Raw genomic sequence first — 115,343 nt, 5'->3', positions numbered from 1 at the left:
CTTCCAATGCTGAAGAACGCCCGGGTTCCGTCAGGCTGCCGTGTGCAAGGAAGGCACCGCGCCACGCCGCCTCGCTATCAGCCACCGTGCCGGAAATGACCTGCGGCGGAAGCCCCACCACGGCGTGACCGGAGCGGGTAATCAGGCCTAGGCGGCGGGTAAGCTCCTTTGCCCCTTTAGTGATGCGCACGATGACGCGCGATTTCTTCACCGTCCCCGCAGGGCCGACAACGTGGCTTTCCGCTTCGATCCCGTAGAGCTCGTCTAAAGCCACGAGGATGCGCTGCGCAATTGCCTGGTTATCAAGCTCCAGCTCATAGGCCATGCTCTCACCAGAGACATCTACTTCTCCGGCAAAGCGCAGGATCGATGCGAGCTCCGCAGCGCGCGCGGACTGACGTGTCACGCCAACCGCCGCTAGTTCTTCTTTGACCTGTTCGGTCAACGGTGTGGTCACCTAGTTCGCCCCATTTCTCTGTCACAGTCACGAATGACGCTTGTGCAATGCACGGTCCCACGCACACCAACTACTGCGTGGGAAACGGAATTTTCTCATTTTACCGTGTCCCGCACCCTGAGGACTGGCTGGCCTGAACTTAGCTAGGCCCGCCGGTACTCGTTATAAAGATCCACGATGACAGAAGAAAGTTTGTCTGGATCGTGTTTCATCAATCGCTGTCCATTGTCATCCTGGATACTGACATCTGCAAATACCGCGCGTGCGCCCAAGGCTTGCGCAGCGCGCTGTACATATACCCGTTCGCTCTCATTTGGCAGCGCTGCCGCATCTAGGACGATGCGGTCGATGCGTAAATCCGGGGCGTGACGAGCCAGCACATGCACGTGGCGCTCCGCGGAAAAGCCTTGGGTTTCTCCCGGTTCGGCTGACAGGTTGAGCATCACGACGCGCAAAGCATTGGACTCAGAAATAGCCTGGACGATTTCTGGCACCAAGGTATGCGGTAATACCGAACTAAACCAGGATCCTGGACCGATGGTAATAAGATCTGCCTGCCTAATAGCCTCCAGCGCGGCGGGATTGGCTTCCGGGGCTTCAGGCAGGATTCGCACGCGCCGCACATGCCCCGGCGTCGATGCCACTGCGACCTGGCCGCGGACCTGGCGCATGACCCGGGGGTCATCGTCAAGCCCTGAGACATCAGCCTCAATCTCTAAGGGATGCGGGACCACGGGGATGACCCGCCCGTGCGAGTGCGTTAGCTCTGCTACCGCGTCCAAGGCGGCCTGGTAATCGCCCAAAACCCCGGTCAAACCCGCGATCATGAGGTTGCCCACAGCGTGGCCCGCCATGGCGCCATTGCCGCCGAAGCGATGCTGGAGGGTCTTGCCCCACAGCGCGCCTACGCGATTGTCATCGGCTAGCGCGGCCAACGCCATGCGCAGGTCACCAGGCGGAATGATATCCAATTCTCGGCGCAGGCGCCCCGAGGATCCGCCATCATCGGCGACCGTCACGATGGCAGAAATATCCGCTGCATTGCTGCGCCTAGCGGATAAAAGCGTTTGATAAAGACCATGGCCGCCGCCAAGGCAGACCATATGAGAAGGGTGTTTCATACAGTTTTTAATGCTCCTCAGCCCTAATTGCGGGCAATATCCCGGTGCAAAATGCTGACGTCAAGGGTGTCATTGGCGCGCAGGCGCTTGGCGATGTCCTCTGCTACCGCAACCGAGCGGTGATGCCCGCCCGTGCAGCCGACGCCCACGGTGATGAAGTTCTTGCCCTCGTGCCGGTATCCCTCCAGCATGGTAGAAAACATGGCGACAAAATTATCCACGAATTTCTGTGCGGCAGGCTGCGACAGGACATAATCCGCCACAGGCGCATCTGTACCGCGGCAGCCGCGCAGCTCCGGAATCCAGTAAGGATTGGGCAAAAAGCGCACGTCGACGACGATATCCGCATCGCGCGGGGAACCATTCTTAAAACCAAACGATTCCACCGTGACGTGCTGGTTGGTATTTTGAAATTCGCCAAACGCAGCTTCGATAGCTCGGCGCAAGTCATGAATCGAGAGGTTCGTGGAATCAATGATGATATCGGAGCGATCTCGAATTTCCGCCACCACTTGGCGTTCGCGTTGGATGCCCACCTTTAAGGTATCGTCGCCCTGCAAAGGGTGGGTGCGCCGCACGGAGTCGAAGCGACGGATGAGCACATCATCGCGGGCATCGAGAAAGAGAACGGTGGGTTTCATGCCCAATGCCGTTAGCTCATCGATGGTTTCCATGAGGGAACCCGGAAACATGCGAGACCGCACGTCCGTTACCGCCGCGACCTTTTCAACAGGCGTTTCTTCCTGGTTGCACAATTTCCACAGGTCCACGATGGCGCGCGGCGGGATATTATGCGCCACATAGTAGCCCTTGTCCTCAAAAACCTTGGCGGCGGAACTCAACCCGCCGCCGGACATGCCGGTAATCAAGATGGGCGGAGTGTCGAAGTGCGTCATGCCCACTAGTCTAGCGTTTTCGCGCTCCGCACTTCTGCTGGAAGGCTGCTTATTTACTGTGCGTCGTGCAACTTATCGTAGACACTCTGGGCCAGCTTCGGCCCGAACCCGTTTACCTCGCAGATCTCATCCACCGTGGCCGCCTTGAGTTTTTTGACGGAGCCAAAATGCTTGACCAAATCCGTCCGGCGTTGCGGTCCAAGCCCCGGAATTGCATCGAGCGCCGAGGAACGCATGCGCTTAGAACGCTGTTGCCGGTGGTAGGTAATGGCAAAGCGGTGCGCCTCATCGCGAATTTGCTGCAGCAAAAATAGCGCCTGGGAATTGCGCGGCAGAATCACCGGTTCATCATCCCCTGGCACCCAGATTTCCTCCAAGCGCTTGGCTAGCCCCACGAGGGTGACATCGACGATGCCCAGTTCATCAAATACCTCTTGTGCCGCAGCCACCTGGGGCGCGCCGCCGTCCACGATGAAGAGCTGAGGAGGATAGGCAAAGCGGCGGCCTGCCTCGGCGGATTCTTCTGCGACTTTTTCTTCCGCGAAGGACGATTCTTCCTTTTCCTCGTCCGGGTTCGCCAATTTATCTTGGTTGTGGCGCTTAAACCGGCGACGCGTGATCTCCGCAATGGAGCCAACGTCATTGGAATGCCCGTCGCCGGCTGCTTCCTTGATGCGGTAGCGCCGGTAATCGGACTTCTTTGGTATGCCGTCTTCAAAAACCACCAGGGAGGCGACGACATCGGTGCCTTGGATATGCGAAATATCGGTGCACTCGATGCGCAGCGGTGCCTGGTCCATTCCCAAGGCATCCTGGATATCCTGCAGCGCCGCGGACCGCGCGGTCAGGTCGCCGACGCGCTTGAGCTTGTGCTGGCGCAGTTGCTCCTTGGCGTTCTTTTCCACGGTATCCATGAGCGAACGCTTATCTCCCCGTTGCGGTACGCGCAGATCAACGCGCGCGCCACGCAGCTCTTCCAATAGGGAGACCACTTGTTCGGATTCTTCCGGCATGGCTTGAACCAAAATCTCACGCGGTATGACGTGGACATGGCGCTGTTCCATGTGCGATTCCTGGTCCACGCCGCGTCGTGGCACATCCGCAGCTAAAGCTGCATCCTCACGAGCTTCTTGTTCTTCTCGCTCCACGGCATCGGAGTAAAACTGGATGAGGAAGTTTTGCACCAAGGCGGGCAAGGCCGGATCGGGTTGGCCCTCCTCTATGGGCTCAGAGGTTGCCTGGTCACCGGCGCGTTCAACGACCCAGCCGCGCTGGCCCCGGATCCTGCCGCCGCGTACGTGAAAGATTTGGACGGCGGCTTCCAACTCATCGGAATTAAACGCAATCAGATCGGCATCGGTGCCATCGGCGAAGACAACTGCTTGCTGCTCCATGATCTTATCGATGGCCCCAAGGTCATCGCGCAACCGCGCCGCACGCTCAAATTCGAGGTTTTCAGCGGCAGCCTCCATGTCTTTGACCAGCTTGCGCCTAACACCAGCCGTATTGCCATTCATGAATGAGACCAGCTCATTGACGGTCTCGCGGTGTTCTTCTTTGCTCACCCGTCCGATACAAGGTGCATCGCACTTGCCGATGTACCCCAAAAGGCACGGCCGCCCCAGCCGCTCATGCCGGTTATATACACCTTTAGAACACGTGCGCATGGGGAAGACGCGGGTGAGCAGATCGAGGCTTTCGCGCACCGCCCACGCATGGGAATAGGGGCCAAAGTACCGCACTCCCTTGCGCCGGGGGCCGCGGTAGAAAAAGGCGCGCGGGACCACCTCTCCTACTGAGACGGCAAGCATGGGATACGTCTTGTCGTCGCGGTACATGACGTTAAAGTGCGGGTCGAACCGCTTGATCCAGGTATATTCCAGCTGCAGCGCTTCAACTTCGCTGGCGACAACCGTCCACTCCACAGAGCTGGCGGTCAGCACCATCTGCCGCGTGCGCGGGTGCAGCTGCGTAATGTCTTGGAAATAATTAGACAGGCGCGCCCGCAGGTTTTTGGCCTTGCCTACGTAAATGACGCGCCGGTTCTCATCGCGGAACTTATATACACCCGGCTCCGTCGGAATGGCTCCCGGGGCGGGGCGATAGGTTGTTGGATCTGCCAATGCTTAATCCTGCGGCATGTATTTGGCTTCCAGATCGCGGAAGTCACGGACTTTTGTGATCACGGTATCTTTATCGCCGGATTGCAATGCCCACACGGGCACGGCCTCAAATTCGGGCAGCTCAAGGCGGGCCATGCGCTGGCCGACGGGGAAAGACAGCCCGTAGACCACCTGCCACGGGTAAAAACGCGTGCCGATGATATTGCGCACCTCTACCCCATCTTCGTTGGCCTGCAGCCGCGGCCGGTTGAGAGCAATCCACGACAAGATGGAAATGACTACGCCGACACCAGGAAAGGCGAATTTGTCGATAGTGGTCACGTGCGCACCGGTAAAGGAAATATCGAGCGTAACACCCATAAAAATATGGATGGCCATGACAAGAATGACCCAACCGATGGCAATCTTGCGCAAGAACGGGGACTTGGCGCTATATTCCCACGGCTTCGACGTTGTCCGTGCGAAGGGATCCGCGCTGGTATAGACCAATACCTCCGCATCGCTAAGGGTGCGGCGCGGTTGGGATTCATTCGAAGCTGCGGCCTCATTCATGTGCTTTACTCCTCTGGAAGTCCTGCCTGCCGGTCAATGGTCAGGATTTCGATTGGCCTTTTATTAATATTCTGCGTTTAGTCTACGCAATTGCAACGCGGTGTCTAAAGCCGCGATCATGGATTCTGCGCCCTTATTTTCCGCAGAGTCAGGGAAACCTGCGCGGTCGATGGCCTGCTGCTGGTCGTTGACAGTCAAGACACCATTACCAATTGGCGTCGATTCATCCAAGGAGATGCGCGTTAGGGCTTGGGTAACAGAATCGCAGACATAATCGAAGTGCGGAGTGCCGCCGCGGATGACGCAACCCAAGGCAACGACGGCATCGAATTTTCGCGCGGCTGCCTGAACAACCACGCCCAATTCTAGGGAACCAACGACCCGGAATTCTGCGACTTCTGCCCCATTAACACGGGCAGTCTCCACCGCCTGCTGGTGCAGCTGATCGCTGACCTCTTCGTTCCAAGTCGCGGTCACGACCGCGACGCAGAGGCCGCGCGCATCTACCTGCGCGATAGCGGGTAATCCTTCTTTACTCATTTACCTAATTCTCCTTCGTGCTGCGCGTCCCACTGTGCCACCTGCGGAAGATCGTGGCCCATGCGGTCGCGTTTAGTCCGCAGATACCGAATATTATCGGCGTTGGCGGCGATGGTAAGTGGGATATGTTGGCTGACTTCGATGCCGAATCCGGCGAGCCCTTCCCCCTTGTGCGGGTTATTGGTCAACAGTTGTGCCGATTCCACCCCAAGGTCCTTCAGGATCTGGCCGGCCACGGAATACTCCCGGGCATCTTCTGGCAGCCCTTGTTCCAAGTTGGCGTCGACCGTATCCCAGCCCTCGTCCTGGAGGCGGTACGCCTGGAGCTTGTGCACCAATCCGATCCCGCGACCTTCGTGGCCGCGCAGGTAAATCACTACCCCGCTGCCGGCTTCCTGCACCTTGCGCAGGGATTCCTGCAATTGGGGGCCACAGTCGCACCGGCGCGAGCCAAAGACATCGCCGGTAAGGCACTCAGAGTGCACGCGCACCACAATATCGCGGGCACCGCGAAGCTGCGCGGGATCGCCGGCGATTAAGGCAATATGTTCTTGGCCGTCAAGGTCATGCCGGTAACCAATCGCGGTGAATTCGCCATACTCTGTGGGCAGGCGGGTTTCTACCGCGCGCTGAGTTTGCACCTCGTGGTGGCGGCGCCACTCAATAAGCTGCGCGATAGAGATCAGTGCGAGGCCGTGCTTATCGGCAAAACGCCGCAGCTCCGGCCCGCGGGCCATATCCGTCGGGTCTTCTTCTGATACGACTTCACACAGCACGCCGGCGGGACGAAGGCCTGCAAGGCGTGCCAAATCGACGGCGGCTTCCGTGTGCCCATCGCGCTCTAATACCCCGCCGGGTCGTGCGCGCAGGGGGACCACGTGGCCTGGCCGGGTGAAGTCGCTGGACCGAGTCGAAGCATCAGCCAAGCGGCGGATGGTTTCTGCGCGGGATGCCGCAGAAATTCCGGTAGAGCCCGTCGCCGCATCCACGGTTACCGTATAAGCGGTCTGGCGCACGTCCTGATTCTGCGCCATCATCGGCGGCAAATCGAGCCGCTGGCAATCTTCCGGCATTAATGAGGCGCAGACGTACCCGGAGGAATACCGCACCATAAACGCGACCAATTCCGGGGTTGCCAGCTCCGCGGCAAAGATCAGGTCCCCTTCGTTTTCCCGTCCTTCATCATCCATGACGATGACGGGCTTACCGGCGGCAATCTCCGCAATGGCGTGATCGATGGCATCAAAATGGATGCTCTCTTCAGTCGCGAACATAACCTAGCAGTCTAGTCCTTTGCTTGAGCACTTCCGGATTCGGGGTGAAGCATCTTTTCTACATACTTCGCCAGCACATCCACCTCGAGGTTTACGATATCGCCGGGCTGAGATTCTCCGTGCGTCGTCTCCCGCAAGGTGGTGGGAATAAGGGAGACCTCAAACCAGTCCTTACCTACGGCACTGACCGTCAAAGACGTACCGTTGACCGCAATAGAGCCCTTTTCCACGACGTACTGGGTAAGCTCGCGGGGCAAGCTAAAGCGCAGCACGTCCCAGTGCTCCGAATGCTCGCGCGAGACCAACCGTGCCGTGCCATCGACATGGCCCTGCATAATGTGTCCACCCAGCCGCGTGGTGGGCAGTACTGCCGGCTCGACATTCACCCGCGCGCCTTCTTCCAGCTGACCGAGTCCCGTCCGGTCCAAAGATTCTCGCATCACATTGGCGCAGAAAATATCCCCATCCAATTCCGCGATGGTAAGGCACACGCCATTGATGGCAATGGAATCCCCTAGGTGCGCGTCACTTACCGTCTGCGGCGCGCGGATACTCAACCGCAGTGCATCCGCCTGCGGTTCTAGTGCGGCCACCGTTCCTAGCTCTTGTACTAGCCCTGTAAACAATGATTCCCCTTGTATTTATCTCTAAATTATCTAATCTTTTAACGCTCGTTCCGCGCCTCGTATTCTACGAGGACATCGGGCCCGAGGCTGGTGGTGCGCACGGTGGTAAAACGTGGGGCATCGGCTAGCGTATGTGCCACCGCATTCGCCAGAACCCCGCGCCCCTGGCCGAGCAAGATAGGGGCAATATACGCCGCGAGCGCGTCCACGACACCGGCCTCGATGAAGCTCTGGGCCAAACCCGCCCCGCCTTCAACCAAGACGTCGCGGGCGCCGCTGGCATACAGCTCCTTCAGCGCGCCCTCGATGCTGTCATATTGCTCAAACCCCAGTCGCTGCAGGTGAGAGACCTTCTCACCCGCGGCCTGGAGATCGCGCTTGCCGATGACCACACGGCGCGGCTGGTGCTCCCGCAGACTCCCATCGCTAAAGCGCGCGGTAAGCGATGGGTTATCGGCAAGCGCGGTGCCGGTGCCGATGATGATGGCATCGCGCCGCGCCCTATCGGCGTGGACCCACTCGCGGGCCTTAGGCCCGGTGATCCACTGGCTCGTGCCATCGGCGGCAGCGGTAAACCCATCCAAGGTCTGGGCAAATTTCAGGGTGACGTGCGGGCGCTGCAGTTTTACCGCACGCAACCAAACATGCACCGCGTCTTCGACGCCATCCGGTGCGGTGAGCTCGCCCACCTCTACCCCGGCGGCGGCCAGGGCCTGCGCACCCCCGCCTGCTTGTGGCGTGGGATCGGCATGCAAGTAGTACACGCGGGCAATTCCGGCATCAATAAGCGCCGTGGCGCAGGGACCCGTCCTGCCCGTATGCGCGCAGGGCTCCAAGGTAACCACGGCCGTACCGCCGCGGGCTTTCTCGCCGGCCGCGCGCAGCGCCATGACTTCCGCGTGGGCACCGCCCACCGGCTGGGTCGCACCAATGCCCTCAACGGCGCCGGTAGCAGACAAAATCACCGCACCTACCGGTGGATTGGGGCTCGTGGTACCGCGCACCGCCGCACCGGCCTGCATGGCCTGAACCAAAGCTCCGGAAACGTTGGTTTCATCCATCGCGCCGGCCATTATGAACGCGTCGCAAGCGCGCGCAGTTCTTCCACCGCCTGCGCTGGATCATCGCTTTTGAATACGGCTGAGCCCGCCACGAAGGAATCGCATCCGGCCTCGGCTGCCAAGGCAATGGTATCCGGATCGATGCCGCCGTCGATCTCAATGATGGTATCGAGATTCTGCTGGTCGATGCTCTCGCGCAGGGCGCGGACCTTATCCAGCATGGCGGGCATGAATTTCTGGCCGCCAAAACCTGGTTCTACGGACATGACCAGCACCTCATCGAAGTGATGCAGCTTGTCTAGCCACGGCTCGATGGGCGTATCCGGTTTGATGGAAAAGGCCGCACGCGCACCCAGGTCTCGGATCTTGTGGGCCAAGTCCACCGCGGCGACCTCATCATCTACCGCCTCCACGTGGAAAATGACGGTGGTGGCACCGGCCTTGATGTAGGTCTCCACCCATTTCGCCGGCTCCTCAATCATCAGGTGCACGTCAAGGGGCTTATCCGTGGACCTTCTCACCGTGGCCGTAATATCCGGGCCAAAGGAAAGGTTGGGGACAAAGTGGCCGTCCATGATGTCTACATGGATCCAATCGGCGTTGGAGATGGCCTCTAGTTGTTCACCCAGCTGCGCGAAGTCAGCAGCCAAAATTGACGGAGAAATAAGTGGTGCAGGCATACCGTTAATCCTAGCGCTCTTCCTCATCGCCGCGCCGCAATACCGCCATGAACATGGCATCGGTGCCGTGGCGGTGCGGCCACATCTGGACGGATTTTTCCTTGCCCACATTGCCCATATCTGGGATAAATTCCCGCGCATCCAGCTCCTGGGCACCCAGCTTTTCTACCGCCTGATCCACGATGGCGCGGGTTTCGCGCAGATCCGGCGAACACGTGGAATACACCACGACCCCGCCCGGCCGCACGAGCTTAAGAGCAGAGGACAATAGCTCGAATTGCAGTGTCGAAAGCTCGGCAATATCGGCTTCAGATTTCCGCCAGCGTGCCTCTGGGCGGCGCCGCAAAGCGCCTAGCCCCGAACACGGCGCATCCACCAAGATGCGATCGAAGCCCGAGCCGACCTGCGGATTGCGGCCATCGGCAACGTGGACGGTCACCGGCAACCCCTGCACCGTCTTTTCAATCAGTTTCGCGCGGTGCGGCGATACTTCTACCGCATCGACGTGCGCGGATTCGATGCGCGCCAAGGCCCCCATCAGGGCCGCCTTGCCGCCCGGGCCTGCGCACAGGTCGAGCCAGCGTCCCTGGTCGGTACCGCTGACGGGCACCTCGCAGACCGCGCGGGCGATAAGCTGCGAGCCCTCATCTTGTACCGCGGCCATTCCCTGCTGGACCGGTTCCAATTGGCCTGGGTCCCCGGAATCCATATACACCGCGTAAGGCGAATAGGTACCTTCTTCATTTCCGGTAATCAGCGCCAATTCCTCGGCGGAAATTTCGCCTGGACGTGCCACCAAATGCACGCTCGGTCGCTCGGAATCCGCTTCTAAGGCAGCGGGCAATTCTTCGGGGCCGATAACGCGGGCAAAAGACTCCGCGATCCACGTTGGGTGGGCATGCCTAAAGGCCAGGCCTGCAATCTCGCCTTCCGGGGCAAGCCGCTTGAGCCACTCGTTCGGCGGCGTGCGGGTAATGGTGCGCAAGATGCCATTGGCGAATCCTTTAGCTTTCTCTTCCCCACCCGCCACGACGAGCCGGACGGAGGTATCTACCGCCGCGTGGGGTTCTACGCGCGTATACAGCACCTGGTAGGTGCCCAGGCGCAGGGCATCGATGACCACCGGCGAGATTGACTCAAGCTCGCGCGAAGAACACTGCGCGATCACCGCATCGAGCACGCCCAGGGTGCGCAGGGTGCCATAGGTAATCTCCGTGGCAAATGCGGCATCGCGGCCAGAAAGCTTCTGCTTGCGCAGCGCCTTGGGCAAGACGAGGTTGGCAAACGCATCCTCTTCGCTTACCCGGCGCACCACATCGAAGGCAACGGCGCGGGCCGGATCCACGCCCTGGTCGATGGCGGCCTGCACCAGTGATTTCCCCGCGCCTGTGTTCTTTGCGCCCGCATCCCGGGTACCTCGATTACCTCGGTTATCTCGGTGGTCGCGGTTGCGCTGGTCCTGCATGCCGCGACCACGCTGGGCGGATCCACGTTGGGAGGGCCCACGCTGGCCTTGGCCGCGCTGCGCACTGCCACGCTGCGCATTACCGCGTTGGGGCGCGCCGTTCTTGCCGTGTTGTTTAGCCTCCGGCGCCTTGTCGCCGGACTTACTGCGGGAGCGGAATCCACCAGTCACTGGAACCTCACCTCTGCGTTCTTTCCTAATCCACGCGCCCAATCGGCCGCATCCATCATCTTTTTACCCGGTGGCTGAATCCTATCCAGCTGCACCGGCTGCGTCGCGGTCCCGATATACACCGCATCCTTGTTAATCAGCGCCTCGCCAGGCGCTAGGTGCTTGTCGATGCCCTCGGTAACGCGAACCGGGCCGACCTTGAGGCGGGAATCGTCAAGCAGCGTCCATGCGCCCGGGCCCGGGGTGTGGGCGCGGATATGCCGGTCAATGGCAAAGGCTGGCTGCGCCCAGTCGATGCGCGCTGCCGCGGTAGAGATTTTCGGCGCATAGGTGGCCTCTCCTTTTTGGGCCTGCGGCTCCAGCGTGCCGGCCTCGAGCCCATCCATGGTGGCTACCAGGAGATCTGCCCCGGAATACGCGAGCCGGGTGAGCAGATCGTCTGCGGTATCCGTCCCAGTGATGCCTTCTGTGACCGTGCCGAATACCGGGCCTGTATCCAGGCCTTCTTCGATCCGGAAGGTGGATGCGCCGGTAATATCATCGCCTGCCGCGATAGCCGCTTGTACCGGTGCCGCGCCACGCCAGGCGGGAAGGAGGGAAAAGTGCAGGTTGACCCAACCATGGCGCGCGACATCCAAGAGATCCTTGCTAATGAGATTGCCATAGGCCACCACCGGGATGGCCACTGGCTGCAGCTCGGCCAAGCGCTGGCGCAGGTTATCGCCATCTTCCGTGCCAGGCCGCAGCGTGGATGGGGTCAGCACCTCGATGCCGTGCTCTTGCGCCAGCGCCTTTACCGGGCTCGGGTGAAGGCTGCGGCCCCTGCCCTTCTTCGCATCGGGCCGGGTAATGACCGCTACCACTTCGTGGCTGGAGGCAAGCAATTTCTCCAATGCCACCACCGCCGGTTCTGGGGTGCCGGCAAAAATAATCCGCATATTGGATGAGTCTCCTCGAGGTCTCGGGTGAAAATTCTAGGGTACAACGACCCCCGCCTGCGTTGCCGAAGCTCGCCTAGCCCGCGGTATTAAACCAATCGGCTTCGCGGATGGTACGCATGGCGGCCTTACGGTCGTCGTCACCAAGCCGGCGCAGGAATAACACCCCGTCAAGGTGATCGGTTTCATGCTGAATGCACCGCGCCAAAAGGCCGGAGGCCACCATTCCCACCGGCCTGCCTTCTACTTCGCGCCCAGAGACAAATACCCGATTGTGCCGCGGCGTATCGGCGCGAATCCCAGGAATGGATAGGCAGCCTTCCAGGCCAGCCTGCATGTCTTCTCCCAAAGGCGTCCACACGGGGTTAATCAGAGCCCCGCGCAACCCGGTCTGCGTATACGAGCAGTCATAGACAAAGATGCGCTTGAGTATGCCCACTTGATTCGCCGCCAGCCCTACCCCACCGGCGGCATCCATGGTCTCCAGCATGTTTTGTGCCAGCGTGCGAAGACCAGAGTCAAAGGTAGTAATCTCTTCTGCCCGCGTACTTAGTACGGGATCCCCGTAGAGCCTGATGTCTAATTCCGCCACTGAATCTTCCCTTTCTCATGTACTGCCTATTCGCCTAAGTTTATGCGCACTTCTAACCCACGTGAATGGGATCGACCATGATGCGTAGTGGCAATTCATCCTTCCGGGCGCTGCGCGCCGCATTAGCCTTGCGCAATGCGCGCCCAAGCTGCGATCGCGGCCCCAGCGGGGCGCGAACCACCAAGCGTTGTGGTGGGCCAAAGCGGTCCGCATCGTATTCCCCGGGAAGGCTGTCCCCTGGCGGGAGCGGAACCGGGCCTAAGACCTCGGCGTGCTCTGGCAGGTCCACCAATTGCTCGAAGGAATCCAAAGCGGCGTCCGCCCCGTCAATGGCGGCGAAGTGCACGGCTGGTGGAAAGCGCACCTCGCGCCGGGCACGCAATTCTTCTGCAGCGGCCGCGACCATGTCCCAGCTCATGAAGTGGCGCACGACGGGAAGTTCCGGATCCGCGGCGATGATGACGCGCCCGCCCTTGAAATGCGGCCTGACCATGGTGGCTGCCTGCGCCCATTTGGCCAGGCAGTCCTCGGTGGCGCGCAAATCCTGCCGATTCAATAAGGTGCCTGCATCCAATAAGAGGGCCGCGCCATAGGCGCCGCCTTTCACCCGCGGCTCAGCGCCCGGGGTAGCAATCACTAATGCAGGGGCATTCTCAATTGAGCCCACAACCTTATTGCCGCCGGAGACCACAACGGATGTATTGGGAAAGGCCCGCCCCAATTCCTCCGCGGTGCGTTCGGAGCCTAAAACGATGGCGCGCAGCCGCGGCGAACCGCACTCGGTACAGCGGTGATTGGTGGCAATGCGCCCACACCAGCGGCAGGTAGGCATGACCGCCTCCTCGCTTGAGCGCTCGGAGCTCGGAGGCAACCCCAATGGCCCGTTGCAGTGGCGGCACCGCGCAGGAGAATGGCACTTTCCACAAGCCAAAGTAGGCGCATACCCCTTGCGCGGGACCTGCACAAGCACCGGTTCACCGCGGTCGAGGGCCTGCTGCGCTGCCTGAAAGGCCGGCGCTTGCACAGAGGTCGTACCGCCCTCCAAATCCCGGGAAATGGACAGCCCGTAGGCACCAATGGCCAAAATATCGGGCCGGCGTGCCTCTATGGTTGAGCTACTCGGCACGAGGTCGTGTGCCCACCCAGAGTCCACCAATAATTGAGTTTCTGCCGTACGCGAATGGTTGGCCGCAATGAAGCTGCAATTTTCGAATGCAGAGCGGGTGGTAAGCACCTCCCGGGCGTGGACGTAGGGCTTGATATTGTCTACCAAGTTATCGTTGCCGTCATCAAAAATGACGGCTAGTTGCAGGTTGTCCACGGGAGTAAAAGCCGCCGAGCGCGTACCAATGACTATTCGCGCCTGGCCCACCAAGGCCGAAAGGTACCGGCGATAACGCGCCTGCGGGCCCATACTATTGGTAAGCACCGTGATTTGTTTCGGCCCGACGACAGCGCGCAGGGCGTTTTCCAAGGAATCGATTACCTTTTGGTCTGGGACGACGATAAGGACACCTCCCCCGCCCAAGGCGACCTTGGCAGCTAAGGCCGCGAGTGCATCTTCCCATTCATCGCCGGGAGCGATTTGCCATGCGGCGCGGGCTAATTTCCCGCCCAAGATGGAATCAACAAATGTTTCACCATGCTGATAGGCAGACCACCCCGATAAATCGGGCTCGCTGGCTGCGCCAAGGTCTTCCCACGGCGTATCCAAATCCGCTTCTTCCGCCTTCGCATGCCGCGGTGGAATGGCAGAGCGAATGATATCGGAGCAGATTCCGCCATAGCGATCCGCAAGGGCTTCTACCAGCCGGGACAGCTGCGGTGGGTAGACCTGAAATGGCGAGATGACTCGCTCAATAAAACGCAGCTGCCCACCGAAGTCGGAATCATGCTTGCGCTCGACGATGATCGCATCCACCAAGCGCCCATTGAACCGAATGCGTACCTTCACCCCGGCTTGGGCGCTGTCAGATTCGGCCTCATCTACCAGGTAATCAAATCCCCGATCGAGGTGGGCAATCCCTAAAAGAGGCAACACCCGCGCGACCGGTTTCCGGGCGGCGGGTGTTTTCTTAGGCATAAGCCCACATTCTACAGACCTGCGGCAGCGCGCAATTCCTCCACGCGGTCCAACTGCTCCCAAGGCAGGTCAACGTCGGTGCGACCGAAGTGACCGTAGGCGGCGGTCTGGCCGTAAATAGGACGCAGCAGATCCAATTCGCGGATGATGGCGGCCGGACGAAGGTCAAAGACCTTATTGACGGCGGCTTGGATCTGCTCATCGGTCAAGTTCTGCTTCGCGGTGCCGAAGGTCTCGACGTAGAGGCCGACCGGCTTGGCGCGACCGATGGCGTAGGCCACCTGCACCTCTGCGCGGTCCGCCAGGCCCGCGGCGACGATATTCTTGGCCACCCAGCGCATGGCGTAGGCCGCAGAGCGGTCCACCTTGCTGGGGTCCTTGCCGGAGAAAGCACCGCCGCCGTGGCGGGCCATGCCACCGTAGGTATCCACGATGATCTTGCGCCCGGTAAGGCCTGCATCACCCATCGGGCCACCCAAAATGAAGGAGCCGGAAGGGTTGACCAAGAGGTTGGTGTCCTCGGTGTAGTACTTATCAAGGCCGGCGTCCTTGATAACCCATTCCAACACCTCGCTGCGCAGGTGGGTTTCTAGCCACTGACTATCTACCTCAGGATCGTGCTGGGTAGAAATAACGACCGTATCCAGGTGAGACGGCTCATTGTTCTCGGTATATGCGAAGGTCACCTGGGTCTTGCCGTCCGGGCGCAGATGGTCCACAATACTCTCTTTGCGCACCTGGGTCAGGCGGCGGGACAGGCGGTGTGCCAAGGCGATGGGCAATGGCATGTACTCCGCGGTTTCATTCGAAGCATAACCAAACATCAGGCCCTGGTCGCCGGCGCCGGCGGTGTCATTTTCTTCGTCATAATCCGCGCCCTGATCGCGTGCCTCGGTGGAGGTATCCACGCCAGCACCGATTTCCTGCGACTGCTCGCCGATGGCGATATTAACGCCACAGGTATTGCCATCGAAGCCCACATCGGAAGATGTAAAGCCGATGGACTTCAGGGTCTCGCGCACGAGAGCCGGGATTTCCACGTAGGCATTGGTGCGAACTTCGCCCACGACGTGTACTTGGCCGGTGGTGACCAGGGTTTCCACGGCGACGCGGGACTCCGGATCCTTATCTAAAAGCGCATCCAAGATGGCATCCGAGATGGCGTCACAAATCTTGTCTGGGTGCCCCTCAGTAACGGACTCGCTTGTAAAAAGACGAGCTTCCACTGCAGCGTTATCAGTCACAAAAACTTCCTTTGATTATTACGTATTCGATACCGAGGCATTCTGCCCCCTACCAATCATATGGCCACCCTAGACCAAGCGGTCTATAAACGCAATATTTAATTTCCCGGTTCAATCATTTCATTCACGACGCCGAGAATCTGCGCCGCGACGACCTGCTTAGATCCATGCTCTACGCGCTGCGGTTCCACATTCCGCCGCAGGATCCACCCCTCGCTACTTTCCTGGCCAAAGGTCACGCCGCGGCCGACCTCATTGGCCATCAGTACGTCACAACCCTTGCGCGCAAACTTTTCTTGGGCATACTCCAGTGCCGAAGAATCAGCATCTCCCGTCTCCGCCGCAAAGCCAACGATGACGCAGTTTTCCGGCACCTCGCCCTCTTCGCGCGCGGCCACGAGAGACTTCAAAATATCTGGATTTTCCACCATCTCCAGCGCGGCAAGCGCATCATCCGCTTTGCCCTTTTTCATCTTGGACTCTGCCACATTGGCGGGCCGGTAGTCCGCGACCGCCGCGGCCATGATGACGATATCGGCATCGCGGGATTCCTCGCGCATCGCGCTTTCTAGGTCTTGTGCGGACACGATGTCCCGGATTGTAGCCCCGCTCGGTAACGGCAACTCCGCGATATTGCCCGCCACAATCGTGACATCTGCGCCCTTGTGCGCGGCCACTTCTGCCAGCGCAAACCCTTGCCGGCCGGAGGAACGGTTTCCTATATAGCGAACTGGGTCTAATTCCTCTTGCGTGCCACCGGCGGAGATAACAACCTTCAGCCCCGACCAGCTGTGGTCGATGTGAAAGCCAGCCAGCTCGGTGCGTGCGATGGCCGCAATCTGTTCTGGATCCGGTAGCCTTCCTGCGCCCGTATCCTTACCCGTAAGACGCCCGTGCGCCGGTTCCATGACGGTAATTCCGCGCCGACGCAGGGTCTTCACGTTGTCTTGTGTCGCTGGGTTATTCCACATTTCGGTGTGCATGGCGGGCGCCACGATGATGGGGCACGTTGCTACCAGCACGGTCGCGGTCAAGAGATCATCGGCGCGTCCCGCAGCCAGGCGAGAAATGAGGTCCGCCGTAGCAGGGGCGATAACCACGGCATCGGCCTCCTGCCCCACAGCTACGTGTTGAACGTCCTCTACGGCTTCAAAAACACCGGTTGAGACGGGGTTTCCGGATAATGCCTGGAATGTTGCGGCGCCGACGAAGTTCAAGGCGCTTTCTGTAGGAACGACGCGGACATTATCGCCGTGTTCTTTAAAATTGCGCACTAGGTGGCAGGCTTTATACGCGGCGATGCCACCGGCAACGCCCAGCACGATATTGCGAGGAGAATTTGAAACAGTCACATCGCACAATCGTACCGTGCAGGTATGACAAGAGCCCCGCCCGGCCGCCACATTAGTTCCACAAAAGTGAAACCATTGGGGGTAGCCGGACGGGGCTGAAATGAGGCACAAGGTGCGCACGCGAATGCGCGCGTTACTTACTTGCCTTCCTCGTGGTCCAACAGACCTGCGTCGATTTCGCGCAGCGCGATGGACAGTGGCTTCTCGCCGGGTTCTGGGTTAACCAGCGGGCCAACGAACTCAAAGACGCCTTCATCTTGCTCTTGGTAGTAGCTATTGATCTGGCGTGCACGCTTGGCAGCGAAAATTACCAAGGCGTACTTGGAAGAAACCTTGTCCAACAGCTCATCGATTGGCGGGTCAGTAATACCAATCGGATCATCAAATACCGGTTCCGACTTTGCGGATTCAGTGTTAGAAGGGGTGGTCACGTTAGTCACATGCACCTTTACATTGGTTGAAGATGGTCAAAAGAAGAATCTATCCTCGCAGGATATCACTAATGGCGGCCACTGCCTCATCTAGGTTTTCATTGACCACAACGTGATCAAACTCATCCTGTGCAGCTAGTTCCTCATATGCAGTGTGCAACCTACGATCGATGACGTCTTGTGGTTCGGTACCGCGACCGGTCAGGCGCTCTACCAACACCTCCCAGGAAGGAGGGGCCAAGAAGACCAAGTCCGCTTCCGGAAGGGCCTTCCGGACGCTACGCGCACCGGCCAGGTCAACCTCGACGAGAACCGGGCGCCCTGCTTCCAAAGCCTCTTCTACGGGACGGGCAGGTGTTCCAGAACGCTGCAATCCGCCGTGAATATCTGCCCATTCGAGCATCTCACCGGCATCAATGCGTTCTTGAAAAGCCTCAGGGGTGACGAAGAAATAATCCACGCCGTCTTTTTCCCCGGGGCGGGGCTGGCGCGTAGTCATAGACACGCTGAAATACAGCCCCTCGACGTCATGCCGTAGACGCGACACTACGGTGGATTTACCCACTGCGGAGGGACCCGCCAACACGACGAGGCGACCGCGAGCAGTTGCGTCAGCCATGGACGTGATTATTCGTCGCCGTAACCGAAGCGCTCAAGAAGAGCACGACGCTGGCGCTCACCCAGACCGCGCAGGCGGCGGGTCTGTGCAATCTCCAGATCTTCCATGATTTCCTTGGCCTTGACCTTGCCAACCTTAGGCAGAGCCTCGAGGAGTGCAGAAACCTTGGTCTTGCCGATGATCTCATCGGTCTCAGCCTTTTCCAGCACGTCCTTCAGGTCGGTCTCGCCGCGCTTAAGCGCAGCCTTGAGCTCAGCGCGAGCCTTGCGGGCCTCAGCGGCCTTTGCGAGAGCTTCCTTACGCTGCTCATCAGTCAACTTTGGAAGGGCCACGAGTTTCCTCCGATTCATTAGATTGGTTCTATTACTTCTGGCACTGGGTACCAGATTCCGGTTGCCAAACGCGATGGAAATACCGCGGAAAGTTACCCTGAACCTTCGAGCACACCGACTTCTGATTATCCTAGCACCGCTAGTGACACGATGACGATAGGCGACCCAGATGGGCCACTCGTTTTAGCACGTCAACGCACATGCTTAGACCAAAATACCAGGTAAACGGCGCGGCCGTTAATCGACCCCGCCGCGTGTTCTAATCCCGGAATTGGTCTGCGGTATCGATCACGGCTTTGCGCAGGTCATCGACCTGAGGACCGCGCTGTAGGACGGCGCGCGAGACATTCGCAAAGCCCAGCTGCGGGCACTCAGACACAATGGCGTGCACCTGCGCGGGACCCGCCCCCTGGGCACCGACGCCGGGAAGCAACACCGGGCCATTAAGCGAGTCCAATCGGGGCGGATTATCCACGGTCGCACCCACCACAACGCCCACGCTTCCAGCAACACCGGTCTCTTTCTCCGAGGCATTGAAGGCGGCGCACTCGTCGACGACCGCTTGGGCAATCGAGTCCGCAGTGCCTGCAGGCACTGCCTGAATGGCGCGGGCCTCCGGATTAGAGGTAGCCGCGAGGACGAATACACCGCGGTTGTTTTCTTGCGCCGTGGCAATAGCCGCGCCCAGCGCCCCAACGCCGAGGTAAGGCGAAAGTGTCACCGAGTCAGCGCGCAGGGGCGAGGTCTCCCCTAGCCAAGCATCGCCATAGCCTTCCATGGTGGAGCCGATATCGCCGCGCTTGGCATCCGCCACCGTCAGGCATCCTGCCTCGCGCAAACCGGCCAGCGTTTCTTCCAAGACCGCAAAGCCTGCGGCGCCGAAGCGCTCGAAGAATGCCACCTGTGGTTTTACCAAGGCTACGGAATCCGCGAAGGCCTCGACGCAGCGCATACTGAAGGTGCGCAGGCCTTCTGCCGAATTATCCAAACCCCATTGCTCTAAGAGGTACGGGTGCGGATCGATGCCTACGCAGAGGCGACCTCTTTCGCGGCCAGCTTCTTCCAGGCGCTGGCCAAAGGTTTTAGTTGCGTGGTCCATGCTCAAGCTCCTGAAGTGCGCGGACCTGCAAATCACCCTGGCGCAGCGCTTCGATGCCCTGCACCGCCGCCGTCACGCCTTGAACCACCGTGACCAGTGGCAGCCCCATGTGCACCGCTGCGGCGCGGATATCGTAGCCGTCGTGACGGGAACCGGCGGAGCCTGCTGGCGTATTGAGGATCCAATCCACCTCGCCGTTGAGGATCTTGTCCACGATGGACTCTTCGCCGTCCTTGGCCTCAGAGACCTTGACGGCGACCTCACACTCGATGCCATTGCGGCGCAGCATCTGCGCGGTACCCGCAGTAGCGATGATGTTGTAGCCCATCGTGGCCAAGCGCTGGATGGGGAAAATCAGCGTGCGCTTATCCCGGTTGGCTACGGAGACGAAGACCGTGCCCTCAATCGGCGGACGAGCAAACGCGGAGATTTCCGCCTTGGCAAAGGCCGCACCGAAGTTGTTGGCCAAGCCCATCACCTCACCGGTGGACTTCATCTCGGGCGACAGCAAGGAATCGAGCAGGCTGCCATCTGGGCGTCGGAAACGGTTGAAGGGCAAGACCGCTTCCTTGACCGCAATCGGGTGATCAAGTGGCAAGGAACCGCCATCGTAGGACGATGGAATAAGTCCTTCTTCTCGCAGTTCCGCGATGGTGGATCCCATCATGATGCGGGCGGCGGCCTTTGCTAGCGGCACGCCGGTCGCCTTTGAGACGAACGGAACGGTGCGCGAGGCGCGCGGGTTGGCCTCGATGACATAAAGGATGTCGTCCTTCAAGGCGAACTGGACGTTCATCAGGCCCTTGACGCCGATTCCCTCGGCCAAACGGCGCGTGGACTCGCGCACATTCTCGATGTCCTCTGGGCCCAGCGTCATCGGCGGCAGGGCGCAGGAGGAGTCACCGGAGTGAACGCCAGCCTCCTCGATGTGCTCCATCACGCCGCCGAGGTAGACCTCGTTGCCGTCGCACAGGGCATCGACGTCGATCTCAATGGCCGAATCCAAGAAGCGGTCCACCAGGACTGGATGGTCTGGGGAAAGCTCGGTGGCGCGCTCGATATAGTTCTCCAGCGACCGCTCATCGTAAACAATTTCCATGCCGCTGCCGCCCAATACGTAGGAAGGACGAACCAGGACTGGATAACCGATGGAGGCTGCTACCTTCCGGGCCTCCTCGAAGGAGGTGGCGGTGCCGAATTGCGGTGCGGCAAGCCCACCGGCTTCCAGAACCTTGCCGAATTCGCCGCGATCCTCGGCGGAGTCGATGGCAGCAGGGCTGGTGCCCACCACCGGCACGCCGGCGGCATCGAGGCGCTCTGCCAAGCCCAGCGGGGTCTGGCCACCCAGCTGCACCAGCACGCCGGCGACCTCGCCGGAGGCTGCCTCTGCGTGGTAGACCTCCATGACATCTTCGAAGGTCAGCGGCTCGAAGTACAGGCGGTCGGCGGTGTCATAGTCCGTCGATACCGTCTCCGGGTTGCAGTTGACCATTACGGTCTCATAGCCCTTGCGAGAAAGCTCAAGGGCGGCGTGTACGCAGGAGTAGTCAAATTCGATGCCTTGGCCAATGCGGTTCGGGCCAGAGCCCAAGATGATGACCTTGCCCTTCGAGCCTTCCGGCGCTGGGTGCACTTCGGTTTCGGCATCGGGGTCCAGCTCATAGGAGCTGTAGTGGTACGGCGTTTGCGCCTCGAACTCGCCGGCACACGTATCGACGGTCTTGAAGACGGGGCGGATGCCCATGCGCCAGCGCAGGCTGCGCACGCCATCCTCGCCGTTGAACTCGGGGCGCAGGGCGGCAATTTGGGCATCGGAAAGCCCGAAGACCTTAGCCTCGCGCAGGAGTTGCTCGGTGAGCACGGGGGCATCGACAAGCTCCTGGCGGAATTCCACCAGGCCCTCGAGCTCCGCAATGAACCATGGATCCACGCCGGAGGCTTCGTGGACCTCATCCACCGAGGCGCCGAGGCGCAGGGCCAGCTCGATATCGTACATGCGGCCCTCAGTGGGGCGCTCGAGATCCTTGAGCACCGCCTGCACGTCGGTGGCGCGCTCGCCCGCGAAATACTCATCTGGCTTTGTCCAGAAACCATTGGGCTTGTTTTCCAGGGACCGCATGACCTTATTCAGGCCAGAGATGTAGTTGCGGCCGATGCCCATGGCTTCGCCCACAGATTTCATCGTGGTGGTCAAGGTGTCATCGGAGCCGGGGAACTTCTCAAAGGCAAAGCGGGGCGCCTTGACGATGACATAGTCCAACGTCGGCTCGAAGGCCGCTTGGGTTTCGCCGGTGATGTCATTTTGCACCTCGTCCAAGGTGTAGCCGATGGCCAATTTCGCGGCCAGCTTGGCAATGGGGAAACCCGTTGCCTTGGAGGCCAGCGCCGAGGAGCGGGATACGCGCGGGTTCATCTCGATGACGATGATGCGGCCATCATCTGGGTTCAAGGCGAACTGGATATTGCAGCCGCCGGTATCAACGCCAACCTCGCGGATGATGTCGATGCCCAAATCGCGCATCTTCTGGAACTCGCGGTCCGTCAGCGTCAGCGCCGGCGCCACGGTAACGGAGTCACCGGTGTGCACGCCCAAGGCATCAACGTTTTCGATGGAGGCGACGACGACCACGTTGTCGTCGCCATCGCGCATGAGCTCGAGCTCGTATTCTTTCCAGCCGAGGATGGATTCCTCGATGAGCACATTAGCCTCGGGCGAGGCCGCAAGCCCGCCGCCGGCGATGCGTTCAAGGTCCTCGTTATTGAAGGCTAGGCCGGAACCCAGTCCACCCATGGTGAAGGACGGGCGCACCACGACGGGCAGGCCGAGCTTGTCGACGGTCTCGTGGACCTCGTCCATGTTGTGGCACACGGCCGAGCGAGCAGATTCTCCGCCTACCGAGGCCACGATGTCCTTAAACTTTTGGCGGTCCTCGCCGCGCTCGATGGCATCGATATCGGCGCCGATGAGCTCGATATCGTACTTATCCAAAATTCCCTGGCGGTCTAGCTGCACCGCAGCGTTGAGCGCGGTTTGCCCGCCCAAGGTGGCCAGGACGGCGTCGATGGGGTGGCCTTCCTCTGCCTCCTTGACCAGGATCTTTTCGATGTACTCCGGCTCGATGGGCTCGACGTAGGTGTGGTCGGCGAATTCCGGATCCGTCATGATGGTCGCGGGGTTCGAGTTCACCAGGGTCACGCGCAGGCCCTCGTCCTTCAGGACGCGGCAGGCCTGGGTTCCGGAGTAGTCGAATTCGCAGGCCTGGCCGATGACGATGGGCCCGGAGCCGATGACCAGGACGTGATTAATGTCAGTGCGCTTTGGCATAATATTTCTTCCTTTTCCTGGGTGACTACTTATTCGGGGTGTGGTTGGCCATGAGCTCTAAGAATTGATCAAAGAGCGGGTTGGCATCGTGCGGGCCGGCGGCGGATTCCGGGTGGTACTGCACCGAGAAGGCCATGCCATTGCGCAGGGCGACGCCCTCGACCGTGTCATCGTTCAAGCAGATGTGCGTGATGTGGGCCGGGCCGAAGTCCGAGGCGAATTCGGCATCTTCATCGGCCAAGTCGTAGTTATCTGGCGTCTGCAGCGCGAAGCCGTGGTTTTGGGAGGTGATATCGATTTTACCGGTAAGCATGTTGCGTACTGGGACGTTGATACCGCGGTGGCCGAACTTCATCTTGTAGGTGGATAGGCCAAGCGCGCGCCCGAGCAGCTGGTTGCCAAAGCAGATGCCGAAGAACGGGATTTTCGCCTCGAGTACCTTTTTGATGGTGGCAACAGTGTCATCTGCGGTGGCCGGGTCACCCGGGCCGTTGGAGACGAAGACGCCATCCGGGTTATAGGACTGAACTTCTGCAAAGGTGGTGGTAGACGGCACCACGATGGTCTCGATACCGCGCTGGGAAAGGTAACGCGGCGTTGCGGATTTCACGCCCATGTCAAAGGCGACGATGGTGTATTTCTTCTCTCCCTTGGCCTCTACAACGTAGGGCTTGTCGGTAGATACCTCGGCGGCAAGGTCCGCGCCCTCCATGGAGGACTGGCTCTTTACCTCCGCGAGGAGTTCCTCGACGGGCCGGGTGGCAGCCTCACCAGAGAAGAGGCCCGCGGAGATGGAACCGTAGTTGCGCAGGTGGCGCACCAAGGTGCGGGTATCGATGCCGCGGATGCCGATGACCCCTTGCGCCTGCATTTCTTCGCTCAAGCTGCGCTCTGCGCGCCAGCTGGATACGCGGCGGGACAGATCGCGGATAACCAGGCCTGCGACCCAAATATTATTGCCGTGGGACTCGTTATCCTCATCGTTCCAGCCGGTATTGCCAATGTGCGGGGCGGCGGAGACGACGATCTGGCGGTGGTAGGACGGGTCCGTCATCGTTTCTTGATACCCGGTCATCGCGGTGGTAAATACGGCCTCGCCGAGGGTGGTGCCGGTAGCGCCGAAGCCGTAGCCACGGAAGGTACGCCCATCCGCAAGGACGAGGATTGCTGGGGTTTTATCAGTCACGTCGTGGCCTTTCTGTGCCTTGATTGGGTGCTGTGTGCAAGGTTAGTCATGGGTAGCGGCGTTCAGATCGAACGTTACCGAGCCGCGCAAGATGGTGTGGGTAACCCGCGCACCAAATTCCTCGCCCGCATAGGGGTTGTTCTGGGACTTGGATGCGAGCTGCGCGGAATCGGATACCCAGTGGTGTTGTGGGTCAACGATGGTTAAGTTGGCTGGCTCCCCCACTTCCAAGGGGCGACCGTGGCCTGGCAGGCGCGTGATTTCGGCGGGGCGCTCGGACATGACGCGGGCGATAAAGCGCCAGTCCGCCAGGCCGGTTTCCACAAAGAGCTTGGCGATGACCGCCAGCGAGGATTCCAGCCCCAGCATGCCGGGGCGCGCGTTTTCGAATTCCACGCACTTGTCTTCGGAGCCATGCGGTGCGTGGTCGGTGGCGACGCAGTCAATGGTGCCATCAAGAAGCGCCTGGCGCAGCGCCTCTGTATCGCGCTGTTCGCGCAGCGGCGGGTTCACGCGGAAAAGGCCGTCATAGGTGCGCAGTTTGTCATCGGTCATCAGCAGGTGGTGCGGGGTGACCTCTGCGGTCAGCGGAATATCGTGTTCCTTTGCCCACTGCAACAGTTCCACTGTGCCCTGTGTGGAGGCGTGGCAGATGTGCACGCGGTTGCCGTAATCGCGGGCCAGCAGGGCGTCGCGGGCAACGATGGATTCCTCCGCCACGCGCGGCCAGCCGCGCAGGCCCAACCGGGCGGCGTTTTCGCCCTCATGGGCAGAAGACCCGCCGGTCATGCGGTCATCCTCGGCGTGCTGGGCCAGCAGCACGTCCATGCCCTTGGCGTATTCCAGCGCGCGGCGCATCAGCTGTGGGTTTTGCACGCACTTGCCGTCATCAGAGAACATGCGCACCTTGGCATCGCTGCGCGCCATCATGCCGAACTCCGTCAAGGACTTGCCTTCCAGGCCCTTGGTGATAGAGCCGACTGGGTGGACATCGCAAAGCCCCAGTGCCTGGGACTTTGCCCACACGGATTCGGCGACGATCGGCTGGTCCGTGACCGGCGTGGTATTGGCCATGGTAAAGACCGCGGTAAACCCGCCCTTGGCCGCGGCTTTGGAACCGGACTCGATGGTCTCGGTGTCCTCGCGGCCTGGCTCGCGCAGGTGCACGTGCATATCAACCAGGCCAGGCAGCAGCACGTTGCCGTCGCCCTCGATGGTCTCGGCGCCCTCTGCCTTCACCTCGGGCCCGATGGAGTCAATAACCCCACCGCGAACGAGGACGTTGGTGGGCTCGCCTTCCCCGTAGAGGCGAATATTTTTAATCAGTAGAGGGTTCTCGGCCGGTGCGGACAGCCGGCCGGTAGCTGGGTACGTAGTCATTTTCTCTCCCTTTTACGTGGCTTATGCTCTGCCCGATTTAAATCCCGGCGTTATCGCCATTGGTCAGCAGCGTAAAAAGCACTGCCATGCGCATGTGGACACCGTTGTTGACCTGCTGCAATACCGTAGTTTTATCCATATCGGCCACGGCGTAGTTGATCTCCATGCCGCGCAGCATGGGACCTGGGTGCATGACGATGGCATCCTTGTGCAGCGCCGCAGCGCGCTGTTGCGATAGCCCGAATAGCTGCGCGTACTCGCGGTGGGACGGGAAGAAGCCGCCGTCCATGCGCTCTTGCTGCACGCGCAGCATCATCACGACATCGGCATCTGCAAGCTCTGCATCAAAGTCATAGGACACGCGCACCGGCCACTTGTCCACACCCCACGGCATCAAGGTCGCAGGGCCCACGAGGGTGACCTCCGCGCCCAAGGTGTGCAGGAGATCCACGTTGGAGCGCACGACGCGCGAGTGCAGGCAATCGCCCACAATCTTTACCTTCAGGCCCTCGAAGCCATTATCGCCGTGCAGGCCCAAGCGCTGGCGCATCGTAACGGCATCAAGCAGCGCTTGCGTCGGGTGCTGATGCGCACCGTCACCGGCATTGATGACGGCGGGGCCATGCCCATCTGGGTCCACCCACTGGGCCAGCTGTTGCGGCGCGCCGGAAGACGGGTGGCGCATGATGATGGCATCGGCGCCGATGGCCGCCAGCGTCAAGCCCGTATCCTTCAGGGATTCGCCCTTTTTCACAGAGGAGGTCGACGCCGAAAGGTTGATAACATCAGCGGACATCCACTTGCCGGCCGTTTCAAAAGACGAGCGCGTGCGCGTGGAGTTTTCATAAAAGAGCGTATAAATCGTGCGCCCGCGCAGCGTCGGAAGCTTTTTGACCTCGCGGCCATCGAGCGCCTCGCGGAAGCGATCGGCCTCATCCAAAAGGCCGATGATCTCTGCGCGGGATAATTCCGCGCTATCAATGAGGTGTTTCATGAGTGCGTTCCCCTTATCTGCGCGGTATCGCCCGCGGACGTAGAGCGGGTGAGAACAACGGCATCGCGGCCATCGATATCTTGGATATATACGGAGACATCTTCTTCCCGCGCCGTGGGCAGGTTCTTGCCCACATAATCGGCGCGGATGGGGACTTCGCGGTGCCCGCGGTCAACCAATACGGCCAACTGGATAATCGAAGGCCGGCCGACATCGCCCAGCGCATCGAGGGCGGCGCGGATAGTGCGGCCGGAATAAAGGACATCATCGACCAAGATGACCGTGGCATTATCGATGCCACCGTCTGGGATGGAGGTCGGTTGCAGGGCGCGGTGCGGGAAATTGCGCAAATCGTCCCTGTACAACGTGATGTCGAGCGAGCCCCACGGAACGGGGACCCCGGAAAACTCGCGCATTTTCTGCGCGAGGCGCTGCGCTAGGGGCACTCCACCTGAGGGGATGCCCAGTAAAATGACCCGCGGGGCTTCCGCGGAATCGAGCGCCGTCTTTTCAATAATCTGGTGCGCGATGCGTGCAACGGTACGCGAGACATCATCGGAGCTTAAAAGCTCCAACTGGTTCGCGTTCACGTCAGTTCCACTCATCGTGACCCCCTTCCCCGCCTCACGGTGCGGTCCTTAAAGGATGCCTGTCAATGAACTTGTAGACGTCTATGCTGATAGACACGTATTACCTTAGCACCTTACCCACCGCGTGGGTGAGGCTCAGTCGAAAGAGGTGCATCACGCAGTGAGTTTCTCTGCACAGCACGTAGTCCCAGCCGCCCGCGAACACGTCTGGCAATGGCACACCCGGCCAGGGGCGCTGACGCGCCTGAACGCGCCTTTTGCCTTTATGAAGCCGGTGCAGCAGGCTACCGATCTGGGCGATGGTACCTCCCTGCTCGCCCTTCCCGGCGGTTTGCAATGGACGGCCCAGCACGACCTTGCGCGCTACCAAGCCGGGTATAGTTTCAGCGATGTCTGCGTCAACGCACCCATCCGCAAATTTGCCAAGTGGCGCCATACGCACCGTTTTGCCGATCACCCAGGCGGCACGCTGATTACAGACGAGGTCGATACCCGCATTCCCGCTGCGGCCCTCAACTCGCTATTCGCCTACCGGCAGCACCAACTCACCCAGGATATTGCCTTTGAAAACCGCCTGCGCGAAGGCCAGCTCGGCCAAAAGGCGTTGACCATCGCCATCACCGGCTCGCGCGGCAGCGTGGGCAGCGCCCTGACCGCACAGCTACAAACCCTGGGCCACACCGTGATCCAGCTCGTGCGCGGCACGGCGGAGGCAGGCCAGCGCGAATGGCGCCCGCACCACCCGCGGCCCGATCTCCTCGAAGGCGTCGACGTGCTCGTACACCTGGCGGGCGAACCCATCTTTGGGCGCTTTAATGACAGCCACAAGTCCGATATCCGCGACTCCCGCGTGGGCCCCACCGAAAACCTCGCCCGCCTAGTGGCCGCCACCGATTCCGTGCAGGCCATGGTGTGCGCCTCTGCCATCGGCTTCTACGGTTCCGAGCGCGGCGATGAGCTGCTTTCCGAGGACGCCGAGCGCGGCGAGGGCTTTCTTGCCGATGTCACAGCGAGCTGGGAACGGGCCTGCACCCCCGCCCGCGAGGCCGGAAAGCGCGTGGTCAATATCCGCACCGGCATCGTGATGTCCGGCAACTCCGGCCTGCTACCACTGTTGCGCGCGCTGTTTTCCACAGGGCTTGGCGGCGCCTTTGGTGACGGCAACTTTTGGTACAGCTGGGTGGCACTAGACGATCTCACCGATGCCTATATCCGCGCCATCGTGGATGAGAAGGTTAAGGGTCCGGTCAATGGGGTATCACCAAACCCGGTGCTTAATAAGGACTTCGTCTCCGCATTGGGGTCCGAATTGCACCGCCCCACCATTCTACCGATCCCCCAATTCGGCCCCGCCCTGCTCCTGGGCAAGCAAGGCGCGCAAGAACTCGCCTTGGCCGACCAGCGCGTCAAGCCACAGGTGCTGGAGGATCTAGGCCATACCTTCCGCTACCCCACCATCGACGGCGCCTTAGCGCACGAACTCGGCGGCGAAAGCCTGCTGTAGGTCAAGGCCACAGCAGTGCTCCTAGCAGCCGAAACGCTCTAGGCAGACAAGAGTTCCGATGCCTCCCCCACCACGCTGACTAGGAACATGTCGCGGGCGCGCGACGCCGCAACGTAGAGCAGTGCTCGCTCGCGCTGTAGCGCTTCGTCGGCTTCAGCGGGTGCCAGCCCCTTGAATAGGTAGCGCTGCGGGAGGGCCTCGGCGTTGACGTCAAGGAGGATGACGTGGGTAAACTCCAGCCCCTTCGCATTGTGCATCGTCATAACGGCCACCGGGCGTTCCTGCGAGGTACGGCGACCGGCGCTAACGGCAACCTCAAACTCGCCCAACTGCCGGGCAATCTCCTCACCGCGCTGGTTGGTGCAGGTGAGCACGCCGATGGAGACGTCTTCCTCGCCCTGCGTCCATTCCTTAATGTGCGCGGCAAGCACCGCGGCCTCCTCCGCCTTAGAAGAGGACTGCACCACAATGGGTGCAGGACCTTGGCGCACCGAGTGATACCCGGTGAGCTCGGCCACGTCTTCTTCGGAGTCCACCCACTCTGCACCCTCCAGAATCGCGGTGGCATAGCCTAGAGGGCAAAGCAGTCCAAACGAGTCTCAGCGACAGTCGGCAAACTCATGGAAGGAGCCCGAGTTTCCGGCTGGAAACAAGCCATCAACCAGATGGCCGTGGCCTACCCCGACAGCTTCGACAATTACCTGTAAACCTAACCCCACACTCAAACAACTTGACACGCTCCGATCTGGAGGAACTGATGACCGAGCGGGCGTGCCGGCCGATCACACCACGATCTACCGCTGGGTTCAGAAATACGCCCCTGAGCTGGACAAACAAACACGGTGGTACCGGCAGGTACCTGACTGGCAGGCCAGTTCCTGGCGGGTGGATGAGGGTTATATCCGGGTCGGCGGCAGGTGGTGCTACCTCTATCGGGCGATCACCGCCGGTAGCCAGACCCTGGACTTTTACCTCTCTCCGAAGCGAAACGTGGCCGCAGCGAAGCGTTTCCTGGTAAAGGCCGGCAGATCCAATGCGTCAGCCGGGTATCCCAGAGTGATCAACGGCGATAAAGCACCCTCCCTAGCCAGGGCAATCGCCGAGTTGAAGTCAGAGGGAATCTGCCCGCCAACAGTGGAACACCAGCAGGTGAAATACCTCAACAACATCCTGGAAGGCGACCATGGTCGGCTGAAGCGGATCCTCGGGCCGAAAGGCGCGTTTAAGAACCGGACATCTGCATATTGGACGTTGAAAGGGATGGAGGCGATGCACTCATTGCGGAAAGGACAAGGCACGATGTTTGCCTACGGGCAACCGAACTCGGACGCGGTGATCGTCAACCGGGTCTTCGAGACGGCCTAACAACGCCCACACGCAGCGGCCATCAGGGAATGAGAAACTGAGTCTTCGCTGCTCTCCACCCAACTTTGCAACAGCACCCGCAGAACTCCCCGAGTGAACCACGCGAGGAAGATAATGCCCCACAGCAGGAGGCTCCGGCGCAGGACGCGGAGGTCATGTTGTCCGATGATGCGCAGGCGCGCGAAATGTGGGATGGGCTGATTGAAACGATTGGTATGGCCCAGTACGTCGAGCAGCTTAACCCTGTTCTGGAATCCCAGTTTGGTACCTACCTGTCGGCGCAGATTCCGGCCGCTGACATGCGCGCCCCCTGTCCGAGTGGATGGCCAACCCGCAGGATTTCCGTAGCCTGGCGGAGCAAAAGTACCGGGAAAAGCAGCAGGCCGCCCAGCCACAGGGGTAGGCCGCTTAGAGTAAGGTTCCCCGCTGCTTTTTGGGTGGGGCTTTCTGCTCCTGTGGGGTTGGCTGGCCCAGGTCTGCAACGCTGATTAGGTTGCTGGAGACAACCTGTTCGAGCAGCTGTCTGCCCTCTTTTTCGGCGTTGACCATGAACTCTATTTGCCACAGCAGTTCCAACAGCTCGCCGTCGAGGTGCCAATTGTCTGCCTGCATTTGATCCAGTGGTGAGGAGGATTTTCCTGCCGGGGTTTTCATTCGGTAGCCCAGCCAGGAAGACAGCACGTTCATGCCGGAGACCTCGAAGCTGGCGACCTGCGGGGGAACATGGTCAAAGCGTGCTGTACCCACCTGGAGCTGGTGGTTTTCCTCGTCATAGTCCCAGTTCTCGGGGTAGGTTCCCTCCGGCGTGGGGATGGCGATGGTGGCTGTTCCCTTAAAGCGGGTGCCGGTGGGTTGGCCAAACTGGTTGAGTTTTCCTCCGCGCTCACCCCAGGTTTGCTCAAAAATGATGTGGCGGCCAAAGTCTACGACCTGCTCAAACAGGGCGGTGTCGGCGGTAAAAGGGACGTGTGCGACAGCTTCGGACAATTCCTCACCAAACCGCTGGGTGTATGCCCCGGTGCCCAGGAGGCCCACCACGTAGGCCGCAACCTCGAATGGCTCCACCTCGCGGTTGTACGTGGCGGAAAGCGCTGCAAGCAGTGCGGAGGAAATGTTGGGCTGGGTGGTGCCTGCGGTGCGGTAGAGCGGATGCATGCTTTTCGCGCCAAACGATCCTCTAAAAAAGTCCATGTCAGGAACGTACGGACTAAGCGTTACTGCGGGGCCGTTTCCCAGAGTGGTTGAGGTGAGAGTCACCAAGAAAAGCTGACTGTTTGAGCAGCTGTTCCACAAAAGTTGCCGGAGATATGTGCCTACGCGGTGGTCGGGAAGGCACCACTGGCGGTCGAAGCTACGGTAGCCATAACGCACAGGCTTTACCATGCTTTCCCTCCCGTCCTGACCGGCAAGCACTGGCAATGGCGCATCCGTGAACACGTCGTTTTTTCTCACCTGTGGGGTGCAATCTCGGTCTGGGGAAAATAGTTCCTCGTCCACAGAGTCGGAAGTAAAGAGCTTGTCCCAGCGCTTGTTTAATGCTTGTGGGTCGGGAGAAATAGGCCATTTACGCTTGTACTGTGCACCAGAAACGCTCCAAGGAAAAATCATGTCGAGGGGAACACCGTCAGATAATGCGGCTGCCGTGGAGGGTACAAACTTGTCTCCCCAGTCCTTTTCCGGCAGCTCTACCCACTCACCTCCAGATTCTGGTGGGCATACACCGGCCATTGCATCCAGTTTTTCTTGTCGGGTTCCCCCAACACGTTGGTAATAGACAGTGGCTTGCCTCTTAACACGAGTCTCGTGGTGCCTGGTCTGTCCCCTGGAGTTTTTGGGGTGCTGGATTCCGAAGAAGACCGCGACCGGGGTTTGGATGGCAAAGACGTTTTCTTCTTTTCGAGCGCCGCGCCCCTCGCCTCCTAGGTCTACGATCCAGATTTCGTCGAAGACTTTGCGCATGTATTCGCGCAAGCCTGCAAACCCTGGGCCTCGCAGGTAGGAGGAACTGGTGATGTAGCTGACTACACCCGTTTCGTTCTCGCGCTGTTCACAGATTTTCCAGATGGCCCAGCGGATGAAATAGACGTAGGTGTTGTAGAGGTTTTTCACCTGCCTTCCCTGCTCTTTTTCGGTTAATGGAGCAATGAAATCATCTAGGAGAGCTGGGCGTCCATTGTGCTCCTCCAGGACAATGTTGCGGTGTTCGGTGGAGCCGCTTCCCAGAGCTTTCTTCCGTGAGCCACGGTCGTAGGGAGGGTTGCCGAGGATGACGCGGATGGGGGTTTGGTCGTTTTTGACCAGTCCCGCCTTGCGGGTTTCCTCGTTAATGTCTGCCATGACCTCCCAGAGGCTTATTTGGTTGCCGTCGGCAGATACGTCGCCTGGGTCGGTCAGCGAATTGGTGAGGTAGACATTAACGCCGTCTTTACCCAGCTCAATTCCGGTGGACTCAAGCATCTGTGTAAGGCGCATGTGAGCCACCGCGTACGGCCCCATGAGCAGTTCAAACGCATAAAGACGTTGAGCGAGGCTGCGGGCCGCATCCTGGGGTGATGCAGCTTGGCCCAAAACGTGGCGAGCTACCGCCAGCGGGTAGGTGGCCGTGCCGGTAGCGTTGTCGAGGACGCTGGTGGCATCGTCTCCTAGGCCGTCGGGGCGGCCGAAGCGGGTTTTAAGAATCTCGTCGAGAAGCCTTACCTGCATTTCCACGATTTGTACTGGGGTGTAGTACACGCCCGCATCAGCGCGCATTTTCGGGTCGTAGGCTGCGAGGAAGTCTTCGTAGAAGTACAGCCACGGGTCGGCATCAGAGGTGAACTTGTCTACGTCCACCGCGCCGATGACAGATTCCAGGAGGGATACCGGCCCCTCCACCAGGATGCGGTTACTTTGCTGCGCCATTACCTCCAGGACAGAGCCGATAAGCCGGTGGCCATTATGGCGTAGGTCTGGGGTGATGACGGAAGCGGTAAACGTGTCAGCAGGAACGGTGGATTCCACGCGCGCCAGCAGGAGGGCGTAGGTAAAGGTTTGGGCGAAGCTGTCGGCGAAGCCTTCGACGGTAGCTCCCGGCATGAGGTCTTTGCTCCAGTTTGTGTAGAGGTTGTCGAGCGCGTCTGGGGTGTTGTCTGTGATGACCTCCACTACTGAATCGCGCAGCAGGCGGGTAAGTGGGGCCAGCTGGTCGGCCAATCCTTTAGGGCTGGAGGGTGAGGTGGGTTTCCAGGAAAGGAATTGATCCAGCAGGTTGGATAGTTCCTCCACCTGGTTTTCTGGCAGTTCGCCCTCGGGGTTGGGGATGAGTTGGATGTGGGCGAGGGGTTGTCCTGCCCCGTAACGAAGTAGTGTCCACTCCCAGCCGTTGGTGTAGATCAGGTTCGAGTGGTTTTCTAAGCGTTTCCACTGTTTCTTGTCGTGTTTCGACCATCCGCTTTGCCGGTATGGGTTGGCGGATTTGTTGGGGCTTTTCAGCTCCAGGTGGCCGGTGAGCTGTCCGCGACCGTTTTTGACGGCCATGTCCAGGCGCACGCCCTCCACATTGTCGCCGGAGAGTTGGCGGTGCTCGGTAAAGACGTTGACCTGATTGGAGCGGGCGTTTCCCACGGCCGTTAAGAAAGTGGAGATGGGGACTTTCAGCTGGTCTTCTGGGCTGGTTCGCCGGTCGGTGGCAAGCTCACGCTCAACTGTAAGTAGGGCGCGGGCTAGGTCGTTGCAGGCTGTGGCGATGGTGTGGTGGGCCATAATTCCTCTTGGGTGGAGTGCATTGGGTAGCTGTGTATCTGATGGATAAGTCTACGGTGTCACTGTGCACGGGGCATGAACTCGGGGCGGGACTTTTCTGACAGGGGGTGCACACCCGGCAGGTAACATTTTTGCATGACAAACCTCCTGCACAAACAGCATGACACCCTCCCCACGCTGGGAAACAGTCTACTCGTTCAGTTTCGCGCCACAGTCACCGCACAGGAGCAACATGGATTATTGCCCTCACCTGCGCTCTTGTTGTGGTAGTTGCTGCTGCCACGACCGTTGGGGCTGTGTCCATTCCGCCCGGTCAGGTGTTGCACGTGTTGGCGCATCATCTGTGGGGAGCAGGTCTTGATGGGGTGGCTGAACCCACCCGCGTCATTGTGTGGCAGGTGCGGCTGCCGCGCGTTGTCCTCGGAGTGGTCGCCGGGGCGGGTCTTGCGGTGGCCGGTGTTGCCCTCCAGGTGGTGGTGCGCAACGTTCTTGCCGACCCCTACGTCCTTGGGGTGAACTCGGGCGCCAGTGTTGGTGCCGCGTGCGCTCTACTGTTTGGCGCAGGAGTGGGGCTGGGAGAATACGCCCTACAATCAAGCGCTTTTGCAGGTGCGCTGACTGCTGCTGCCCTGGTGGTTACTGGGGTTGCCCGCAAATCGTGGACACGTACTTCGGTGCGTTTGCCGGACTGTGAACAAGACCTGCCGCAATACTCACTTGCCAGAAAGCACCGGTGTAGTTAGGTAAACTAGGCAGGGTTGACCATTATCCCCGATTAGTAAATGGATTGAGACTACTTACGTGTCTGAAGAACCAACCCTGTATCCCGATACGCCCATTGAGGACGTCACCCTCGAGCGCATCGGTGAAATCTTTGACTCCGAAAAGCTCGAGTACCGCGTAGAAGAACAGACCGTCGGCGAGGGCGAGACGGTAAAGATCCTGCGCACCGGCTTTTCCAATATCGCCATTGCACTACAGGTGCGTGACGATGTCCTCGTGGCAGACTCCGTCTGGCGCGGTAATGCACCAGCCTCTGAGGGTCCGCAACTGCTCATGGTCCTCAATAAGTGGAACCAACAACACTTCGCGCCTACCCTGCGCTTTTTCGAATCGTCCGAAAATAATCTGGCCGTCTCCGGCGTGCGCGAAATCAATATTTCCCACGGCCTGTCCCGCAACCAGATCGGTGCCTTTGTAATGTCCACCTTGGACTCCATGCTGCAGTCCATGGCTTTCGTTGAAGAGCACTACCCACAGCTTGTCACCTGGGAGGAGCATAACCATGACTAATGCATCCACCGCATCTACCGAAAACAATCTGCCCGAGGTCGATCTGGACCGCGTCATTGCCGCCATGGGCACCTTTGATATTGAGCTGACCAAGGTAGAAGGCGAAATTGATGCCGCCACCGCCAACCTCAATGGCCTGCCTACCATGTTTGCGGTCCTGGATTCCGTTGTCATTGTGCGTTGCGACGTGCCAACTGATGCCTCATTTTCCAAGGCCGATGCCGGGCTCTTCCTCGCCGCCAACCAGATCAACTCTGTAGCATTCGGCGCGCGAGCAGTCATTTCTGAGCACGACGATATGCTCGTCGTCCGCACCGAGCGCGATATTCCCGCCGCGGCCGGAATGACCGATGAACAGCTCACCACCGCTTTGAAGAAGGCCGTCGATGCCGTTATCAACGGCCAGGACGCCATGGTTTCTGCCGCCGAGGAAATGGCCAAGCTCGGATCTGAAACCGCTGCGAAGGCCGGAAACGGCGGCGAGGAAAACTCCACGCCGTCTGGAAACGATTAAGCTGCCTTTTCCTAGGCCCTGTCTCCCCGTACTTAGTTCGCCCGCCTCATGCATTCGCGTGCTGCGGCGCCGCGACGGTGCGGGGATTTTTAGGCGCCTTATTTTTCTTGGGTTCTCAGCGCCGCGGATAGACACTAGTCCACATCGAGAATGCGCTGCTTTTCTGCCTCCGGATCGAATTCGGGCGCAGGCCACGACAGATTCAAGTGCCGCAGCGCATCGACGATGAGATACTTCAAGGCCATGCGCGCGTACTTCTTATTATCCGTGGGGATCACAAACCACGGTGCCCAAAGCTCATCCGTCCGGCGAATGGCATCCTCATAGGCGGCCATGTATTTATCCCAATAGCCGCGCTCTTCAAGGTCTGAAGGATCGTACTTCCAGTACTTATCCTCACGCTCGGTTCGCTCGATGAGGTTTTCCTTTTGGAACTCCGGTGAGATGTGCAAAAAGACCTTCAATATCTTTACCCGCTTTCCGGCGAGCTCTTGCTCATACTCACGAATCGCCTCAAAGCGGCGGTCGATTTCTTCCTCATCTACCCACTCGTGCACGCGTTGGATCAAGACGTCCTCGTAGTGGGAACGGTCAAAGGCCACTACCTGGCCGGGAACCGGATCGTGTTTGCGGATGCGCCACAGGAAATCGTGTTCCATTTCCTCTTCCGTGGGCTTACCAAAACCCACGGTCTTGGTACCCTGCGGATCGAAGACGGAAAAGACGTGACGAATCGCCCCGCCCTTGCCGGAGGTATCCATTCCTTGCAGGACCACTAAGAGCGAAGGTGCGTCATCGCTGTGTGCCCTGCCATTGGCAAAAAGGCGCTCCTGCAAATCATAGAGCTCATCGTCATAGCGTTCGAAGCGGTCCTCTAAGTCAGACTTTGAGCCATCGAATCCTGGAGTCGCCGTGGGATCGACATCCGCAAGCCGAAAGGTTTTACCGGCGCGCAGGTCTAGCGCATCTTTGATCTTAAATTTACCCATGACACACAGTGTACAAACGCCAGGGTGTGGAGCGGGTGGAGCGGGCGAACCGGGGCTGGCTCCCGCGGCTCCCCGCGGTGGGAAGGCAGAAGCAATTCCCCGGCTGTTGTTTACCTTTTACTTAGGAAGCCGAGGAACTAGGACTGGATTAGGAGTTGTCCTCGTCCGTTTCGGCGCTCGGGGACGACTCTTCTGGCGTCGCTGACTCCTCTGGCACCTCTGCATGCGCCGAAGGCTCAGAGTCCTCCCGGGAATCCTCGGCTTCCGCGTCGTCGCTTTCTTCCTCTTGACCGACGTTATTCATCGGGCTTAACTCAGAACGAGATTGCGCGACGTCATCCAGGACCGCGTGGATATACGGTGCGGCTTGATCGTGGGAATACTGCGAGGCTAGCTCCACGCCTTCGACGACAGCCGTCGCGGTGGGAACGTGCGGATTAAATAGCAGCTCCCAGACCGATAGGCGCAGGATAGCGCGGTCGACGGCGGGGATCCGGTGCAGCTCCCAGTTCTGGGAAAGATACCGCGAGATCGTGTCATCGATAGCGTCTAGCTCTTCTGCGACACCTTGGACGATGACCTTGGTGTAGTCCGCAATCGGCGCTACCGCGTGGCGATCTTCGCGCGCCAAGGCAACGCGATCCTCAACGATAGCCACGGGATCAACGTCCCGGTTCTCCGCTTCATAGAGGATATCCGTTGCGCGCCGGCGTGCGCGGTAGCGCGCGGTATGGCGTTTATGATTGATATCCCGCTTAGCAGTGTTATCAGACAAGATAAAGCCCTAGTTATTGACGCGGGACAGGTACTCGCCAGTGCGGGTATCGATCTTTAGTACATTGCCGATTTCAATGAACAGCGGAACCTGGATCTCGGCGCCGGTCTCCAGCGTCGCGGGCTTGGTGCCGCCTGAGGAACGATCACCCTGCAGACCTGGTTCGGTGTGCTCTACCTTGAGGTCGACGGAGATAGGAAGCTCTGCGAACAATGCCTCATCCTCGTAGAAGGAGACCTGCACGCGCATGTTTTCCAGCAGGAAACGGGCGGCATCGCCAAACTTCTCCGGCGAAAGCTCGAACTGCTCGAAGGTCTTTTCATCCATGACGACATAGCTGGTGCCGTCGTTGTACAGGTAGGTCATATCGCGACGGTCCACCGTAGCGGTTTCTACCTTGACGCCCGAGTTCCAGGTCTTGTCCACGGTCTTTCCGGAGACAACGTCCTTGAGCTTGGTGCGCACGAACGCTGGGCCCTTGCCCGGCTTCACATGCTGAAACTCGGTGATCTGCATCAGCTTGTTGTCAATCTTGAGAACGAGTCCGTTCTTGAAATCAGTAGTATCAGCCATTGCGGTTAAACTCCCGAATATTGTGGTTGAAAGGTTGAAAGCAAAGTATAAGCCTACCGGATAGCCTGCACCCGCTGAGCCACCGGTACCCCCTAAAATCTCCGCCCCTAGGAGGGAGGAGTTACGGGACCAAGCCTACCTATGCCGGCAGCTCCGTAAAGTCCTTGGAAGCGGCGGTAATGATCTTTGGGGCTCCATTGGTGATGATGAGCGTATCTTCGATGCGTACGCCACCCTTGCCCGGCACATACACGCCCGGCTCGATGGTAAGGGTCATTCCCGGGGCCAGTTCTCCCTTACGGGTCGTGGCGGCAAAGGGGGCCTCGTGCACGTCCAAACCCACGCCGTGCCCAGTGGAGTGCACGAAGTAGTCGCCGTATCCGGCATCGGCGATGATGGTGCGGCAGGCGGCGTCGACATCGGAAAGCGACGTGCCCGCAACCGCAGCCTCGACACCGGCCTGCTGGGCGCGCAGCACCACATCGTAGATCTCCTTGGCAAAGTCATTTGCCGTACCCACGACGTAGGTGCGGGTGCAGTCAGAGTTAAATCCGCGCAGGTGAGCGCCGAAATCGATGGTGACCAAGTCTCCATCTTCAATCACGCGATCGTCCGCGCCGTGGTGCGGCATCGCAGAGTTCGGACCAGAGGCCACGATGGTATCGAAGCTCACCCGCTCCGATCCCAGGATGCGCATGCGAAATTCTAGGTCAGCAGCAACTTCGCGCTCCGTGCGGCCCGCCCGCAGCTCGCCGGCGGAAATGAGGTCTTCCAACGCCTGATTAGCAAGCGCCGCGATCTCCTCCAGCTTTTCCAGCTCTACGGGATCCTTCGTGATGCGGATATCTTCGATGATTCCAGAAATGGGTACCAAGGTGACCCCATCCGGTGCAGAATCCTTCAGCTCTTCCAATTCCGATACAGACATGTAGTCAGCCTCAAAACCGACGCGAACCGGCGACTGAGCATCATCGAACTGCTGCAAGAGCACCTTGCCTACAGCACGGCCCTCTACAGCTTCTAGATCCGGAACTTCCTGGGCAATCTGGGTGGTATAGCGGCCATCGGTAGCCATGAGCGCGGAGAGATCCTTGCGCAGCAAAAGCCCACCGTTGGAACCGGAGAACCCGGACAAGTAGCGGACGTGGATTAAGTGGGTTACCAATACCGCATCAATGCGCTGACCAGCTAATTCGGCGGCTAACTTCCGGCGGCGATCGCTGAACCGGGTATCTGCAAGTGCCATAGAATCATCCTTTGCGGGAATCGTATTGAAGTGTAAAAATTTATTCTTCCACTATATCTATTTCCGCGGCGATGATGGCTAGGTTCAGTACCTACGTACCGCCTGCACCCGAAAAGGCGCGATTCGGGCCGGCAATTATTGGCACAAATAATCCACCGCGGCGCAGTACCCAAAGACCCCCAGGCCGGCGATGACGCCGCGGGCAATGGGGCTCAAATAAGAATGATGGCGGAATTCTTCGCGGGCATGCACGTTGGAGATATGCACCTCGACGAAGCCTGCGCCATCGGCAATTTCCGCCAGGGCATCGCGCAAGGCGACGGAGGTATGCGTCAGCCCACCTGGGTTAATGATGACGGCACTTCCGGCATCGGCGGCCGCATGGACCTTCTCGATGAGCTCGCCTTCAAAATTAGACTGGAAAAACTCGATGTCTGCCCCGTGCTTCGCCGCATGCTCGGACACGAGCTTTTCAACATCGCTTAGCGTCGTGGAACCGTATACGTCCGGTTGGCGCTTGCCCAACCTATTTAGGTTCGGGCCATTGAGAACAACGATTTTCATATCTACTCCGTGATGGCGGTATATGCCGCTTCTAGCTCTTCGCGCGTCGGACCCTCTATCCGCGTCGTCGCGCCGATACCGGTGAGCGCCACGAAACGTATCTTCCCATCGCGGTTTTTCTTATCGTGGGTCATTGCCTCATATAATTCCGCGAATTTGCCCGGTTCATACGTCGTAGGCAGCCCGATATTGCTCAAGATACTGCGGTGCATATCCACCAGTTCTGCATCTATGAGGCCCCGGTGGTGGGAAAGATGGGCAATGAACATCATTCCTACGGCTACCGCGTTGCCGTGGCGCCACACATACTTTTCCTGCCTTTCCACGGCGTGGCCAAAGGTATGCCCATAATTGAGGGTCTCGCGCAACCCGGCTTCCTTGAGATCTTCTCCCACCACCGCAGCCTTTACCGAGATAGATCGCTCGATCAATTCAGGCAGAACACCGCGTGGGTCAAGGCAAGCACCTGGATTTTCCACGTAGTGCTGCACAATGACCGGATCATGAATGAACCCAGTCTTAATGATCTCAGCAGAACCAGCCACGATCTCCGCCTGTGGGAGGGTCTCTAGGCGCTCCAGATCGACGAATACAGAGTCCGGCTCGTGAAAGGCGCCGACGAGATTCTTCCCGGCCTTCGTATTAATTCCAGTTTTCCCGCCCACTGCGGCATCAACCATGGCGAGAAGGGTCGTAGGGACCTGAATCACTTTGATTCCGCGCATCCACCCGGCAGCGACAAAACCTGCCATGTCCGTGGTTGCCCCGCCGCCTAAACCAATGACGACATCGCTGCGGCTAAAGCCGGCCTCACCAAGGCGGTCCCATACGCCTCCCACCACGCTAAGTTGCTTGGCCGCCTCAGCATCCGGCACCTCGCACAAGACTGGGATGACGCCGTGTGCTTCAACGGATGCTGCGAGCTCTTCTGCTGCGGTGCGCAGGGCCGGCTGAAAGATGATTGCTGCCTTATCAGCGCCTGTGTCCGCGCAGCGCCGTGCGATATCTTCACTGAGTCCAGCTCCTATGCGGACCTCATAAGGGCTCGGCCCGTTAACGGCGATGGTGGGCATGATGGTGTCCTTTCTACGGAGCGATAGCCTGCAGGATTGCGCGAGTGGGTGTAACTACCCCCCTAGAGGGTTTCTAAAAAGCCCAGGATATCGCCCACGACCTGCTGCGGGGAGCGAGTATCCGTGCGCACGCGGAAATCGGCTACCTCCAAGTAGAAGGGCCTGCGCGTTTCCACGATAGAGCGATAATGTTCAACTGGATTATCCGCTGCTAGCACCGGACGATTGCGATCGCCGGCCGTGCGGCGCGCGCCTTCTTCTGCGGAAATATCGAGGAATACGACGGTGTGGCGCTCCAAAAGCTCACGCGTGGAGGCCGTCATCACCGCGCCCCCACCAAGGCTTACTACTCCACCCTTCTGCAAGGCCGCAGCGACATGTTCGGCCTCAAGCTCGCGAAACGCTGGTTCGCCTCTCTCACTAAAGACCTCGCCGCAGGGTTTTCCCTCGGCCATTTCAATCAGGTGATCCGAGTCCACCAGATCGCAATTCAGCGCATGCGAAAGCCGGCGGCCAATCGTGGATTTTCCCGCACCTGGCGGGCCAATCAAAACGACGCAAGGATGTGGCTGTCCCGTTACATCGGTTGGCGTTGTCATCATTTACTCCTGGTTAAAGGCGAGACGCTGCGATACGTATTCTTCATATGCAGCAACGGCGCGGGAGGTTTCGCTCAAGCTATCCCCGCCAAATTTATCTAAAACTGCGCGCGCTAGCACGAGTGAGACCATGGCTTCAGCCACCACTCCTGCTGCCGGCACTGCGCAGACATCTGAACGCTGGTGAATTGCCGTGGCATCCGCACCTGTTTCCATGTCAATCGTGTGCAAGGCGCGCGGCACCGTGGAAATCGGTTTCATGGCGGCCCGGACACGCAATTGCTGCCCGTTGGTCATGCCGCCTTCCAAGCCCCCGGCCCGGTTGCTGAGCCTTGTGACACCATCTTCGGTGCGGACCATCTCATCGTGGGCTTCGGAGCCGCGTCGACGCGCTTCTTCGAAGCCATCGCCGATTTCTACGCCCTTGATGGCCTGAATACCCATCAAGGCTCCGGCAAGCTGCGCATCCAAGCGGTCATCGCCGGAGATATGTGAGCCGAGGCCAATCGGTAGGCCATCGACGATCACCTCTACGATTCCGCCTAAGGTATCACCCTGCTTCTTTGCGGTTTCAATCTCTGAAATGATCGCCGATTCGGCGTCTTTGTCAAAGGCGCGCACCGGAGAATTATCAATATCCTCGATATCCGCAAAGCTCGGGGAAGCGCCGGTATAGGGCTGCGATGCGCCGATAGAAATCACGTGGGAGAAGACCTCAACGCCCAACGTTTCCCGCAGGAAGTTCCGCGCTACCGTTGCGGCTGCAACACGTGCGGCGGTTTCCCGGGCAGAAGAGCGCTCCAAGATGGGGCGGGCCTCGCTGTGGTTATATTTCACCATGCCCGCGAAATCAGCGTGGCCTGGGCGCGGGCGCTGCAAGGGCGCACCCCGGCCCGAATTCATCGCCTTCGCTACGTCCTCATCCTCCATATCGATGGGATCTGCAGACATGACGGTGGTCCACTTCGGCCATTCAGTATTGCCGATCATGATGGCAATGGGGCTACCAATCGTCAGCCCATGGCGGACGCCGCCGAGCAGCGTTACCTCATCGGCTTCAAACTTCATGCGCGCGCCGCGGCCATATCCTAGGCGGCGCCGTGCAAGCTGATAGGAAATATCAGCACGGGTAATGGGCACTCCGGCCGGCATGTGCTCCAGCATGGAGATCAGTGCCTGGCCGTGGGATTCACCAGCGGTAGTCCAACGAAGCATGCGGGTATTATCGCACGGCCCCTATCCACAAGGAGCAACTAGGCACCCCAATATATTCGCCTCCCCCTCAAAGAGGGGATAAACCACCATAACCAGCCCAGCGGATACCACCATCGAGGGACCGTGAGGCACGCCGCCCTTGACGCGCGCGATACCGCTTGCCAGCAATGTGAGTACGGCGGCGCCACCACAGGCCATGAGGACGGCCAATGGTCCTGCTGTGGCACCAACGAGCATGCCCAACGGCAAGGCCAATTTAATATCTCCCCCGCCGATGCCAGCACCCCGCAGAGCCACTAGGAGGTACAGTACTGGCCACAATAAACCGCCCCAATTGAAAAAAGTGACAGATAAAAGCCCAGCCGGGATGGTCAGCACATCCGGCAAACGCCGCTCGCGGATATCCCACCAGGACAACACAGACGCCCACAGGCCATAAACTATTCCCCCGAAAATCCCCATGACATAAGGCTAAGCGCCGCCCTGCCACTCTTCATGGCACGGCGGCGCACATGGGCGTATTCCCAGAATGATTAGAGATTGCGAAGGCGAAGCTCTTCCTGCAGTGCCGCAACCATCTCTTCGCGTGGTGCGGTAAGACCGGTGAATTGCTCGAATTGACTAAATGCTTGATGTGCCAGCATGACGTGCCCACCCACGGTGAAATAGCCATTCGCAGCGGCGCAGGCGGCGAGCGTCGTGGGCCACGGATGATAAATCACATCGAGTACGGGCGCATGCGCAAGCCGGAAGCGATAGTCCTCTAAGGCGGCCGAAGGCACGGTGGAAATAATCAAATCCGCTGACCGGGAAAGATCCTCGAGATCATCGTCAAAAGTAGCGTACTGCAGATTGAGTCCCAGCCGGTCCGCCAAAGGCTGGAGCTCTGCTTGGCGGTTCGAGCGGTTCAAGATGGTTACCTGGTCGATTCCGCGTTCTGCTAAAGCCCACAGCGCCGGACGGGAGGTTCCACCCGCGCCAATGATAAGGGCCTGAGACACGGGCCGGAGCCCGATGAGTTCTTGCAGCGCGCCGCGCACGCCCTCAGTATCTGTGTTGTCCGCGCGCCAACCGTGCTGGGTGCGAACCAAGGTATTAGCAGAACCGATGAGCTGTGCACGCTCGCTTTGTTCTTCCGCAACCTCGAGCGCGGCGAACTTACCGGGCATGGTCACGGAAAAGCCGCGGTACTCGGGACCACAATCTTCCAAAAATGGGGCGAGGGTATCGTCCGTAACCTCAAAGCGGGTATAGGACCAATCCTTAAGCCCGACTGCGCCATACCCTGCGTTGTGCAGTATAGGCGATAAGGAGTGAGCTATGGGACTACCGAGTACTGCGGCGCGCGGCATGGGTTCGTCTCTACCTTTCTGACTGCGGCCTACGGCCTATTCAGCCGGTTGCTCCGAGGCGGCATCGCCGTTGCCGGCACCTGCTCCTTCGCCCTCGCGCTGCGAGTCGAGGACGCCGGAGCGGATGGCATCATCCACGCGGTCCAGGTGCTCATCGTAGGTATCAGAGAACACGGTGGTGCCGTCCTTATCCACGGTGACGAAGAACTTCCAGCTACCATCGGCCGGTTCTTCCATGGCGCGGATTGCCTCATCAGAAGGCGAGGAAATCGGCGTATCCGGCAGGCCTTCCTTGGCGTAGGTATTCCACGGCGTCTTTTCCGCACGAGCCTCATCGGTGGTGGCAAGCTCAACGTCTTCCAGCCCGTAGTTCACGGTGGAGTCGAACTCTAGGCGCATGGGCTCGTCAAGGCGGTTCAGGATGACGCGAGCGACCTTGTCGAATTCGCCGGCAGGCGCCTCACGCTCAACCAAGGACGCAGAGGTCAAAAGCTCGTACGGCGACAGGCCGATGGCCTTGGCGCGATTTTCGATATCGGTTTCCTCATAGCGCTTGGCAGAGCGGGTAATGAGGTCCTTCAAGATATCCTTGGCGCTCATATTCGGGTCCAGGACGTACTGACCAGGGGCAATCAGGCCCTCAATACGCTTCGGGTCATTGCCGCGCTTTTTAATCGCGTCAAGTGCCCATTCGGGTGCGCCGAGCTCCTTAGGATCAGTTTCTGCCGCCGCCTTTTCCAGTTCTTCCTTGTCCAGGCAATTGCCGTCATCGCAGCTGACCTGGGAGATCAAAGAGTAGATACCAAAGCGCACGTCACCGCCGACGACCTTCACGTCCTCCAGGGTGGCACCGCCTTGGACCTCAAGCATGTCCACACGGTTGTTTTCATCGAGCAATGCCTCTACCGCATTCGCCGCGCTCATTTCTTCCTGCAGGCGGTAGAAGCCAGGCTGAATCTGGCTGGCGCTGTGGTTCATCGACGCCGCGGAGTCGAATGCCTCTTGGGTCTTGACCACATTCTTATCCACGAGCGTGGGGCCCAGCTCGGACATAGACGACCCTTCGGGGACCTCCACCAATTGCGTGGTGCCGTTACCGGCCCCTTCGTAGTCGGCCGAAGAAGTGCCGATGCGTACTCCGATGTAGATCAGAGCTCCTAAAATGACGATGACGGATGCGACCACCACGGCGATGCCGCGCTGGCGCCGCTTGACGTACTTATCATCCATCGATCGCCCGAGGCGTTGTTGGTTACGGCTCACGTGTTTAGTCTCCTGAGTTTGAAGGCTGGGCTACTGCATCATCCGAGCGGAGCGCGTTAGCACGCCCATCCAGCCAGGACTGTAGTATTTCCACCGCTGCAGCTTGGTCAATGATTTTTCTGCCCTTCTTTTCGGACACGCCGGACGCGCGCAGCGCGGTGGTTGCCGCTACCGTCGTCAAACGTTCATCAGCCAAGCGTACTGGTGGTGGAACTTTATCTATATTTTCATCTTGATTCAAGCGGCGTCGAATCCGAAACGCAATTTCTTTCGCGTGTTTTACACTTTTTGACCCATTTCCTTGTAAATCACGCGGCAAACCAACAATGACTTCTACCGCGGAATATGCCTCAATAAGCTCCAGAATTCGATCAATGTCTTCTTGATCGCGGTCTTTGAAACCGGTCTTCCTGGGAACGGTTTCCACAGGGGTAGCGAGGGTGGCCTCCCGGTTGGATACCGCAACGCCAATTCGCACTGTGCCTACGTCGAGTGCTAACCGGCGGCCCTCGCCTGGGTCACCTACTCCCGGGGAATCTGGTTCAACTTTTGCCACAATAAGTCCTTAGCGCGACTGCAAAAGATCCTTGACGGCCTCGAAGCCCCGCTGCGCACCTTCCGGCGCGGTGCCGGAGCCCTGCGCCATGTCCGGCTTGCCGCCGCCGCGACCGTTGACGTATTCGCCGAGGCGCTTGACGATGTCCCCAGCTTTCACGCCCTCGTCCACCGCCTTGGCCGTAGCGGCCGCAATGAACGGGAACTTACCCTTATCCACTGCACCGAGCACGATGACAGCGGCCGTATCCTTCATGCGGTTGCGGATATCGGTGGCCACGGTGCGCAGGTCGCCGCCCGAGGTGCCATCGGGAAGCTGCAGCGCAATGGTCTTGATCCCATTGACCTCGGTAGCCGAGTCGATGAATTCAGAGGCGCGCGCGGTCAGTTGCGCCTTGCGCAGGACCTCGATTTCCTTCTCAGCGGCCTTGAGCCTCTCCGAAAGCTGCGAAATGCGCTCTGGGAGCTCCTCCGACTGCACCTTCAGCTCGCGAGAAACGCCTTCTACCAGCGCAGTTTCCTTGGAGTAGTACCGGAAGGCATCCATGCCGGAGTAAGCCTCAATGCGGCGGGCACCGGAGCCAACCGAGGACTCACCGAGCACGGAAACGGGACCGATCTCTGCCGAGGAACCAACGTGGGTGCCGCCGCAGAGCTCGATGGAAAATGGCCCGCCGATTTCCACCACGCGCACCTGGTTTCCGTAGTTTTCACCGAACAGGGCCATAGCACCCATCGCCTTAGCCTCTTCCAGTGAGGTCTCGATGGTGTTGACGGCCATATTGGAGTCGATCGCCTGGTTAGTAATCAGGGCGATTTCTTCCATTTGCTCTTTGCTCAACTGCTCGGTGTAGTTGAAGTCGAAGCGCAGGTAGCCCGGACGGTTAAGGGAGCCTGCCTGCACGGCAGTGGGTCCCAGCACCTGCCGCAGGGCTGCGTGAATGAGGTGGGTGGCCGAGTGCGCCTGGGTCGCACCGTGGCGCCACTTCTCATCTACGGAAGCCTCAACAGACATGCCAAGATCGAGCCCACCGGCGGTAACGGAAGCCTTGTGTACCCACAGCTTCTTGCCAATCTTCTGGACGTCATTGACCTCCAGAAGGGATTCGCCCGCAGAAATGCGGCCGCGGTCAGCCATCTGTCCGCCGGACTCAGCGTAGAGCGGCGAGTGGTCCAAAATAACCTCAACCTCATCGCCCTCGTGCACCTCGTTGACCTTCTGGCCATCTTTGACCAGGCCGATGACGTTCGCCCCCGAGACCAGTTCCTCATAACCGGTGAATACGGTGGGATTATTATCCACCCAGTCGCGGTACAAGGAGAGGTCGGTGTGGCCGTGCTTCTTGGCCTGGTTATCGGCCTTGGCGCGGCGGCGCTGCTCGCCCATGGCGGCATTAAAGCCTTCCATGTCCACGTCAAGGCCGGCTTCCTGCGCCATTTCCAGGGTGAGGTCAATGGGGAACCCATAGGTATCGTGCAGCTCAAAAGCCTTATCACCGGAAAGCACCTTTTGGGTCTTCGCGCGGTGGGTAGAGCGCAGGTCATCCACGGCTTCATCGAAAAGCTTGGTGCCAGATTCCAGCGTCTTCAAAAACGCCTTTTCCTCATTGATGGCCACGCGGAGGATGCGCTCGCGGTTATCCGCAATCTCAGGATAAGACGGGGTCATGGTATCCATGACCGTATTCATGAAGCGCTCCATGGTGGCGCCCTCGGCTCCGAGCAGCTTTGCGGAGCGAATGATGCGGCGCAACAGGCGGCGCAAGATATAGCCCCTGCCCTCATTACCTGGGGTAACGCCATCCAAGATGAGCATCATGCCGGTGCGCGAGTGGTCAGCCACCACGCGGAAGCGGATATTATCCTGCTGCGTTGCCTTCTCGCCGTAGGTGGCGCCGGTAAGCTCCTCAGCAACGTCAATAACCGGGCGGAGCAGGTCGGTTTCGTAGACGTTGTCTACTCCCTGCAACAGGCAAGCGACGCGCTCGATGCCCAAGCCGGTATCGATGTTTTTCTTCGGCAGTTCGCCGACGATCTCAAAATCGCCCTTTCCGGTTCCCTCGCCGCGCTCATTTTGCATGAACACGAGGTTCCAGATCTCCATATAGCGGTTATCGTCCGCAATCGGGCCGCCGTCCTTGCCGTATTCGGGCCCGCGATCGTAATAGATTTCCGAGCAGGGCCCACACGGACCCGGCACGCCCATGGACCAGTAGTTATCTTCCATGCCAAGGCGCTGGATGCGCTCTTCTGGCACGCCGATCTTATCGCGCCAGATTTCCGCTGCCTCATCGTCATCGAGGTACACGGTGACCCACAGGCGCTCCGGGTCAAGGCCAAACCCGCCGTCGGCTACGTCTTTGGTCAACAGGTTCCATGCATTGGAAATGGCGCCTTCCTTGAAGTACTGACCAAAGGAGAAGTTACCCGCCATTTGGAAGAAGGTGTTGTGGCGGGTGGTAATGCCAACTTCCTCAATATCCAAGGTGCGCACGCACTTTTGGATGGAGGTAGCAAGCCCTTGCGGAAATGGTGGGGTCTGCTGGCCCAAGAAATAAGGCTTGAAGGGCACCATGCCCGCGTTAACGAAAAGCAGGTTAGGGTCATCCAGGATCAAAGAGGCGCTGGGGACAACCTCGTGACCAGAATTGACGAAGTGCTGGGTAAACCGTTCCCGGATCTCATGAGTCTTCACGAGCAATAATCCTAACTGTCTAAGCTTTTATCTTCCATCAAGAAGCTTTCTAACCCATCCAACTTTACCTACTGGTGGGCAGGCTGTGCCCATCGGTGGGGCCAAAACCGGCCGAACCGGTTCGCACTCAGCGGCGCTTGCCACGAAGTATCCTGCGCAAACGGCCAATATAGTCAAAGATTCGCTTCTCAGCGCCGTGTTCGGTGGGCTCATAATATACGGCGCCCTCGAGCTCATCGGGCAGGTATTGCTGCTCCACTACCCCGCGCGGATCATCGTGGGGATAGGAATACCCCGTCGCATTTCCCAGCCGCTTGGCGCCCTCATAGTGCCCATCGCGCAGGTGCGGCGGCACGTGGCCGACCTTGCCTGCGGCGACATCGGCCTGCGCCTTAGTAATGGCAGCGATAACGGACGGCGATTTCGGCGCCGTCGCCAAGTGAATCGTTGCCTGCGCCAGTGGGATGCGCGCTTCCGGCAAGCCGATCAGTTGCGCCGCCTCTGCGGCAGCAACGGCGACTTGCAAGGCCGTGGGATCAGCCATGCCAATATCTTCTGAGGCGTGAACCATCAGGCGGCGGGCGATAAACCGGGGATCCTCGCCGGCTTCCACCATGCGCGCCAAATAGTGCAGCGCGGCATCGACATCGGAGCCGCGGATGGACTTGATGAACGCGGAAGTCACGTCGTAGTGCTGGTCGCCGTCGCGGTCATAACGCACCACCGCCCGATTCACGTTATCCGTAATCGTGGCCGCAGTGATCTCGCCGCCATCGTCGACTGCTTCCGCGGCCGCTTCGAGGTAGGTCAGGCTGCGCCGAGCGTCACCGCCAGAGAGTACGACGAGCTGGTTTAAGGCCTCATCAGTAATGGTCAAGTCGCGCTCCCCTAGCCCCCGGTCGCTGTCTAGCGCGCGGCGCGCTACGCCCTTGAGATCCTCCTCGCTCAGCGAGTGCAGCTGCAGGAGGAGCGAGCGGGACAGCAACGGCGAGACGACCGAGAAGGATGGGTTTTCGGTCGTCGCTGCAACGAGCAGGACCGTCCGGTTTTCCACCGCTGCCAGCAAGGCGTCCTGCTGGGTTTTGGAGAAGCGGTGCACCTCATCAATAAAAAGCACCGTCCTGCGGCCGTGGATGAGTTCCTGCCGGGCATGGGTAATGACTTCGCGCACCTGCTTCACCCCTGAATCAAGGGCGGAGAGACCAACGAAGTTTTGGCCCATCTGGCTCGCGATGAGCGAGGCAATCGTTGTCTTGCCGGTCCCGGGCGGACCATACAAAATGACCGAGGCCTCGCCGGATCCTTCGACCAGCCGGCGCAGCGGCTTGCCGGAAGCAAGGAGGTGGTCTTGCCCCACGACTTCTTCTAGGGTCTGTGGACGCATGCGCGCGGCCAAGGGCGAACCGGAGTGCGTGGCAAAGAGATTGGCCGTGGGAAAAGACGATGCCGAGCCATCGCTTCCCATGCTGCCGCGCGCATTGGGAGAGGCGCCGAAGAGAGAATCCTGGCTCATGTGGTATTAGCTCCCCAGAAAGATGTAGTGGTTATTCGTCGTGAACGCGGCGGGCAACAAGGTTGCCAAACTCCGCGATAGCCGTACACGGTGCGGTTCCACACTGGGCGGCGTAGCGCGCGAGCGCGTCAAAGGTTTCATAGAGGTCTTGGCGCACCAATAGCTCGTCCTCGTTAAATGGCCCGCTATCCGGCGGGCGCAAGATCGAGCGCTGCGGGTCGTGTACAATCTCTGCGTCCCCGCTAGCAAGGGCAACCAATCCCTCAATTCCCCCAGCGTGCATGGTAGTCACGCTAGACAAGGCCCAACCAATGAGGGAGGCGACGATAAGGCCGTGTAGCTCTTCTTCATCGGCAAAGCGCGGCCATACCTCAGATACTTCGCGCGACCATGCGGCGAGGAATGTATCTGCTTCCTTATCCGTGATTGGTTTAGAAAATAGGAACTGTGGGAAGCCCGCGATAACGCACGCGACGTCAAAGCCCACGTTCCTAAACCCCGCCCATTCATAGTCCAAGAAGTGCAGGCGCTTAGAAACGATGATGTTATCCGGCGAGAGATCGAAGGGAGTAAAGGCCCTATCCTTGCCGGAGGCGAGGGATTCGGCGGCTTGATCGGCCAAGCTGCGAAAACTCTCTGGGGCCTTGAGCCCTGCCTCATCAAGCAGGTTCAGCCCGATACCAATGGAACGATACAAGGACTGATCGCGCACGGATTGGTGATCGGCGTATTCCGGGTTATGCCGCAAGGTGCGATTCAGCAAGGTTTCAAAATCCTGCTCATGATCTGCGGTTCCTACGTGAATATGCCCCAATGCTGTGCCCAATGAACGCAGGATCCGAATGCGATCCTCATCGGAAGATTCCAAAAGCACGTCCGCGAGCGTTTCGGCCTCGCCCAAATCCGTCAATACGATGATGCGACGGTCTAAATCGTGCGCGAGCAGCACCGGCCCTGGGCGCACGTCTTCTGCTAAAGCGGTGGTAAATTGGTAGGCCACGACCTCGCGCAGCATCGCTGCGTCATCAACGCCATAGCCGGTTACTGGATTGTATTTGATAACCACAGAGCGATGCGGCAAAAAGGCGCTAGGAGCAACTTTCGCGCGCAGCACTAAGGCATTGCCGGATCCGCCTAAATCCTCAATATCCGACATTTCTGGCGTGCCACCAAAGCGGCGCGACAACATTTCCGATGCGGCACTGATAACCTCATCGGCCGAAAGCACTGTCTGTGTATCAACCATAGTTCTATCCAGTATGCCCTCCACCACAAAGCGCGGGGGCTACACCCCTTGCCGCACAAGTTTCTGCTGCGGCGAGGGCGCGCGCCCCGCTTGACCTAAAAATGGTGTCGTGATGGCGAGCCTGAGGGGCTAGTTCTCCTGCCCCTTGTTCGCGGCCTTTGCCTCTTCGCCGTTCTTTTTCTTCTCCGGCGTGAAGTCCACGCCGGTTTCCTTGCGCTGTGCGGCAGGGATGGGTGCGGGGGCATCGGTAAGCGGATCCACGCCGCCACCGGACTTCGGGAAGGCAATGACGTCACGGATGGAGTCAAAGCCGCCCAAGAGGGATACGATGCGGTCCCAGCCAAAGGCGATGCCGCCGTGTGGCGGTGCGCCGTAGGAGAAGGCATCGAGCAAGAAGCCGAACTTCTCTTGTGCTTCCTCATCTCCAATGCCCATGACCTCGAAGACGCGCTTTTGCACATCTTCTTGGTGGATACGGATGGAACCGCCACCGATCTCGTTGCCGTTGCAGACGATGTCGTAGGCGTACGCTGTGGCCTCGCCCGGGTTCTCATCGAAGGAATCGATCCACTCCGGCTTCGGCGAGGTGAAGGCGTGGTGCACCGCAGTCCACTTGGAGTGGCCCAAGGCCACGTCGCCGGAAGCGGTGGCATCGGCAGAAGGCTCGAAAAGCGGGGCGTCAACGACCCAAGTAAAGGCCCAGTCGCCTTCCTTGATGAGGTCGAGTTTCTTGGCAATTTCGCCGCGGGCCGCGCCCAACAGCGCGCGGGAAGACTTGGTGTCGCCGGCGGCGAAGAAAATGGCGTCACCGGGCTTTGCGCCCACGTGCTCGGCGATGCCCTCGCGCTCAGCGTCGGTAATGTTCTTGGCCACTGGCCCACCCAGAGTGCCGTCCTCTGCGACGGTGATGTAGGCGAGGCCCTTGGCACCGCGCTGCTTGGCCCAGTCCTGCCATGCATCGAACTGGCGGCGCGGCTGCGAAGCACCGCCGTCCATGACTACGGCACCGACGTATTCGTTCTGGAAGACGCGGAAGGTGGTGTCCTTGAAGAACTCGGTGCACTCAACGATCTTGATATCAAAGCGCAGGTCCGGCTTATCGGAACCGTAGTACTTCATGGCATCGGCATAGGTCATGCGCGGGATTGGGGTCTGAATGTCGTAGCCGATGAGTTTCCACAGCTCTTTGACGATCTCCTCACCAAGCGCGATGACATCGTCTTGATCTACGAAGGACATCTCCACGTCCAGCTGGGTAAATTCCGGCTGGCGGTCTGCGCGGAAGTCCTCATCGCGGTAGCACCGTGCAATCTGGTAGTAGCGCTCCATGCCGGCCACCATCAGCAGCTGCTTGAATAGCTGCGGCGACTGCGGTAGAGCGTACCACGAACCCGGCTTCAGGCGGGCAGGGACCAAAAAGTCGCGCGCACCCTCTGGAGTGGAGCGGGTCAAGGTAGGGGTTTCGATTTCAGCGAAGTCGTGCTTATCCAGCACGTTACGAGCCGCACGGTTGGCAGCAGAGCGCAAGCGCAATGCCTTTGCCTGGCGCTCGCGGCGCAGATCCAAGTAGCGGTACTTCAGACGGGTTTCCTCGCCTACCTCGCCAGAGGCGGAGGGATCATCTACCTGGAAGGGCAGCGCTGCGGATTTATTGAGCACCTCCAGGTCGGTCACGTTGACCTCGATGTCTCCGGAAGGCAGGTTCGGGTTTTCGGAGCCTTCTGGGCGCGGCTCCACCACGCCGGTTACCTTGACGCAGTATTCCGAACGCAGGTCGTGGGCGCGCTCTGCGACATCGGATTCACGGAAGACTACCTGGGCAATACCGGAACGATCGCGCAGGTCAATGAAGATGACGCCACCGTGATCACGGCGACGAGACACCCAACCGGTTAGGGTTACGGTCTCTTCTGCCAGTTCTTTGCGGAGCTCACCGGCCAAATGGGTACGCAGCACTATAATTCAATCCCTTCTAAAATGGAGTTACTTGCGGGTCCAGCCACGCGTAAACAGCGCGCGCCCAACCAAGCACAAGACTAGGAACTTGGCCAATTCTACATCCCACCGCTACTTCCGCTCCTATTAAGCCCAATTAATCCACAGCACACGGTCACGAGCCCAGTGCCACTGCCCGCCCCCGGAAAAGGAGTGCCCGCTGCGCACTGACGACGCTGAAAAGGTGTGGCACTATTTAGTCATGACATTTAAATCTGGTGCCGATTTTGATGGCCAGCGCGCAACCTCCGGCGGTGGCGGTGGCCTCGCAATAGGCGGCGGCGTCGGCTCCGTCGTACTGGTAGGGCTCTACCTCTTATTGGGAGGAAATCCCTCCGATATTGGCGCCCTCCTGGGCAATGAACAGTCACAATCCAGCACCCAATCTGGCACCGATGATTCTGCCTTCGATCACTGCCAAACGGCAGAGGACGGCAATAAATACGATGACTGCCGGGTGATGTTTACCGCCATGAGCGTGGATAACGTGTGGACCGCCGAGCTGCCAGAGCAAGCCGGCATTGAATACACCAACCCTGGCCGGGTGATTTTTAATGGCTCCACCAATTCCGGTTGCGGCACCGCATCTTCAGCCACCGGGCCGTTTTATTGCCCCGCCGATCAATCGGCATACTTCGACACCACGTTTTTTGATTCGCTGAGCAACTACGGTGCACACAATGCCCCGTTCGCGCAAATGTACATTGTCGCCCACGAGTTTGGCCACCACATTCAGCAGCTTGAGGGCACGCTGCAGCTTTCTGACTATAACGACCCCGGCGCGGATTCCAATGCGGTAAAGATCGAGCTCCAGGCAGATTGCTACGCAGGTATTTGGGCTTCTCACGCGGATAAGGGCGAGGATGCTCTGCTTGAGCCGATTTCCCAACAGCAAGTTGCGGATGCGGTCACTGCGGCACAGGCTGTGGGTGACGACAATATCCAGCGCCGTTCCACCGGCCAGGTTCAGCCCGATGCGTGGACGCACGGGTCTTCTGAGCAACGCCAGCAGGCGTTCCTTGCTGGTTATAATTCTGGCCGGATGGCTGAGTGCGACACCTTGGGGCGCGGGGTCTACCGCTAATTCCCCTTCTCCGCTTTACCCAATTGGGAACAATCTCCCCTCCTGCGTTGTTGACATGTCACGTACAATGATTATAAGCAGGAATCAAGGGTAGAAAGGGATATCATGCAATTTGGCATCTTTACGGTCGGAGACGTAACCACCGATCCGACGACGGGCGAAACCCCGTCTGAGGCGGAGCGAATCCGCAATATTACGGAAATCGCGCTCAAGGCAGAAGAAGTGGGTCTCGATGTCTTCGCCACCGGCGAGCACCACAATCCGCCCTTCGTTCCGTCTTCTCCGACGACCCACCTAGCCTACATCGCAGCGCAGACCGAGCGCTTGCAGCTTTCTACCTCCACGACGCTAATTACCACCAATGACCCGGTAAAGATCGCGGAAGATTACGCCTTTTTGCAGCACCTCTCTGGCGGCCGCGTAGACCTGATGATGGGACGCGGCAACACTGGCCCCGTCTACCCGTGGTTTGGCAAAGATATCCGCCAAGGCATCCCGTTGGCCGTGGAAAATTACCACTTGCTGCGCCGCCTGTGGCGGGAGAATAGCGTCAACTGGGAGGGCAAATTCCGCACCCCATTGCAGGCGTTTACCTCTACCCCGGCTCCCCTTGATGGCGTCCCGCCGTTTGTATGGCACGGCTCCATTCGCTCGACGCAGATTGCAGAACAAGCCGCCTATTACGGCGACGGATTCTTCCACAATAATATTTTCTGGAATCAAGAACACACAGCCAAGATGGTCAGCATGTATCGGTGCCGCTTTGCCTCTTATGGCCACGGCCAGGCTGACCAAGCCATCGTGGGGCTCGGCGGCCAGGTATTTATTGGCGATACTGAAGAGGAAGCAAAGAAGTTCTTCCGCCCGTACTTCGATAACGCACCCGTGTACGGGCACGGTCCGAGCCTTGAGGAATTTACCGATTACACCCCGCTGACCGTGGGCACTGCAGAGCAGGTTATTGAGCGCACCCTGAAATTTACGGACTATGTGGGCGATTACCAACGCCAGCTTTTCCTCGTTGATCACGCGGGGCTGCCGCAAGAAGTGGTGCTCAAGCAGATAGAAATTCTTGGCACGCAAGTCGTCCCTGAGCTCCGTCGGCGCTTTGAGCAGCGACGACCAGACCATGTACCCTCAGATCCACCGACGCATGCCACGCTCAAGCAACACCCAGATTCCCCACACTTTCGCGTAAGCCCTGGAAAGGAGGACTAAGCAATGCGATCTTTGGTTGTCCTCACGGCCGGGCTCTCGGAACCATCATCTACCCGGCAATTGGCTGAGACCATTGCAGAAGCCACCGAGGCGAAGATTTCCGCGCGCGGTGAAGGCGTAAACACCCACATTATTGAGGTGCGCACCCTTGCTTCTGAATTGGCCACAGCCATGACCAATTGGGCGGCTCCAACGCCCCAACTGGATGAAGCGAAAGAGCTGCTTTCCACGGCCGATGGCTTTATTGCCGTCACCCCTGCCTTCCAAGGCAGCTACTCCGGGCTGTTCAAGATGTTTTTTGATGTTCTGGATGCCCACGCCTTGGAGGAGCTGCCCACCATCGTGGCAGCTACGGGCGGTTCACCGCGCCACGCGCTCATCTTGGACTATGCGCTGCGCCCCCTATTGAATTACCTGCACGCCCACGTCGTTCCCACCGGCATTTTCCAGGCAACCGAGGATCTGGGCACCGCCGAGGGCGCACGCATTCGCAGCCGCATCGAGCGTGCCGCCACCCAGCTTGCAGATCAGATGATTCGCCCCACGGATCGGGTCGCCGGGCTTGCCGATGCCCCCAAACCCAGCCCCCATTCCCGCCCTACCGGAATCGGAGTGGACGAAGAGTTTCTGCCTTTCGAGGAAATTTTGTCCCAATACGACGGAAAGCACTAGCGCCGCAATACCTATCGCATATTCTAAAATTGATACATGTCACATATTTCTCTACGCTTGAATTTTAGAATGTTCGACCCGAATCCCCGCGCCTGAGAAAATCTCTTTTTCACGCTCTTGGACCGATAACTCTCTTGCTACGAAGAAAGGTTTCTTAAGGCTTTCACCATGACTATTAGCGTTACTGACATTTTCGCCATCGGCATTGGCCCATCCTCCTCTCACACGGTTGGGCCGATGCGCGCCGCGAAGCAATTTCTAGAATCCCTCAATACCCATCCCGCCCGCGTCTCGGCGGAGCTGCGCGGTTCGCTGTCCGCCACTGGGCGCGGCCACGCCTCCGACCGCGCCGTCATCCTAGGACTCGCCGGCTGGGAGCCGCTGACCGTTCCTATCGATGCCGAGCCGCAAGCCGGCGGCACAATCCCCAGCGAAGGCACCATTTCTGGCCCTTCTGGCAGCGTCGACTACGAAATCACCTTTGACAACGAGCCACTGCCCCAGCACCCCAATGGCATGATCTTCCAGGCCTGGGATGCAGATGGCAATATCCTTGCTGAAGATGAACAGTACTTCTCCGTCGGCGGCGGCTTCATCCTCTCCCGCAAAGAGCTCGATGCAGAGGTCGCCGATAGCCACGAAGTGCCCGCCGGCGTTGCCGCAGCAACCGTAGAAGACACCGTGCCATATGAGTTCACCACCGGCGAAGAACTGCTCAACCTCTGCGAGGCCAACGACAAAGATATTTGGGAAATTGTCCTCGCCAATGAGGAAGTACTTCACAAGGACGAAGGTGGCGCGGATTTTGTCCTGCGCCATTTGGACCTCGTATGGGACATCATGCGCGAATGCGTGACCGATGGTATTTCCACCAAGGGCATCTTGCCCGGTGGCCTCCGGGTACCGCGGCGCGCCCCCAAGATGTATGCGCAGCTGCTCGAACAGAAAAATGACCCACACTCTGGCTTCTCCGCCATGGAATGGGTCAATCTCTTCGCCTTAGCGGTCAACGAGCAAAACGCCGCGGGCGGCCGCGTTATTACCGCGCCCACCAACGGCGCCTGCGGCATCATTCCCGCAGTGCTGCACTATGCGCGCGACTTCCATGGTGGCTTCTGCCGTGAATCCGCACGCCGTTACCTGCTCACCGCAGGCGCAATCGGCATGATCATCAAACAGAACGCCTCCATTTCCGGCGCCGAAGTGGGATGCCAGGGCGAAGTCGGCTCCGCCTCATCCATGTCCGCTGCGGGAATGGCAGCACTCCTTGGTGCGACCCCCGCCCAAGTGGAAAATGCGGCAGAGATCGCCCTTGAGCACAACCTCGGCCTTACCTGTGACCCGGTCGGCGGACTAGTGCAGATCCCTTGTATTGAGCGCAACGCCATCGGCGCGGTGAAATCCATTAACGCTGCCCGCATGGCAATGATGGGCGAAGGCACCCACCACGTCACCCTAGATAACGCCGTACAAACCATGGCAGATACAGGCCGCGATATGCTCTCCAAGTACAAGGAGACCTCCCTCGGCGGCTTGGCTAAGACGATGGGCTTTAGCGTTTCCCAGGTGGAGTGCTAATCAGTTTAAAACACACAAAAGGGGGGCACCGAATTTACTCGGTGCCCCCCTTTTTTACTCCTGCGTTTAGCTTTCTAGATCCCGTCCTAAAATGGCAACCAGCTGCGATAGCTCAACATCGCGTTGCTCGTGGGCCGCCAAGTCCTTCACCGCAACGGTACCGTTTTCTAGTTCTTGATCTCCCAGGACCAGAGCAAAGCGCGCGCCAGCGCGGTCAGCGCCCTTCATCGCGCCCTTGAGGCCGCGATCACCAAAGGACATATCCGCCGCGATTCCCGCCTTGCGCAGGTCATTGATGATGCCGGTCATGCGGCGCTTGGCCGCTGTACCCAAGGCAATGCCATAGACATCCACGCGGGAATCACTGCCTTCTAAGGTGATTCCCTCAGCTTCTAGGGCGAGGATGGCGCGGTCAACGCCGAGGCCATAGCCGATGCCCGAGAGATCTTGCCCGCCAAGCTGCGCCATCAGGCCGTCGTAGCGGCCGCCGCCGCCAATACCGGATTGCGCACCCAGGCCATCGTGGACGAATTCAAAGCAAGTCTTGGTGTAGTAGTCCAAGCCGCGCACCATACGGGGGTTGATTTCGTATGCAACGCCCATATCCTCCAGCATGCCGGTTACGGTCTCAAAGTGCTCGCGGCACTCGGCATCGAGGTAATCGAGCATCAAGGGGGCATCGGCAAGCTGCTCCTGCATTTCCGGGCGCTTATCGTCTAAGACACGCAAGGGGTTGATCTCCGCGCGGCGGCGGGTTTCCTCATCAAGGTCCAGCTTGAACAGGAATTCCTGCAGCTTTTCACGGTAGGCGGGCCGACAATTCCGGTCGCCCAAGCTGGTCAATTCCAGGCGGAACCCGCTCAGCCCCAGGGCTCTGTAGGAGCGATCCGCCAGTGCGATGACCTCAGCATCAAGTGCTGGATCGTCAACGCCAATAGCTTCCACGCCAACCTGCTGAAGCTGGCGGTAGCGCCCCGCCTGCGGGCGCTCATAGCGGAAGAACGGCCCACTGTAGTTCAGCTTTACCGGCAGCTGACCGCGATCCAAATTATGTTGGATGACCAAGCGCATAACGCCCGCAGTTCCCTCCGGGCGCAAGGTCACAGAGCGATCGCCGCGATCTGCAAAAGTGTACATCTCTTTGGAGACCACGTCGGTAGATTCGCCCACGCCGCGGGCAAAGAGCGCGGTATCTTCAAAAATGGGCAATTCAATGTGCTGAAAGCCGGAAAGATGCGCCTGTTCCACCATGGTCTGGCGGACCTTATAAAAAGTCGCAGACTCTGGTGGGTAATAATCTGGCACACCCTTCGGTGCGGACAGTGCCTGGAACCGCTTCTCTTCACTCATGGTCACTAGAGTACCCCATGGGATTTTCGCAGGAATGGGTTGGTCGCCCTCTCCTCACGCATGGTCGAGGTTGGGCCGTGGCCGGGAAGAATGTCCAGCTCATCGTCTAAATCCCACACCGGGCCCGCCAAAGAATCAAGCATGGCCTGTGGATTAGAATCCGGAAGATCGACGCGCCCCATTCCCCCGGCAAAAAGTACGTCACCGGTAAGGGCAAAAGTATCCGAAATGATCAATACGCACCCCGGCGAATGCCCAGGGGCGTGATGGAGGGTAAATGTATTCCCGATTAGCTCCAGTTCTTCCCCACCGTGGAGTTCGCGGAGATTAGCAATGGGTACCATGCTCGAGGCTTGGAATAGCTCCTGTACCTGGGCAGAGACGCCCTCCCCAGAATCCAACATGAACCTATCTGCGGGATGAATATAAACGGGGATATCGAGCTTTTGTGCCAAGTCCCCGGCCTCGCGGGTGTGGTCAATGTGCCCGTGCGTGAGCACGATGGCTTCATAGTCATAGTTGTAAGATAGAACCTGTGACATGGAATCCATGCCCGGATCCACGATGAAAGCGCGCTTTCCCTCCGCCACGATATAGGTATTTGTGCGAAATGGGCCTGCAGTAAATCCTTGAACGTCCATGGCTCAAGTCTAACGAGAACCGCCCCTTGAGCACCCCGCACGCATCAGCCTTCTTGATCCAAGGCCGCGCAAGCATGCAAAAAGCACCCAGCCTTCGCGCCCACAACCACGGTGGGTTATGGGGAAAGGCTGGGTGCTGGATTTAAAGATCCTGCCAGCTTAAAGCTTTATTGCAGGGCTGCAAGAGCCTTGTCGTAGTCCGGCTCAGTGGTTACCTCCGGCACCAACTCGTTGTAAATGACCTTGTGGTCAGCGTCGGTGACTACAACGGAGCGTGCCAATAGGCCCTTGAGTGGGGAGCCTTGCAAGGTCACGCCGAACTTCTCGCCAAAATCGGAGCGGAAATCGGAAGCGGTGTCCACATTTTCAATGCCCTCTGCGGCACAGAAACGATCCAGCGCGAAGGGAAGGTCGCGGGAGACAGACAAGACAACGCTGTTGTCTAGGCCCGCAGCCTTCTCGTTAAAGGTGCGCAGCTGCTGCTGGCACACGCCGGTATCGATGGAAGGGAAAATCGAGATAACGAGGCGCTTGCCCTCGAAATCCTTATTGGTGACCTCAGAAAGGTCGGTGCCAACGAGGGTGAACTCTGGGATGGATTCCCCTACTGCGGGAAGTTCACCAGCGGTTTGGGTAGGTTCGTCAGAAAATTTAACTTCAGCCATGGCCCCGAGCGTACTGATACTTTTGCTTCCCCGCTATAGCTCACCGCTTTTTGCTGATGCCAATCCCCGAGCCAAGTCAGCCCCACGTCCGCAAAGCCGCTAAAATCGTCCTAGTTGAGACACGTCACCGATAATCGCTAGAAAGGTTGTCCCACGGTGCCAGATAATAAAAAGCGCGGAGAAGACGCGATGCACAAGCTCGACCGCGAGCTAAAGTCCCGTGACCGCAAACAAAAGACTCGTCCTTTTGGTGTCGCCGTAGCCTCGCTCGTCGTCATCCTCGGCATCGCCGGAGGAATTTACTTCCTCTCCACCCGCGATGGCTCTGAGGGCGAAATCCAGGCGGAAGATACCTCGGAAGCACAGACCACGCAGGAAGCCCCCAAGGCAGAGCCCTTGAGCGGCAAGCGCGCGGAAGCCCTGCCGGCAACCGTCCAGTGCGAGTACAAGGACAATGGGCAGGATGGCCACGGTGCCAAGAAGCCCGACGGCAAGGGTATTTCCACCGAGGGCACTGTCACCGTATCCTTCGATACCACCCAGGGCCCGATCGAGATGAACCTAGATCGTGCCACCGCGCCTTGTACCACCCACGCCATTTCGGAACTGGCTGACTCCGGCTTCTACGATGACACCGTCTGCCACCGCATGACCTCTGGTGGCTTGAATGTGCTCCAGTGCGGCGATCCCACCGGTTCCGGTACCGGCGGCCCAGGTTTCAGCTTTGCTAATGAATACCCCACCGATGAAACTGATGACGAGGACTTGCAGAACCCAGTTGTCTACCCCCGCGGTTCCGTCGCTATGGCCAATAGCGGTCCGGATACCAACGGCTCCCAGTTCTTCCTTAACTACGACGACTCGGAGTTGCCTCCTAACTACACCTACTTTGGCACCATCACCGAAGATGGCCTCAAGACCCTAGACAAGATTGCCGAGGCCGGCGTAGACACCGGCGAGCAGGGCGGTCTCCCAGGCGGCCAAGAAGACGGCAAACCTGCAGAAGAGGTAAAGATCAAAAAGGCTACGGTAAAGGCCTAGTCTGCGGCATCGGCGCTTGCCGATGCCTCCCCTCCCCCTACATTTGCCTCACCCCAGCGCAATGCACGAACTAAATCGTGGCGTGGCGCTGGGGCATTTTCATATCCGATGCTTTGCCTTGAATACCCTCCTACCTGCACTTAACTCCAGAAAGCACATCCTTCCCATTCACACCATCTGCATTAATCACCCCCTCAAAACACCCCTATTCCTTATTGATAATGTTTTTTATTAAACTCAGCTTGGGGTAATTCGGACAGCTACGAAGCCGTCTAATATCTAAAAAATTTGAACACCACAAGCTTGATAGGAAACACAATGAAGCTTTTCTCCCGCAAGGCCTTCCTCGCCGGCGCAACCGCCCTTTCCGTTACTCTCGCTGGCACCACCGTGGCCACTGCCGCGGAGAATGCGGATACCGCCGCTCAGATCTCTTCTACCACCTCCACCGGCACTCCTAGCCAGAAGATTGATTCGGACGCAAACAAGCAAAACGACGCCAAGAAAACGCAAGACTTGTCTTCCAAGGACGCGAATCCTGAGTCCATCAAGGCCTGGATCGAAGTTATTACTGCTGCTGTCGGTGCACTGGGTACTCTCTTCGCTTTCGCCAATAAGTACATCAACATCGATGACCTTCTAAAGAACTTCAAACTTCCTTTCTAAACGCTAACGCGCCTTGAGAGTGCTTAACCGCCGTGCTCTTATTGAACTGCACGGCGGTTGTACGGAAGGTCGTTCTGATGTTCTCCCCCCTCTATCAAATCTTTAAGACTCTTTGGCCTGTTTGATATACCCAGAGCCAACGAGGTCATTAAAGATATCTGGGTCTATGTCCTGACCATTCTTGATGACAGATATGTGCCCGGTGGGCTCTAAAACCATAATCTGAACGTCTTCCATGCGGGCTAAACCAGCCTTTCGCACAGCGGAATACACGTCAGAGCGAGTGATGTGAGACACGGTGAGATTATCGTCAATCATCTCGCCCTGAAAGACGATGAGAACAGGGCGGCGATCCAAAAATCGCGTCCACTTCACCACCTTGCGGATGGTACCGAATGCAGCTTCCAGGGCCATCAGCGTGGTCAGCCCGATAACACCCGCCGCTAATGTGGGTGGAACACCAATGATCACTCGCCCGGCAACAGCACCGAACATAATGATGATGATCGCGTCAGAGGCAGTCATGGAAGTCAGTACGCGAGAACCAAAGAGCTTTACCAAGACCATAAAGGCAAGATAGATGCCTAATGTAGACAACATAACAACAGGAACTCGATGTAGCTCGATTCCTAGTTGAAAAGTAGCCTCGCGTAAAAACCGTTCAAAGATATCCACGGCTTTTGAGGTTACTAGGATGCAAGACACAGCACAGAAAAATTAGCGCTTTTCCTCTTTAAGCGAGGAAAAGCGCTTTTCGCGTATCCGCAGGAATTGGATCGCTAATTAGATGTGAAAAGTCTTGCGCAGGTCATCAAAGATGGCCCGCAGTGGTGCCGGCAGCACCTGGGGGTTCAAACCAATAATGGCGATTCCTGCCGCTAGCGCCGCCACGATGGCAAGGGCTGCGCCACCAAAGGAAGAGCCTTGCGGTATCTTCGGGGCATCATCGGCGTCACCCAATTCTACGGGCAATACTGCTTGCGTACCAGCGTCGGTGGTGATTTCTAGGTTCTGAGAGCCAGTCAGGCCTTCTGGAACGGTAAGCGTCACTTGCGCACGTCCGCGCTCTCCAAATTGGTCATCGCCTTCCTGCTTGGAATTATCGATATCGGCAGATACTTCCTCATCCCCCAGCTTCACCGTAACGGTCTTAGCCATTGGCTCGCCCTCACTGGTGTAATTCAAGCTGGACAGTTCGACGGTGATTTCTTTGCCCGGGACAATATCGCCATCGATGTGGGCGCCAATTTGGCCCTGTCCCTTACGAACCTCGGACTCGCCGGACGCGATGTAGTCGATCATGGCTTGGGCATCCATATATCCCACATCGTTTTTGTGCTTGATGGAGCCTGCTTCAAAGTAACCATCGCCGCCCTTTTCGCTGTCGCTGGAAGCAAGGAAGGAAGAAAGCGCGATGGAATAGTCCTTATTCGGATCGAGGGGCTCGCCATTAACAGTCACCGCCTTGACGCGCTGGCCGTGGGATGCCTTGTGGTCATAGACCACCTGGACGTTATTGGACAGCCCCATGGCAAGACGCGGACGGCTGCTTTCACCTTGCCACTGGTTTTCCAGTGCGGTGATGAAGTCTTTGCCGGAGACCTTCGCAGTAATAACGGAGTTACCAAACGGCTGGACCTCATAGATGTCCTTGTACGTTACATCGCCGCCCTGCAAATCGGCGCGCACTCCGCCGGCATTCATTACGCCAAGGTCGATGTCCTCACCCACCTGCTTGCTCATGGCATAACGCTGCCCTTCCGCAATGAAGTTATTCAGGGTGGACTCGACACCGCGGTTGGAGCCTGGCTTTTGCCCCTCATCGGAACCGCGGAATAAGTCGGTTTCGACTTTGCCAGCGCTCTTCGAGCCTTCTACCTCGGCTTCATCTTGTGCCTTCTTTACGATGCCCGCAATTTCTGCATCGGGCTCTACCTGCGCCGCAGCAGTCGCGTCGTACTGCTTGATCTCAATGCTTTTCACCTTGCCCGAGGCCTTGTCGTAGGTAATATCGGCATCGTTAAGCAGCTTGCCGTACTCATAGCCTTGCGCCCACTGCAGTGGGAACGCGCCTTCGCGCTCTACCGTTCCCTGGGTGGTCTGGTGGGTATCGCCACCAAAGAGGATATCGACATCCTTGTTGAAGCCTTCTGCATATTCCTCCGCATCTTCGTGGAAGAGGGAGACCACGACGTCTGCCTCGCCGCTTTCCTTCAAACGGGTGGCTTCCTTATTCGTTGCCTCAACGGGATCGGTAAAGGTAACGCCCGGAATCTTTGCCGCAGACACCTTGAACTTGGTGTTTTGGGTAACGGTTCCGACATAACCGACCTTCACCCCGTCGATTTCTTCCACATGAGAGGCATCCAAGAGCGGCTTGCCGTCTTTTAATACATTGGCGCCGAGGATGGGATAGTCAGACGCTGGCTCGATACGGTCCGTTAGGTCCTCGGTGCCCTTGTCGAATTCGTGGTTGCCCACCGCGGTGACCTTCATCCCCATGGCATTGAGCGCTTCCAGGGTGTATTTGTCATCCGAGATGGCCGAGACGAATGCAGAACCGCCCACGTTATCGCCTGAAGAGGTGAGGTTAAACTCCTGGCCTTCGTTGACCTGCTTGATAAGCGATTGCAGGTGAGCCACGCCAATCTCATCGCCCGCCTTAGCTGGATCGCTCAGGCCATCTTCCAGGTGACCGTGCAAGTCAGTGATATTGGTAACCGAGATGGTGGTCATGTTCTCCTGCGCTAGGGCCTGCGTGCCGGAGAGAGCGACGGCGGTGACGGTGGTCGCGGCCACCAACTGGCCGATGCGGCGGAACTGCATAATTACTCCTGTGTCGTAGAAAGTATTTAGATAATTTATATCGCTTTCTTAACCAACTCGCAGGAAGCACACCACCCGTGAACTGGTCTTTTACCTCTCCTCCGCCCAGAATTCACACAATCGTCACCTGCCCGTAGCCCGCGCGTTGCTCTACCAAGCAACCGCGCAGGGAGGTAGCCAGGCAGTCAAACGGTTACGCGGTCACGCGGTAGACGTCAAAGACGCCCTCAGTATTGCGCAGCGTCGTCATCAAAGAACCCAGCTGCTTGGTATCCGATACGGAGAAGGTAAACCGCATCGTGGCAATTTGGTCCTCGCCGCGGTTCGAATTCATCGTCAACACATTGATGTTCTGATCGCTTAATACCCGCGTTAGCTCAGACAGCAGGCCCTGACGGTCCAATGCCTCAAGCTGCAACGTGGCGGAAAACGCGCCGGTAGAAGAGGTACCTGAGGACCATTCGACCTTCAACATACGTTCCGGTTCGGATTTGAGCTTTTCCGCGTTGGCGCAGTCCGCACGGTGCACGGATACTCCCCCACCGCGGGTGACGAAACCGAAAATAGCGTCCCCGGGCACCGGCTGGCAGCACTTCGCAAGCTTGGCCATGACATCGAGGCTTCCCTCCACCAAGATGCCCGTGCCGGAGGCGGAGTCCTTAGTATGCTGCGCGCGAGAATGCTCGAGCTCCGACAGCGGGGTTCGAGAAGCCAGCGCATCCACGGCATCATCGCGATCGCCGAACATGGCGACCAATTGGTTGGCCACGTGTTGTGCGGAAACATGTCCTGCGCCGATGGCAGTATACAGGGCATCGACATCAGAATAGTGCAGCTGTTCTGCCACCTGCTTCATGGAGCTGGCGGTAAACAGGCGGTGCATCGGCAAGCCGCCGCGCTGCACCTCAGTGGCCAAGGCATCGCGCCCGGCTTCAAGGTGCTCCTCACGCCTTTCCTTGGCAAACCACTGGCGGACCTTTGCCTTGGCACGCGGGGAGACCAAGAATTCCTGCCAATCGCGCGACGGGCCGGCGTTAGGATCCTTGGAGGTAAAGATTTCTACCTTGTCGCCAGATTTCAGCGGCGATTCTAGCGCCACCAATTTGCCGTTGACCTTGGCACCAATGCAGCGGTGCCCGACCTCCGTATGCACGGCATAGGCAAAATCCACCGGAGTGGAACCCGCCGGCAGATCCACCACATCACCCTTCGGGGTAAAGGCGAAGATCTGGCGCGCCGTCAGGTCATAGCGCAGGGAATCGAGAAACTCATTGGGGTCAGCCGCTTCTTTCTGCCAGTCCAGCAGCTGGCGCATCCAGGCCATCTGGTCCACCTCTTCCTGGTGCCCAGAATTCTTTCCCTTCGTTTCCTTATAGCGCCAGTGCGCGGCGACGCCGAATTCGGCGTTGTAGTGCATCTCGTGCGTGCGGACCTGTACCTCAAGGGTCGCTCCGCCGTCCGCGAGCACCGTCGTATGCAAAGACTGGTAGACGCCGAAGCGCGGGGAGGAAATATAATCCTTAAAACGCCCCGGCAGAGCCTGGTAGATGGAGTGCACGACGCCAATGGCGGCGTAACAGCTATTGCTGTCATCCACCAGCACGCGAATGCCCACCAAGTCGAAGATCTCCGCGAACTCGCGGCCGCGGACGACCATCTTTTGATAGATAGACCAGTAATGCTTCGGCCGGCCCATTACTTCGGCCTCGATGCCATTTTCCTTTAAGGCGGCACCCACTTGGTTGATGATTTCCTTCAGGGCACGATCGCGCGAGGGCGCGCGCTCTGCCACCATGCGCACGATTTCGTCGTACTTTTTGGGATAGAGGATGGCAAAAGACAAATCCTCTAGTTCCCATTTCACGCTCGCCATGCCCAACCGGTGAGCCAAGGGGGCAATGACTTCTAGCGTTTGGCGCGCCTTTTTGGCCTGCTTTTCTGGAGGCAAGAAGCGCATCGTGCGCATATTGTGCAGCCGGTCGCTGACCTTGATGACAAGGACGCGCGGATCGTTGGCCATGGCGACGATCATCTTGCGGATCGTCTCAGCCTCGGCCGCAGCACCCAAGGCCACCTTGTCCAGCTTGGTCACGCCATCAACGAGCCGGGCAACTTCGGGCCCGAAGTCTCGGGTCAGATCCTCCAGCGTGTAATCGGTATCCTCCACCGTATCGTGCAGGAGCGCTGCAACAATGGTGGTGGTATCCATACCGATTTCCGCGGCAATCGTAGCTACGGCCAGAGGGTGGGTAATATACGGCTCACCCGACTTGCGGAATACGCCCTCATGCAACCTTTCCGCGGTGTTATAGGCAGCGTTGAGTAATTCCGCATCCGCCTTGGGATGGAATTTCCGGTGAATGGACATGAGGGGATCGAGCACGGGGTTAATCTTGACCCGCCCGCCGGTCAGTGACCGGGCAAGCCGAGCAGACATGCTCCGCATCCCGTTATTAGCCTGGCGTTTTGCTGACTTATCCGTGGCCATCTCTACCGCCCTTCACAATGCTGCAGCCTATATTGCTGGCTGCAGCGCCTTTCCAGATCGTGTGATCTAGCTTAGACACACCATCTTAGTCAGCGTCATCCAGCACAATGAGCGGCGGGCCCGATAAGCGTTCACGACCATTAAGACCCTTAACTTCTAGCACCACTACATTGCCCGCGACCTCGGCACCTGCAGACTCCAGCAACAGTTTGGCGCCGTGGAGGGTGCCACCGGTGGCTAGGACGTCATCGACAAGCACCACGCGCTTGCCCTTCACATCAACGCCGCGGGCGGGGATCTCCAACGCGGCCGACCCATATTCCAGTTCGTATTCCTCGGTATATACAGGCGGCGGAAGCTTGCCCTTCTTGCGAATGGCCAAAATGCCCAAACCCAGTTTGTACGCCACGGCAGAGCCAAGCAGGAACCCGCGGGCATCCAAGCCGCCAATGAGATCCGCACCCAGCTCCTCGCACGCGGCCGCGAGTCCATCAACAACGGCCTGAAATGCCTCAGGATCGGCTAATACCGGTGTGAGGTCTTCAAAAAGAATCCCTTCTTCTGGAAAGTCCTGCACAAGGCGCACGTTATCGCGCAATGCTTGTGCTGCTGATTCGTAGTGAGAGGTCATCATCTTCCTTGAGAACTAAATAGCGAGAATTAATTTAGGAGCGAACAAGGCCTAGGCCTTTTCCACAGGTTCTTGTGTCGACACATGCCAACGGTCCATATTCCAGCCGATGCCCGAGATGCCAGTGTACGGCAGGACACCCTCCACGTCGCGATGAACGATGAACACGCGCGGCTGCGCAGCGACCGGAATGGAGGGAACACTCTCCCACAGCTGCTCTTCCTGCTCCTTGAGCTGAACGGAGTTTTTGATGCTGGAATCAGCGGCGGAGTACTCGGTCAGCGGATCGACTGGGCCCAAGAAGGCATCGATGGTTGGCTGCCCCGTTTCCGGATCAGGGTTGAGATAAAACTGCGATAGGTTCTCCTCCGCAGCATCCTCGATGGTAATCCCCGCCGGTTCGCAGGAGGCGCGCAGCGCATCGACCATCGCCTGATAGCGCTTATCCGGGCCAACGTAGCCCACCTTGATGGTGGATCCATTCAACTGGCCGGCCGCAGCCATGTCCGTTCCCTCGTGGTCCTTCGCCACCGAGCCTAGCGTTTGGGCTACCGGATCTTGGACAGAGACGGTACGCACATAAGCCGGTGGAACATCGACACCAGATATTTCGGAGCTCTTTTGTGCTAACGCCGCTTGGTCGACGCAGGCAGCAAATGCCTTCCTAGCAGAAGGCTCTGCGAAAATCCCGGCCTGCGACAGGGTCAGCGTATCGGTTTGCAGGCCAACCTTGGTGGTCGTCTCAAACGCGTCAGCGCCTGCGCCCGCGGAGTCCTTGTCTGAGGAATCGTTATCGGATTCTCGGGCGTCGTTGCCTTCTCCAGATTCCGCATCCGCGCCGCCTTTCCCGGAGAGCCAGTCGGGCGCCGCGACGGCGGAATCCGCCACCTTGAGAACGCCCTTATCCGCAAGTTCCTGTGCGTTCGCCGTACTTGGCCAAATAACGAGGCGATCCAAGGCAGGTTTGTCGCCGCGATACTGCTCATTGGCTTTTAAGAAAACCTCGCCGGAATCGCCCACCTTATCCGCAGTGAATGGTCCGTAGGAGACCTGCAGCTCGGGGTCAAAGTCATCCTTGGCTGTAGAAAACCCATAGCGCCACAATTCCGCTACTGGCTGCAACGTCGCCATGTCTTCTGCGTGCAAGGCCGCGTTGAGTTCCTCTACGGTCAAATCCGTCTTCTGCGCAAGCGCGTGCGCAGGCATGACGGTGCCAGGGCCAAACATTTGGCGCCACCGATGTCCCTGGTCTTTCTGAAAAGTCAGTGTAAAGGCCTTGCTCTGCGGTGCGCACTCGATATCCGCGATGTCATTCATCAGCGGCATATGCGAGGCAAATTCAACCGGGTGCGTGCCAGCCGTATAGGCAAGCAGGTAATCATCGCAGGTGACGGGGGCACCATCGGAGAATGTGGCGTCATCGGCAAGCGTCACACGCACGCTTTCCCGATCACTATCAGCTGCCGGCGGAAGCTCTTCGGTCTCTACCAAATCCGCATTGGGAATAAGCTGCCCGGAGGGCCCCGGGACAAAAAGGCCGGGATAAAGCCGCGTCGAAAGTTGGGCCGCTGAGGTGGTGCTGCCGAAGGCGGTGCCGGCATTCGTCGTGGTCAGCTGAGAGTTAACCATATATCCGGCGTAGTTGTAGGACTCCGGATCGCTGGGCGTAGCCTGGTCACCGCTCTCGGATTCCTCACTGCTGCACGAGGCCGCTACCAGCGCAAGGGCGGAAAGCCCCGCTGCAACCGCCGTGATTTTGGGACGGCGCCCCCACCACCGTGTGGTGCCTAATCTGCGTTCCACGGTACGCACAACCCCTTTTCTCCTAAAAAGACCAAGCTTTAGTCTGCCTGATTATGCCGTGTTCAAGGGCACTTAGCGGCCCGGGCGCCACGTAGCACCGGTATGGCCGGAGGCACTGCTGCCGTGATCAGTTTGTTCTTCTGCCACTTCCTTGTGCGTCTTGGCCCCGACATCGGAAGGCGTAACCACCTTGCGCTTTGCAGAACCCGCATCCGCTGGTTCACCTTCCTCAGATTTACCTGCGCGGTAATCTAGCACACGCTGCGTGTGCTGCTTGACGCGCTTAGTCCAGTTAGCAAACGTCACCACCAACGGAGTGGCCAAGAAAATCGAGGAGAAAATACCCTCGATAACGCCAATGAGCTGGATCAGCGCCAAATCGCGCAGCGTACCGATGCCCATAAGCCATACGGCAATGACGAACAGCGCGATAATAGGCAGCGCGGAAATGATAGAGGTGGAAATGGAACGCATGACCGTCTGGTTAATCGCCAAGTTGGCGAGTTCCCCATAGGTCTTAGATCGTTGGCCTTCCAGCCCGGCCGTATTCTCATTGACCTTGTCAAAGACGATGACGGAGTCATAGATGGAGAAGGTCAGGACGGTGAGCAAACCGATGATGACGGCGGGAGAAACTTCAAACCCGAAGAGGGCGTAGATACCGGCGATGACGATGCCATCAATAATTAGCGCCAAAATGGCGGCAAAAGCCATAATCTTTTGCAGGCGTACCGCCACATAGATTGTCGCTGCAACGAGGAATACGATCATGGCGAGGATCATGCGCTGCGTAATCGAGGAGCCCCACGATTCGGACACGGTGGAAGAACCGATGGCGTCCGGGGTGGCCTCCCCGTTTTCATCCTTGGGTTGGAATTCCTCGTAGATGGCAGACCGAGCGCTGTCTACCTCTTCTTGGCTCAAGCGCTCAGAGGTGATTTCGAGCGTCTCAGAATCACCGGCACCAACGATGCGCACTTGCTCCGGTTCAACGCCAGTGGAGTCCTCGAAGACGGTAGCTACCTCGTCTTCTTTCAAGTCCCCAGCAGGCATGGACAAGGTGGTGCCACCCTCAAAGTCGAGGGAAAGCGTAAATCCACGAATCAAGATAGCGACGATGGCACCGACGAGGAGCGCGGCGGTAATCCCGTACCACCGTTTGGTATGGCCAATGAAGTCATAGCCACGCTCGTCTTCATAGAGGCGATCTAAACGCGAAATCTTATTTTTAGTCGATACGGCCATGATTATTTCTCCTCATCTTCCGCAGCTGCTGAGGGCGAAGAACTCTCAGACGAATCGGCGCCAACGGATGCCGAATTTTCAGTGGAGCGCTCCTGCGGCGTAGTAGCGGCAGAACGGGAATCTCCGTAGTAGCCGCGCTCGCGCCGCTCTTCAATTAGCGCATAAATTCCACCCAAACCATTCATCGATGGCTTGGCTGCCGCAGGGCGGCGGCCAATAATCTGCATCAACGGTGCCATGACCAAGAAGGACACGACGAGGTCGAAGACCGTGGTCAGGCCCAAAGTAAACGCGAAGCCCTTCACTTCACCGATGGCGAGGAAGTAGACAATGACAGAACCGATGAGTGTCACCGCATTACCGGTCACGATGGTGCTGCGCGAGCGCTCCCAGGCCTTCTGCGTTGCTGACCTAAAGGTTCTACCTTCTAAGAGTTCATCCTTGATGCGCTCGTAGTAGACCACGAACGAGTCCGCTGTCGCACCGACACCGATGACCAAACCGGCGATACCGGAAAGGTCGAGCGAGTAACCAATCCAGCGCCCCAGCAGCACAATAGCGCCGTAGGTCAGCAGGGCAGAGCCGAGCAAGAAGATAACGGACACACCACTGAGCGCGCGGAAGTAGTACAGCGAGTAAAGGATGACCAAAATCAAGCCTGCCAAGCCAGCCCAAAGACCAGCTTCTAGCGCTGCCTTACCCAGTGTCGGAGGAATGGACTCCACCGTGCCACCGGGCTCGCCGTTTTCGCCGGCAAAGGACAGCGGCAATGCGCCGTAGCGCAGGTTATTGGCTAGGTTATTGGCCTCTTCTTGACTGAAGTCGCCGTTAATGGAGGTAGCGGAACCGTACGGGGTAGCTCCCTGGATAACCGGCGCCGAAATCACGGCCGAGTCAAGGGTGATGGCAATCTGATCGTTCAGGTGCTCCCGCGTGAGGTCCGCCCAGGTCTGGGAGCCGTTCGGGCCGTTGCCAGTCTTGAAGGAGAAGCTGATCTCCATCTGGCCGGACTGCGGGTTGAGGCCACCGTTGATCGGGGAATTGGTATCAATCTCATTACCCGTCAAACGGGTACCGTCTTCATCCTCAATGCCACTGAGCAACGGGGCTGGCTCCAAGACATAAGGAGTGCCGCTGTCGTAATCACAGGTAACAAAAGGCTTGGACGGATCGTCTGCGCCAGCCAGCGGGTCAGCGGCTCCCTGGCACGTCAAAAGTGAAGAGGCCGCTGCCTGCGTAGTCGGATCCTCCGATTGACGGTCCTTCAACAACATCTCGGTGATTTCATCGCGACGCTCGGTCTGCTCAATTGAGTTGGACGGCTCATCCAAAGGCTTAGCGGAAACCTTCGGGGCCTTGACGTCCTTCGCTTCCTTGCCCTCAGCCTGCGCTTCTTGCTGGGCCACGGCGTTGGTGACGTCTTCCAACTTCTTGTTAGCTTCGTCCTTATCTAGGACGCCGTATTTGACCCAGCGGTTGGCCATATCCTCCAGCTCTTTGTCGAGCTTGTCCAAATCCGGCGCCGAGGGTTGCGCCACCGGGCGGAAGTACAACTGAGAGGTCTGCCCCACTGCTTGGGCCTGCGAGGCGTCCTCGCCAGGTACTGTGATGACGAGGGTATTGCCGTTGATGACGACCTCGGAACCAGAAACGCCCATACCGTTCACGCGCTGTTCCAAAATATTGCGCGCCTGCCGTAGCTGGTCCTGGGTGGGGTCTTCACCTTGTGGTGCCAAGGTAACGCGCGTGCCGCCCTGCAGGTCAATGCCTAGCTTTGGGGTGGCTTGGCGGTTTCCGGTGAAAAAGACCAGCGCATAGATAACGACCACGATAAGCCCAAAAAGCGCGAGGGCGCGTTTAGGCCATTGGCGGTTGCTATTTTTCATAGCGCCTCGAGATGATGCGGACAACGATATTCTCCTGTGCACTGCAAACCAGGGTGATTAAACATTAAATACGGCCCGCCCAATTCGGCACGGGCACGTTAACAACGCACAATCGTACGTCATGGAACAACATTTTCCTTAACGGGGTCCGCGATTCAGCGAAAATGTGTCAGGTTCTACGTTTCCCTTAAGCCAATTGCAGGTTCAGAGAACACTAGCCGTGTGCACAGGGTGCGCCCGCGTCTGCCTTCGTTGAGAGCACGGGCGATAACGAGGAATTAGCGGTTAGAGGGCTGCTCGCCTTCCCCACCATTGAATCCGTCATCATTATTGTTCTCACCGTTGTCGCGCTGTGGCTCTCCAGCATTGTCTGCACCACCGCGGGCGAGGTTCTGAGCTTCGCTTTCGGTGCGAACCACCGCCATCTTGTCAAAGGTAAGGGTAACCCCCGGGGAAACCTCGAGGTCCACACTGGTATCGGTGGTTCCGCGCACCACGCCGTGGACACCGCCAGCGGTCACAATGCGATCTCCATTCTGCAGGGAGTTCTGCAGCGATTGCATGTCGTTTTGGCGCTGGCGTTGCTTACGCATCGCCATAAAGGAAGGAATGATGAACAAAATGACAATGATGATGAGAAAGATGATTTCCATAACTTTCCAGTATGCCAGACTGTTTGGTTCACAAAAACCATGGGCTAGTTCCACCTCACTGACACCATCAGCGAGGTGTTCATGCTCCCTTAAAACAGCCCAATTGCCCCATCCGGAGGCGTCAGGCCCAGGTGCTGCCAGGCGGCTGCGGTGGCTACTCTGCCCCGCCCGGTGCGCGAAATCATGCCCGCGCGAACCAAGTACGGCTCGCACACCTCCTCCACAGTGGAGGGTTCCTCACCAACGGCGATGGCCAAGGTATTAACACCCACCGGTCCGCCACCATGACCATTGATCAGGGCATTAAGAACGGCACGGTCTAGCCGGTCCAACCCCATTTCATCAACATCGAATACCTCCAACGCCCCCTGCGCGGCGGAAAGATCGATGCGCCCGGTGCCATTGACCTCCGCATAGTCGCGCACGCGGCGCAGTAGGCGGTTGGCGATGCGCGGAGTGCCGCGCGAACGCGAGCCGATTTCAACGGCGGCATCATCGTCGATGGCGACGTCCAAGATATGTGCCGCACGCTTGATCACATGGGTGAGATCCTCGGTGCTGTAGTACTCCATTTGGGCGGTAAAGCCGAAGCGATCCCGCAGCGGACCAGTGAGCATTCCCGCTCGCGTTGTGGCTCCGACCAACGTAAACGGCGGGATCTCCAAGGGGATCGAGGTAGCTCCCGGCCCCTTGCCCACAATCACATCGATGCGGAAATCCTCCATGGCCATATAGAGCATTTCTTCGGCGGGGCGGGCTATGCGGTGGATCTCATCGATGAAGAGCACGTCGCCTTCCATGAGGTTCGAAAGCATGGCCGCGAGATCTCCCGCCCGCTCCAGCGCTGGACCCGAAGTCATGCGCAGCGACGTCCCAAGTTCCTGCGAAATGATCATGGCCATCGTGGTCTTACCCAGGCCGGGCGGACCCGATAGCAGGACGTGGTCTGGGGTGACCCCGCGGTTCTTCGCGCCGGTCAGCACGAGGGACAGCTGTTCCCTCACCTTTGGCTGCCCAATAAATTCCGTCAGGGATTTCGGGCGCAGGGAGCGCTCGATATCGTGTTCTTCGGCGTGAGCGGTGGCTTCCACATCACTATTGTGCTGTGAATCGTGCGCCTCATTCATTCCCTCCGGGAGGTTGAACTCGGTACGCTCAATATCGGACATGCTGTAGCCTTCGTGTCTTCTTGACGTCGTGTTCTTTTAACCCTGCTTACCCAACTGGGCTAGGGCCGCGCGCAGCAAGGTCGACGTATCCGCCGCGGGGGCTTCGGCATATGCCGCCTCCACCACGGGACGAGCCGCCTTCTCAGTAAATCCTAGGCCCAAGAGGGCTTCAGTAACGCTATCGACAACTGGGCCACCACCGCTTGTTGCCGCCGGCGCCGCATCAGCCGTTGGAGTTCCAGCAAAGCGCTTTACCTTATCTTTAAGCTCCAAGGTAAGGCGTTGGGCCATCCGCTTGCCGACGCCCGGAATAGACTGCAGCGCCTTAACATCCTCCCCGCCAATGGCTGCAGCCAGCTCTTCTGCTCCCATGACGGATAATGCAGCCAAGGCGAGTTTAGGGCCCAAGCCGGACACGGATTGCAGCACCTGGAACATTTCGCGATCGTCATCGCTGGTAAAACCGTACAGGGTCAATGCATCTTCCTTGACCACCAAGGTAGTGAGCACAAAGGCAGTTTCCCCACGGCGCAGGGTTCCCAACGTCTTTGCGGTGGCCAAAAACTTATAGCCCACCCCTCCGCAATCAATAACGCCGTGATCTAAACCAATGTGGAGGACTTCTCCCCGCAATGCCGCAATCATTTTCTACCGTGCCTTCCTACCTGTGTACGCGTTCGCCATGACCTTGTATTTAATAAAACTTAGTGGGTGAGCAGTGTACTAGGGCTTGATGCCCTTCCCCCGCCCGCGGACACCACTGGTCTTTGCACCAAGCCCTAAACCGGTACTATCCATCCTGACGATCGCTGGCGCCCGCCAGCAATGGCAGACAGCCAGCGCCAATGCGTCCGCTGCATCCGCCGGCTTGGGCGGCTCCGTAAGCCCCAGGATACGAGTAATCATCGCCGTCATTTGTTTCTTATCGGCGCGCCCGTTGCCAGAAATAGCCTTTTTCACCTCGGACGGGGTGTACATATACACCGGAATATCCCGCTCGGCGGCCGCGAGCACGAGGACTCCTACGACGTGTGCAGTCTGCATGACGGTCGAAACCCGGCCGCGTTCGAAGACGCGCTCTATGGCAACCACATCCGGCGAATAATCGTCCATCCACTCCTTAGCCGCAACGGACAGCCGCAGGAGCCGCTCGGTTAAATCTTTATCGCTCGGGGTCCGCACCACGCCAACGGAGACGGGAAGAATTGCGCGCCCGCGGCCTGCTTGGACCACGGACAGGCCACAGCGAGTAAGCCCAGGGTCGATGCCCATCACGCGCATGCCTTCGATATTCACACCCGCCCACTCCCCGTTCCGCGGTCTCGTCGTTTCTAGTCTCAATTCCCCATTATGTCTTACACACACATGTTCTACAACACGGCGTGAATTTTAGACTGCCCCAATAAAAACACAACAAAGCTCGGCGCCGGAATCTCCGCATGCGCGAAGACCCGCCACCGAGCTAGTGCCCCAATAAGTGCAGGAACCCTATTCTGCGTTGAGTTCCGCTAGGACCTCTTCCGATAGATCCATATTGGTATATACGTTCTGGACGTCGTCGGATTCTTCCAAAACATCGATGAGGCGGAAGATCTTCTTGGCGTCATTGGCCTCGAGGGGAACCTCAACTGAGGCACGGAAATCGTTATCGGAGTCATCGACTTCGATATCTGCTTCCTTAAGGGCTTCCCTGACAGCCTGCACATCCGTGGGAGCGCAGATGATCTCAAATTTCTCGCCCTGGTCTTTGACCTCTTCAGCGCCGGCATCGAGCACTGCCATCAAGACATCGTCCTCACTCAGCTCACCCTTTTCCACCAAGACATAACCGGTGCGGGAGAACATATAAGCAACCGAGCCGGATTCACCCAGGTTGCCGCCATTTTTGCTCATCGCTGTGCGGACATCGGTAGCCGCGCGGTTGCGGTTATCGGTCAAGCATTCAATCAGCATTGCGACGCCATTGGGGCCATAGCCCTCATACATGATGGTCTCCCAGTCGGCACCACCAGCTTCTTCACCAGAGCCGCGCTTGCGGGCGCGCTCGATGTTGTCATTGGGGACAGAGGCCTTTTTGGCCTTCTTAATCATGTCATCGAGCGTTGGGTTGGCCGCAGGATCACCACCGCCGGTTCGCGCCGCCACTTCAATGTTCTTAATGAGCTTGGCAAATTCCTTGCCGCGCTTGGCGTCATTGGCAGCCTTCTTGTGCTTGGTAGTTGCCCATTTTGAGTGGCCTGACATTAAGTCCCTTTCTAATTGGGTTCTAAATCTGTTGACAATTATACGTGCCCTGCACGAACTGGGAAAAGCGCCTCCATGATACAGACGCTTTTCTAGACGTTATGCCAATTGCCGTGCGCAGAACCGCTACCTAAGTTCTCATCAAGGAACCGAGTCAAGCCTTCTTGGTTGACCAATGCAACGAGTTCACCCTGCTCATTGAATAATTTACCGCGCGCGATCGCCGTTCCTTGCGCTGCTGTGGGCGATACCTGCTCATAGAGCAACCACTCATCCACGCGAAAGGGGCGAAGAAACCATACCGCATGGTCAAGGCTTGCCAGTTGCACCTTCTCCCCCTGGTGCGGAATGAGCGCCGCCCGGATAAGGGTCATATCGGACATATACGTCAGGGCGGCGCGGTGGAAGGCGGGATCACTCCCAAGCTCACCGGTATTGCGAAACCAAATATGGCGATATCCGGCACCTGTCACCTCCGCGGCGGCATCATCGCGGCCCTCATCGGGCACCAAACGAATATCCCAATCGGCCCACTCCTTCAAGATAATCCGGGTGGAATAGGGCGCCCCGCCGCCACGACGCGCGGCTTCATCGGGGCTTAATACCTGCGGTGCCACATCCTGATGTTCGGGACCTGCATCACCATCGCGGTGGAAACTAGCCAGCATAATAAAGACGAGGCGGCCACCCTGGATGACCCGAACCTGCCGGCTGGCAAAGGAACGGCCATCACGCAGCCTTTCTACCTGCAACTCCAGCGGCTTTTTCGTATCACCTGGGCCAACGAAATAACCATGGAGGGAATGCACCTGCTTGCCCTCCACCGTCCTTTGCGCCGCGGCAAGGGCCTGCGCAGCAACTTGCCCGCCAAAGGTGCGTTCAATCTGCGAGGGGATCGCCGGGCCAGAAAAGACATCCGCGTCTTGGGTGCCTTCTAATGCCAAAACCTCAGAAATGGTGCCCACAGTCATCCTTTCTTGCGCGCCTACTATGCGCTACATCACGTAAGTCTTCGTCTGCCTTGCCACCCTACTCCCCGGGGCAGCCCAACCCCGGTGACGAGAAATCTGATTCGAGCTACTCAACGACCAAATTATTCCCTAGAATCTTTTGGGTGAAAAGATTTGCGACAGTTCCTGCGGTATGGGTGGGCTGGGTGCTCGCCCGCTTGGTTTTGGTCTATTTTTTGAAGCTCGACCAAAGCGCACGCGGCGATGTTGCCTATTATTTCGCCGGCCTTTTTGGCACCGATCCTACGAAGATGACCGAATACCCCCACGCGGGCACGTGGCCCACCATCATCTTAAGCTGGTTCACCGGTGGAGACCGCGGCGTATTCTATATCGGCTTTACCATCATGGCGCTGCTTGTCGATGCCACCTTCCTCGCCCTCCTGCTGCGCCACCACGAACGTAATAAGCGGGTTTTTCTCGCCGGCTGGTTCTGGGTATTTTTTGGCACGGCTGCAGGACACGTCTTTGTGTGGCGCCTCGATATTTTTCCTGCCGTCGCCGTCGCCGGTGCCGCAGCGCTTCTTATTTCTCATCCCCAGACAGGCGCCGTCCTATTGGGCTTCGCTACCACCATGAAGCTCTGGCCAGGCGTCCTCGCGGCTGGACTGGTAGGGCGTTTTAATAACTCTAATTCCTGGCTGCGATTGGCGTCCTATTTTGGCTCCGTTGCTGCTCTTTCTGCGTTCACAGTTTTTACCTCCGGTATGGACCGACTCCTTTCCCCACTGAATTATCAGGGGGTGCGCGGACTCCAACTCGAATCCGTTCCGGCGACATACTTGCTATTGCAGGCACATCTCAACCCGGGTAAATGGCGATTAGGTTATGCGCCCTCCAAGAGCTTTGAGATTTCTGGCCCGGGAGTCGATACCGCCATCATGTGGAGCACTATCGCGACGGCCGGGATGCTGGTATTTGCCCTGAGCTGGGCGCTATACCGTTTCTTCGCCGGAGGGTGGACCTCGCGAACGACCATCGCCTTCTTCACCCTCATGGTGCTACTACTCATAGCCACCAATAAGGTATTTTCGCCCCAGTACATCATTTGGCTAGGCCCCCTCTTCGCTGTGGTCATACGCCAACAGCTCCCCGCCGGGTTTGTACCCATCAAAATCTGTCAGGGCCTCCTCGCTGTATGCGCAGTTGCAGCCGCCGCGCTTGGCACCTACATCTACCCTTTCCACTATGACTACGTGTGGAAGTATGTGGGCGAAAATCTGACTCCGGTCTACGTGCTCGTCGCCCGCAACGTCCTCATCCTCGTAGCGGTGCTCTTTGCGCTTATATGGTTCATCCTTGAGGTGAGCTTGTCGCGACGCATAGAAAAAGCCATCGTGGCAGCAGGCGGCTTGGAAACAAGCCCGGAAGCCGGCGCAGAGAACGCGTCCTCGCCAAATACGGGGCGAATTAATGTGCCCGGTTCTGACACCCCTGCCGCGTCTGAAGCGAGCACCGATGCCGCTAAGGAGGTAACGCGCGGCTAAGTTTTTAATCCGCCAGCATGTAGTCGAAGTACTCAGGTAATTTAGCGGTTCCGCCGAGGCGGAAGAAACGCACTGCTGGGCGCAGGCGCAGTGCACGCGTATCGCTGACTGCCTCGTTATAAAAACGATGCGCTAACTGGATGCGGCCTTCTGCATCCGCCAAGGCGGCAGGGCGCTGGCCTACCGGAAAATCGCGCACAATGGCGGCCGAAAGCTCGCGTTCAACCATGGTGCGGGCTTGAAAATGCCCTTGCGAAAGCTCCGTGGATTCGGCCTTTTGTGCCAAGGCCGCAAGATCCGGGGCAACCGCCGCCGTTACCGCCGCTCGCCGGTCCAGCGCAGCCTGCAGCTGCGCCAGCGCAGCATCGGTGCGGATGTGCAGGAAATTTAGTCGCTGCGCTGTGAAAATGGCCCACGATCCCACAAGAATGAGCATAAGCAGCGCGATGGTTATTTCTATCGCCATCATCGCTTCACCCTCACCTTCGTGCCATCTTGCACCGTTTCATAAACTTGCATGACCGCCGCGGCAACATGGTCCCAGTCATACATCTGGGCGCGTTGCACGCCATTGCGCACCAATCGCCGCCGGTAGTCACCATCATCCAAGACCTGGTTGAGCACGCGTGCCAAATCGGTGGCATCGCCAGTGCGGAATAGTGCTCCCGCAGGCTCTTCCGATTCTGCGTTGCAGACCGCACGAAAGGCCTCTAAATCAGAAGCCACGACGGCCGCACCGGCGGCCATTGCTTCTACCAGCACGATGCCAAAGCTTTCCCCGCCCGTATTGGGCGCCACGTAAACATCGGCCCGGCCTAAGATCTGTGCCTTTTCTGCATCGCTAACGCGCCCGACAAAGTCCACGCCCTCGACCTCGCGGGCGCGGCCGCCGCCCATAATGGTGACGCGAATATTCTTATTGACCTGGCGCAAAGCGGCTAACAGGATGTCTAGGCCTTTGCGCGGCTCGTCGAGGCGGCCGAGGAAGACGACCTCGAGTGGGGCATCGGCAAGCGCGGGCTGGCTTTTCTTGCGCGCTAGGGCGTAGACGGAGGTATCAACGCCGTTGGGAATCAGGACAGGATCACCACCCAATTGCTCCACCTGCCAGCGCCGCGCCATATCCGATACCGCAATGCCTCCGCGAATCTTTTCCAAAAAGGGTACGAGCAGCGGCTTTGCCAGGGTAAGGATGAGGGAATTCGCCGCCGAGGCGTGATACGTCGCCACCATGGGGCCATGCGCCACGGCCAAGGCAGTCATGGAAAAACTGGGGGAATTGGGCTCGTGGATATGCAGGACATCAAAATCGCCGTCCTGGATGAAGCGCTTGACCTTGCGCGTTACCTTCGGCCCCACCGACAAGCGCGCGACCGAGCCGTTATACGCAATCGGGAAGGCAGGTCCACCCTTAACCACAAAATCCGGCAGTGGTGTGGTTTCCGCGGCGGGACCAAGGACCTGGACAAAGTGGCCTTGTTCTATAAAAACGGTGGCCAGATCAAGGATATGAGCCTGCACGCCACCAGGTTCGTCAAAAGAATACGGGCAAATAATACCGATGCGCATTAACTGGAACGTTCCTTTCGCGCTTGCCGGCGCCGCTCCACGTCCTCATTCCATTGCGGCTGCAGCATGTGCCAGTCCGCGGGGTGGCGTTGGATATTAGCCGCAAACCCATCCGCCATCCGCTGGGTGGTCGCTTGGACATCGGTAACCTCAACTTCTGGCGACACCGACAAGCCCCAGCCATCGCCTTCAAACCACGAGTGCACCACGTGGAGCGCCGCGCCGGTTTCAATGGCTAGCTGCGCGGGACCGGCCGCCATATTGGCTTCCTCATCCATGAAATCTACCGTGATGCCGCGGCGGGTAATATCGCGTTCTGCCAATAGGCACACTACCCCTCCCTCCTGCAGGGCATCCTTCAGGCGTGCAAAGGGAGGGGCCGCGCCACCGGTAAGCGGCAGGACCTCAAAACCCAGTTCCTCGCGGTAATCCACGAAGGCATCAAATAACACCTCCGGCTTTAAACGCTCCGCCACGGTGGTAAATTGCCCGTAGTGGCCCACCAAGAAGACCCCAGCCATATCCCAATTGCCGGAGTGCGGCAGCGCCAAGATGACGCCGCGGCCAGACTGCGCGGAGGCATCAAAGTGCTCGAGGCCTTCCAAGCCGCTCATGAGGCGCTCATGGAGTTGGGGATCCGCGTGAATCGCGGGCAGGCGGAACGCCTCCATCCAATAGCGCATATATGAACGCATGGAATCACGCACCAGCTGGCGGGTGACGTTTTCTGCCCCCACTACGCGGGTGAGGTTTCGTCGCAGGCCGTCCATGCCGCGCCCGTGGTTACTCGCGAAATCCGCCACCCACCGGAAGATGGTGCGCGCTACCGGTTCGGGCAGCCGGCGAACTACCTTCCAGCCCGCCAAATACCCGGCCGCTGCTACATCTTCTTTATCCCACATGGTGCCGGATCCTCCAGAAAAGTTTGTGCGCAAACCACGAACTAGCCGGAACGATAGCCCCCGCTGCGCCCATGTTCGCTTGATTTACATCTCGGCGTCTTGGCGCGCTGCAATGGCAATGCGCTGGTACACGGTAAATATTGAGCCTACTGCCAAGATCCACAGCGATACCGCCGCGGCGTACTCTACGCCCAAGCCCTCTAGGCCAATGCCGCCTAAAGCCAAGATGAGGCGCTCGGGGCGCTCAATCAGTCCGCCCACCATGGTGAAACCGGAGGCCTCTCCCCTAGCCTTGATATAGGAAATGACCTGGGAGCATACCAAGGTAATGAGGCAGGCCGCCACGGTCCATTTGGACGCGTCTGCGGTATACACCAGCCACCAAGCGATAGCGCAGAATAATGCGCCATCGGTAATGCGGTCACAGCTCGCATCCAGCGTGGCGCCGAAAGCGCTCGATTTACCGGTCAGGCGGGCCATGGTGCCATCGAGCATGTCAAAGGCGGCAAAGAGGCCGGATAGTACTGCAGCGATAAAGAGGTGGCCGGTAGGAATGAGGATCACCGAAATAGCGATGGTCACAATAGTGCCTACAACCGTGACCACGTTGGGTGTCAATCCCAACTTTAAAAAGGTCTTGGCTATAGGTTCCACCACCACGGCGGCGGGCTTTCGCCCATGCACGCTAAGCACGCGAGTCCTCCTCTTCCATGTCACGCCAACCCTCTGCCAGGACACGACGGGTGTCTTGCAGTAGTTGCGGTAATACCTTAGTCCCATCGAGGACAGTCATAAAGTTACTATCCCCGGGCCACCTTGGCACCACATGCAAATGCAGGTGGTCTCCCACTGAGCCGCCGGACGCGCGCCCCAGGTTAAAGCCCACATTAATGGCCTCTGGCTGTGAGACGCGCTTGAGCACCCGCACGGCCTTTTGGGCAAAGGCCATGAGCTCGTGGGATTCCTCCTCGGTGAGGTTTTCCAGCTCGGATTCCTTGCGGTACGGCACCACCATGAGGTGGCCGGCGTTATAGGGGAACAGATTGAGCAGCGCATATACCGACTCACCGCGCGCAATGATGAGTCCATCCTCATCACTGCCCTTGGGTGCTTCCACGAAGGGATCCCCGGACCGCTGCGCGATATAGGCCATCCGGTACGGCGCCCACAGTCGCTCCAACCGGTCCGGCTCACCGGCACCGGTATCGACGAACGTCTCCTCGCTATGTCCCTTCTGCGGGTTAGCGCCGGGCACGAATGAGCTCTTCTGTCGGCTGCTCGTTGGTGCGCTCTGCCACCCACGTGGAGATGAGCTCAACGGCTTCCTCGACGGGCACTCCATTGACCTGCGTGCCATCCAAGAAGCGGAAGGACACCGCACCGGCTTCCACATCGCGGGCACCGGCGACCAGCATGAAGGGCACCTTACCTGTCGTGTGGTTGCGGATCTTTTTCTGCATGCGGTCATCGGAGGTATCCACGTCCGCGCGAATGCCCTTGACGCGCAGCTTGGCGGCGACGTCTTCCAGATGCGGGACGAAGTCATCCGCAACGGGAATGCCCATGACCTGGTGCGGTGCCAACCACGCCGGGAAGGCGCCCGCGTAGTGCTCAAGGAGCACACCGAAGAAGCGCTCGATGGAGCCGAAGAGGGCCCGGTGAATCATGATCGGGCGCTTCTTCGTGCCATCGGAGGCAGTGTACTCCAGCTCAAAACGCTCGGGCAGGTTGAAGTCCAGCTGCACCGTGGACATCTGCCAGGTACGTCCAATGGCATCGCGAGCCTGGACGGAGATCTTCGGCCCGTAGAACGCGGCGCCCTCAGGGTCAGGAACGAGCTCGAGGCCGGATTTTTCCGCCACAGACTGCAAGATCGTGGTCGAGCGCTCCCAAATCTCATCGGAGCCGACAAACTTATTGGGGTCCTTGGTGGAAAGCTCCAAGTAGAAATCGGAAAGGCCGTAATCCTCAAGCAGCGAAATGATGAAGTCCAGAACCTGGGTAAGCTCTTCTTCCAGCTGCTCTTCGGTGCAGTAAATGTGGGCATCGTCCTGGGTAAAGCCGCGCGCACGGGTCAGGCCATGCACCACGCCGGACTTTTCGTAGCGGTAGACCGTACCGAATTCAAAAAGGCGCAGCGGCAACTCACGGTAGGAACGGCCGCGGGATGCAAAGATCAGGTTGTGCATCGGGCAGTTCATCGGCTTGGCGTAGTAGTCCTGCGGCTCCTTGACTGTATTTCCCTCGGCGTCATACTCGCCATCGAGCTGCATCGGCGGGAACATGCCATCGGAGTAGAAATCAAGGTGGCCGGATTTACGGAAGAGGTCGCCCTTGGTGATGTGCGGGGTATTGACAAAGGAGTAACCCGCCTGCACGTGGCGGTTGCGGGAGTGGTTTTCCATCTCCATGCGCACGGTCGCGCCATTGGGGTGGAATACCGGGAAACCGGAACCGATTTCATCCGGGAAGGAAAACAGGTCTAGTTCTTGGCCCAAGCGGCGGTGATCGCGCTTTTCTGCCTCTTCCACCATGGTCTGGTAGGCGGCCAATGCGTCCTTGGACTCAAAGGCGGTGCCGTAGATGCGCTGCAGGCCAGCGTTAGCCTGGTCGCCGCGCCAGTAGGCGGCGGACGAACGAGTCAGGGCAAAGGCTGGAATATATTTTGTGGTGGGAACGTGTGGGCCGCGACATAGGTCAAACCATTCCACCTCATTGGTGCGCGGGTTCACGTTGTCATAATGCGTCAAGTCACCGGCACCGACCTCGGCGGCCTCATCGGAGTCTGGGTCCACATTGCCCTTGTCCTGGATAAGTTCCAGCTTGAAGGGCTCATCCTGCAAGGCCTGCTCTGCCTCAGCCGTGGACACGTAGGTGTGGCGCTCGAAGCGCTGGCCACCCTTGATGATCTTCTTCATCCGCTTTTCCAGGGCCTTGAGATCCTCCGGGGTGAAGGGCTCAGCGGTCTGGAAATCGAAGTAGAAGCCGTTTTCAATGGATGGGCCAATGCCCAGCTTGGTGCCGGGGAACTCGGCTTGCACGGCCTGGGCCATGACGTGGGCGCAGGAGTGGCGAATGACGGCGCGGCCATCTTCCTCACAGGCGGCTACCGGAACAAACGTCGATTCCTCATCCGGGGTGTGCGAGAGGTCAAAAAGAGTACCGTCCACGCCGCGGACTACCACGACTGCCTCTGGGCCCTTATTGGGCAGGTCCAGCTCGCGGAGGACCGCGCCAACCGCTTGTCCGGCCGGCACGGTGAAGGATTCGTAATTTACCGGTGCCGCGGGAATAAGTTCCGCCATATTCGCGCTCCTTTTTGCGCTCGCGCAGATACGGCATACCTGGCCGCATCCACTAGTTAAATTTACGGATAGTCATTCTACAGGCCTGCATGCGTGCAAAGCGATTCCGCCCACCACGTTTCTTTACCATCGCCGCCTTTGGTTCCCGGCGGGCAGAAATACATCGCCGAACCAATGTGGGTCAGCCACTCATTCAGCAGGTCCGCCTCATCAAGGCGCGCCTGGATGGGCTCGAATTGCTTGGTGGGATCCTGTTGGTAGCAAATAAAGATTTGACCAATATTGGATAGTTGGCCATCCTTGCCATCCGGCGGCAGCTCGTAGTTATAGGGGCGGCGCAAAATCTTTTGCTCTGGGTGGTCCTTCGGCGCGGTGGCGCGCGCCATGTGGGAATTCTTATCAATGACGGGCAAGCCATACTCATCCGTGGCCTTAAAGTCCGCCTCATCGAATTCCTTATCACCCGTAAGCGGTGCCCCATTTTCCAGTTTGCGGCCCACCGCATTTTCGCGGGAAGGCCGATCCAGCTTTTCCCAGGTGTCGAGGTTCATGCGGATGCGGCGCACCACCATGGCCGCGCCACCCTGCTGCCACTTTGGTCCGTCCTCGATCCAGACCTGGTCGGCGAATTCTTCATCGCCGTGCGGGTTAACGGTGCCATCTTTTTGGCCAAACATATTGCGAGCGGTTTCGCCCTTTTCGTGGCTGCCGTAGGCGTTGATAAAGCCCTGCTGCAGCCAGCTAACTTCGGCATAATGCTCGCCTGAGCGCACCATGTGCCGCAGGGCGTAGGTATTCATCAGCGGGTCATCGCTGCAGATTTGCAGGACGATGTCAGTCTGGCCCCACTTTTCTTCTAATTGGTCGCGGGAATAGGCGCGGACATCGCCAAGCCACTCCGGTTTATCCACGCCCAGCAGCGAGAAAATGCTCTCACCCAGCCCACACGTGATGGTGAGGTTCGCCGGCTGGCGCACCATTTCCGGCTCCAAAGTCCCCAACGGGGGCTGGCCCGTACACAGCGCACGCGCATCCTCGGTCCACAACTTCATCAGGCGGGCAAAGCCCTGCTTGCCGATGTCCCCTTTGAGATCAAAGCCCACCAAGTTCAGGTGTGCTTGCTCCGGCGTGTCAATGCCGGCCTGGTGTGGGCCGTCGAAAGCTACGGTGGCATCGGCAAGCGGAGTGTTCTCCTCCGCTTCAGCGTTTGGTGTTGATCTATCCGAGTTGCACCCCACCAGCGCAAAGGCACTGGTAGACACTGCAGCGCCAGTGAGAAATCCCCTTCTGCTGAATCCCGTCATGACTAGTGCTTGTGATTTTCTTTCTCGTCGTCCTTGCCGGAGTGCTCGTGGCCTGCATGATCGGAGTGATCGTGGCCTGCGTGACCGTGGTCCATGCCCTCCATGTCGCCGTAGTCCTCATCGCCAGCACCCATGGTGCGGGCCTGGATGGTGCCCAGGTCAAGCTCCTCGCCGTCAGACAGGGTGACCGTCATCTCGAGGGAATCACCAGGCATGATGCCTTCCTTCATGCCCATCAGCATGAAGTGGTCACCGCCAGGAGCAAGCTCGTGGCTCTCGCCGGCCTTGACAACCAAGGGGCTGGATTTTTCGCGCATCTGGCCATCGACGGTCTCGTGAATCTGGTTCATCTCTGCGTCCAGGCTCGTGGAGAAACCGGTAATCTCGATGTCTTTATCCGAGTGGTTGACCAACGTACCGAAGATGGCGGTCATATCCTTGTCTTCGTTGGCGCGGACGACGGCGTCCTCGAAGGTCAGGTCCTTATCCGCTGCAGCGGTAGATTTACTGGTTTCTGCGGTGGAAGAAGCGGCCGAAGTCGACTCCGAATTGCTGGAATCGCTCTCGTTATCCGGGGAGCAGCCAGCAAGAACCAGGGCGCTGAGGGAAACGCTGGCAATCAGGCGGGAAATTTTCTTAGTCATTATTTGTGACCTTTCGAGTCGTTTCGACGAGTTTTAGCAATCAACAAAGCCAGCACGGCCGCTATGGCCAGCACACCGCCCACGCCCAGGATGATTTTCACCGAGGTGGGCATATCGCTCGAAGAATCTGCAGCTCCATCTGCATCTGCAGCGTCGGTGGAAGAAGCATCATCGCTATCCTCACCTTTCACCGTAAATGAGACCCCACCGCGCGTGGCGTGTCCATCCGAGGAGGTGATGTTGTAACCCACCTGGTAGTTTCCTGGCCCGGGATCGACATCATCTGGAGTCGTGATCGTGAGATCGCGGTCATCTAGCTCCGGCTCCTGGCTAAAGATCTGTTCGCCAGTGTCCTTATTGGTCACCGCAAAGGTGTTGAACTGATCCTTTGGGATGCCGGAAAACTCCAGGGTGATTTCCTCAGGAAACTCCTCGAGCTGGTCGCCCTCCTTTACGGTTCCGCCTACGACGGAATCGTGCGCCAGTGCTACAGGTGCGGATCCGCCCGCGATAAGTGCGGTAGCTCCCACCGCCACTGCCGTGCGACGCAACCAAGGTACGCGATGGCTCATTTTCAGCTCCTTCAGTTCTGAATTTTGCGTATGCATGCAAAGACATCTTAATCCCAACGAACGTCTTGGTGACATTCGTGGTCATCAGGGTATCTCTATCAATAGTCGGTAACCGTATCTTCATAGTTCCGCATCGAAGCGAAAAAGTCTGCGATCTCCATCACTTCAAAAGTGTGGGGTGTGGCGGATACAAAAAAGCCGCCTTGGTGACAAGGCGGCTTGAGTGGAGCGGATGACGAGACTCGAACTCGCGACCCTCACCTTGGCAAGGTGATGCGCTACCAACTGCGCTACATCCGCAGGTGAATCAAAAGATTCACCAAGGGTCATCAGATGACCCTAGTGCGCGATACTGGGATTGAACCAGTGACCTCTTCCGTGTCAGGGAAGCGCTCTCCCACTGAGCTAATCGCGCCCAATGCCCGAAGGCATTAAGTTGAGGTGGAAACGGGAATCGAACCCGTGTGCACGGTTTTGCAGACCGTTGCCTCACCACTCGGCCATTCCACCGTGGCGATACCGCCTCACACAATACAGTGCTGGAGCGGATGACGAGACTCGAACTCGCGACCCTCACCTTGGCAAGGTGATGCGCTACCAACTGCGCTACATCCGCATGCGAAACCAGGCCCGGTTTCTAGGACAAAGTCCTTGTGCGCGATACTGGGATTGAACCAGTGACCTCTTCCGTGTCAGGGAAGCGCTCTCCCACTGAGCTAATCGCGCGCTATTCATTTAGTTCCACTTTCCCTTTGTGGTGTAATACCCTCTAGAAAAGCGTGGAGCGGATGACGAGACTCGAACTCGCGACCCTCACCTTGGCAAGGTGATGCGCTACCAACTGCGCTACATCCGCATCGCGCCGCAGTGCTTCATGCTTTGCGGTGCGTGAACAAACATTATCGTGCTCCCTGCCAGTTTCCAAATCCCCAGCCCAGCACACCTATTGCGCGGCATAAATCACTCACTTATCGGCGCTGTGAATTGCAGGGGTGTCATTTACCCCGCGAATAAACCTCCTCTGGATGTCGGCATTTCGGTGTCTGACCCCACCTTCCGCGCCCTCCATCCAGCCAATTAGGAAAATGGAATGCACCGGGTGTAGATTTATCCCCCGCAAGGTCCTATAGCTCAGTGGGAGAGCGTTCCGTTCACACCGGAAAGGTCACTGGTTCAATCCCAGTTAGGACCACCACCGCCCACCTAAGCTTAATTTCCTTTGCTTAGGTGGGCTTTTCCTGTTCAAGTGGGCTTTTTGACGTATCTGAGTAAAGTGTCCACCCGTGTTGTGGATACTTTTGGGAATTCTTGCTGGACTGGTCTTACCGATTCAAACGCTAGTCAATACTCGCCTTCGCGCTTCCACCGGCACCCCGTTTTCCTCCTCGATGATCTCCTTCGCCGTAGGAACAATAACCCTGCTCATCGTGGCCACCGCAGTTATCGGCGGGGACTACGGTATTGCGCAAGCTTTTGACGAACCGCTCTGGATTTGGTTCGGCGGTTTGCTGGGTGTTGTCGCACTGACCGGAAATATTCTTCTCTTTCCGCACCTAGGCGCGGTGCAGACTGTGGTCTTACCCATTGCCGGGCAGGTCATCATGGGGCTCATTGTTGACCACTTCGGGCTCTTCGAGTCGCCTCAGTCTTCTTTAACGGTGGTGCGCGCTATCGGCGCCATTATTGTACTTTTCGGCGTAATTGCGGTGGTAGCCACACCGAGCGCAGCAACAAGTAATGCAGATTCCGCGACCGCCCTGTGGCTGTGGCGGCTAGCCGGATTTATTTTTGGCTGTTTTACAGCCAGCCAATCCGCGATCAACGCCCACCTTGGCCAGGTGACGGGATCTCCGGTGAGCGCTGCGCTGGTATCGTTTGCCGTCGGCGTTACCGCCTTGGTCATCATCAATATCGTGTTGCGCTGGCGCCCGCGCATCGAGCGCCCGGAAGGAAAACCAAACCCGTGGTGGATGTGGATAGGCGGTGTATTGGGCGCACTTTTCATCTTCGGCAACGCCGCCCTCGTTCCGCAGATTGGTACCGGTCTCACCGTAGTTGCCGGCCTGCTTGGCTCGATGCTGGGCTCGCTCATCATTGATAGCGTAAGCGGCGCCCCCATTAAGTCCCGCCAGGTCCTGGGCATTGCCCTCCTTTTGACCGGTGTGGTGCTTATTCGGCTGGTGTAGCCAGCGGGACGATTCACACCTGCACAACCATTACACTTGCAGACCATGGACATCGCTTCGCTTTTGGGCCCCGAACCCGCTCACCTGCCCGCCGTGCGGGCCAATATGGTTTCTACCCTCACCGGTTCTGCCACCATCAACGATCTTTCAGAGGCCATGGGCAATGACACCGATGCACAGCTTTTTCAGGCCCTGCGCGGCTGGGCGGACGTCGTCTTCGTTGGCGGGCAGACAGTCAGGTCAGAAGATTATGCGGGAGTAGAGCGCGACTCTCCCGATTCACAGCCCGCCCCCATCGCCGTGCCCACGCAAAGCTTGAAGTTTGATCCGGGTTCGAAATTCTTAACGCACTTCACCACTGCCCCGCTCTTCCTTCTCCCCCACGCCGCGTTGCAAAGCGCAGAGGTCTCCGCGAGAAAGCGCTCCATCGAGGCAGCAGGTGCAGAGGTAATCGATGCCGGTGAAGGCACCATGCAGGACTATCTCCGCGTATTGCGGGAGCGTGGATTCCAGCGCATCCTCTGCGAAGGTGGGCCAGGAATGCTCGGCCAGCTGGTGCATATCAATGCGATTGATCAGATGTATTTAACCCTGGATCCCCACCTTTCCACCGGCGTAGAAAAACCCGTGGCTACCTTTCATGGCACGCACTCCCACCGCCGAATGCAGCTAGAAAATATTGCCGCCGATACAGATAGCACGGTGTTTCTGCGGTACTCGCGCACTACTGAGTCCGTAGACTAAAAGGTCGTGACTGCTCGAATAAACGCCGCCGCATGGCCTATTGCCGTTCTCCTCGTCATTCAGCGCATCTTCATCGTCGCGCGCAATGGGACGTTGACTGATGATTTCACTACGGTCTATAGCGCGCTTAAGCGCATGGTCGACGGTATTCCGGTGTATGAACAGGCTTATAACCATGTGGATCCGCTATATCTCTACACCCCAGGCGCAACGCTATTCTTATCGCCTTTAGCGTGGCTCGATTTCAGCCTCGCGCGCGGACTTTTCATCGTTGTCAACGCTCTTGCCATCATTGCCGCACTGGCGCTGCTAACCCACGTGGTGGGAAGAAAGCTCACCTCGCCGGTTTTTCCAGTCTCGATCGCTTTAGCCTTCGCCACCGAATCAGTCACCAACACCTTGGCGTTTACCAATATCAACGGTGTGCTCTTATTCTGCATGGCGCTTTTCCTATGGGCTTTCTTAGAGTCTGAGCGCACCCCGCAGCTCGCGTGGGTCTCCGGCATAGCCCTTGGGCTAGCCATTTTGATTAAGCCCCAATTCGCACCCCTGCTTTTCTTGCCCTTGGTCAAGCTGCAATGGCGCAACCTCCTCGCGGGCCCCGGGATTCCGGTCGTTCTCAATGTCCTAGCGTGGCCGATCGTCCCGGGTGCTAGCGGTTACTTCGACAAGCTGGTGCCCTATCTTTCCACGACCCGCGATTATGCCAATTCCTCCTGGGCGGGATTGCGGGCCTATGTGGAATTCGGCCCCGTTCTCTACTGGGTGGTGTGGGTAGTCTTCGCCGCCTTGGTCGGGTGCGCGGTGCTCGGACTACTGCGGTGGCGACAATCCGAACCGGTATTTTGGGCGCTGACGACGAGTGGCACGATTATGGTCGGGATTTTCTTCTTGTCCTCACTAGGACAGCAATATTATTCAATGTGGTTATTCCCGCTAATTTTCACCGTGTTCCTACCGCGCTCGGTCTTTCACTCGGTGGGCGCATGGGTGGCTGCATTCCTGTTCTTGGCCCCAGTGACATGGACGTCGCAAGCGCACCCGGATGCTGGGCGGTGGATGAACACTTTCTCCGGCACCGTGGGGTGGAGCCTGCTCATCGTCATCATCTTCGCCTCCGTTGCCGGGTGGTGGCGTGCCACGCAAATAAAGGATTAAACTTAAAGTCATGACTGATTTTAAGCTCATTGCTGATGCCGACTGGCAAAAGCGCCTTAGCCCCGAAGAATATTACGTATTGCGCGAAGCAGGCACGGAGCCGCCGCACGTGGGCGAATACACAGATACCACCACAGAGGGTGTCTACTCCTGCAAGGCCTGCGGCGAGGAGCTATTCCGTTCCACCGAGAAGTTTGCTTCCCACTGTGGTTGGCCTTCCTTCTTCTCCCCGCTAGCCGGTGACAAGATTATCGAGCGGGAAGATAATTCCCTGGGCATGCGCCGCGTCGAGGTGCTATGCGCTAACTGTGAGTCCCACTTGGGCCACGTATTCGAAGGCGAAGGCTACGATACCCCGACTGACCTGCGCTACTGCATTAACTCTATTTCTTTGAACCTGGAAGAAAAGCCCATCGAGGAAAACTAGGATTTCACTACCACGCGCAGTGAGAACAAATGACAGCGCTAGGAGCTCCCTACAGTTAAGGGGGCTCCCAGCATTGTTTTTATTTCAAATCTTAGGGCAGAACCTTGATGAGTTCTGCGATGTCCTTCACGCGGCGTCCGGTGTGGAATGGAATTTCCTCACGCACGTGGTGGCGGGCTTCGGTATAGCGCATCTTATACATCAGGTCCACAATGCGGTGTAGCTCGTCGGCTTCAAAGGCAAGGACCCACTCATAATCCCCAAGCGCGAATGCCGGTACGGTATTGGCGCGCACATCGGGGTAGTCGCGTGCCTGCATTCCGTGCTCCATCAAAATACGGCGACGCTTTTCTTCTTCCATCGTGTACCAGTCATACGAACGCACGAATGGGTAGACGGAAATCCACTCCTTGGGCTCTTCCCCCATGATGAAGGAAGGCAGGTGGGACTTATTGAACTCGGCCGGACGGTGCAGGGCATTTCCAATCCACGTTACTTCGCTCACCTGGCCCAAGGTGGTCTCCCGGCGGAAATCGCCAAAGGCTTTCTGGATATCGGAAAACTCCTCGGCGTGCCACCAGATCATGAAGTCCGCAGAATCGCGCATCGCGGTCAGATCGTAAACGCCGCGGACGGTGACCTTATTGTCCTTTTCTAGTTCCGCAAAGAATTCTTGGGCTTGGGAGATGATCTCCTCGCGCTCGCTGCCCAGCCCGCCGGGGATCACCTTGAAAACGGCGTGTTGGGAGTATTGCTGTACCTCGTTGAGTTCCTTGAAATCGAGCTTCGCCATTGCCTTCTCCTTTGCAGAAGCTTATTCGAATATTCGGACAAATCCATCATAAGTTGGAGTTAGACCGATTGTCATCCCCCCCCCCTGTGCACCTCCCACTATCGGCGCGCCTCCGCCAGCTCAAGGTAGTGAAACTATAGCTTTATCAAGGTGAGTAATTCCGAATCGAGCACGCCCAGCGCCGGTAAGAATGCCGGAGCCAACTCCGGAGATGACGCAGCCTTTACCTCCCTACGCCGCAATGACGAGGCACAGGAGCCAACGACGCCGCCGGCTTTTACTCAGGCAGTAGAGTCCATGCACGCGGCCACTCTTCGCCCAGAAATTAGCCTAGGGTCCATTCGCCCACCGCAGCGATTAGCACCCTTTAGCCACGCCATTGGCCTTGAGGTGGGCACGGAAGAGGACCCGGATATCATCGCCACCGATTCAGATGGCGATGCCTTCGGGCGCCTCATCCTCCTTCATGACCCGGGCGCGGAAGAGGCCTGGGAGGGCGCAATGCGCTTGGTGGCGTATATCCAGGCCGATATGGATGATTCGGTGGCAGGAGATCCGCTGCTTCCGGACGTAGCCTGGCAATGGCTCAATGAAGGCTTGGAAAAAGAAGGCGCGGAGCTTACCAACCTCGGCGGTACGGTCACCTCCACCGCCTCGGTCCGCTTCGGTGAGATCGGCGGCCCCCCGCGCGCTTATCAGATTGAGATGCGCGCATCGTGGACGGCGGAGGGGCTGGATTTAGCACCGCACGTGCAGGCCTTCGCACAAGTATTAGCCAACGTCGCGGGGCTGCCGCCTGAAGGCGTTACTGAACTCGGCCGCTAAGATGGTGGAATTTCGGAAGCAACCGAAAGAGGGTATTCCGAAGGTATTATCCACGCCAGCGGAATTCACCGCTGCCGCCGCGCGGTTGCACGCTGGTACCGGGCCCTTTGCCATCGATACCGAGCGCGCCTCAGGCTACCGGTACGATGACCGCGCCTTTCTCATCCAGATTCGCCGTAACGGCGCCGGGACGATGCTTTTTGCCCCCGAAGGCCACCGCGCGGAATTGACCAAGACACTGGCTCCGGTGCTCAATGGGCAGCACTGGATCATTCACGCCGCGCCCTCGGATCTCCCGTCTCTTGGGTGGCTCGGGCTTTTCCCTGGCGCTCTTTTCGATACGGAATTAGCCGCCCGGTTTGCAGGATTTCACCGCACCAATTTGGGCGCCATTATCGCGGAGCTTCTCGATGTCCAGCTAGAAAAAGGCCACGGCGACGATGACTGGTCCATCCCGCGGCTCAGTGAAGAAATGCGCGCTTATGCCGCACTCGATGTCGAGCTCTTACTAGAATTGGCTACGACGCTGCGCGATATCTTGGCCGAACAAGAAAAGCTGGACTGGATTGTGGAGGAATGTGCGGCGATCGTCGCCAAGCACGCGAATGACACCGCCCCGCAGCCGCACTCTTGGCGCGATATCAAGGGAGTATCGAGCCTAAAGAATGGGAAGCAGCGCGCCGCGGCGCAGTCTTTGTGGAACCTGCGCGATGATATTAGCCGGCGAACCGATACCGCGCCCGGGCGCGTGCTGCCCAATAAGGTACTAGTAGAGATAGCCCGGATCCTGCCCAGCACGCAGCCGCAGTTAACCCGCATCAAGGGGTTTCCACGGCGGAGCAAGGGCGTCGCGCACCGCTGGTTACTGGCCGTGCAGCAGTCCCAGAATATTCCACCGCGCGGGCGCCCGGGCCCGCTTCGCCAGGAAAGAACCGTTCCCTCGAAATCGGTGTGGTCTAGGGAGTATCCACAGCAGTGGGAGGAATATCAAGAGATCCGCGCTGCCATTGGGGATATCGCCGAAGAGCTCGGGCTGCCACAGGAGCTGCTGCTTCGACCCGCAACCCTTCGCGCCACCGTGTGGGCGGCCATTGGCGGGAGCGGAACCATCAGCCAGCCTGAAGATGTGCCCGCCTTCCTAGAACGCGAAGGCGCGCGGTCGTGGCAGGTCAACCTCGTTGCCCCGGCATTGATCGCGAGCCTATTTTCCCAGCCGCACTAATCGGTGAGGTTTTCTACCCACTCGGTAATCGATGCAGCAATGAGCTCTGGGCTTAGGCCAAATTCTTCCAAAACCTCGCCGCGGGAACCGTGCTTGGGGAAGTAACCAGGAACGCCCAAGCGGCGCACTGGGGTGTCGACTTCTGCGGCACCGAGGGCCTCAGCGATCATGGATCCAATTCCGCCGCGAATGAGGCCATCTTCTACCGTTACGACCAAATCGTGATCTGCTGCCATAGCGATGACGGAGCTTGCCACTGGCACGGCCCACCGCGGGTCAATGACCGTGACGTTGAGCCCCTGTTTCTCCAGCTCTTGCGCCGCCTTGATGCTCCGCGCGGACATCGCACCGATAGAGACGATGAGGACCTCGGGGGTATCCTCACCGGCGTCAGCCTCGCCATAGTAGAGGATATCGACGCCATCGGCAAGCGTATCCACGGCTTCCATATCGGGCAGCAAGTTTCCCTTGGGGAACCGGACCACTGAGGGCCCAGAATCAATGTCCAGGGATTCCTGGAAGAGCTCGCGCAGGCGCGCACCATCGCGCGGGGCGGCGATGTGCATGCCAGGGACAATGCTCATTAAGGACATATCCCAAATTCCGTTGTGGGAGGCGCCATCAGATCCCGTCACGCCCGCGCGGTCCAGCACGATGGTCACCGGCAGCTTGAGCAAGGCAATATCCATGATCACCTGGTCCACGGCCCTGTTCAGGAAGGTGGAATACACAGCTACCACGGGGTGCATGCCGCCCAAAGCCAAACCAGAGGCAGAGGCCATGGCGTGCTGCTCAGCGATGCCCACATCAAAGAACCGATCCGGAAAACGTTCCTGGAAGGGAGCTAGCCCCGTAGGACCCGCCATGGCTGCGGTAATCGCGACGATGTCCTCACGCTTTTCCGCCGCCGCAATCAATTCTTCAGAAAATGCGGCCGTCCACCCTGGTTGCTTGGTGCCCTTGGCAACACCGGTGACTGGGTCGATAGCACCCGTCGAGTGCATCTGGTCCTTCGGCTCATTGACCGCCGGGGCAAATCCGTGGCCCTTTTCCGTGACCACATGCACGATAATGGGGCCCTCATAATCGCGGGCATAGGAAAGCGCATGCACCAAGCCATCGATGTCATGGCCGTAGATAGGGCCAATATATTTAATCCCCAGCTCTGGGAAAATCTCCGTGGGCAAGACGGTGGACTTGACGCCTTCCTTCATGGCGTGGAGCGCATCAAAGGCGCGCTCGCCTACCCACCCCATGGATTTTAAGCGGCGCTTGCCCTGCTCCATGAGCTCGTCGTAGCCATGCTGGGAACGAATGCGCCCCAGGTTTTCAGAAATGCCGCCAATGGTGGGCGAATAGCTGCGGCCGTTGTCATTGACCACGATGACTGCATTGCGCTTTTTATCTTCAGAAATATTATTGAGCGCTTCCCAGCACATGCCGCCGGTCAAGGCGCCATCGCCCACAATGCCAATGACATTGCGGTGGCCTTCCCCGCGAATCTTAAAGGCCTTGGACAGCCCATCCACGGTCGAAAGCGAGGCGGAAGCATGCGAGGATTCCGTCCAGTCATGCTCAGACTCACCGCGGTCCGTATAACCGGACAGGCCGCCCTTTTGGCGCAGGGTATCGAATTGGGCCGTGCGACCAGTGAGCATCTTGTGCACATAAGACTGGTGGGAGGTATCAAAGATGATGGGCTCGCGCGGGGAATCAAAGACCCGGTGCAGCGCAATGGTCAATTCCACCACGCCCAAATTGGGCCCCAAATGCCCACCCGTCACCGATACCTTATCGATGAGGCGCTGGCGAATATCCGCCGCAAGTTCCTCCAACTTTTCTGCAGGCAGTGCCTTCAGGTCTTGCGGCGAGTTTATGGTATCCAAGATAGTCATGGAGCGGCCTTCAACTCCTTCTGTGCTTAGTTCTTCCTATCCACCGTACCCGTGGTCCGTATTTTCTTTTATATCGGCTTCTTAATTCAGGCGGGGTATTTTCGCATTAAACAGCGTCCTGTACCGGGTTATACGCCGCCTTATCTGGGGTAATAAGAGCGATTACCTCAAAGTGATGGGTGCCGGGGAAGGCATTGACCAGCGCCATTTTCTCGGGCTTATACCCAGCGCTTTGCCATAGGGACAGATCGCGGGCAAAGGTCGCTGGATCGCATCCCACATGCACCACGGCTTGGGGCTTTGCCTCCGCCACGGCGCGGACTACCTGCTCGCCTGCCCCGGTTCGCGGCGGATCGAGCACCACGGCACCTGGTTGGGGCAATTGCGCAGCGACCTGTTCTACCTTGGCGGATTTCACGGCAATATCGATATCGCGCAACCCCGGCTGCGTAGTCGCCGTTGCCGCGGGCGAATAGTCCACGGAAATGACTTTTCCGCCGGTGGCTTCTGATAACGCGGGCGCGAATAGTCCAACACCGCCGTACAAATCCCAAGCGATCTTGTGCTGGTAATCCCGGCCGGCCAGCCACTGCCCTGCCACAGCGCTATAAATCTCCGGCGCCGCAACATGCGCTTGCCAAAATGCCGTGGCGGGGAAGGAAAACTCGCGGCCATTGACGTATTCGGCCACCGTGCCAAAGCCCTCGATAACCTCACGAATGGTCTCTACTCGCCTGCCTCGCGGGGCCTTGCGCGTTTCCACCACATGCCGGTTGCCGGCGCCATCAAGAACCGCGACGATTTCGGCCCCAGGGGTAAAACGCCGCGCGCCATCCCCAACCAGACCATCAATCAAGCCATCTGCTAATTGGGTACAACCGACGGAAGTGACCAGCTCATTCGAGCGGTACTTCCGCAATCCGGCGCGGCCTTGCTTGTCGACGCCCAACCGGACCCTCGTCCGCCAGCCCCGTACCGGCGGCAGATCATGTTGCTCAATGGTGAGGGACTCGAGCCCCTCAATGCCGCTGCGGCGCAGCTGTTCGCGGAAGACATCCATCTTGATGTCTATTTCCGCTGCGGGATCCAACTCAGCAAAATCGCAGCACCCAGCGCCTAGCTCCGCGGCGGGACAGCTACTGGGTACGCGCAGTTGCCCTACGGTGACGATGCTATCGAGTTCGCCCTTGATAAAAGACTTTTTCACCTTACCGGCGGTTGCGCGAACCGTGTCACCAGGAAAAGCCCGGGGAACGAAGACGACGCGCCCATCCGGGGCGTGGCCTATGCCGAGTCCGCCATGGGCCATTCGGTCAATGGTGACTTCTACGGTGTCCCCGCGAGATACTGCGGACTCATTCATTTTCTGCCTCGAGCTCTTGTGTACTGCGATTTGAATTTGTGGCACGTCCGACATTTTCTGCCTCTTCTACTGCAGCGTCTGCGCGGCGCACCATCCACACGGTTAATGCGGTCACCAACAACGTCAAGGGCCAGCCCATGACGATCCTGGTAATTCCCAATGCGGTAGTCTCCCCGGCATCATAAATCGCGCGCTGGATGATAAACCGCGCTAAGAAGATAACGGCCCACCCGGCGGTGGCGATAGAATACGCCCTCCGCGCAAGCTTTACCTTCTGCCAGGCCATATCATCGCCGTTCAAGCCCTTCCAGATAACGCCTACGGCCGGCCACCGGAAAAGGATGGAGAGCGCTGCGGCAATAAACAAGGCCAGCGACATCCAAATGCCGTATAGGAAGTAGCCTTTGGCATCCCCGGTAAACCAGGCGATGGCGGCACAAATGGCCACGCCGATAAGTCCAGATATGGCCGGCTGAATAGTCTGTTTGCGAACGATGCGCCAGATGGCGATCACTACCGCCACACCCAGCGCGGAGATCAGCGCTGGGGTGAGGCCATAGAGGCTATTGACTGGAATAAGGACGACGATGGGCAACGTGGCCGCGACGAGGCCCGGTAGGCCTCCCATTTGTTCCAACAGAGTTGGTTCAGTATCGCGGTCCTGGTCGTCGCTTAGCTGAGGAGCCTGCGGCTCCGGCAAAGAGTTACTCACGTAGCGTTCTGCTTTACTCACTTATCGGTATCGGGGTTAGACCCCTTGTCTTTGTCATGTGCGGGAGATTCATTCTCCCCCTCGGGTGGCTGCGCGCCCAAATCGCGCAGCTGCTTTTCCGCTTCCGCCTCAGCTGCGGGATCGGGTCCACCTACCCCGTTTTCTGGGTGGCCTTGAGCCGGCTGACCTTGGGCATTTGCGCCGGATTGTTCCTGCTGGCGCTTTTCCATGGCTTGTTTAACCTGTTCCACCAGCTGCTTTGGCATGATGACCGGCAGTGCATTGCCCGCCAAAATGGGATCCTCACCGCGGTAGACAAAGATACGCGATGCTACGTCGCGCGCGATCTGCGCCAAATCTTCTTCAAGGCCGGTAGGTGCTGCAAGAGTCAAGCGCAGCATCCACCGCGGGCCCTCGGCACCAATAACGCGCAGTTGGCCGTTGTCATTTTTGCCAACGATTTCCAACCCCCAGGGACCTTGCTCGGTGGTAACGGAAAGCCCATCGCGGCTCATGCCTTCCTTGATTTCTTCCACGGATTCTGCCCACTGTCCAGGCTTGCGCGGAGCTGCGAAGGCAACGGGAGTAATACGACCAGCCTTGGTGACAATGTGCAGCATCTTAGGGCCTTGTTCACCCATTTCCACCTGGACCTGGGAGTCCTTTGGCAGCGGAATGCGCATCGAGCCAAGGTCAAGGATGCCGATGGAAGAATCAGAAAAATCAAAATCTTCGATATTGACGGAATCGCCATCGAAGGGGCCGGTTTCGCCGTTCACGGCATCGTGGGCAAACTCCGTTCGCACCTGTCCCGAGGCTGCGGCGGCATCGGCAGCCGTATCTTTTACGGATTCAAAAGAATTCGAGTCAGCCGAAGCCGATCCTGCGGAATCAGCGGCAGACTCTTGCGGCTGCGATTGCTGAGAGTTCTCCGGCTCTTCCTTGCGACCGTCATCGTTTTTCTTTTTTCCAAATGGCCAAATGCCCATTTTTTAATCCTTCCTAAATCCCGGTTGATCCGTAGCCGCCGGTACCGCGGTCGGTCTCATCCAAGTCTTCTACTTCGCTAAAATCCATTAGTTCTACACGCTGTACCACGAGTTGAGCGATGCGCATGCCGCGCTCGATCTCGATCGGGGTGTGGGGATCGTGGTTGATCAGGCACACCTTGATCTCCCCGCGGTAGTCAGCATCCACGGTACCCGGCGTATTGACAATGGACAGCCCGTGTTTAGCTGCTAAGCCGGACCGCGGATGGATCAATCCCACGGTGCCGAGCGGTAAGGCCATGGCGATACCGGTGCCGACAAGTGCGCGTTCGCCAGGTTGGAGGGTAAGCGCCTCCGCGGCGTAGAGATCGGCGCCGGCGTCACCCCGATGCGCCCGAAATGGCATCGGGAGCCCTTTATCGAGGCGCTTGATTTTGACGTCTCCTACTGGCGTTTGTTCCTGCGGTAGCGAATTCGAATCAGTCACTTAGCCAATCCTACCTGCCCCAGCCGGTTCATTCTGCGCCTGAGGTGGACTAGAATGCCTAGGCGTGTCTGATATTTCTGCTCCTCAACCCGCTGCCCCGAAAGTGTTGTATCGCGAACGCCAATGGGTGCCGTGGTACTTCTGGATTTTTGCAGCAATCGTTGTGGCTTTAACCTCAGCTACGGCCGGACTTAACCGCTCTGTGTGGTGGACCATCATTCCCGCAGTCCTGCTCGGCGCCATCGCTATCTGGGTGCTCATCACGTGGTCTGGGACCGTTGTGCAGGTTGAACAAGATGAAGATGGAACGCGATGGTTGCTAGTCAAGGATGCGCAGTTACCCAATGAGGTTGTCTCTCGTTCGATTACCGTTCCAAAGTCTGCGCGCCATAACGCACTGGGCCCACAATTCGATCCGGCCGCATTCTTGGTCTCTCATGCGTGGATTGACGAGCACGCCATGATGGTCCTCAATGATCCTGAAGATGACACCCCATATTGGCTCATTGCTTCGAAAGATCCAGACCAGCTTCTCCGCGCCTTCCTGCCGGAGCAGCACGCATAGGCTTTTTGGATCGAAGGGTCGCTACCTATCGGAAGGCGTTTTCTAAGTCTGCCGTTGGCGTTTTCGTTGCTGCTACGTCCGCCGAGCGGATTCGTATGACAGAAATAAAGAGGACTTTCGGTGGCACCTTACGCGGGTTCTTGTACCATCAGTGAAAAGTTGGACTAGGAGGAGATCACAATGGGTTTCGGAGGAGCTCTACGCAGAACTCAGAAAGATGGGAAACCCTGGATACCTCCGTGGTGGTTTTCCTTTGTGATACTGCCACTAATGGTCATCGCTGAATTCTACGTCAGTCAAGTAACCGGTTGGCGTGGAGTGTCCTCATCAAACGTAGAGGGGGTTGCTTGGAGCGAAGTGAGCTCTGACGGCATCGTCCTTCACGTAGTCGGGTACATGGCTTTTTACTTCGTTCTAGTCTTGCCCATCTTCCTAGTGCGTAGATATCTATGGGAGAAACAGCAAAAGCAAGGAAGCGATCCGGATAAGAAGGGCAAAGACGAGCAGCCTTAGATAGAACTGGATGACTGAAAAGATTTGCACCCTCAAAAAGTAGACACCCCGCGCAGTTAGGTGCCGCGCACATCGGGTGTCTGCTAAACAAGGAAAACTTCAAACCCCGCCGCGCTTGCCTTTGCAAACTGCGGCGGGATGAATCTTTATTTGGGTTGTGCGCAATAACGACTAGCTAGGCCAATACCGGCTGCTTAGGCACAATCCTTACAGATGGGCATGCCATCTTCTTCGTGCGAATAACGCTTATTGGACTGAACCAAAAAGCAAGATCCGCAGGTAAATTCGTCTTCTTGGCGGGGAACAACCTGTACGTTGAGTTCCTCGCCGGTCAGATCAACTGATGGCGGTTGGAATGCTTCGACGATTTCGCCATCGTCATCCATGCCATTGCTTTCGGGTTCAGCTGCTTTCAGTCCCTCTAAAGAGTCAGTTTCAAGTTCTTCTTCTGCGCCGCGGCGCGGTGCGTCATAATCGGTGGCCATACTGCACGCCCCTATAAGTCGAGTTGCTTTAGGAATAGTTGTTTATCGATCGCGCATAGTAAAGGACAAACACCGATATGTCATCCTGCTGCTAAAAATTTCTTTAACCCTTCACCCCCGCATCGCCTCCTTAGCGCCATGTGCTGCCAAAAGTTCCTCAAATGCGGGTGCCAAATTCACCCCCGTGGCCCATGTTAATTCACCATCACCGGACCCTTTGTCCAAGCCTGGGTGGTGGACTTTAGCTCCTGCCTCGCGAGCGATGAGAGCACCAGCGGCAAAATCCCAGGCGTTAATACCGTGCTCGAAATAGGCATCAACACTCCCCTCTGCCACGCGGCATAAATCAAGGGCGGCTGCGCCGATGCGGCGGACATCGCGGACCTGCGGCAACAACTTAGTCAGTAGTTCCGCCTGTTGCTTGCGCCGCTGTGCGCCGTAACCAAATCCCGTCGCTACCAAGGAAAGCGCGGGATCGTCTTGCTCACCGCACCGTAGTGAGGACCGCGTGCCATCCGCAGCGGTAACCGTGGCACCCTGGCCTGCTGCTGCGGAATACACTTGCCCCCGTGCCACATTGACTACTGCACCCGCTACCAAGCGGCCGTCGTATTCCGCGCCAATCGAGACCGCATAGTCCGGAATGCCGTAAAGGAAATTGACGGTTCCGTCGATGGGATCCACGATCCACCTCACTCCGGTCGTCCCGTCGAAGCTCGCGCCTTCCTCACCCAATAGGCCATCGCCAGGGCGGCTTTCCTTAATCGTGCGCGTAATGAACTCCTCGGTGGCGGTATCGACCTCCGTTACCGGGTCGACGGCGCTCGACTTTGTCTGAGTATGTGCCGCAATACCGTCTCCAGCCACCAAGTCCGCACGGCGCGCGCGAATAAGTTCCGCCGCACGCATTGCGGTAGATTCCGCAAAATCTCGCAGCTGCAGAAAATCTATGTCATGATCCATGCCATCCATTGTGCCTTCTTCTACACTTGCGAGCATGACTACTCATACTGGCCACTCTTTTGGCATCGATATTGGCGGCTCCGGCATTAAGGGCGCCGAAGTCGACCTCAAAAACGGTGAATTCGTGGGCCCACGGCTAAAGATCCCCACCCCACAGCCGTCCACGCCACATGAGGTAGCCACGGTAGTGGCCCAGATTGTGGGCGAAAAAGAGTGGGACAAGCCCGTCGGCATCACCTTGCCCTCGGTGGTGTCCAACCACACGGTGCACTCCGCTGCCAATATCTCACCTGAGTGGGTCGGTGTGGATACCACTGAGTTGTTTTCTCGTTATCTAGACGTTGACTTTGTGGTCTTAAATGATGCCGATGCCGCAGGCCTTGCGGAAGTCGCGTATGGAAACGAGTTGGCTAAAACCGGGCCAGTCATCTTTTTGACGCTGGGAACCGGCATCGGCTCGGCCTTCTTCCTCAACGGGCAGCTCTTTCCCAATACTGAGCTTGGACACCTCACTGTGGGAACTGACGAGGCCGAAGCGGTCGCATCCTCCGCAGCCAAGGAACGCGAAGGGTTGAAGTACAAGGAGTGGGCGGTTCGGCTCGATCGCGTGCTGCAGGAATACGAGAAGTTATTTAACCCCCAGGCTTTCCTCATCGGGGGTGGCATATCTCGCAAATTCCACAAATGGGGACCCCACTTAACTATTGATACCCCCGTTATGCCTGCACAACTGCAAAATCGTGCAGGTATTGTAGGTGCAGCGATGGCTGTATTGGAAGGCCTAGAGCCATAAATTCGCCGTTGCATTAACCCTATCTACCGGCATTGTGCAAAAATCGCCTATACTGGGCGGTCGATCCAAAATTGCATGGCTCTCGGGCGTGTCTGACCTGCATAAGGCCTACACCCGCTAGCATTCATAATGCTATTGCCACCCTGTGCGGGTGCGGTGAGCTATTTCCATCAAGTAGTAAGTCGAAAGGGCGTACGTGGCAGCCACTGATTCTTCAGACCAGGCACTCGGCGAGGACGACAAGTCAGTCGAGGCATCTACTCCTGCAAAGAAGACCGCCAAAAAGACGGCAAAGAAAACGGCGAAGAAAACCGCCAAGAAGACAGCTAAAAAGACGGCGAAAAAGACTGCCAAGAAAACGGCTAAGAAGACCGCCAAGAAGTCGGCGAAGAAATCAGCCAAAAAAGCTGTCAAAAAGACCGTGCGAGCCTCTGCGGCAGAACCGCAAGACTCCCCCGCAAACTCCGCGGAGAAAGCACCGTCGGAAGCTGAGGACGCAGAGGATCAGCTCGACGCCGTTGAGCAAGACGCCCCTGCGGATGACGTCGACTTCGACCCCACCCATGAGGACATCGAAGAAGATGAATTCGATGCTCCCACTGACCTGGATGAAGACGATATCCAGGAAGAGTTGGGCGAAGAAGAAGACGAGGACGAAGCAGAAGATACGTCCTCGGTCTGGGATGAGGAAGAATCCGTCGCCCTGCGCCAGGCGCGCAAGGATGCACAGCTGACCGCCTCCGCCGACTCCGTCCGCGCGTACCTTAAGCAAATCGGTAAGGTTGCCCTGCTGAATGCAGAGCAGGAGGTCTCTTTGGCAAAGCGCATTGAGGCTGGCCTGTACGCGCAGCACCGCATGGATGAGATGGAAAAGGCTCGTGCGGAGGGCGATAAGGCTGCCAAGCTCTCCCCCATGGAAAAGCGCGACCTGCGCAGCATCGCAAGGGACGGGCGCAAGGCTAAAAACCACCTGTTGGAGGCCAACCTTCGCCTTGTGGTCTCCTTGGCCAAGCGCTACACCGGCCGCGGCATGGCTTTCTTGGACCTTATTCAGGAAGGCAACTTGGGCCTTATCCGTGCGGTGGAAAAGTTCGACTACACCAAGGGCTATAAGTTCTCTACCTACGCCACGTGGTGGATTCGTCAGGCTATTACCCGCGCCATGGCTGACCAGGCCCGCACCATCCGCATCCCGGTTCACATGGTGGAGGTCATCAACAAGCTTGGCCGCATCCAGCGCGAGCTACTCCAAGACTTGGGCCGCGAGCCCACTCCACAGGAGCTCGCGAAGGAAATGGACATCACCGAAGAAAAGGTGATGGAAATTCAGCAGTATGCCCGTGAGCCCATCTCGCTGGACCAGACCATCGGTGATGAGGGCGATTCCCAGCTGGGTGATTTCATCGAGGATTCTGAGGCCGTCATCGCCGTCGATGCCGTGTCCTTCACCTTGCTGCAGGACCAGCTCCAGGACGTGCTGACGACGTTGTCCGAGCGCGAAGCCGGCGTCGTGCGCCTGCGCTTTGGGCTTACCGATGGCATGCCGCGCACTTTAGACGAGATCGGCCAAGTCTACGGCGTTACCCGCGAGCGCATCCGCCAGATCGAGTCCAAGACGATGTCGAAGCTGCGCCACCCCTCTCGTTCGCAGGTATTGCGCGATTACCTCGACTAGATAACTCGCCCGTCCTGCACAAAATGAAGGCCGCACCACCATGGTGCGGCCTTTTTATGTGCCTAATTCCCTCCTGCGGGCTGGCGCGACGAAAGGGGCGCAGCGCCAACCGCCGGCCAGCAGCCAACCAGCGACGGAGAGGCGCTCTACCACTTGCGCAGGTAATTGATACGCTCGCGCAGTTGCTCCGCGCTGCATAACGCGGTGGGCGGTCCACCGCAGGCCTTGCGGACCTCGGTGTGGATGGCACCGTGCGGCCGGCCAGAGCTCTGCGCGGCGATGGAGACCACGGTGTTAAGCTCCTTGCGCAGCGCGCCGAGCTCATCCACCACGCCGGTATCCTCTGCGGCATCGGACTCTTGCTGCTTCGCGGCGGGCGCATGACCCATGCCGTAGATCTTGCGGCGGTGGGCCTCTTCTGCCTCGGCGGCCCGGCGCGCCTTCTCCTCGGCCTCGCGGCGGTCCATCTCCTCAGATTGCTTCTTGCGCAAGAGGTCTTTGACCTGGTCGGCGTCGAGGAGCCCGGGGATGCCGAGGAAATCGGCCTCCTCATCAGAGGTCATGTCGCCGGTATTAAACTGCGAGCCGTTATAGAGCAGGCCAGAGAATTCGGCTTCGGCGCCTAAAGACTCGTAGGACTTTTCCAGCATGTCCGGTTCGGTCTTTTTCTGGTTTGCCTGCTCGAGTAGCTCGTCGTCCCAGCCTTCTTTCTCGGTCTTTTCTTTGCCCAAGACGTGGTCGCGGGATTTTTCCATGTGCTCGGCAAGGCCGAGCAGCACGGGGACGGAGGGCAAGAATACCGAGGCGGTTTCGCCAGGCATGCGGGAGCGCACGAAGCGGCCGATTGCCTGGGCGAAGAACAAGGGGGTTGACGCGGAGGTGGCGTAGACGCCCACCGCGAGGCGGGGTACGTCGACGCCCTCGGACACCATGCGTACGGCAACCATCCATTCATCGGTGGAGTCCGCAAATTCTTGAATACGGTCTGAGGAACCTGGGTCATCGGACAAAATGACCGAGACTGGGGTATTGGAGAGTTGCTTGAGGATTTTCGCGTAGGCGCGGGCGGTGGTCGTATCGGAAGCGAGCACGAGCCCGCCGGCATCCGGCATATTGCGCCGCATCTGCATCAAGCGGGTATGCGCCGCCTGCAGCACGGCGGGGATCCATTCGCCCTTGGGGTCAAGCGCGGTGCGCCAGGCGCGCGCGGTTTGTTCCACGTTCATGATGTCACCCAAGCGCGCGGAGTGCTCCTCCCCAGCGGAGTCCCGCCAGCGAGCCTCGCCGGAGTAGGACAGGAAGACGACGGGGCGCACGACGCCATCGGCAAGCGCATCGCCGTAATCATAAGTGTGGTCGGCGCGCGAGACCTTATGGCCTTCCCCATCGTCCTCATAGCGCACAAAGGGGATGGGCGATTCATCGGAGCGAAACGGCGTACCGGTCAGCGCGAGGCGGTGGTTGACGTCGTCGTAGGCCTCCTTGACGCCATCGCCCCAGCTTTTGGCATCGCCGGCATGGTGGATCTCGTCCAAGATCACCAAGGTGCGCCGAGCGGAGGCAACGGCGCGGTGCTTGAAGGGGTGCATGCCCACTTGGGCATAGGTCACCACGATGCCGTCCATGCTGGGATTGACCGCAGAGGAGTTCGTGAAGGCAGGATCCAAGGCCAATCCCACCCGCGCGGCGGCGGCAGACCACTGCGTCTTCAGGTGCTCGGTAGGCACCACGACGATGACGCGCTCTACCGTGCGGTCTTCCATAAGCTCCGTCGCGATGCGCAGAGCAAAGGTGGTTTTACCCGCACCTGGGGTCGCCACGGCCATAAAATCTTGTGGCTTGGTGGCGAGGAATTTATCGAGGGCTGATTGCTGCCACGCGCGGAGGTTCGTCTTCTTAAACGTCCTCACTTGCGGCGAAGACCCTTAAAAACGCGTTCGCAATCGGGGCAGACCGGCGAGCCCGGCTTTGCCTGTTTGGTTACCGGGAAGGTCTCACCGCACAGGGCAACGACGTACTTGCCGTTGACCGCGGAATCGAGAATCTGATCCTTTTTGACGTAGTGGAAGAACTTCGGCGTGTCATTATCCGTCGTCGAAGTGTCTTCACGAATATCTGGCCGTTCAATTGTCTTCGTAGTCGTAGTCACGCACCCCATTTTGCCGCATCAGCATCGAACTTTGCGAGTCATGCGTCTACCCTTGGAGAGCATGCACACTCTACGCACTCCAACGCCGGCTTTCCCGTCCCCTGTTGTAGGGTTACGCGCCGCGCTCCAGGGAGGTGCGTAATTTAAGTGTTTGGCAAAAAGGAACGTTTTCTCATCACGGATGCCAAGCTCTCGCCCGCACAAGATCGCAGGCGCCGGGAGTTGTGGTACGGATTTTTCCAATTCCTGCGCGTGCCATCGCTGCTCATTGCCGGGGTCTTTTTGTACCTGCATTGGTGGTTGCTCGCGGCGATCATCGTGGGCGTGACTTTTCCTTTGCCGTGGATTGCCGTGGTCATTGGCAATAGCCGCGGTGAGAAGAAGGACAAGCGGGATAAAAATGTCTATAAACCCGCGATGAATCGTCAGCTATATTCGCAGTATCAGAACCAACAGATTTCCCGCGGTGGCTCCAAGGCAATCGAATCTCAGTATTCCGTTATTGACCATGACGATACTGCCTCCGATTAGGCGCATAACCCGCATGAATAGCACGACTGGAAAGGAACTTCTCCCAGCATGACGTCCTTTGGCCCTCATTTCGATGCCGCCGCGCTGCGCGATCTTGCCCCAGAATTAGCGGAGGCTTTTTCGCAGGCTGGTTTTACTACCGATGGTTTAGCGGGGCATTTGGGCCCGGAGCTTACGGAGGCCCTCTACCGCGGTGAGCCTGCCGCGGTGGCGCGCGGCACCGCCGGTAATTCCCAGCTGGATACGCTCATCCGCTTCTTCCTGCTGCATGAACATTTGCCTGCCACGCTGCTTGCCGATGCCCTCGGGGCCCGCCTTGCCACCAAGCTCCTGGATGCCGGCGTGGCGCTTTCCGATGATCGCGGCAGCATCTACATGGCCCTCGATATCCGGCCCCATATCATCGTCGGCTCCAACCGCCTCGTCTTTTCCGATGTCGATGCCTCGCTGGTGGACCACGTCCCCGGCGCGGATCACGTCTTGGGCGTCGGGGCGGCAAGCCTCTCACTCTTGCAATCGACGCCGGTAAGCCCGGTATCAACGGTGCTCGATCTGGGCACCGGTTCGGGAGTGCAATTGTTGGGTCAGCTCGAGTGCGCGCGCAGCATTACCGCGACGGATGTCCACCGGCGCGCGCTTGATTTGGCCGGTGCCACCGTCGCTGCCGCGGGGTCCAGCACCGAGGTAGAGCTAATTGAGGGCTCGTGGTTCGAGCCCGTTGCGGGGCGCACCTTTGACCGCATCGTTGCCAATCCCCCATTCGTCGTTGGTCTTCCTGAGGTGGGCCATGTCTACCGCGATTCTGGCCTGAACTTGGATGGGGCCAGCGAATTGGTGGTATCCCAGGCGGTGGATCACCTCACCCCGGGCGGAACCGCACACTTGCTCGCCGCCTGGGTACATACCAGTGGGCAGACTTGGCAGCAGCGCGTGGCCTCGTGGCTGCCGGATAAGGGTATAGCCGCTTGGATCATTCAGCGCGATATCGCCGATCCTTCCCTCTACGTATCTACGTGGCTCAAGGATGAATCGTTGGATGTGCGCAGCGATGAGGGCAAGGCTCGCTCCAAGGCGTGGCTGGATCATTTCCACGACCACGATGTCACGGCTATCGGGTTTGGATTCGTCGCCATCCAAAAAATCGCCGATGATGAGCCCTCCGATATCTTGGCCGAAGAAATGCCGCAGCACTTTAGTGATCCTTTGGGACCCGAGGTGGAAGAATACTTCGCCCGCGTGGCGTGGCTGCGCGATTTGGTTCCTGGTGAGCTGGAGGGCAAGCACTTCCAGGTACGCCCACAGGTGGCCAAGGAAGAAGTCAGTGTGGCCGATACCGATAACAAACAAGGATTTAACCGGGCGGTAATCCGGCTAACCCGTACCGATGGGCCCCGGTGGAGCCACGAAGTTGATGAGCACTTGGCCGCAATCGTTGCGGGCCTATCTCCCTACGGGCTCAACCTTGCCGAGACCGTGGGCCTTTATGCGGCCGCGCACGGCTTCGATGAAGCAGAACTGACCGCGGCGGCGCTTCCCGCCATTATCGATATGGTCCGCCACGGCCTGCTCATCCCTGCCGATCTGCTGCTCGAGGACGACGCTTCCCCGGCTACCCACGCCGATTAACACCGAATAGCGCCGTATAGCTGAGAAAGGAAGAGACTTTTATGCGCGCAGTACTAACCCGCGTATCCGAAGCCGCGGTCACGGTTGCAGGCGAAACCGTCGGCGCCATCGATTGCCCTGAGACCGGCGGACTTTTAGCCCTCGTCGGTGTTTCCAGGGAGGATTTGGACGATTGGGCACCGCGCGCGGAAAAGATGGCCCGCAAGATCGCGGAGCTGCGCATCCTGGAAGGTGAAGTATCGGTCGCTGATGCTGGAGCACCGGTATTGGTAGTCAGCCAATTCACGCTCTATGGCCGCACCGCCAAGGGGCGGCGCCCATCGTGGGCCGATGCGGCCCCGGGGGAAGAGGCCGAGCCGGTCATCGAGTACATCATCGAGCACCTTCGCGAGCGCAATATCGCGGTTGAATCAGGCCAATTCGGGGCTATGATGCGCGTATCTTCCGTCAACGAAGGCCCGTTTACGGTTTTGGTCGAGACCTAATCTCCTCTAACGCATTTTTCTCATCATCTGGCAATTACCTGCACGAGCGCTCACTCACACCCACGATTATTTATGAGTTAGATCGCAGAGAGTTCGATATTGTTCAACAATGCATATCGCTGGGTGCCGCGCAAGCTTTTTTAGAGTGATAATTAACCTATCCCAAAATGTAATAAATTATTATCACGTGGCATTACCGCAGGCTTATACTTAACGCGTAACGAAGTGAATGGGCTGGATACAAGCTGAAAGTTTAGTTTCAGGCCCTTGCCCGCACACGCTGGTGAGAGAAAATATTTTCTCACTCCAGGGTGACAGGAGCCCTCAAGCTTCGGTCAACCCCATGCAGAGGAGGAAAGAAAATGTCCCACAAGCTCTTGCGCCACGGACAAGTCGAACACCCGGAACACAGTGCGCAAATTCCGGAACAACTACCCGCAGAAGAAAAGCCACCTGCTGACGGCATAGAGACCCCATTTGCAGGCCAAGAAGGCGCCCCGGCGTGGAACAAGGAAGACACCGTTTGGATGCTCTCCCTATTCGGCACCGCCATTGGTGCCGGCGTGCTCTTCCTTCCTATTAACGCTGGTATCGGCGGCATCATCCCGCTTCTTATCATGACCGTCGTCGCCTTGCCGATGACCTACTGGGCCCACCGCGGCATGACCCGCTTGGTCCTATCAAGCTCGAAGCCAGATGGCGATCTCACCGACGTCGTGGAGGAACACTTCGGCGTTAAAGCCGGCGTGCTGATGAATATCCTCTACTTCCTTTCCGTCTACCCCATCCTGTTGGTGTACTCGGTAACCATCACCAACACGGTCAATTCCTTCTTGGAACACCAGCTAGGTATCACTCCACCGGAGCGGTGGCTTACCTCGTTGGTTCTCGTAGGCGGACTCATCCTCGTCGTACGCATGGGCAAAAGCGTGGTCGTCCACGTTATGTCCTACTTGGTATACCCGTTCATCGGTATCCTGGTCCTGCTCTCGCTGTACCTCATCCCCAAGTGGAATACCGCACTCTTTGATAGCTTCGACCTCGACGTCGCGCGCGAAGCTTCCGGCCACGGCATGGGTATTACCTTGATGCTCTTGGTCCCAGTTATGGTCTTTTCCTTCAACCACTCGCCCATGATTTCTTCCTTCGCCGTTGACCGCCGCCAGACCTACGGCAAGTACGCGGAATACAAGTCCCGCAAGATCTTGCTCCGCGCGGAAATCCTCATGGTCGTCGTCGTGATGTTCTTCGTCTTCTCCTGCGCGCTCAGCCTATCGCCTGCGGATATGGCCGAGGCCAAGGAACAAAACATCACCATCTTGTCTTACCTGGCCAACCACTTTGATAACCCCGTCATCCAGTGGATTGCCCCCATCATCGCCATGATTGCCGTAGCCAAGTCCTTTTTGGGCCACTACCTCGGCGCTGCAGAAGGCTTTGAAGGCCTCCTGGTCAAAGGCAGCAAAAATGCCAATAAAGATGATGCAGAATCCAGCCACAAGCTCGACACCATCACGCTCGTCTTCATGCTGGTAACCGCATGGCTCGTCGCCTGGGCGGATCCTTCCATCCTCGGCATGATTGAAACCCTCTGCGGCCCGACCATCGCCATCATGCTGTTCCTCATTCCGATGATTGCCATCCACAAGGTCCCAGCGCTCGCCCGCTTCAAGGGCAAGGCCTCCAACTACTTCGTCTTCATCATGGGCCTTGTTGCCCTGGCCACCATCATCTACTCCATCGTGCAGGCTTTCTAAGCAGCACTTGCTTCTCAGGATTTTCCAGGAGAAAACCATGTTCATCAGCATCTTCGATATGTTCAAGATCGGCATAGGCCCCTCAAGCTCACACACCCTTGGGCCAATGAAAGCCGGCAAGGCCTTCGTTGACGAACTCAAAGAAAAAGGCCTCATGGATAAGGTCACCCGCGTCCAGGCCAACGTCTACGGCTCCCTATCCTTGACCGGTGTGGGCCACTCCACCGATAAAGCCATCCTGTTGGGACTGGCCGGCGAAGAACCAGAAACCGTCGATATCGACGGCATCTCCGCCTTCATGAAAGAGATCAACCAGAGCGAAACGCTCCTTCTCGGTGGCACGCACAAGGTGAGCTTCCCCAAAGACGGCGGCTTCTACTTCCACGACGAATACCTCCCCATGCATGAAAACGGCATGTGCCTTATCGCCTTTGCCGGCGAGGAAGACATCCTGCACAAGACCTACTACTCAGTGGGCGGCGGGTTCATCGTCAAGCAAGAAGACTTCGCCATACGCACCCAAGATACCGTCGACGTCCCATTCGCTTATGCCAGCGCGGAAGAACTACTGGCGCTGTGCGAAACAAATAATATGACACTTCCGGAGCTCGGCAGGGCCAATGAAAGAGCACTGCGCAGCGAGGGGGACATCGACGAGCACCTGCGCAAGGTCCGCGATGTCATGTACACCGGCATCAAGCGCGGCTCCACAACCGATGGCCCCTTGCCCGGCGCCCTGCTCGTGCCGCGCCGCGCCGCCGCCCTGAAGCGCAGGCTGGAACAATCCGACCCCCACGATGGCCTCAACATCTTGAGCTGGGTAAACATGTTTGCCCTGGCCATTTCGGAGGAAAATGCCGCCTGTGGCCGCGTCGTCACCGCACCCACCAACGGCGCATGCGGCGTCGTGCCTGCGGTCCTGGCCTACTTCGATGAATTCGTCGAGCCAGTTACTCCGAGCATGTTCGCGGACTATATCTTCGCTTGCAACCACATTGCCGCGCTGTACAAGATGAACGCCTCCATTTCCGGTGCGGAAGTTGGCTGCCAAGGAGAAATTGGCGTCGCCTGCTCCATGGCCGCGGCCGGGTTGGCCCAACTGATGGGGGCAACGCCGGAACAGGTCTGCGTGGCGGCCGAAATCGGCATGGAACACAAATTGGGCCTGACCTGTGACCCGGTCCTAGGCCAGGTGCAAGTCCCCTGCATCGAGCGCAACGCCGTAGCCGCGGTAGACGCGATTACCAGCGCGCGCATGGCCTTGGACCGCGAAAGCAAGCCATGTGTCAGCCTCGATGAGGTGATCTGGACCATGTACAACACCGGCAAGGACATCAACGCCAAATACCGGGAAACCTCACAAGGCGGCCTCGCCCTAGCGGTGCACCCGCCCATTCCGGTATGTGGTTAATATCGGCACCCTAGGCTCCGGAAAGAGCGCCATATAAGGAGGTGAGTACTTGGCCGCGGCCGGTTATTCGCCTCCTTTTGTCGTTACTTTGTGGTACCTTATCAATAATCTGACAGGAATTATAAGGACATGCTTCAGCTAATGAACCTTTCTAGCAGCCATGCCCCCGAAGAAAACTTCCTCGAGCAGTACATACCACTCGTCGATTTCCTCGGTCAGGCCATGGGCCCTAACACCGAAATCGTGCTTCATGATCTCGATGTACCCGATAAATCCATCATTGCCATTGCCAACGGCCACATCTCTGGACGCGAACTAGGCGGCCCGGTCACAGACTTTGCCCTCTGGTTCATGAAACAGGGCGACGCGGCGGCCGTTCCAATGATGACGGGATACCGCGCGGTCAATGGCGAGGGGAAAGTGTGCCGCTCCTCAAGCTATTTCCTGCGCGATACCACCGGCCATATGCGCGGCATGCTTTGTATCAATGTGGAATTATCCGAGCTGATCCAAATCCGCGATGCCGCTAACGCGATGATCGGTGGCACTGAACCGGCCATCGATAAGACGAAGGCCTTCGGTGGCTACCCCGACACCACCACACCGCCAAAAACTCCGGCATCTGAAGCGACGGCGAATAAAAAGCCGGAAGCGCCCTATAGCGAATCACTGCGTTCCAACGTCGAGCACCTTCTGGACTCCATGCTGGATTCCGCGATTTCCACGCACTCCACTCCGGTCGAGGCGATGCAGCGCAACGAACGGCTCGAAGTCATCGCTTCCCTTGAATACGCTGGCTTCTTCCTGCTCAAGGGCGGCATCGCCGCCGCGGCCGCCCGGCTCGGCGTGTCTGAGCCCACGGTATATCGCTACCTCGTACAAGTCCGCGGCTAAGACGCCCCCGCCACGTGGATGAGCGGTTTTACCGCGTTCACGTGGCGCATGCGCTTGTCGACGCCCCCAAAAAGGTGGGGCAAAACGCCCGGCACGTCGCCGTTTTAAAGATTTCAGGATGCGTGGGAACTAAATGCGGCCTAACACCGTTGTACTTTTTGAAACAGGCGACAATTTCAGGAGGCTGAAAGATGACGAATCCATCTGCCAACACCGCCAATGGCACTTCGACTGCCGCTACTGATGAGGAACAGGAAGTAGACCGCGGGTCTCGCCGCAATCAAACCAATGACAATCCCTCTGCGGACTTGGTACGCGTCTACCTCAACGGAATCGGTAAGACCGCCCTGCTCAGCGCCGAGGACGAGGTTGAACTCGCGCAAACCATTGAGGTGGGCCTGTATGCAGAATACAAGCTCAATAACGCAGAGAAGCTGACGCGCGCAGAAAAGCGCGACCTGAAAATTTTGGCTCGCGAAGGCAAGAAGGCCCGCTCCCACCTGCTGGAGGCAAACCTCCGCCTCGTAGTCTCCTTGGCCAAGCGTTACACCGGCCGCGGCATGCCACTATTGGACCTCATCCAAGAGGGCAACCTTGGCCTTATCCGCGCCATGGAAAAGTTCGATTATGCCAAGGGCTTTAAGTTCTCCACCTACGCCACGTGGTGGATCCGCCAAGCCATTACCCGCGGTATGGCCGATCAGTCGCGTACCATCCGCCTCCCGGTCCACCTGGTGGAACAGGTAAATAAGCTTTCCCGCATCAAGCGTGAGATGTATCAGTCCCTGGGCCGCGAGGCGACCAATGAGGAGCTGTCGGAGGAATCCGGCATCGATGAAAA

Annotated in this window: 105 protein-coding genes, 7 tRNA genes and 1 pseudogene (2 of these 113 running past the window's edge); 29 read left to right on the top strand and 84 right to left on the bottom strand. The window is 58.5% G+C overall.

Annotated elements, in window-relative coordinates; genetic code table 11:
• The 25 genes from whiA to pyrR form a co-directional block, all read right to left on the bottom strand.
• On the bottom strand, positions 1 to 457 hold the start of the coding sequence (whiA, locus tag QP891_RS01635) for a DNA-binding protein WhiA (RefSeq protein WP_284769763.1). 533 nt of this gene lie to the left of the window's left edge; only the first 457 of its 990 coding nucleotides appear in the window; it begins with the start codon at positions 455 to 457; its stop codon lies off the left edge, out of view.
• Positions 458 to 600: 143 nt separating this feature from the next.
• Complete coding sequence (locus tag QP891_RS01630; protein ID WP_284769762.1) at positions 601 to 1,578, bottom strand: gluconeogenesis factor YvcK family protein; 978 nt, start codon at positions 1,576 to 1,578, stop codon at positions 601 to 603.
• 23 nt (positions 1,579 to 1,601) lie between these two features.
• The gene (rapZ, locus tag QP891_RS01625) at positions 1,602 to 2,474 is read right to left on the bottom strand and encodes an RNase adapter RapZ (RefSeq protein WP_284769761.1); all 873 of its coding nucleotides are present in this window, start codon (positions 2,472 to 2,474) and stop codon (positions 1,602 to 1,604) included.
• A 53-nt stretch (positions 2,475 to 2,527) separates the two neighbouring features.
• On the bottom strand, positions 2,528 to 4,597 hold the full coding sequence (gene uvrC / locus QP891_RS01620; protein WP_284769760.1) for an excinuclease ABC subunit UvrC: 2,070 nt from the start codon (positions 4,595 to 4,597) through the stop codon (positions 2,528 to 2,530).
• Between the two features lie 3 nt (positions 4,598 to 4,600).
• A complete protein-coding gene (locus tag QP891_RS01615; RefSeq protein ID WP_284769759.1) occupies positions 4,601 to 5,149 on the bottom strand; it encodes a PH domain-containing protein in 549 nt (182 codons plus the stop codon).
• Between the two features lie 63 nt (positions 5,150 to 5,212).
• On the bottom strand, positions 5,213 to 5,689 hold the full coding sequence (gene ribH / locus QP891_RS01610) for a 6,7-dimethyl-8-ribityllumazine synthase (protein WP_284816849.1): 477 nt from the start codon (positions 5,687 to 5,689) through the stop codon (positions 5,213 to 5,215).
• Positions 5,686 to 6,963, bottom strand: coding sequence for a bifunctional 3,4-dihydroxy-2-butanone-4-phosphate synthase/GTP cyclohydrolase II (locus tag QP891_RS01605; RefSeq protein ID WP_284769757.1), 1,278 nt, complete (start codon positions 6,961 to 6,963; stop codon positions 5,686 to 5,688). The genes ribH and QP891_RS01605 overlap by 4 nt, the downstream gene beginning before the upstream one ends.
• Positions 6,964 to 6,974: 11 nt before the next feature.
• A complete protein-coding gene (locus QP891_RS01600) occupies positions 6,975 to 7,589 on the bottom strand; it encodes a riboflavin synthase (RefSeq protein ID WP_284769756.1) in 615 nt (204 codons plus the stop codon).
• Between the two features lie 38 nt (positions 7,590 to 7,627).
• On the bottom strand, positions 7,628 to 8,650 hold the full coding sequence (ribD, locus tag QP891_RS01595; protein ID WP_410762388.1) for a bifunctional diaminohydroxyphosphoribosylaminopyrimidine deaminase/5-amino-6-(5-phosphoribosylamino)uracil reductase RibD: 1,023 nt from the start codon (positions 8,648 to 8,650) through the stop codon (positions 7,628 to 7,630).
• A gap of 11 nt (positions 8,651 to 8,661) precedes the next feature.
• Positions 8,662 to 9,330 carry a ribulose-phosphate 3-epimerase gene (rpe, locus tag QP891_RS01590; protein WP_284769754.1) on the bottom strand — a complete coding sequence of 223 codons (669 nt, stop codon included), beginning with the start codon at positions 9,328 to 9,330 and terminating at the stop codon, positions 8,662 to 8,664.
• Positions 9,331 to 9,340: 10 nt separating this feature from the next.
• Complete coding sequence (locus QP891_RS01585; RefSeq protein WP_410756185.1) at positions 9,341 to 10,795, bottom strand: RsmB/NOP family class I SAM-dependent RNA methyltransferase; 1,455 nt, start codon at positions 10,793 to 10,795, stop codon at positions 9,341 to 9,343.
• A gap of 167 nt (positions 10,796 to 10,962) precedes the next feature.
• The gene (gene fmt, locus QP891_RS01580; RefSeq protein ID WP_284769752.1) at positions 10,963 to 11,904 is read right to left on the bottom strand and encodes a methionyl-tRNA formyltransferase; all 942 of its coding nucleotides are present in this window, start codon (positions 11,902 to 11,904) and stop codon (positions 10,963 to 10,965) included.
• A 76-nt stretch (positions 11,905 to 11,980) separates the two neighbouring features.
• Positions 11,981 to 12,496 (bottom strand): peptide deformylase, encoded by a 516-nt coding sequence (gene def / locus QP891_RS01575; protein ID WP_284816847.1) that lies wholly within the window; start codon positions 12,494 to 12,496, stop codon positions 11,981 to 11,983.
• Between the two features lie 52 nt (positions 12,497 to 12,548).
• Positions 12,549 to 14,579, bottom strand: a complete 2,031-nt coding sequence (locus QP891_RS01570; protein WP_284816845.1) for a primosomal protein N' — start codon at positions 14,577 to 14,579, stop codon at positions 12,549 to 12,551.
• A gap of 11 nt (positions 14,580 to 14,590) precedes the next feature.
• Positions 14,591 to 15,823, bottom strand: coding sequence for a methionine adenosyltransferase (gene metK / locus QP891_RS01565; protein ID WP_284769749.1), 1,233 nt, complete (start codon positions 15,821 to 15,823; stop codon positions 14,591 to 14,593).
• A 98-nt stretch (positions 15,824 to 15,921) separates the two neighbouring features.
• Positions 15,922 to 17,175, bottom strand: a complete 1,254-nt coding sequence (gene coaBC / locus QP891_RS01560) for a bifunctional phosphopantothenoylcysteine decarboxylase/phosphopantothenate--cysteine ligase CoaBC (protein ID WP_284769748.1) — start codon at positions 17,173 to 17,175, stop codon at positions 15,922 to 15,924.
• A gap of 137 nt (positions 17,176 to 17,312) precedes the next feature.
• On the bottom strand, positions 17,313 to 17,615 hold the full coding sequence (rpoZ, locus tag QP891_RS01555; protein ID WP_005279075.1) for a DNA-directed RNA polymerase subunit omega: 303 nt from the start codon (positions 17,613 to 17,615) through the stop codon (positions 17,313 to 17,315).
• Positions 17,616 to 17,655: 40 nt separating this feature from the next.
• Positions 17,656 to 18,225 carry a guanylate kinase gene (gene gmk, locus QP891_RS01550; RefSeq protein ID WP_023022483.1) on the bottom strand — a complete coding sequence of 190 codons (570 nt, stop codon included), beginning with the start codon at positions 18,223 to 18,225 and terminating at the stop codon, positions 17,656 to 17,658.
• An 8-nt stretch (positions 18,226 to 18,233) separates the two neighbouring features.
• Entirely contained in the window at positions 18,234 to 18,557 is a 324-nt protein-coding gene (mihF, locus tag QP891_RS01545) for an integration host factor, actinobacterial type (RefSeq protein ID WP_121910735.1), read from the bottom strand.
• A 259-nt stretch (positions 18,558 to 18,816) separates the two neighbouring features.
• Positions 18,817 to 19,656, bottom strand: coding sequence for an orotidine-5'-phosphate decarboxylase (gene pyrF, locus QP891_RS01540; RefSeq protein ID WP_284769747.1), 840 nt, complete (start codon positions 19,654 to 19,656; stop codon positions 18,817 to 18,819).
• Positions 19,640 to 22,981, bottom strand: coding sequence for a carbamoyl-phosphate synthase large subunit (carB, locus tag QP891_RS01535; RefSeq protein ID WP_284769746.1), 3,342 nt, complete (start codon positions 22,979 to 22,981; stop codon positions 19,640 to 19,642). Before carB ends, pyrF begins: the two co-directional genes overlap by 17 nt.
• A 25-nt stretch (positions 22,982 to 23,006) precedes the next feature.
• Positions 23,007 to 24,167 (bottom strand): glutamine-hydrolyzing carbamoyl-phosphate synthase small subunit, encoded by a 1,161-nt coding sequence (carA, locus tag QP891_RS01530; protein ID WP_284769745.1) that lies wholly within the window; start codon positions 24,165 to 24,167, stop codon positions 23,007 to 23,009.
• A gap of 42 nt (positions 24,168 to 24,209) precedes the next feature.
• Positions 24,210 to 25,547 (bottom strand): dihydroorotase, encoded by a 1,338-nt coding sequence (locus QP891_RS01525; RefSeq protein ID WP_284769744.1) that lies wholly within the window; start codon positions 25,545 to 25,547, stop codon positions 24,210 to 24,212.
• A 37-nt stretch (positions 25,548 to 25,584) separates the two neighbouring features.
• On the bottom strand, positions 25,585 to 26,541 hold the full coding sequence (locus tag QP891_RS01520; protein WP_284769743.1) for an aspartate carbamoyltransferase catalytic subunit: 957 nt from the start codon (positions 26,539 to 26,541) through the stop codon (positions 25,585 to 25,587).
• Entirely contained in the window at positions 26,538 to 27,146 is a 609-nt protein-coding gene (pyrR, locus tag QP891_RS01515) for a bifunctional pyr operon transcriptional regulator/uracil phosphoribosyltransferase PyrR (protein ID WP_284769742.1), read from the bottom strand. The genes QP891_RS01520 and pyrR overlap by 4 nt, the downstream gene beginning before the upstream one ends.
• 145 nt (positions 27,147 to 27,291) lie before the next feature.
• On the opposite strand from pyrR, the gene QP891_RS01510 reads away from it, so the two are divergent.
• Entirely contained in the window at positions 27,292 to 28,635 is a 1,344-nt protein-coding gene (locus tag QP891_RS01510; RefSeq protein ID WP_284769741.1) for a TIGR01777 family oxidoreductase, read from the top strand.
• A gap of 38 nt (positions 28,636 to 28,673) precedes the next feature.
• Here QP891_RS01510 and QP891_RS01505 read toward each other — a convergent pair whose 3' ends face one another.
• Positions 28,674 to 29,171, bottom strand: a complete 498-nt coding sequence (locus QP891_RS01505; protein ID WP_284769740.1) for a 3'-5' exonuclease — start codon at positions 29,169 to 29,171, stop codon at positions 28,674 to 28,676.
• Between the two features lie 194 nt (positions 29,172 to 29,365).
• Between QP891_RS01505 and QP891_RS01500 the strand changes: the two are divergent.
• Positions 29,366 to 30,000: pseudogene (locus QP891_RS01500) on the top strand (IS6 family transposase); the annotation flags it as partial.
• Positions 30,001 to 30,408: 408 nt separating this feature from the next.
• On the opposite strand, the gene QP891_RS01495 reads toward QP891_RS01500, so the two are convergent.
• Complete coding sequence (locus QP891_RS01495) at positions 30,409 to 33,741, bottom strand: type ISP restriction/modification enzyme (RefSeq protein WP_284769739.1); 3,333 nt, start codon at positions 33,739 to 33,741, stop codon at positions 30,409 to 30,411.
• Between the two features lie 263 nt (positions 33,742 to 34,004).
• On the opposite strand from QP891_RS01495, the gene QP891_RS01490 reads away from it, so the two are divergent.
• The 3 genes from QP891_RS01490 to QP891_RS01480 are packed head-to-tail and all read left to right on the top strand — an operon-like array spanning position 34,005 to position 35,548.
• A complete protein-coding gene (locus tag QP891_RS01490) occupies positions 34,005 to 34,484 on the top strand; it encodes an iron chelate uptake ABC transporter family permease subunit (protein WP_284769738.1) in 480 nt (159 codons plus the stop codon).
• A gap of 58 nt (positions 34,485 to 34,542) precedes the next feature.
• Complete coding sequence (locus QP891_RS01485) at positions 34,543 to 35,034, top strand: YbjN domain-containing protein (protein ID WP_005283185.1); 492 nt, start codon at positions 34,543 to 34,545, stop codon at positions 35,032 to 35,034.
• Entirely contained in the window at positions 35,027 to 35,548 is a 522-nt protein-coding gene (locus QP891_RS01480; RefSeq protein WP_284769737.1) for a YbjN domain-containing protein, read from the top strand. The genes QP891_RS01485 and QP891_RS01480 overlap by 8 nt, the downstream gene beginning before the upstream one ends.
• 134 nt (positions 35,549 to 35,682) lie before the next feature.
• Here the strand turns inward: QP891_RS01480 and QP891_RS01475 are convergent, their stop codons facing one another.
• The 16 genes from QP891_RS01475 to aspS form a co-directional block, all read right to left on the bottom strand.
• A complete protein-coding gene (locus QP891_RS01475; protein ID WP_284769736.1) occupies positions 35,683 to 36,537 on the bottom strand; it encodes a PPK2 family polyphosphate kinase in 855 nt (284 codons plus the stop codon).
• 148 nt (positions 36,538 to 36,685) lie between these two features.
• Positions 36,686 to 37,285, bottom strand: a complete 600-nt coding sequence (gene nusB / locus QP891_RS01470; protein WP_410757597.1) for a transcription antitermination factor NusB — start codon at positions 37,283 to 37,285, stop codon at positions 36,686 to 36,688.
• A gap of 36 nt (positions 37,286 to 37,321) precedes the next feature.
• Positions 37,322 to 37,885 carry an elongation factor P gene (gene efp, locus QP891_RS01465; RefSeq protein ID WP_005283196.1) on the bottom strand — a complete coding sequence of 188 codons (564 nt, stop codon included), beginning with the start codon at positions 37,883 to 37,885 and terminating at the stop codon, positions 37,322 to 37,324.
• A 139-nt stretch (positions 37,886 to 38,024) separates the two neighbouring features.
• Positions 38,025 to 39,131: a M24 family metallopeptidase gene (locus QP891_RS01460; protein WP_284769734.1), complete on the bottom strand. Its 1,107-nt coding sequence runs from the start codon at positions 39,129 to 39,131 to the stop codon at positions 38,025 to 38,027.
• Between the two features lie 135 nt (positions 39,132 to 39,266).
• Positions 39,267 to 39,695, bottom strand: coding sequence for a type II 3-dehydroquinate dehydratase (gene aroQ, locus QP891_RS01455; RefSeq protein ID WP_284769733.1), 429 nt, complete (start codon positions 39,693 to 39,695; stop codon positions 39,267 to 39,269).
• Positions 39,696 to 39,697: 2 nt separating this feature from the next.
• Positions 39,698 to 40,768 carry a 3-dehydroquinate synthase gene (gene aroB, locus QP891_RS01450; protein WP_284769732.1) on the bottom strand — a complete coding sequence of 357 codons (1,071 nt, stop codon included), beginning with the start codon at positions 40,766 to 40,768 and terminating at the stop codon, positions 39,698 to 39,700.
• Between the two features lie 62 nt (positions 40,769 to 40,830).
• On the bottom strand, positions 40,831 to 41,370 hold the full coding sequence (locus tag QP891_RS01445; protein WP_284769731.1) for a shikimate kinase: 540 nt from the start codon (positions 41,368 to 41,370) through the stop codon (positions 40,831 to 40,833).
• Positions 41,371 to 42,582: a chorismate synthase gene (gene aroC / locus QP891_RS01440; protein WP_284769730.1), complete on the bottom strand. Its 1,212-nt coding sequence runs from the start codon at positions 42,580 to 42,582 to the stop codon at positions 41,371 to 41,373.
• 21 nt (positions 42,583 to 42,603) lie between these two features.
• Positions 42,604 to 43,044 carry a prepilin peptidase gene (locus tag QP891_RS01435; RefSeq protein WP_284769729.1) on the bottom strand — a complete coding sequence of 147 codons (441 nt, stop codon included), beginning with the start codon at positions 43,042 to 43,044 and terminating at the stop codon, positions 42,604 to 42,606.
• Positions 43,045 to 43,115: 71 nt separating this feature from the next.
• Positions 43,116 to 43,934 carry a shikimate dehydrogenase gene (locus QP891_RS01430; protein ID WP_284769728.1) on the bottom strand — a complete coding sequence of 273 codons (819 nt, stop codon included), beginning with the start codon at positions 43,932 to 43,934 and terminating at the stop codon, positions 43,116 to 43,118.
• A gap of 36 nt (positions 43,935 to 43,970) precedes the next feature.
• The gene (mltG, locus tag QP891_RS01425) at positions 43,971 to 45,164 is read right to left on the bottom strand and encodes an endolytic transglycosylase MltG (protein WP_284769807.1); all 1,194 of its coding nucleotides are present in this window, start codon (positions 45,162 to 45,164) and stop codon (positions 43,971 to 43,973) included.
• 37 nt (positions 45,165 to 45,201) lie between these two features.
• Positions 45,202 to 45,753 carry a Holliday junction resolvase RuvX gene (ruvX, locus tag QP891_RS01420; protein WP_284769727.1) on the bottom strand — a complete coding sequence of 184 codons (552 nt, stop codon included), beginning with the start codon at positions 45,751 to 45,753 and terminating at the stop codon, positions 45,202 to 45,204.
• A gap of 9 nt (positions 45,754 to 45,762) precedes the next feature.
• Entirely contained in the window at positions 45,763 to 48,447 is a 2,685-nt protein-coding gene (gene alaS / locus QP891_RS01415) for an alanine--tRNA ligase (RefSeq protein ID WP_284805814.1), read from the bottom strand.
• Positions 48,448 to 48,574: 127 nt separating this feature from the next.
• Positions 48,575 to 49,960, bottom strand: coding sequence for a replication-associated recombination protein A (locus QP891_RS01410; RefSeq protein ID WP_284769725.1), 1,386 nt, complete (start codon positions 49,958 to 49,960; stop codon positions 48,575 to 48,577).
• A 31-nt stretch (positions 49,961 to 49,991) separates the two neighbouring features.
• On the bottom strand, positions 49,992 to 51,206 hold the full coding sequence (locus QP891_RS01405; RefSeq protein WP_284769724.1) for a phosphotransferase family protein: 1,215 nt from the start codon (positions 51,204 to 51,206) through the stop codon (positions 49,992 to 49,994).
• 129 nt (positions 51,207 to 51,335) lie between these two features.
• Positions 51,336 to 53,162: an aspartate--tRNA ligase gene (gene aspS, locus QP891_RS01400; protein WP_284769723.1), complete on the bottom strand. Its 1,827-nt coding sequence runs from the start codon at positions 53,160 to 53,162 to the stop codon at positions 51,336 to 51,338.
• Between the two features lie 241 nt (positions 53,163 to 53,403).
• On the opposite strand from aspS, the gene ypfJ reads away from it, so the two are divergent.
• The 4 genes from ypfJ (at position 53,404) to QP891_RS01380 (ending at position 57,753) form a co-directional block, all read left to right on the top strand.
• Positions 53,404 to 54,285 carry a KPN_02809 family neutral zinc metallopeptidase gene (gene ypfJ / locus QP891_RS01395; protein WP_284769722.1) on the top strand — a complete coding sequence of 294 codons (882 nt, stop codon included), beginning with the start codon at positions 53,404 to 53,406 and terminating at the stop codon, positions 54,283 to 54,285.
• A 105-nt stretch (positions 54,286 to 54,390) separates the two neighbouring features.
• The gene (locus QP891_RS01390; RefSeq protein ID WP_284796082.1) at positions 54,391 to 55,503 is read left to right on the top strand and encodes an LLM class flavin-dependent oxidoreductase; all 1,113 of its coding nucleotides are present in this window, start codon (positions 54,391 to 54,393) and stop codon (positions 55,501 to 55,503) included.
• A 3-nt stretch (positions 55,504 to 55,506) separates the two neighbouring features.
• Positions 55,507 to 56,175, top strand: a complete 669-nt coding sequence (locus QP891_RS01385; protein ID WP_237791858.1) for an FMN reductase — start codon at positions 55,507 to 55,509, stop codon at positions 56,173 to 56,175.
• A gap of 168 nt (positions 56,176 to 56,343) precedes the next feature.
• Positions 56,344 to 57,753, top strand: coding sequence for an L-serine ammonia-lyase (locus QP891_RS01380; RefSeq protein ID WP_284816842.1), 1,410 nt, complete (start codon positions 56,344 to 56,346; stop codon positions 57,751 to 57,753).
• A gap of 66 nt (positions 57,754 to 57,819) precedes the next feature.
• Here the strand turns inward: QP891_RS01380 and hisS are convergent, their stop codons facing one another.
• From hisS to tpx, 3 genes are all read right to left on the bottom strand, one after another.
• Positions 57,820 to 59,103: a histidine--tRNA ligase gene (hisS, locus tag QP891_RS01375; protein ID WP_284816841.1), complete on the bottom strand. Its 1,284-nt coding sequence runs from the start codon at positions 59,101 to 59,103 to the stop codon at positions 57,820 to 57,822.
• A gap of 5 nt (positions 59,104 to 59,108) precedes the next feature.
• Positions 59,109 to 59,744, bottom strand: a complete 636-nt coding sequence (locus QP891_RS01370) for an MBL fold metallo-hydrolase (RefSeq protein WP_284816838.1) — start codon at positions 59,742 to 59,744, stop codon at positions 59,109 to 59,111.
• A 167-nt stretch (positions 59,745 to 59,911) separates the two neighbouring features.
• Positions 59,912 to 60,409, bottom strand: a complete 498-nt coding sequence (gene tpx, locus QP891_RS01365; protein WP_284816836.1) for a thiol peroxidase — start codon at positions 60,407 to 60,409, stop codon at positions 59,912 to 59,914.
• Positions 60,410 to 60,565: 156 nt separating this feature from the next.
• On the opposite strand from tpx, the gene QP891_RS01360 reads away from it, so the two are divergent.
• Both QP891_RS01360 and QP891_RS01355 read left to right on the top strand, forming a co-directional pair.
• Positions 60,566 to 61,450 (top strand): peptidylprolyl isomerase, encoded by an 885-nt coding sequence (locus tag QP891_RS01360; protein ID WP_284816834.1) that lies wholly within the window; start codon positions 60,566 to 60,568, stop codon positions 61,448 to 61,450.
• A gap of 318 nt (positions 61,451 to 61,768) precedes the next feature.
• A complete protein-coding gene (locus QP891_RS01355) occupies positions 61,769 to 62,116 on the top strand; it encodes a hypothetical protein (protein WP_284816832.1) in 348 nt (115 codons plus the stop codon).
• 102 nt (positions 62,117 to 62,218) lie between these two features.
• Here the strand turns inward: QP891_RS01355 and QP891_RS01350 are convergent, their stop codons facing one another.
• From QP891_RS01350 to QP891_RS01290, 13 genes are all read right to left on the bottom strand, one after another.
• Complete coding sequence (locus QP891_RS01350) at positions 62,219 to 62,791, bottom strand: DUF421 domain-containing protein (RefSeq protein WP_410755690.1); 573 nt, start codon at positions 62,789 to 62,791, stop codon at positions 62,219 to 62,221.
• 108 nt (positions 62,792 to 62,899) lie between these two features.
• Positions 62,900 to 64,942 carry a bifunctional metallophosphatase/5'-nucleotidase gene (locus QP891_RS01345; protein ID WP_284816830.1) on the bottom strand — a complete coding sequence of 681 codons (2,043 nt, stop codon included), beginning with the start codon at positions 64,940 to 64,942 and terminating at the stop codon, positions 62,900 to 62,902.
• A 193-nt stretch (positions 64,943 to 65,135) separates the two neighbouring features.
• A complete protein-coding gene (locus QP891_RS01340; RefSeq protein ID WP_284816827.1) occupies positions 65,136 to 67,430 on the bottom strand; it encodes a RelA/SpoT family protein in 2,295 nt (764 codons plus the stop codon).
• An 85-nt stretch (positions 67,431 to 67,515) separates the two neighbouring features.
• On the bottom strand, positions 67,516 to 68,061 hold the full coding sequence (locus QP891_RS01335; RefSeq protein ID WP_284784357.1) for an adenine phosphoribosyltransferase: 546 nt from the start codon (positions 68,059 to 68,061) through the stop codon (positions 67,516 to 67,518).
• Between the two features lie 51 nt (positions 68,062 to 68,112).
• Positions 68,113 to 69,864 carry an ABC transporter substrate-binding protein gene (locus QP891_RS01330; RefSeq protein ID WP_284816825.1) on the bottom strand — a complete coding sequence of 584 codons (1,752 nt, stop codon included), beginning with the start codon at positions 69,862 to 69,864 and terminating at the stop codon, positions 68,113 to 68,115.
• 72 nt (positions 69,865 to 69,936) lie between these two features.
• Complete coding sequence (gene secF / locus QP891_RS01325; RefSeq protein WP_284784224.1) at positions 69,937 to 71,109, bottom strand: protein translocase subunit SecF; 1,173 nt, start codon at positions 71,107 to 71,109, stop codon at positions 69,937 to 69,939.
• Between the two features lie 2 nt (positions 71,110 to 71,111).
• Entirely contained in the window at positions 71,112 to 72,995 is a 1,884-nt protein-coding gene (secD, locus tag QP891_RS01320; RefSeq protein WP_284769709.1) for a protein translocase subunit SecD, read from the bottom strand.
• 278 nt (positions 72,996 to 73,273) lie between these two features.
• Positions 73,274 to 73,648, bottom strand: a complete 375-nt coding sequence (gene yajC / locus QP891_RS01315) for a preprotein translocase subunit YajC (RefSeq protein ID WP_284769708.1) — start codon at positions 73,646 to 73,648, stop codon at positions 73,274 to 73,276.
• 89 nt (positions 73,649 to 73,737) lie between these two features.
• Positions 73,738 to 74,817, bottom strand: coding sequence for a Holliday junction branch migration DNA helicase RuvB (gene ruvB, locus QP891_RS01310; RefSeq protein ID WP_284784229.1), 1,080 nt, complete (start codon positions 74,815 to 74,817; stop codon positions 73,738 to 73,740).
• A 36-nt stretch (positions 74,818 to 74,853) separates the two neighbouring features.
• The gene (ruvA, locus tag QP891_RS01305) at positions 74,854 to 75,462 is read right to left on the bottom strand and encodes a Holliday junction branch migration protein RuvA (protein ID WP_284784230.1); all 609 of its coding nucleotides are present in this window, start codon (positions 75,460 to 75,462) and stop codon (positions 74,854 to 74,856) included.
• A gap of 78 nt (positions 75,463 to 75,540) precedes the next feature.
• Positions 75,541 to 76,113: a crossover junction endodeoxyribonuclease RuvC gene (ruvC, locus tag QP891_RS01300; protein ID WP_284784233.1), complete on the bottom strand. Its 573-nt coding sequence runs from the start codon at positions 76,111 to 76,113 to the stop codon at positions 75,541 to 75,543.
• Positions 76,114 to 76,305: 192 nt separating this feature from the next.
• A complete protein-coding gene (locus QP891_RS01295) occupies positions 76,306 to 77,061 on the bottom strand; it encodes a YebC/PmpR family DNA-binding transcriptional regulator (protein ID WP_284769704.1) in 756 nt (251 codons plus the stop codon).
• Between the two features lie 92 nt (positions 77,062 to 77,153).
• A complete protein-coding gene (locus QP891_RS01290) occupies positions 77,154 to 78,032 on the bottom strand; it encodes an acyl-CoA thioesterase (protein WP_284784236.1) in 879 nt (292 codons plus the stop codon).
• Positions 78,033 to 78,175: 143 nt separating this feature from the next.
• Between QP891_RS01290 and QP891_RS01285 the strand changes: the two genes are divergently transcribed.
• A complete protein-coding gene (locus tag QP891_RS01285; RefSeq protein WP_284784238.1) occupies positions 78,176 to 79,558 on the top strand; it encodes a DUF2029 domain-containing protein in 1,383 nt (460 codons plus the stop codon).
• A gap of 4 nt (positions 79,559 to 79,562) precedes the next feature.
• On the opposite strand, the gene QP891_RS01280 is transcribed toward QP891_RS01285, so the two are convergent.
• The 15 genes from QP891_RS01280 to QP891_RS01210 form a co-directional block, all read right to left on the bottom strand.
• Positions 79,563 to 80,024: a hypothetical protein gene (locus tag QP891_RS01280; protein ID WP_284782247.1), complete on the bottom strand. Its 462-nt coding sequence runs from the start codon at positions 80,022 to 80,024 to the stop codon at positions 79,563 to 79,565.
• On the bottom strand, positions 80,024 to 81,127 hold the full coding sequence (locus QP891_RS01275; RefSeq protein WP_284784239.1) for a glycosyltransferase family 4 protein: 1,104 nt from the start codon (positions 81,125 to 81,127) through the stop codon (positions 80,024 to 80,026). The genes QP891_RS01280 and QP891_RS01275 overlap by 1 nt, the downstream gene beginning before the upstream one ends.
• The gene (locus QP891_RS01270) at positions 81,127 to 82,029 is read right to left on the bottom strand and encodes a phosphatidylinositol mannoside acyltransferase (RefSeq protein ID WP_284784241.1); all 903 of its coding nucleotides are present in this window, start codon (positions 82,027 to 82,029) and stop codon (positions 81,127 to 81,129) included. The genes QP891_RS01275 and QP891_RS01270 overlap by 1 nt, the downstream gene beginning before the upstream one ends.
• An 84-nt stretch (positions 82,030 to 82,113) precedes the next feature.
• On the bottom strand, positions 82,114 to 82,722 hold the full coding sequence (gene pgsA / locus QP891_RS01265) for a phosphatidylinositol phosphate synthase (RefSeq protein WP_284769698.1): 609 nt from the start codon (positions 82,720 to 82,722) through the stop codon (positions 82,114 to 82,116).
• Positions 82,715 to 83,284 (bottom strand): HIT family protein, encoded by a 570-nt coding sequence (locus QP891_RS01260; RefSeq protein ID WP_284784242.1) that lies wholly within the window; start codon positions 83,282 to 83,284, stop codon positions 82,715 to 82,717. The genes pgsA and QP891_RS01260 overlap by 8 nt, the downstream gene beginning before the upstream one ends.
• Positions 83,271 to 85,334, bottom strand: a complete 2,064-nt coding sequence (gene thrS, locus QP891_RS01255; protein WP_284784243.1) for a threonine--tRNA ligase — start codon at positions 85,332 to 85,334, stop codon at positions 83,271 to 83,273. Before thrS ends, QP891_RS01260 begins: the two co-directional genes overlap by 14 nt.
• Positions 85,335 to 85,411: 77 nt before the next feature.
• On the bottom strand, positions 85,412 to 86,638 hold the full coding sequence (locus QP891_RS01250) for a Dyp-type peroxidase (protein ID WP_284784244.1): 1,227 nt from the start codon (positions 86,636 to 86,638) through the stop codon (positions 85,412 to 85,414).
• Positions 86,639 to 86,640: 2 nt separating this feature from the next.
• The gene (locus QP891_RS01245) at positions 86,641 to 87,282 is read right to left on the bottom strand and encodes a copper chaperone PCu(A)C (protein WP_284784246.1); all 642 of its coding nucleotides are present in this window, start codon (positions 87,280 to 87,282) and stop codon (positions 86,641 to 86,643) included.
• Positions 87,282 to 87,890: a copper resistance CopC family protein gene (locus tag QP891_RS01240; RefSeq protein ID WP_410757085.1), complete on the bottom strand. Its 609-nt coding sequence runs from the start codon at positions 87,888 to 87,890 to the stop codon at positions 87,282 to 87,284. The genes QP891_RS01245 and QP891_RS01240 overlap by 1 nt, the downstream gene beginning before the upstream one ends.
• Positions 87,891 to 88,078: 188 nt before the next feature.
• Positions 88,079 to 88,154, bottom strand: a tRNA-Gly gene (locus QP891_RS01235).
• Positions 88,155 to 88,197: 43 nt separating this feature from the next.
• A tRNA-Val gene (locus tag QP891_RS01230) sits at positions 88,198 to 88,269 on the bottom strand.
• Positions 88,270 to 88,293: 24 nt separating this feature from the next.
• Positions 88,294 to 88,364: transfer RNA gene (locus QP891_RS01225), tRNA-Cys, on the bottom strand.
• Positions 88,365 to 88,394: 30 nt separating this feature from the next.
• Positions 88,395 to 88,470 (bottom strand) — tRNA-Gly (locus tag QP891_RS01220).
• Positions 88,471 to 88,508: 38 nt separating this feature from the next.
• Positions 88,509 to 88,580: transfer RNA gene (locus QP891_RS01215), tRNA-Val, on the bottom strand.
• A 54-nt stretch (positions 88,581 to 88,634) separates the two neighbouring features.
• Positions 88,635 to 88,710, bottom strand: a tRNA-Gly gene (locus QP891_RS01210).
• A 264-nt stretch (positions 88,711 to 88,974) separates the two neighbouring features.
• On the opposite strand from QP891_RS01210, the gene QP891_RS01205 reads away from it, so the two are divergent.
• From QP891_RS01205 to msrB, 5 genes are all read left to right on the top strand, one after another.
• Positions 88,975 to 89,049 (top strand) — tRNA-Val (locus tag QP891_RS01205).
• Between the two features lie 88 nt (positions 89,050 to 89,137).
• Positions 89,138 to 90,040, top strand: coding sequence for a DMT family transporter (locus tag QP891_RS01200; protein ID WP_284816822.1), 903 nt, complete (start codon positions 89,138 to 89,140; stop codon positions 90,038 to 90,040).
• Positions 90,041 to 90,085: 45 nt separating this feature from the next.
• Positions 90,086 to 90,784: a pyrimidine reductase family protein gene (locus QP891_RS01195; RefSeq protein WP_284782064.1), complete on the top strand. Its 699-nt coding sequence runs from the start codon at positions 90,086 to 90,088 to the stop codon at positions 90,782 to 90,784.
• 6 nt (positions 90,785 to 90,790) lie between these two features.
• Positions 90,791 to 91,942, top strand: a complete 1,152-nt coding sequence (locus QP891_RS01190) for a glycosyltransferase family 87 protein (protein ID WP_284782066.1) — start codon at positions 90,791 to 90,793, stop codon at positions 91,940 to 91,942.
• Positions 91,943 to 91,952: 10 nt separating this feature from the next.
• Positions 91,953 to 92,369 carry a peptide-methionine (R)-S-oxide reductase MsrB gene (msrB, locus tag QP891_RS01185; RefSeq protein ID WP_023022629.1) on the top strand — a complete coding sequence of 139 codons (417 nt, stop codon included), beginning with the start codon at positions 91,953 to 91,955 and terminating at the stop codon, positions 92,367 to 92,369.
• Positions 92,370 to 92,460: 91 nt separating this feature from the next.
• Here msrB and hemQ read toward each other — a convergent pair whose 3' ends face one another.
• Positions 92,461 to 93,162 (bottom strand): hydrogen peroxide-dependent heme synthase, encoded by a 702-nt coding sequence (gene hemQ, locus QP891_RS01180; RefSeq protein WP_284782068.1) that lies wholly within the window; start codon positions 93,160 to 93,162, stop codon positions 92,461 to 92,463.
• 150 nt (positions 93,163 to 93,312) lie between these two features.
• On the opposite strand from hemQ, the gene QP891_RS01175 reads away from it, so the two are divergent.
• A complete protein-coding gene (locus QP891_RS01175; RefSeq protein WP_284782069.1) occupies positions 93,313 to 93,987 on the top strand; it encodes a DUF3000 domain-containing protein in 675 nt (224 codons plus the stop codon).
• Position 93,988: 1 nt separating this feature from the next.
• Positions 93,989 to 95,209 (top strand): HRDC domain-containing protein, encoded by a 1,221-nt coding sequence (locus QP891_RS01170; RefSeq protein ID WP_284816820.1) that lies wholly within the window; start codon positions 93,989 to 93,991, stop codon positions 95,207 to 95,209.
• Here QP891_RS01170 and dxs read toward each other — a convergent pair.
• The 5 genes from dxs to dut all read right to left on the bottom strand — a co-directional run bounded on the left by dxs (position 95,206) and on the right by dut (position 100,655).
• Complete coding sequence (gene dxs, locus QP891_RS01165) at positions 95,206 to 97,104, bottom strand: 1-deoxy-D-xylulose-5-phosphate synthase (RefSeq protein WP_284782072.1); 1,899 nt, start codon at positions 97,102 to 97,104, stop codon at positions 95,206 to 95,208. The genes QP891_RS01170 and dxs overlap by 4 nt on opposite strands.
• Positions 97,105 to 97,210: 106 nt before the next feature.
• Positions 97,211 to 98,467 carry a class I SAM-dependent RNA methyltransferase gene (locus QP891_RS01160; RefSeq protein ID WP_284816819.1) on the bottom strand — a complete coding sequence of 419 codons (1,257 nt, stop codon included), beginning with the start codon at positions 98,465 to 98,467 and terminating at the stop codon, positions 97,211 to 97,213.
• Positions 98,460 to 99,167, bottom strand: coding sequence for a DUF3159 domain-containing protein (locus QP891_RS01155; RefSeq protein ID WP_284782249.1), 708 nt, complete (start codon positions 99,165 to 99,167; stop codon positions 98,460 to 98,462). Before QP891_RS01155 ends, QP891_RS01160 begins: the two co-directional genes overlap by 8 nt.
• Before the next feature lie 29 nt (positions 99,168 to 99,196).
• The gene (locus tag QP891_RS01150) at positions 99,197 to 100,168 is read right to left on the bottom strand and encodes a DUF3710 domain-containing protein (protein ID WP_284782075.1); all 972 of its coding nucleotides are present in this window, start codon (positions 100,166 to 100,168) and stop codon (positions 99,197 to 99,199) included.
• A 13-nt stretch (positions 100,169 to 100,181) separates the two neighbouring features.
• Positions 100,182 to 100,655 carry a dUTP diphosphatase gene (dut, locus tag QP891_RS01145; protein WP_284769683.1) on the bottom strand — a complete coding sequence of 158 codons (474 nt, stop codon included), beginning with the start codon at positions 100,653 to 100,655 and terminating at the stop codon, positions 100,182 to 100,184.
• Positions 100,656 to 100,758: 103 nt separating this feature from the next.
• On the opposite strand from dut, the gene QP891_RS01140 reads away from it, so the two are divergent.
• On the top strand, positions 100,759 to 101,220 hold the full coding sequence (locus QP891_RS01140) for a DUF3093 domain-containing protein (protein ID WP_005278947.1): 462 nt from the start codon (positions 100,759 to 100,761) through the stop codon (positions 101,218 to 101,220).
• A 707-nt stretch (positions 101,221 to 101,927) separates the two neighbouring features.
• Here the strand turns inward: QP891_RS01140 and QP891_RS01135 are convergent.
• Both QP891_RS01135 and QP891_RS01130 read right to left on the bottom strand, forming a co-directional pair.
• A complete protein-coding gene (locus tag QP891_RS01135; RefSeq protein ID WP_023022651.1) occupies positions 101,928 to 102,218 on the bottom strand; it encodes a DUF4193 domain-containing protein in 291 nt (96 codons plus the stop codon).
• A gap of 111 nt (positions 102,219 to 102,329) precedes the next feature.
• Positions 102,330 to 103,217 (bottom strand): inositol monophosphatase family protein, encoded by an 888-nt coding sequence (locus tag QP891_RS01130; RefSeq protein WP_284816817.1) that lies wholly within the window; start codon positions 103,215 to 103,217, stop codon positions 102,330 to 102,332.
• On the opposite strand from QP891_RS01130, the gene ppgK reads away from it, so the two are divergent.
• Positions 103,216 to 103,974: a polyphosphate--glucose phosphotransferase gene (gene ppgK / locus QP891_RS01125; RefSeq protein WP_284816815.1), complete on the top strand. Its 759-nt coding sequence runs from the start codon at positions 103,216 to 103,218 to the stop codon at positions 103,972 to 103,974. The genes QP891_RS01130 and ppgK overlap by 2 nt on opposite strands.
• Before the next feature lie 196 nt (positions 103,975 to 104,170).
• Positions 104,171 to 105,649 (top strand): RNA polymerase sigma factor, encoded by a 1,479-nt coding sequence (locus QP891_RS01120; RefSeq protein WP_284782080.1) that lies wholly within the window; start codon positions 104,171 to 104,173, stop codon positions 105,647 to 105,649.
• Positions 105,650 to 105,795: 146 nt separating this feature from the next.
• On the opposite strand, the gene QP891_RS01115 is transcribed toward QP891_RS01120, so the two are convergent.
• Complete coding sequence (locus QP891_RS01115; protein WP_284769678.1) at positions 105,796 to 107,559, bottom strand: DEAD/DEAH box helicase; 1,764 nt, start codon at positions 107,557 to 107,559, stop codon at positions 105,796 to 105,798.
• Positions 107,556 to 107,807, bottom strand: a complete 252-nt coding sequence (locus QP891_RS01110) for a DUF3039 domain-containing protein (protein ID WP_005278940.1) — start codon at positions 107,805 to 107,807, stop codon at positions 107,556 to 107,558. Before QP891_RS01110 ends, QP891_RS01115 begins: the two co-directional genes overlap by 4 nt.
• A 138-nt stretch (positions 107,808 to 107,945) precedes the next feature.
• Here QP891_RS01110 and QP891_RS01105 point away from each other — a divergent pair, with 138 nt between their 5' ends.
• From QP891_RS01105 to QP891_RS01075, 7 genes are all read left to right on the top strand, one after another.
• Positions 107,946 to 108,329 (top strand): DUF3099 domain-containing protein, encoded by a 384-nt coding sequence (locus tag QP891_RS01105; RefSeq protein ID WP_284769677.1) that lies wholly within the window; start codon positions 107,946 to 107,948, stop codon positions 108,327 to 108,329.
• Positions 108,330 to 108,377: 48 nt separating this feature from the next.
• Entirely contained in the window at positions 108,378 to 109,955 is a 1,578-nt protein-coding gene (locus QP891_RS01100; protein WP_284769676.1) for a DUF7782 domain-containing protein, read from the top strand.
• A 41-nt stretch (positions 109,956 to 109,996) separates the two neighbouring features.
• Positions 109,997 to 110,440 (top strand): D-aminoacyl-tRNA deacylase, encoded by a 444-nt coding sequence (dtd, locus tag QP891_RS01095; RefSeq protein WP_284769675.1) that lies wholly within the window; start codon positions 109,997 to 109,999, stop codon positions 110,438 to 110,440.
• A 362-nt stretch (positions 110,441 to 110,802) separates the two neighbouring features.
• Complete coding sequence (locus QP891_RS01090) at positions 110,803 to 112,197, top strand: SLC5/6 family protein (protein ID WP_284782084.1); 1,395 nt, start codon at positions 110,803 to 110,805, stop codon at positions 112,195 to 112,197.
• Between the two features lie 37 nt (positions 112,198 to 112,234).
• On the top strand, positions 112,235 to 113,608 hold the full coding sequence (locus QP891_RS01085; RefSeq protein ID WP_284769673.1) for an L-serine ammonia-lyase: 1,374 nt from the start codon (positions 112,235 to 112,237) through the stop codon (positions 113,606 to 113,608).
• Positions 113,609 to 113,737: 129 nt separating this feature from the next.
• The gene (locus QP891_RS01080; protein ID WP_410755708.1) at positions 113,738 to 114,502 is read left to right on the top strand and encodes a helix-turn-helix transcriptional regulator; all 765 of its coding nucleotides are present in this window, start codon (positions 113,738 to 113,740) and stop codon (positions 114,500 to 114,502) included.
• Positions 114,503 to 114,693: 191 nt separating this feature from the next.
• A protein-coding gene (locus tag QP891_RS01075) for a sigma-70 family RNA polymerase sigma factor (RefSeq protein WP_284784261.1) crosses the window boundary here: on the top strand, positions 114,694 to 115,343 show its 5' portion. The gene runs 364 nt beyond the window's last position; 650 of the gene's 1,014 nt are visible here — the first part of the coding sequence; the start codon lies at positions 114,694 to 114,696; the stop codon falls past the right edge of the window.

It is taken from the genome of Corynebacterium sp. MSK310, assembly GCF_030227355.1.
Taxonomy (GTDB): Bacteria; Actinomycetota; Actinomycetes; order Mycobacteriales; family Mycobacteriaceae; genus Corynebacterium; species Corynebacterium rhinophilum.
Note: the sequence above shows the minus strand (reverse complement) of the source record. Positions and strands in the feature narration are given on the sequence as shown.

Coding starts and splice junctions, on each gene's coding strand:
- QP891_RS01630 (WP_284769762.1), bottom strand. CDS start 1,578: ATGAAACACCCTTCTCATATGGTCTGCCTTGGCGGCGGCCATGGTCTT.
- rapZ (WP_284769761.1), bottom strand. CDS start 2,474: ATGACGCACTTCGACACTCCGCCCATCTTGATTACCGGCATGTCCGGC.
- QP891_RS01615 (WP_284769759.1), bottom strand. CDS start 5,149: ATGAATGAGGCCGCAGCTTCGAATGAATCCCAACCGCGCCGCACCCTT.
- ribH (WP_284816849.1), bottom strand. CDS start 5,689: ATGAGTAAAGAAGGATTACCCGCTATCGCGCAGGTAGATGCGCGCGGC.
- QP891_RS01605 (WP_284769757.1), bottom strand. CDS start 6,963: ATGTTCGCGACTGAAGAGAGCATCCATTTTGATGCCATCGATCACGCC.
- ribD (WP_410762388.1), bottom strand. CDS start 8,650: ATGGATGAAACCAACGTTTCCGGAGCTTTGGTTCAGGCCATGCAGGCC.
- rpe (WP_284769754.1), bottom strand. CDS start 9,330: ATGCCTGCACCACTTATTTCTCCGTCAATTTTGGCTGCTGACTTCGCG.
- QP891_RS01585 (WP_410756185.1), bottom strand. CDS start 10,795: ATGCAGGACCAGCGCAACCGCGACCACCGAGATAACCGAGGTAATCGA.
- fmt (WP_284769752.1), bottom strand. CDS start 11,904: ATGCGGATTATTTTTGCCGGCACCCCAGAACCGGCGGTGGTGGCATTG.
- QP891_RS01570 (WP_284816845.1), bottom strand. CDS start 14,579: ATGCCTAAGAAAACACCCGCCGCCCGGAAACCGGTCGCGCGGGTGTTG.
- gmk (WP_023022483.1), bottom strand. CDS start 18,225: ATGGCTGACGCAACTGCTCGCGGTCGCCTCGTCGTGTTGGCGGGTCCC.
- pyrF (WP_284769747.1), bottom strand. CDS start 19,656: ATGGACCACGCAACTAAAACCTTTGGCCAGCGCCTGGAAGAAGCTGGC.
- carB (WP_284769746.1), bottom strand. CDS start 22,981: ATGCCAAAGCGCACTGACATTAATCACGTCCTGGTCATCGGCTCCGGG.
- QP891_RS01525 (WP_284769744.1), bottom strand. CDS start 25,547: ATGACTACGTACCCAGCTACCGGCCGGCTGTCCGCACCGGCCGAGAAC.
- QP891_RS01520 (WP_284769743.1), bottom strand. CDS start 26,541: ATGAAACACCTCATTGATAGCGCGGAATTATCCCGCGCAGAGATCATC.
- pyrR (WP_284769742.1), bottom strand. CDS start 27,146: ATGAGTGGAACTGACGTGAACGCGAACCAGTTGGAGCTTTTAAGCTCC.
- QP891_RS01495 (WP_284769739.1), bottom strand. CDS start 33,741: ATGGCCCACCACACCATCGCCACAGCCTGCAACGACCTAGCCCGCGCC.
- QP891_RS01480 (WP_284769737.1), top strand. CDS start 35,027: ATGACTAATGCATCCACCGCATCTACCGAAAACAATCTGCCCGAGGTC.
- QP891_RS01475 (WP_284769736.1), bottom strand. CDS start 36,537: ATGGGTAAATTTAAGATCAAAGATGCGCTAGACCTGCGCGCCGGTAAA.
- efp (WP_005283196.1), bottom strand. CDS start 37,885: ATGGCTGATACTACTGATTTCAAGAACGGACTCGTTCTCAAGATTGAC.
- QP891_RS01460 (WP_284769734.1), bottom strand. CDS start 39,131: ATGGCACTTGCAGATACCCGGTTCAGCGATCGCCGCCGGAAGTTAGCC.
- aroQ (WP_284769733.1), bottom strand. CDS start 39,695: ATGAAAATCGTTGTTCTCAATGGCCCGAACCTAAATAGGTTGGGCAAG.
- aroB (WP_284769732.1), bottom strand. CDS start 40,768: ATGCCCACCATCGCCGTTAACGGGCCGAGCCCTTATGAGGTCCGCATA.
- QP891_RS01445 (WP_284769731.1), bottom strand. CDS start 41,370: ATGATGACAACGCCAACCGATGTAACGGGACAGCCACATCCTTGCGTC.
- aroC (WP_284769730.1), bottom strand. CDS start 42,582: ATGCTTCGTTGGACTACCGCTGGTGAATCCCACGGCCAGGCACTGATC.
- QP891_RS01435 (WP_284769729.1), bottom strand. CDS start 43,044: ATGGGGATTTTCGGGGGAATAGTTTATGGCCTGTGGGCGTCTGTGTTG.
- QP891_RS01430 (WP_284769728.1), bottom strand. CDS start 43,934: ATGCCGCGCGCCGCAGTACTCGGTAGTCCCATAGCTCACTCCTTATCG.
- mltG (WP_284769807.1), bottom strand. CDS start 45,164: ATGGATGATAAGTACGTCAAGCGGCGCCAGCGCGGCATCGCCGTGGTG.
- QP891_RS01410 (WP_284769725.1), bottom strand. CDS start 49,960: ATGAGCCAGGATTCTCTCTTCGGCGCCTCTCCCAATGCGCGCGGCAGC.
- QP891_RS01405 (WP_284769724.1), bottom strand. CDS start 51,206: ATGGTTGATACACAGACAGTGCTTTCGGCCGATGAGGTTATCAGTGCC.
- ypfJ (WP_284769722.1), top strand. CDS start 53,404: ATGACATTTAAATCTGGTGCCGATTTTGATGGCCAGCGCGCAACCTCC.
- QP891_RS01390 (WP_284796082.1), top strand. CDS start 54,391: ATGCAATTTGGCATCTTTACGGTCGGAGACGTAACCACCGATCCGACG.
- QP891_RS01385 (WP_237791858.1), top strand. CDS start 55,507: ATGCGATCTTTGGTTGTCCTCACGGCCGGGCTCTCGGAACCATCATCT.
- QP891_RS01380 (WP_284816842.1), top strand. CDS start 56,344: ATGACTATTAGCGTTACTGACATTTTCGCCATCGGCATTGGCCCATCC.
- hisS (WP_284816841.1), bottom strand. CDS start 59,103: ATGAGTGAAGAGAAGCGGTTCCAGGCACTGTCCGCACCGAAGGGTGTG.
- QP891_RS01370 (WP_284816838.1), bottom strand. CDS start 59,744: ATGGACGTTCAAGGATTTACTGCAGGCCCATTTCGCACAAATACCTAT.
- tpx (WP_284816836.1), bottom strand. CDS start 60,409: ATGGCTGAAGTTAAATTTTCTGACGAACCTACCCAAACCGCTGGTGAA.
- QP891_RS01355 (WP_284816832.1), top strand. CDS start 61,769: ATGAAGCTTTTCTCCCGCAAGGCCTTCCTCGCCGGCGCAACCGCCCTT.
- QP891_RS01345 (WP_284816830.1), bottom strand. CDS start 64,942: ATGCAGTTCCGCCGCATCGGCCAGTTGGTGGCCGCGACCACCGTCACC.
- QP891_RS01340 (WP_284816827.1), bottom strand. CDS start 67,430: ATGGCCACGGATAAGTCAGCAAAACGCCAGGCTAATAACGGGATGCGG.
- QP891_RS01335 (WP_284784357.1), bottom strand. CDS start 68,061: ATGACCTCTCACTACGAATCAGCAGCACAAGCATTGCGCGATAACGTG.
- secF (WP_284784224.1), bottom strand. CDS start 71,109: ATGGCCGTATCGACTAAAAATAAGATTTCGCGTTTAGATCGCCTCTAT.
- secD (WP_284769709.1), bottom strand. CDS start 72,995: ATGAAAAATAGCAACCGCCAATGGCCTAAACGCGCCCTCGCGCTTTTT.
- yajC (WP_284769708.1), bottom strand. CDS start 73,648: ATGGAAATCATCTTTCTCATCATCATTGTCATTTTGTTCATCATTCCT.
- ruvB (WP_284784229.1), bottom strand. CDS start 74,817: ATGTCCGATATTGAGCGTACCGAGTTCAACCTCCCGGAGGGAATGAAT.
- ruvA (WP_284784230.1), bottom strand. CDS start 75,462: ATGATTGCGGCATTGCGGGGAGAAGTCCTCCACATTGGTTTAGATCAC.
- QP891_RS01295 (WP_284769704.1), bottom strand. CDS start 77,061: ATGTCAGGCCACTCAAAATGGGCAACTACCAAGCACAAGAAGGCTGCC.
- QP891_RS01290 (WP_284784236.1), bottom strand. CDS start 78,032: ATGACTGTGGGCACCATTTCTGAGGTTTTGGCATTAGAAGGCACCCAA.
- QP891_RS01280 (WP_284782247.1), bottom strand. CDS start 80,024: ATGGCGATAGAAATAACCATCGCGCTGCTTATGCTCATTCTTGTGGGA.
- QP891_RS01275 (WP_284784239.1), bottom strand. CDS start 81,127: ATGCGCATCGGTATTATTTGCCCGTATTCTTTTGACGAACCTGGTGGC.
- QP891_RS01270 (WP_284784241.1), bottom strand. CDS start 82,029: ATGTGGGATAAAGAAGATGTAGCAGCGGCCGGGTATTTGGCGGGCTGG.
- thrS (WP_284784243.1), bottom strand. CDS start 85,334: ATGGCGGAACTTATTCCCGCGGCACCGGTAAATTACGAATCCTTCACC.
- QP891_RS01250 (WP_284784244.1), bottom strand. CDS start 86,638: ATGACGGGATTCAGCAGAAGGGGATTTCTCACTGGCGCTGCAGTGTCT.
- QP891_RS01245 (WP_284784246.1), bottom strand. CDS start 87,282: ATGACTAAGAAAATTTCCCGCCTGATTGCCAGCGTTTCCCTCAGCGCC.
- QP891_RS01240 (WP_410757085.1), bottom strand. CDS start 87,890: ATGCATACGCAAAATTCAGAACTGAAGGAGCTGAAAATGAGCCATCGC.
- QP891_RS01195 (WP_284782064.1), top strand. CDS start 90,086: ATGGACATCGCTTCGCTTTTGGGCCCCGAACCCGCTCACCTGCCCGCC.
- msrB (WP_023022629.1), top strand. CDS start 91,953: ATGACTGATTTTAAGCTCATTGCTGATGCCGACTGGCAAAAGCGCCTT.
- hemQ (WP_284782068.1), bottom strand. CDS start 93,162: ATGGCGAAGCTCGATTTCAAGGAACTCAACGAGGTACAGCAATACTCC.
- QP891_RS01170 (WP_284816820.1), top strand. CDS start 93,989: ATGGTGGAATTTCGGAAGCAACCGAAAGAGGGTATTCCGAAGGTATTA.
- dxs (WP_284782072.1), bottom strand. CDS start 97,104: ATGACTATCTTGGATACCATAAACTCGCCGCAAGACCTGAAGGCACTG.
- QP891_RS01160 (WP_284816819.1), bottom strand. CDS start 98,467: ATGAATGAGTCCGCAGTATCTCGCGGGGACACCGTAGAAGTCACCATT.
- QP891_RS01150 (WP_284782075.1), bottom strand. CDS start 100,168: ATGGGCATTTGGCCATTTGGAAAAAAGAAAAACGATGACGGTCGCAAG.
- QP891_RS01135 (WP_023022651.1), bottom strand. CDS start 102,218: ATGGCCACCGATTATGACGCACCGCGCCGCGGCGCAGAAGAAGAACTT.
- ppgK (WP_284816815.1), top strand. CDS start 103,216: ATGACTACTCATACTGGCCACTCTTTTGGCATCGATATTGGCGGCTCC.
- QP891_RS01130 (WP_284816817.1), bottom strand. CDS start 103,217: ATGCTCGCAAGTGTAGAAGAAGGCACAATGGATGGCATGGATCATGAC.
- QP891_RS01110 (WP_005278940.1), bottom strand. CDS start 107,807: ATGGGGTGCGTGACTACGACTACGAAGACAATTGAACGGCCAGATATT.
- QP891_RS01100 (WP_284769676.1), top strand. CDS start 108,378: ATGACGTCCTTTGGCCCTCATTTCGATGCCGCCGCGCTGCGCGATCTT.
- dtd (WP_284769675.1), top strand. CDS start 109,997: ATGCGCGCAGTACTAACCCGCGTATCCGAAGCCGCGGTCACGGTTGCA.
- QP891_RS01090 (WP_284782084.1), top strand. CDS start 110,803: ATGTCCCACAAGCTCTTGCGCCACGGACAAGTCGAACACCCGGAACAC.
- QP891_RS01085 (WP_284769673.1), top strand. CDS start 112,235: ATGTTCATCAGCATCTTCGATATGTTCAAGATCGGCATAGGCCCCTCA.
- QP891_RS01080 (WP_410755708.1), top strand. CDS start 113,738: ATGCTTCAGCTAATGAACCTTTCTAGCAGCCATGCCCCCGAAGAAAAC.